This window comes from Vibrio sp. PID17_43 (genome assembly GCF_002608565.1).
Lineage (GTDB): Bacteria > Pseudomonadota > Gammaproteobacteria > Enterobacterales > Vibrionaceae > Vibrio.
Genome location: NZ_LIXM01000016.1, coordinates 1 through 115,343 on the forward strand (window position 1 = coordinate 1; position 115,343 = coordinate 115,343).

Here is a 115,343-nt window from a genome sequence, read left to right on the forward strand (position 1 = left end):
CCGGATATGGACCGGACTAGAAAAGATAAAGGCGTATGAATTTCTCCATACGCCTTATGGAATTTGGTGGCCCCTCCCAGACTTGAACTGGGGACCAATCGATTATGAGCGAAGTCCCGAACCCATACGCCGTGGAATCAACATAGCAACGCTGCCCCGAATCACCCTGCCAAATTGCATAACCCTATACCCTGCAAGATTTCTGCTGACGTTGCCGACGGATTTCTACGACGACGCCGACGAGGAAATTGGGGGAATAACAAAGTGTTGTAGCGAGGTTCACAATCTACAATCAATATGTGCTGCATAATAATCCCCCAATCAAATGAAACCTAGGAGCAGTTATGCCAAGAGATAAAAAACTCGTTAACTTTTCAGAGGATCACGAACTCAACAACCGCCTAAGACGCAACAATAAACGTCAAACCGAAGAAAACCGCCAAAAATTGAAAGACATTGGTGACAACACTAAAAAACAACTAGATAAAACCAGACTCACACATGAAGAGCTGGATAAAGCTATCGAGAAAAATAAAGGCAAACTCGATTGAGCAACAGTTAAGTTAAGTCGTCGATATACCGCAAATACATCGACGACTGACCACTGACTGTTAACTTATAGGTTCACTAGAAACCATAATGTAACGTTCCGCATCACGACCAAATTTGAAGTAAATACCATTAGCATTCAAACTCGATTCTTGCCCTTTGAGCTTTGCTGTTAATGCCGCTGCACCTTTTGGTAAGTACATACTATCTTCATGTAATTGCAGATTGCTTAAAAGCTGAGATGGCGTAAATTTCTTCACTTTCCCACCGACCATTTGCTTGAGCAATTTTTGCAATGCTATCGTCAAGCTATCATCTGCCGTTCCCGATGCCATCAATGATTTCACATTAAGTTGATATGCTTTTTGTAACTTGCCGCCCTCAACTCCCCATACTTTCTCTAGCGCACCAATCCATTTGGAAAAATCCATCATGCGAGCTTGATGTTTCACTTCTACATCAGGCAGAGCAGCAAGCCCCTTAGAAGCTAACGTTAACAACGCACCAAATATTTCTGGCATTGCCTCTGCTAGCTCTTCTTTTAGCACCAACTCTTCACGACGCTCCCCATCTTTCATCGGATCTAGGCATACACGTAAGCAGCGAGAGGCCAAATCCGATTCCTGCACAAAATCATGAATACCGTTGAGAACCAATGGGCTATGTAACTCCATCACGGTTAGGTCAGAGGTGGTATACAGGGTACGCTTAGCGGTAATACCTTTCGTTGCCGTCGTACATAACAAATCACTTTGAGATTTTTTCAGCGTACGGAGATTATCGAAAACTGCCAAAAACATACCGTTAATCGTAATAATGAAGTCTTCCTGTTTATTGGGAAATGCCAGTAGTGGCATCGCACTTGGGTCTAGTAATCCACGAAGAATGTTATTACAAAAGAAGCTCTTTCCTGCTCCTTTCTCACCTTGGATCATCAAAATTGGATAAGGTACTCCTTTCTCTTTTGGATGTGCCATCAGGTAAGTCATGTACGCAACCAGTAAGAAAAATGTACTATCATCAGTATTGATAAATTTCCTTAACTTTTTTAATGGGGTGACGGTGTTTTCACAAGGTAGCTTTGGCATCACCATTGGTAATTGGAAATTAGGGCGAGAAAAGTACAGAGCATCATTGTATGCCGGAATTGATTCCAACACTTCTACACCTTCCGCGCTCAGTTGAACAACACTGCCATTCATCAAATCGATAGTAACGCTCTCTTTGTTTACCGTTCCGTACCGGATTTGTGGTTTGATTAAAGGTTGCTCGTAGTCCCATGCTATCGCCTCTACTTCATCGCAAGCTTCTTTGACTGAATGGCTACCAACAAGACGAAACTCAGCACGTTTAGCATATTTACGTAATAACTGCTTCCCCTTATCTGATTCTAGAGGCACAGCCAATTTCACCTCTGGTAAATGTTCAACTAAATATGTCTTACGGGTTTCATCCTGCTTAACAATTTTCGAATTAAATTGACCTAAAAATTCACTTATTGCGCTTTTCTCTGCCATTTTTGCCTCTCCTTAAAATTATTTTTCTTTTGATGGCACCTGCATTTCAACAGCTACCTTTAATGGAAAACCATTCAATACGTCGACGGCGGCGTCGGTTAGCGCTTGAATGGCTTTATTGAGTTGAATTTGATAATTATCGTTCTCTAGCCTGACCAAAAATGAGTCATGGTTAGTCAATAGAAGTGGTATTTCTGCGAGATCTAGGTTGATACATGCTCGGCGCATGATGTCTGCACCTGTCGCTTGAATTTTCCAATTACGCAGTGATAACTCGCTATCAAGATCCGAAATGGTATGTTGCCAATCGAGAGAGCGAGCAACACCGCTTGCTCTGATTTCGCTAGCACTTTGGTTTAGAAACTGTTCTATCGGATAGATGATTTGAGAAAGCTCGGTCAACCAAGTCCTAGCTTGGTAAGTTGATACTTTCAATTGTTTTGATAACGTCTGGACTCCGATGCCATATAAGCGACCAATCAATAGGCCCTTACATTGATCACGAGTTACCTTGCTTTGAAAACGTAGAGCGAGTTGCTCGTATATGTCGCCCTGCCCATACCAATCAATAATAACCTGACAATTCGACATGTAAGCCGCAATCATTGGCTCTTGCTGTTGGTAATCTAAAAGGGCATAGACACTGCCCTTAGGAGGGTTGAGCACTGACTTCCAGTATTCTTTCGGCACCTGATTCAGAGCAGCACCTAGAGTATGATCTCGCCCTGTTTTCGAATGAAATGCTGACACATAGGTAAAGTGCCAATACCCGTGCTGATCTATAACTAAATCATCAACTATTCGCTTGTATTGGCCTGCAACAAACTGACTCGTACCCGACCCTTTTTTCGAGTAACTCTCTATGCGCTTTTTCATCGCAGGAAAGTCAACCCGAATCTGTTCCCTCCTTTCTAAATGAGTTACGTGTCGTACAATTCTTCTGGCAATATCTATCGGTACTTTCTGCCTCGACGCTTTCACCTGTTCGATTAAATGGGCTGGTAACAATCCATTCTTTGAGTGATAGCTAAGCTGCCGACTCAAAGTGTGTGAGTATTTACCTAGCCCATATCGAACAAGAGCTGTTCACTTCGCCTGTTGCTCTGGAATATCATCAAAGTCGAATGAAAAATCATCTTCATCGTCGAGCTTTATGTCATCCACACTCCATTCATCTGACTCCGACAATGAAATAGGTTTTGGTTTTTCGATCTCGTCATTATGGGATGTTTCAACTTCAACAGTCTCCTCATCTAACTCTTTCTTGTCGTCGACGCCGTCAGGAGTCTCGACATATTCTCCCTCACCCTCTAACAGTTGTTTAGCCATGTAATGCTCCAACGAATCAATGAAATAGTCCCCACCAAACGCTTGCTCTAATGACTCCTCGACTAACACCATATCAATCTCAAATGGAGCAATATCATGTTCAATAGAGAACCCATATACGCTTGCTTCTTTATCGCGCTTCACCGACACCACCTTTCCATCATTACTAGCTTGAATGAGTTCTAGTTTTGAACGGTTCCAAGTGTTCGTTGGCTTATGGCTCAGAATGGCAAAACGAATTTCATCTTTCTGTGTTTGAAGTACATGCATCATTTTTGATGAAACCTTGTTCTTCGGTAGAGATTGAGCAACATCAGCATCAACAAGAAATGTCTCCTTAAAACCAGTGTCTGCATCCATATTCTCGATAACTAGCACAGGCATCCAATCTGATTTAGCCATAAATGGCACACCATCTGAGGGCATCATTGTCGCCAGTGCATTAAATGGAATATCTTTTTTAAACTCTTTCGCACGTTGCTTCTGCTTATTCAATTTTTCTAATAAAGTCATTGTTTGATCCTCTTGATATTGTTTTCATTACTGCTGGATTCAGCATCGCAATGGACCGCTTTAAAACGATCCATTAAGTTACAAAATCCATAGAGAATCTTTGCTTTCCAAGTTGTTAAAGAGCTTGAAAGGGCCTGCCCTCTCATTGATGCTGATTCTGAGTCATTGCCATGCGAATTAATTTCCACACTGCTCGTGATTGCTAAATCAATGCGAAATACCAACACTGCGCTGCTCGTTAGCCTCGGAATGGATTAAACCAGTATCTATGGCTGCTGAATTTCCATAGTGGTGGTGAAAGGTGAAAAAATTGGAGGCAAAAAAAAAGAGAAGCTTCAATGCTTCTCTTTTGGGGGGATTGGTTTACTGCTTTCGGTCTTGCTCTTGCGTATATCCTTTACTGCTCTTGTTAAACAACGTGTCAGAGATATAACCAAATGGACCCTTGTAGTTTTTCCATTTGCTAAATTCAGTATTTAAGCTCTTTGCCCTACGAGCATGTAACTGCTCCATTGATGGCTTGACGCCGTCGTCAGTTAATTTCTCTTTATCGTCATTCAGATAGAAGAACCTATCTTCTTGAGCAATATGCTGCGCTGCTTTACTGGCTGAAATATCCTTCCTTTTTAGCCATGAGTACAGCCATGCATTGATGAACAACCAACGATAGCTGACTCGTATGTCTTCAGCCTTGTATCCGCCATGCAACCTTGTGTAAATGAATGCATTGGGGCTTTTCAGCTCGACGTCTCTTGAAATTTTCTTTCCAGCATATCTATGCTCTTGTTCTAATCGCTCGGAACACTTGGCTAGTTCATAACAAAGCACCAAATCAACGTAACGTTTTGTGTTAATCTTTATCGGCTCATATTGATTTAAACAGTAGGTAGCATATTCACTAATATAGCCGCGAATATGTTGTTCTACGCGCTCTTGATACATCTGCAATAATGAACTGGCAAGTAAGGCATATCGTTGATTGACCCTTAGCTCTGATAGCTTTTGATGGTTGCTACAACACTGTCTTGCCAACAACTCCAACTGTTGAGAGACATAAGTGCAAGTCTCTACAATTTTCAATAGACACTCGTTCGAAATCATCGCCCCTTTTTTATTATCTCTCGCTGCCAAGACTTCTTTGAGCCATTCGTCCCAAGCGTAGCAGCAATGCTCTACAAGTTCGCAAAGCTCTTTTGATATCGTTGTTAACTGATTATCAGTCGGATGCTGAAATACCTGCCCATTGGCCTCAACTTGCAAAATACTTCGAATACGTACATCACCTTTTTCATCTTTGACCAATTGCTGCACAGGTCGCTCTAGTAAGCTCAGACATTCCCAGTAATAGTCCTCTACCTCATCAAGTCCGAACAGATTCATGGCAAAAATGCTATAGGGATTATCACTTCCAGGTAAATCATCAATACCTATGGCTTTCTTGTAAAAAAAAGAACGTTCGTAGCTTGGTTGGCCTTTCCGTCTCATCGCTTTAAAACTAGGATGATGCTCCGCTATGTGCATTTCAAAAGTAAGTAGATCATAATCTGATTGTGAAATCTTGAATGGTTGCCTTGCCATATTGACTTGTTTTTTCCATAAAATATTTGTACCACATTATCTTATGTTCTCGTGTCGTCGTCGACGAAATACCTCACCGACGACGCCGTCAACAATTAGTAAAAAAAGTAGAGAATGATTATCCCCTACTTTTTCATTACTCAATCGACCTTACCGAACACGGCCCCAATAAAACCGCCAACCACCACGCCTACTGGTGTACCCAACGGATGAGGTACTTTAGAGCCAATCATGGCACCGATGACACAGCCCCGTTTAGCTCCATCTACGCTAAATTCTATTTCATACTTATGCTGTCTTCTCTCCATCGGGTCGTAGACCGAAAATGCATTACTTTTCATCATGTATTGTCCTATATTGCAGATATGAAAAAGGGCGATACCACTGCTGATATCGCCCATCTATTTAGTCGTGAATGACCTCTAGACTATTTAGTCGTCATACTCATCGTAATCGTCGTCATCACTATCTTCGTCATCGTCTTCCCACAGTTCATCCCAATTCATACCTAGCTCGTTGAGCGCTTCTTCTTCGGTATAACCGTTTTCATTCATGCACTGCTCGACGTCAGCATTCAACTTAGCCATGACTATCAACACTTCTTACAGTAGTTCTGGGTGACTTGCTTGCATGAATTACACACCCATTTTCCACAACGGCTGCACGAAGTTCCGCCCATTACATCTGTCTTTTTAGAACATTTACTACAAGTCCAACGTTTCATCATTTTTATTTTTCCTTATTAAGACTAGTTGCATTGCAACCTGTTTGCATCATTAACCAAAACAAGAGATAAGTTTGTGCCAATTCTCTCATTTCGTTAATTTGGTTAACCCAAGAAAGCCTAGAGCGAATAGAGCGAATAGAGCTCATTTAGGCACGGTTATCATCAATCAATGACAATAAAGCGTTCTTATTCTCTTTGTACTTTTCCGATACGACATGCTGATACATAGAAGCTCCAGATCTTGTAGCTAGACCAAGACCACGTACTATGGCAGCACAGAACCCCTGATTGTTAGCCGAGCCTTTTTCATACAACTCTTTATACAACTGGCTTTTCCACAGCTTATCACCTTGGGACTCAATTAGTGCTAGCAGCTGAGATAATTGAATCCAATGTTTAGAATGCAATCCTGCCCCACCTGATTGCCCTGCGATACGAAAGTAGAGTTGTTGGTCTTTACTGTTCTGAGCAATTTCATAAATCACCGTCCCTTTGGCTCTAACGCCCAACTTGGGAACCTCGCCTGATTTCAACACGTTAGAAAATGGATTGTCTGTTGAGAGATTGTCTTTGTTATCTTCCTGAGTATTTTGCTCATTTGTTTTTGGCTTCTTCATAGCAATTCCTTGAACTTATTTAGTTAGAAATAAGAAAGCCCCTCACCAGTGGAATCTAGTAAGGGGCTTTACAATTCAATAATATAAGTTCATATCCGCACTTGTTACGCTTAGGAATTTTTCCTGTCTTTTCCGGTCCCACTCCGGTCTTTCTCACAGCCTTAGACCAACTCATTCCCCCAATTTCCTCGTCGGCGTCGTCGTAGAAATCCGTCGGCAACGTCAGCAGAAATCTTGCAGGGTATAGGGTTATGCAATTTGGCAGGGTGATTCGGGGCAGCGTTGCTATGTTGATTCCACGGCGTATGGGTTCGGGACTTCGCTCATAATCGATTGGTCCCCAGTTCAAGTCTGGGAGGGGCCACCATATACAGAAAGGCCTGAGAGCATTAATTTGTTCTCAGGCCTTTTGCTTTTCAACCACAGTGCTACACATGTGCTACTTTTTTCAGATTTTGAGTGTTCCGAGCTGCCACTTTACATCCAAGGCTTCATTAAGTCTGGCAGTTTGCCTCAATCATAATGTCCAAAAATGATTCGATGTAGACAAACAACCTAAACTTAAGCCACTGTGGTTAACCCATAGAAAGTTAAGTTTGAGCAATATTTGTCTTAGTAGCTAAACTCCAAGTACAAAGCATTGATGGAAAACAGCATGGCGACTCTACGACCATATAAATGCTCCACTTGCGACCTTAAAGCAACCGTTGCTGGTGGAGAAAGTGCCATGATGAGTGGCCCTACCCAGACATTCTATTGCTCAACCTGTGAGACATTATTTGATCAAGTAGTCTCGCATCTTCCCTTGCGCGACGAATTAGAAACACTTGGTGAATGTCCAGAGTGTCGAACCACAAACATCCTCAAATGGACGTACGGTGAACCTTGTCCTCGATGCGGAGGCAATATAGAAATTGATAGCGACGATGGGATCACTTGCTATGTTAATGCTGATTGATTGAGTGACTTTTTATTTATGTAACACCGATAGTAACAAACAACAAAAACCGCAAAGAATAAAAACAAAGCCTTAAGCCCCAAATTCAAATCTGGGAGGGCCACCATATTCCATAAGGCCTGAGAGCGTTTTCGCTGTCAGGCTTTTTTCGTTTTTAGCCCTCTGGACTACCGTGGAACTACCTTAGCGCTTTAACTCATTGTTCTAGCATATGCTTTTAAAGTGTAGCAGACGAGCCCGAGATCAGTGGCCAAATGACGTCCTGCCATGCCACCACCGATGATGAAGTTCAGTTGGATCGCAGCGTCCATTTTGCCCACAGTTTGTTTATTTAGCCGATTCAGCTGTCAGGTGCCCATAGACCTTCCCGAGGACTGCCCCGTAAACCAGGTGAAGCATCAGCGTGGCCATGGCCGGCATAAAGCCCTCGTGGTATCCCATTGCAAAAAATCCGTGTCCTACATAAGGCATAAATATTAGCATCATAGCCAACCATGCGAGCACACCGAATATTAAACCACGGATTAGATGGCCGCCTGGAAAATGTGGTGATAACAAGGCGTAAGCTATGCCCCATATCAAGGTTCCTAATACAAAGTGCATCAACCAGCCAATTAATACATTAGGAGTAGAATTAGTAGCATTGGCATAAAGTAATGCCAAGTCCATAACAGGGTTGACGTCGAGCATGATCCCCATCATCTGCTTAACGAGCATCATAGCTGATAGGGCAACTGTTGCCCAAAAGCCGGCGACTATCGCTTGAGATAACCTAACTTTTACCATGCTAACCCCCTTGATAAAGAACCATACTCGTTCATTTATATTAAAGGTAGATAAGCTTGTATTGATGTGCAACCATTTAAAACGAGAGCCCGAATTCAGATAATAAGTGCACCACTCATGGTTAAACGGTGAGAAGAGATCAACTGCCTGTCGGTGGTACTCTATCGTCGTCAAACAAATAGAAGTAATTACCATGAGTTACAAACAGTTGATCGAAGGACAAAGATACCAGATCGAAGCCTACTTACGAGACAGGGTGAGGGCGTGAATGCTCAATTTTCAATCTGATGTGCTTGCAGCCCCGCAACCAATACCTTTTCAAGGTAAGTGGTATTCATTGCCGCGATATTCTGCTTACGCCGGATGGTGGCTTTCTTGTCCTTTTCCTGCCGCAGCATATTCAAAGCCATGTGCCGAATGGTGGCTAAGCCCTCAGCTGCGTTCTCACGGTAGATCTGACAGTCGTCTTCGTGGAACGAGGTATCAAGAACCCAGTGCAGATTGTGTTCCAAGATGTAGCAATGGGCGTAAATCTCATGAGCCTCATCCATAACCTGATCAAGGAAGACATCGTTGTTGGGGATATCATGGGTAATGGCAAAGGTAATCGCCCGATCGTATGCCAATGTCTGCCCGACCGAGTTCGGATGGTCTAACTCGCTCATCGGTTGCCCCTTCTCAAAGACATTGTACATCGTGTGAAAGAGCGGGAAGTCATACGCCCCCAACGTCGTGCCATTGAGGTAATGCGCCAGGAACAGCTCGTATTCCTCTACGAGCAGCCAAAATTGTCACGAGCCATTCTCAGAATTGTGGAAGTAAATCAGGTCTAAACTGATAGCAAGGAACTCATTGCTAATGGGGATTATTGGATCAAATCGATACCCGGTAGCCCGAAATAAAAGCTCAAGCCCTAAGTACCTGCTAGCTCCCTAATTGGCGGTCTAGTCTCATTAAGCCACTGCAAGTACTAGAGTGACAGAAAGCCGGACCACAGAAAAACTCACCGCCTGAACCAACAAAAATATAACCAACATCCGTTCCCTTAGGTTCAAGTTATTAATATATAGATAATTTAGATTCCTAAATGATGCTAACTAACTGACCATAGAGCCATGAGATTCAGCGAGTAACACAGGGACAGAACGGAATGCTCAAGGATGATGACAATTACCATATCAGGGTAATTGGTCATTAGAATGCTGTTTTCCCCTGAACGGTCAGCTTCATTAGCTTTGGGATCATGGGTGGTCAGTTTTATAACCAGACTTGGTCATTGGTCTAAGTCTTTAAGTGAACTTAGCTGTTGAGAACATAGGCTTATGATTTTGTTACCTTATTTAGAATAAAGTAAGATGAGTTCGAGAAAAATTAGAGGGGGTTATGATGTACCACTTTCTCCACCTACTCAAAAAATAGCGCGAGTCAGATAAGGAATCTCTCCTAAGCATCATTTGTTCATTCATCACAAGGCCTAATTTTTTGACACCCACATCATCAATTTTTGCCACAATTAACACTGAGATAATCATCGAGAAGCGATGATTGGCCACGATTGCGTTTGATATGTCGTTTTGGGGAATACTGGCGGCATCAGTAATAAGAAGGAGCGTTTATGGTTGCTGGTCGTGTACGGTTTTGGACCGATTTAACCTTATTTCAAAAATGGTTTGTGATCATTTTTGCTCTTGGTAGTCTCTTTTCGTTTTTCAGTCCACTTTTCATCGGCGGCACGGTCAAGGAACTATTTTCATTCACAGCCATCATTGGTTTAGTTTGTGCCTTATCGGGGGTACTTACCTCGATATATCAAGCGCGAGGTGAGGTGATCGTCTATACGTTTATACTTATAAATACCATTACTTATGCGTGGATAGCGTACACCAGTGATCTGTACGGGCAAGTTATCCAAAACCTTTTCTTACTGCTACCGATACAAATATATGGATTATTCGCGTGGAAAAAAAGCATGGCGAAGAGCAAAAATAACCAGATAGAGATTAAGGTATTTTCTGCCAAAGATTGGCTGTTCACTCTTATCAGCATCTTGGTATTTTGGGGGGGGTACTATGTATTTCTCAATTACTTACCGCAAATCATTCAGGCTATTTTTGGTGGCAAATTGATAGCGCCCGATCCAAGTATTGGTATGGATTCATTGACAACTGTGTTGACGGTTACGGCGATGTTTTTGACATCCAAACGGTATGTTGAGCAATGGTGGTTTTGGATATTGTGCAACATTGGCGTTGTGCTATTTATTGAGGAGTTATTTAATTCCGACTTGACACCTGCCTCACTGGTTGGCGATCTCTCTGGAGCGATCAATTGGCTTCAGTATGGAATTGGCGCAGTCTATGGGTTTTATTTGTGGAAAAAAATGTACCGTGAAAGAAATAATACGCCGACAGAGGTGAAGTCCATTCAGGGATAGAAATGGGCTGAGGTTTCCGCCCGCTCCCCCTGATGAACCAGTCTCTCTTGGGACGTGAACAACGGTAAGTGTGATGCAAGGTTGGGAAAAGAGAGCGACAGTATGGACTACTGGCGTTTTCTTTGAAAAGTTAATCTTAGAAGATGTTTAAAAACTTACATTTTTCAACACGAGCATCACGCCTATCACCTGTGCTGATCGGGCGTGTAACACATTAATTAGAAACGAGAATTGCTAATCTTAAAAATTCTCTGATGTCATGTTTGTAAGTCACTCTACTCATCCGTAAATTAGTAAATGAGCTCAACTTACGCCAAAAAGAAAGATAGCCAATACGAAAAATACGAATTCATCCTCAGTGCATAAGTGCTAACTTACCTGCTCAAGATGTCACTTTTCTGGTCTTGAACAAGGTTAAAAGTGGGATGATCACAATATACACGACCAAAATGAAACCAAATGTATAAATAAACGCCAGTAATGTCGATTGTTGGTGCAATAGAGATTGTATATTGATTAAGAAGTTGGGATCAGTTACCGCCTCCCCTTGCGCTTCTGCCAATTGCTGAACGACAGGATTTGTCCTTGTGATCCCTTCACCAAGAGCGTGCCACTCTCGTTGCTGTGTTTGGCTAAAGTAAGTATTGACGATGGAGATACCAAACGAGCTCCCTATCGTTCGGCAGAGGTTGAACACCACAGCCCCGCCCACACTATCCTTAGGCGACAGAGTCGCATAAGCAAGTTGGCTTAGTGGCGCGAATACCAAGCCCATCCCTGCACCTTGAATGATACTCGGCAATAATACCCAGTAAAGATCAATCCCCATAGAATACTGAGTGAGCAAATAGACACTAATAATGTTTAAAACTAGCCCAATGAATATCAGTAAACGCGCGTCCAATGTATCCATAAATCGAGCAATGGCGATCAAAACAATCGCTGATGTGATGCCACTCGGAGCCATCACAAATCCAGTCATCTCTGTTGGATAGTTGAGTAACTCTTGCAACATCATCGGCTTTAACTGCGTAATACCAAACATCCCCATCGAAAACGCCGCCATAATCAGGCAAGACAGCGCTAAGTTACGATCTTTTAGCAACCACATTGGGGCAATTTCCCCCTTGGTGATAAAAGATCGTGCAACGAAATAAATGATGGCGATAGCGCTGATTATCGAAGCAAAAAGAATCATATTTGAGGCAAACCAATTCTCTTGATTCCCCCGGTCTAACACCATTTGCAGCAGCCCAATGCCAAGTGCCATTGAAAACACCATTGGCCAATCGATACTAGTCTGCCCACGCCCGTCCAATTTAACAAAAAAGAATAGCAAAGCGACGCAAATCATTCCGATGGGGACATTGACATAAAATATCCAACGCCAATCCATGTGTTGTGTTATCACGCCGCCCAGTGCAGGGCCTAAAATTGGTCCGAGTAAAATGCCCACACTAAACAACGCCATGGCTTTACCGCGTTGGCTTTCTGGATAAATTTGAATCATTGTCGACTGGGACAGTGGGATAACAGAAGCACCAAATGCGCCTTGCATAATTCTGAATGTCACCATCTCGGCCATAGAATCCGATTGACCACAAAGCGCCGATGCCACGATGAAACCAATCACAGAAATTAGAAGGAGCTTACGAACGCCAAATTTTAATGACAGAAAACTCGCTAACGGGATAAAGATGGCTTCAGCCATTGAGTAAGAGGTGAGTACCCATGTGACTTCATCTGATGTCGCACTCAATGCCCCCATCATATTGGGTAATGCAACATTCGCAATCGTCATATCAAGCAGAACCATGATCGCGGATAACATGACAGCTATCGTAACAATCGTTCGCTGTTGTTCAGAGAGTTCAATCGAAGGCGTGGTGTTTTTCGTCGCTTCCATTACGCATCCTTAGCGCTACGGTTTAGGGGGCTTGGATACGGTATTAATCGTTACTTCGGCACTCGCGCCAACTCGCAAAGGCTTATTAGGATGTGGATTTTGCTTTTCCAAGTGAATCAAAAGCGGGAATCTCTGTGGCACTTTTACCCAATTACCCGTTGCGTTTTCCGGAGGAAGAAGAGAGAAAGAAGATCCACTCGCTGGAGATATCGCTTTTACTGTCCCAGAAAACTCAACATCAGGATAAAGATCCAAAACAATCTGTGCTGGCATACCAACCTGTATGCGATTTAAGTGCGTTTCCTTATAGTTTGCTTCTACCCAAAATGTATTATTCACGACCAACGGCATCAAGGCTTGCCCTGCTGCAATAATACTTCCAGGATGGATACTGACCTTTCCGAGGTGACCATCGAAAGGGGCAAAGATATTGGTATAGGAAAGAGAGAGTGTTGCCTGGCTTAACGCCGCCGCCGCTTTTTTCACCTCAGGAGCGGCGGTTCCTTTTGCTCCTTGAGATTTTACTAGCTCAGCCATATTCGCTCGAGCCGCCGCCACATTTTGCTCTGCCGAGGATAGTTTCGCTCTTTCATCATCTAGCTGCTGTGCTGGCAGCAGTTGTTTTCCGACCAAATCTTTCACCCGATGGTAGCTTGATTGAGCATCAGCGAGCTGAGCCACAGCGCTACGTACATTTGCACTCGCTGCCAATATGGCATCGTTTTTTGCTTCATTACTTTGAATCGCCATTTGATAAGCGGCCTGGGCTTCATCCAACCTTGCTTGAAAGAGCATCGGGTCGACTTGCACAAGCAGCATACCTTTGGTGACATACTGATAGTCCTCTACGTTCGTTCGGAGCACTTTTCCTGATATTTGTGGCGAGATATAAACGATATTGGCATGAACATAGGCATCATTGGTTGATGGGTATTGATCTTGATGCAAGATATACCAGTAACCGCCCCCAGCAAGCACAGCGACAAGCGTGCAAACCAACAAGATATTTCGAAGAACTTTCGACTGACCTTCTTTCACCGTAAATTCACCTAATTGTCTATGACAAAGTCCATTAGCAGCTAGCAGCTGACAATTTCAATTTCAATTATTAAGGATAGAAGGTTAAATACAGATAACAAACACGTTCAACCAATACATGTAATTAAGTGAAGAGACTCTTGTCGGTAGCATGGAAAGGTGGCAGAGAATAATGTCCGGCCATCATAGCGTCTAAAAGAAAAAGGCAGCGCCAACGTCTGCCTTTATTGCTTGACTCAAGTGGGGGGATTGAGTCAACCGATATGCTGCCGTCCCAGTTCGGATTTGGCTTGTCAGGCAGATTTATTCCACCGTTACCGCTTTCGCTAGGTTACGAGGTTGGTCTACGTCGGTACCTTTGATCAGCGCGACATAGTAAGACAGTAACTGCATTGGAATGGTGTAGTAAATCGCAGCTGTGATTTCGCTAACGTGAGGCATGGTAATGATCTTCATGGTTTCATCACCTTCAAAACCTGCGTCAGCATCAGCAAATACGTACAGTAAACCACCACGAGCGCGAACTTCTTCCACGTTCGATTTTAGCTTCTCCAACAGATCATTGCTTGGTGCAACCACAATAACTGGCATATCTGCATCAATCAGTGCGAGAGGGCCGTGTTTTAGCTCTCCTGCGGCGTAGGCTTCTGCGTGGATGTAAGAAATCTCTTTCAGTTTTAGAGATGCTTCCATCGCGATTGGGTAGAACTCACCACGACCGAGAAACAATGTATGGTGCTTGTCCGCAAAATCCGTCGCTAGTTCTTCAATTTCTTTCTCGAAAGATAGCGCCGCATTGATTTGCTTCGGTAGTGCATGTAATGCTTCGACGATCTCTTTTTCTTTCTCCTTACTGATGCGGTTATGTTGCTTACCAAGTGCCGTTACTAGCATCAGCAATGCAGTAAGCTGAGTTGTAAAGGCTTTGGTTGAAGCCACACCGATTTCTACCCCGGCACGGGTCATGAAGGCGAAGTCCGATTCACGCACCAAAGAAGACCCTGCCACGTTACAGATAGTCATTGCCGCCAGGTAGCCTTTCTCTTTCGCTAGGCGAAGTGCTGCCAGTGTATCGGCTGTTTCACCAGATTGAGAAAGCGTGATCAATAGGCTATTTGGGCGCGTCACAAACTTTCGGTAACGGAATTCAGAGGCAATTTCTACGTCACAGCTAACACCTGCAATATCTTCAAACCAGTAACGTGCTGTCATACCAGCGTTGTAAGATGTACCACATGCAACGATCTGTACGTGCTCTACTTTACTCAGGATTTCTGCCGCATTCACGCCAATCGCTTCTGTCACGACTGAATCTGCTGTGATACGCCCTTCCATCGTGTTGATTAATGCCGTTGGTTGTTCGTAGATCTCTTTTTGCATGAAGTGACGGTATTGGCCTTTGTCACCCGCATCATGCTCTGCATTGGATTCCGTGACCTCACGCTCTACACGCTCGCCCGTCGCATCGTAAACCGATACTTCGCGACGAGTAATTTCGGCTACGTCACCTTCTTCTAGGTACATAAAGCGGCGAGTTACGTTCAGTAGCGCAAGCTGATCGGAAGCGAGGAAGTTTTCGCCAACACCGAAGCCGATTACGATTGGGCTGCCAGAGCGAGCCACGACGATACGGGTAGGATCTTTACGATCCAATGCGACCGTACCGTAAGCACCTTCCAGTTGCTTCACCGTTTTTTGCACTGCTTCAAGTAAGGTTTCCGATGTACGAAGCTCCCATTCCACCATATGGGCAATCACTTCTGTATCGGTTTGAGATTCAAACACGTAACCACGTGAACGAAGCAGTTCTCGCAACGCTTCATGATTTTCAATGATGCCATTGTGAACCACTGTGATATCACCAGACATGTGTGGGTGAGCATTAACTTCGGAAGGCTCTCCGTGGGTTGCCCAACGTGTATGTGCGATGCCTGTGCCACCCATCACTTCCGCAGCGTCTACGGCATCGGTTAACTCTTGAACTTTACCTAAACGACGGATACGAGTTAGGTTGGTTTCGCTATCGACAATCGCCACACCCGCAGAGTCATAACCGCGGTATTCCAGACGGCGTAGACCCTCAACCAAAATTTCAGCGACATCTCGTTGTGCCACTGCACCTACGATTCCACACATGTGTTTCTCTCCGTTTGTAGTTTTGTTCTTCCCTGACCATGGTTTAAATAGAGGCAGCAAGCAAAGGCCTGTACTCAAAGGGAAGTGAAATAGGACTCTGTTTTTAGGCGCAAATAACCTTCACGCCATGTTGTTCTATCTGTGTCTTATGCTCTGGTTGTAACTCAGTATCGGTCACCAGAACATCGATTTGGTGCCAAGCAAGTTCGAGATTTGGGATCTTACGCCCCACTTTATCAGACTCAATCATGACGATAACTTCACGTGACACTTCGGCCATCACTTTGCTTAAGCCAAGCAATTCATTAAAAGTGGTTGTGCCTCGATCCAAGTCGATGCCATCCGCACCGATAAACAACTGATCAAAGTCGTAAGCGCGTAATACTGACTCTGCCACTTTTCCTTGGAAGGACTCCGAGTGCGTATCCCAGGTACCGCCAGTCATCAACAGAGTGGGTTCACTCTCTAATTCATTGAGCGCGTTCGCCACATGCAGAGAATTCGTCATCACCACTAGACCACGTTTGTCATTCAATTGCTGGATCAGCGCGGCCGTCGTGCTACCACTGTCGATGACAATTCGGTTATGGTCGCGAATCAGTGCTGCGGCTGCTTTTGCTAGACTTAACTTTCGAATCGAAACATTAGGGCTCATTTCTTCATGAATCACTTCTGTTGGAATGGCGATAGCGCCACCATAACGGCGCAAAAGTTGTCCATTTTTCTCTAAAGACGCTAAGTCCTTTCTAATCGTGACTTCTGAGGTTTCAAACTTTTGTGCTAGTTCATCAACACTGACTTCCCCAAGCTCATTTACCAAGTTAGAAATGGCATGCCTTCTTAATTGAGTGTTTCGTTTCGACATTTACGTTTTACTTAAAAGTTTCGACTTGAAACTTATTATAGTCAAATCGAAATTTTTTAGTCTATTTATTTCGATCCAAAAAATTAATATTTCTCGATGAAACCTTGTTCTAAGACAATTCTTAAACAGTGATATTGGATTCATTCAGTGGTAGAATTCGCCACCGAAAAGAAAAAAAATTACAGAAATGACGGTTATTTTTTTGCAACTTTCTGCATATAAAGCGGTATTAGTCACAAAAAGGTAACCAAAAACGCCGAACTTTTAGTCATAAAATGACTAAACTTGGTGAAAGACTTTCAGAACCTGAAGTTCCAATAATGTGGCGGAAAATCGGTAGATGGCAGGCACTAAATGTCATCAAGTGCGCCCTAACTTCAGAGTAAATAACCGACTTTCAAATTGTAACTATACTTACCGGAGAGTATCTTCCATGAAAAAGACCAAAATCGTATGTACGATTGGCCCTAAAACCGAATCTGTAGAGAAGCTAACTGAACTAGTAAACTCAGGCATGAATGTTATGCGCCTTAACTTCTCTCACGGTGACTACGCAGAGCACGGCACTCGTATCGCGAACTTCCGTGAAGTAATGAAGAACACAGGCAAACAGCTAGCTATCCTTCTAGATACTAAAGGTCCAGAAATCCGTACTATCAAACTAGAAGACGGCAACGACGTTGATCTAGTAGCTGGTCAAGAATTCACTTTCACAACTGATATTTCAGTTGTAGGTAACAAAGACAAAGTTGCAGTAACTTACGCTGGTTTTGCTAACGACCTAAACACAGGTAACACTATCCTAGTAGACGATGGTCTAATCGAGATGGAAGTTATCTCTACAACTGAAACTGAAGTTAAATGTAAAGTACTTAACAACGGTGCTCTAGGCGAAAACAAAGGTGTTAACCTACCAGGCGTTTCTGTAAACCTACCTGCTCTATCTGAAAAAGATAAGAACGACCTTAAATTCGGTTGTGAGCAAGGCGTTGATTTCGTAGCTGCTTCTTTCATCCGTAAAGCATCTGACGTTCAAGAAATCCGCGAAGTACTTGCTGCAAACGGCGGTGAGAACATCCACATCATCTCTAAGATCGAAAACCAAGAAGGTGTTGATAACTTCGACGAGATCCTAGAGCTTTCTGACGGCATCATGGTTGCTCGTGGCGACCTAGGTGTTGAAATCCCAGCTGAAGAAGTAATCTTCGCTCAGAAAATGATGATCGAGAAGTGTAACCGTGCTCGTAAGATGGTTATCACTGCAACTCAAATGCTTGATTCTATGATCAACAACCCACGCCCAACACGTGCGGAAGCTGGCGACGTAGCGAACGCAGTAATGGACGGTACTGACGCGGTAATGCTTTCTGGTGAAACGGCGAAAGGTAAGTACCCTGTAGAAGCAGTAACAATCATGGCTCAAATCGCTAAACGTACAGACTCTGTACTAAAAGCTGAGCTTGGCTCTCGTCTAGATAGCCCACGTCTACGTATCACTGAAGCAGTATGTAAAGGTGCGGTAGACACAGCTGAGAAACTGGCTGCTCCACTAATCGTTGTTGCAACGGAAGGTGGTAAATCTGCACGTTCAGTACGTAAGTACTTCCCAACTGCAAATATCCTAGCACTAACAACTAACACTAAAACGGCTGCACAGCTAGTTCTTACTAAAGGTGTTACACCAGTAGTTGTTGATTCTATCGATAGCACTGACGCATTCTACGTAGCGGGTAAAGAGCTAGCACTAGAATCTGGTCTAGGCAACAAAGGCGATATCGTCGTTATGGTTTCTGGTGCTCTAGTAGCTTCAGGCACAACGAACACGGCGTCTGTACACGTTCTATAAGACTGAATGATTTGATCATTAGTTAAATAAAGAGAGGGCTTCGGCCCTCTTTTTTTTTATATTACCTTGCCCTCATAATCAGTACTATGCATTATAAAATGAGACAGAACTACGTACTGTTTAATTATCGACACGATAAAAAATTCAATGAGGTTGCTTGTGTCTCGTCCCACCCTTACCAACAAAGTATCAAAACTGATCTGTCAGGACATCCTAGCTGGGGAATTCAAACCTGGTCAAAAGCTTGTGGTTGCTGAACTGAAAGAGAAATACAATGTCGGTGCGTCACCAATTCGCGAAGCATTGGTGCAACTTTCTTGGAGTAAGTACGTAAAACTTGAACCGCAAAAAGGCTGCTGGGTTGCTCCAATATGTAAAGAAGAACTAAACGACCTATATGAAAGCCTTCGTGTTGTCTCTTCGGTATTACTTAAAAAGGCCATTTTAGCTGGGAATGAAGCCTGGGAATTAGATGCACTGACGTCATATCACAAACTATCGCATTTGAGCTTTAATGAAACGTTCTGCTGGAAAGAGTGGGAAGAGCGTCACCTTCAGTTCCATATATCTCTACTTGAAGGCACAGATTCAAAGAACATGTTCGAGTTCTTCCGTGATTTAATTAATCAGATCAAGCGCTACCACTACTTCGCCATGGCAACGTTGAAATCAGAAAGTGACGTTCTGTTCAACATTGGGGAACATGAGATGATCATGAAACAGGTACTCGCAAAGAACAGCGAAGAAGCAATAAGCCTGCTTGATAATCACTTACTCAATTCAATGCAGCGCATTGAGACTGCGATCGATATTGCTTAACAAAGTCAAAGATCATAAAGAAGCCACCTCTCAGGGTGGCTTCTCTACAATAACATTTTACTTCACTAAGGCTTTAGAAAGCGCTCTCCACGGGCAATGCCAACCACACCACTTCTCGCCACTTCAACCACATCGGTAACTTCGGAGATTGCTTGAATAAAGGCATCAAGCTTCTCACTCGTCCCTGCTAGTTGGACGGTATACTGAGAAGCGGTCACATCGACAATCTGGCCTCGGAAAATATCGGCAGTGCGTTTGACTTCAGCACGAGCAAAGCCACTCGCTTTGACCTTTACCATCATAAGCTCACGCTCAATATGATCAAATTCCGTCACCTCTTGCACTTTCAACACATCTATCAGCTTATTCAATTGCTTCTGGATCTGCTCTAGCTGCATTTCATCTGAGGTCGTGGTGATATTCAGCCGCGATAACGTTTCATCGTCCGTTGGAGAGACCGTTAGAGACTCGATGTTATAGCCGCGCTGGGAGAATAGGCCAACCACGCGAGACAAAGCACCTGGTTGGTTTTCCATTAACAAAGAAATAATGTGTCTCATATTACGTTCTCTCCGTTTTGCTTAGCCACATCTTATCCATACCCTCGCCTTTGATTTGCATTGGGTATACGTGCTCGGTTTCGTCTACGTTGATGTCAACAAACACCAAGCGATCTTTCATATCTAACGCTTTTTGTAGGCCAGCTTCGAGCTGATCTGGCGTCTCAATACGAATACCGACGTGACCATAAGCTTCTGCAATTGCAGCAAAATCAGGAACAGAACTCATATATGAGTTAGAGTGACGACCTTGGTAAATGATGTCTTGCCACTGTTTTACCATGCCTAAAAATCGGTTGTTCAAGTTGATGATCTTCACTGGAATGTCGTATTGCATTGCCGTCGACAGTTCTTGAATGTTCATCTGGATACTGCCATCACCAGTCACCACCACCACTTCTTCTTCGGGCATGGCAAATTTAACGCCCATACCAGCAGGCAGGCCAAAGCCCATCGTACCTAGACCACCAGAGTTGATCCAACGGCGTGGCTTATTGAATGGATAGTACAACGCGGCAAACATTTGGTGCTGACCAACATCAGACGCCACATAAGCATCACCATTAGTGAGCTTGTGCAATGTTTCGATCACTTGTTGTGGTTTGATGCGCTCAGGTGAGGTTTCGTAAGCTAGGCAATTTCGTTTTTGCCAACCTTGAATGTCCTCCCACCACGCAGCTAGCGCTTGTTCATCGTTACCATCGCCCTGTTCACTCAACAGGCCAACCATGGTCTCCAACACTTTTTCGGCCGAACCAACGATCGGTAAGTCCACTTTCACGTTCTTGGAAATAGATGAAGGATCAATATCGATGTGCATCACTTTAGCGTTCGGACAGTACTTTTCTAAGTTGTTGGTCGTACGATCATCAAAGCGTACGCCAATGCCAAAGATCAGATCCGCTTCATGCATTGCCATATTCGCTTCGTAGGTACCGTGCATGCCAAGCATACCCAACGCGTTATTGTGTGTACCTGGGAAGGCACCTAACCCCATTAAGGTACTGACGACGGGGAGATTCAATTGTTCAGACAACTCTTGAATATGCTCATGCGCACCAGAAATAACCGCACCGCCACCTACGTAAAGTACTGGTTTTTTGGCTTCAAGCAGTGCTTTCAGTGCCTTTTTGATTTGTCCTTTGTGACCGGACGTGGTTGGTTTGTACGAGCGCATTGAGATGCTTTCAGGATACTCGTAAGGAAGCTTGATTTGAGGATTCAATATGTCTTTTGGCAAATCAATCACAACCGGACCTGGTCGGCCAGTGGTCGAAATATAAAAGGCTTTTTTGATTGTCTCAGGAATGTCTTCAGCTTTCTTAACTAAAAAACTGTGCTTTACTACCGGACGAGAGACACCCACGATGTCGCACTCTTGGAAAGCATCATTACCAATTAGGTTGTTTGGCACGTTACCTGATATGACGATCATTGGGATCGAGTCCATATACGCAGTTGCAATACCCGTGATGGTATTGGTCGCACCTGGTCCCGAACATACCAGTACCACACCCGGCTTACCCGTTGCTCGAGCATAACCATCCGCCATGTGAGTCGCGGCTTGTTCATGTCTTACTAATACGTGTTTGATTTGATCAGTCTTGGCATGCAATGCATCGTAAATATCCAGTACAGAACCACCAGGATACCCAAAGATCTGTTCTACATTCTCTTCTATCAGAGATTGCACCACCATCTCTGCCCCTGACAACATTACTGTCATAATTGCTCTCCTTACCAGTCTCCCCACCGTAAGGCCAACGGATCGGTCTGGTTTTACATAGTCTAGGTCTTATTCGTAGCCTAATCGAAATACTTCCACGTTTTCAGCTATGCTCTGTGCTTGTCATAACAAATCACAGGTTAACACAACAAATGTAACGTTTTATTATCATTGGGTCTAACACGATAGAGATCGAATTTTGAACAAGATGCTGCAAAGCAGAATAAAGACAGGGATGCACGCTATAAAGAGAGATGGATTTAGAGCAATACAGATATAAACAAAATAAATAAAGCAGATAATTTTACTAAAATATTTATTTTGAGTGCGTTTACATCAGGAAGGTATGGGAAGAAAAGGAAAAGGCCATTATAAAAAATCCCCAGCCGCACAATATCAGGCAACTGGGGATAATTTCATCAATCAGAAATCTAAGTCAGCGTAAGTTACTTTTTATCTGACTTATCATTGTACATTTCTTCGATTTCGTCTTGGTATTTGTCATTAATGACCTTACGACGCAATTTTTGTGTTGGAGTCAATTCACCATCATCCATCGAGAAAGCTTTCGGTAATAGTTTGAACTTCTTAACTTGTTCAAATTTAGCGAGCTCTTTTTGTAGGTCATTGACGCGCTTTTCAAGCATTTCGACCACTTGATGGTTCTTAATCAATTCTACACGGTCATGGTAAGCAATATTGAGCTCTTTAGCGTACTCTTCTAGAGAGTCAAAACACGGTACGATCAGCGCAGATACGAACTTACGAGTATCTGCAATCACCGCAATTTGCTCAATAAAGTGATCTTTACCAATCGCGCCTTCAACCACTTGTGGCGCAATATATTTGCCGTTAGACGTTTTCATCAGCTCTTTAATACGGTCAGTAATGAAGAGGTTACCATTCTCGTCGATATAACCCGCATCACCCGTTTTCAAGAAGCCATGTTCATCAAATGTCTTCTCCGTTTCTTCTGGCATCTTATAGTAACCGCGCATCACCATTGGGCCACGCACTAAGATCTCGTTGTTCTCACCGATCTTAACTTGAGCCCCCGGCATTGCCATACCGATAGAGCTAGGATCAAAACATTGGTCATCCCAACATGACACCGTTGCTGTGGTTTCTGTCATACCATAGCCAAGCTTCACGTTGATACCAATCGCATGGAAGAAGCGACCAATCGTCTCGTCCAGTTTCGCACCGCCACATGGCATAAAGTTAATACGGCCGCCTAGTAGCGCACGTAACTTGCTCAGAACCAGTTTATCTGCCAATGCGTACGACTTGCGCAATGCTAGCGATGGCTTACGATTTTCTTGATGACACGCAGCCATCTTCGCGCCCATGTTCACCGCCCAAGTGAACATAATCTTACGATGGAATGGTGCTCGTGATACTTTTTCATGAATCGCTGAGAAGATCTTCTCGTAGAAACGAGGCACCGCACTCATGACAGTTGGACGCACTTCGCTCAATGCATCACGCACTTGCATGGTATCTTGTAGGTAGCAATTTGTGCCGCCCTTGTAGAGTACGTAGAAAGTCCACGCACGCTCAAATACGTGTGATAGCGGTAAGAAACACAGCGACACATCATCTTCAGTCAGGCTCAAACGTTGGTCATGCCCTTCCAGTTGCGCTGAGATGTTAGCGTAATCTAGCATCACACCTTTCGGTTGGCCTGTTGTGCCAGAGGTGTAGATAAGCGTCAGTAAGTCTTCTTCTCGAGCTTGGTCTAAGCGAGTTTCTAGCTCCGCTTGCTGGCTTTCATCGCCTTGAGTGATGAAGTCATTCCAAGTCATAGCAAAACTATGCTCACCAAGTTCAATGTCGTCAGACATCGCGACAATTAACTCAAGCTGCTTACACTCTTCGAAGATGCTGACGGCGGCATCAAATTGTGGCTGCTCACCAACGAACAGCACTTTTACATCAGCGTTATCGATAATGTATGCAGACTGTGCCGCCGTATTAGTTGGGTAAATAGGTACTGTTACACCGCGCAATTGCAGCGCAGCGAAATCAGCGATGGTCCATTGTGGCATGTTGTTTGAGAAAATGCCGACCTTATCTTGGACTCCCAATCCCTGAGCCAAAAGTGCAAGCGATAAAGCATCCACTTGCTGACCAAATTGCTCCCAAGTAATACCTTCCCATGTGTCACCCACTTTATGTTTGAGTGCAACTCGAGTACTACCTTTCGCAATTTGTTCACGAATACGTTTAACAATATGAAAATCTAACTTGGCCATTTCTTTACATTACCTTTTGGCTTACAGTTGTAAGCTAATTGAGCGCACAAGTGTAACCTCGGAGCTTAAAAACGCAACTGACCATTATCAAACTTATTATTATTAAGAGACGACTATCACTAATAAGAGTTTAGCACGCCCTAAACGGCCGAAAATTTGAACAACTTAAGCTGCTGTTTCGCATACTAATTAGACAAAATAAAAAGACCCCTAAAGACTGGCATCTCTCGGGGCCAAGGAATTGTAAAAATTGATGATTACAAATCCAATCTGACCAGTTGTTCAGACGATGATAAAACTTATTTCAATGCGACGACTTCACCACACGTGATCATGAGTAGATCACGAAGCCAGATATGACCTTTGTCTTTCTCACTCGATTCATGCCAGCTTAGGTAGCCACTGATTTCTTTGTTTTCAAATGGGAAGTCTAAGATTTGGAGTTGGTCGCTGTTAATTGTATTTTCTGCCATCCAACGAGGTGCAATGGTCACCAGCTCAGACTGGCTTACGACGTAAAGTAGATTACTTAGGCTTGAACCTTCATACGCAGCTTGGCAATCCAACTCACGGTACGCTTGCTCTGAAAAGCTACGCTGGCCGTGTACGCGTGATAGTTTCGCGTGCTTCTCATTAATTAACTGCTCTGCAGATACCCCTGCTTGAATGCGAGAATGGGTTTTAGAAGCAATCACAACCAATTCATCTTTAAAGATTTCTGTACTGGAGAAACCTTGATCATCAAAGCGGGCATAATCGATAACGAAGTCGATTTCTTGATAGCGCATACGCTCAGACAAAAGACGGTCAAATTCCGCGTCTAAGTGAAGTTGAACGTTTGGTGCTTGCTCATGGACGTTCTCCATGATCTTTGGTGCGAAGCGCATATCACATGGGCTACAAATCGCCAGTTTAAATAGACGAGTTGATGATTCTGCTTGGAATACTGAACTTGGCAGCTCATTGCGGATCAATTGCAGCGCTTGACGAACCGGACCAAACAATTGGCGCGCTCGTTGAGTGGGTTGGATACCACGCCCCTGACGCATGAATAGCTCATCATTGAACATGACCTTTAGACGCGCAACCGCGTTACTTACTGCAGGTTGTGACATGCCGAGGTTGTGTGCTGCACGAGTGATATTTTGTTCTTGCATCACAGCATCAAATACGGTCAGTAAGTTTAAATCAACACCACGCAATGTGCTTTCCATACGGTAGCTAGCAATTGCGCTCATCGCGTCTTTTTTTTCTAACATGGAGTGCGCCTCTTTTGTAATCATCAATTTGGTTCAATGAGTTCATAACGAATAGAACGTTTTCTCACGCCAATTACGGCCGCGAGAATTCACTCATTAGTGAGAAATAGAAAACCCAATTTTCATTATATTTATATTTCGGATACTTCCGACTTGAACCGTACTATCAACGAATCAGTCAAGGTTTCGCAACTAGATTGAGATTTAATCACTAAATTTTAGCAAGTTAGGTATTTAATTAACTAAAATCAAACCCTTAGTAAAAACATAAAAAACTATAAAACGTCATTTTAGGCATTTCTGATAATACATTTAGCATACCAATGAGTTGCATTAACCCTCCGCCAACCCATTCATTAGAGCTATCATTCCAAACCAAAACCAAGGGTCACGATGAATAACTCAGACTCAATTTGGCCATATTAGAATATCTGACACGCTCAGCCTTACTCTTCTTAAGCCAAAATATATCAGCGAGCATCACTACTATTTTGCGGATATTAGCAGTGTCATTGCCTTTATCGCTCACATTTACTCAAGTCACCTCGAGATGCTTGATTTAACCAGATTGACTTGGTTTGCTAGCGAAGCAACGATTTGAAGAACCCGTGGTGCTGAATTAAAAATCATTCACGAAGTATGCGAGCCAAAGCAACGGCATAACGGTAACGTGGTGAATGGATAACGGGATACCATCAAGAATAATGAGTGAAAGAATATGGAGGATATGAGTTAAGCAAAGGTAGAAATTGCCCCGTTGACATGATGCATCAGGGGCAAAGGGGGGAAGCCATAATGCTAAGGTTGATTCGTACCTATCATCGGAACATCGATATACCAGATTTTTCTCTGCTTGCGGCAGGCTCTAAACGAAGCCGTGGCAATATCATCATCTTTGGTTAATTCATAACTTAAATCACGACATGTATAGCGACCGAAAATTTCATTCACCGTTTGGGTGTCCATGCTTTTCGCACTACTGGCCAATAATGGGTTAGGCTTAATCGAAAGAATATCTCGGTTGACGACATGGCTACGTACGTATTCTTCATGAACATAACCTTTAATCGCCCCATTTTGCTCTGCCAATAACCAAGGTTCACCTTCAACCTTCGCAATAACATTAAACGCTTCATCTTTGCTCAGGGTTCCAAGCACTTGTGCTGTTAAACTTGGCTTGGCAAGAAAATTAAGCGTTGTTTTTGAGCGGTAAGTGACATCCATAAACTCAAATGAATGAGAGATATCGACACCAACGTCCACAAGGCTAGTGATTTCCGCACTTCTCCATTGTTTGGGTTTGACACGAATCTTCCACCAAGAAAAGGTCTCAGGATCTTTACCTTTAAACTTAGTGCGACTGTCTGATTCCAACGCGACCATAACTTGGCTCAAGAATAACTCCCTGCCATCTTGGTTCAAGTAGCGATCCATTTGCTGATCGATCAACTGCACACTTTGTACGTGATTCTTCGCAGCCATCGGAGTGACTGCATCCACTTGAGAATGAGGAACTAAAAGTTGGCACCCCGACAACATCAAACACGCCAAATACACGGCTGAATGAATATATCCTCTTTTCAACACATGACTCCTTTCACGGTTTCACAGATCAGTCACCACACTATATCTACCAATGCCACAGAAGTGAGCAACTTTTCACCACTTTTGCGATAAAGAGCAAATCCTGATAAGACCTCTCCTCAAAAAAGCGGCAACCTAAATTTGGTCGCCGCTTTAAGTGGGTCAAAGTGCAAGCATACTCCTCCGGATATGACAGAGATAAGTCATCCCTTTGCCAATCTTCAAAGTCCCAGCGTTGATCCAAACGTTGACGCCAAATCAATCCTTTATTGTCGTAGCTATCTAGCTGCCTTCGCCACTCATCCATCTCTGGAAGTGGATGGCCATTAATAGACATTCAATAAGCGAATAACTCGATCTCCATCGAAAAGAAAAGCAAAAGTTAACCAATTGAAAAAGTTACAAATAGTAAATTTATGATAACACTTAAAATTAGCGATATTTGCCTCGCATTACTACAGCAACGCCATGCAAACAGTCCCACTTTTGACACAATCATTACCCACAATATGAAACCATAACCAACAGCCCCCAAATACAAAGCACTGCCCAAAAACGCATCGACTCATCGGATATGAACAAAAAATCGACTTTAGGGTTGACGTACCCCATTGAGTGCGGTACTAATTTGTTAACTTAATATTGTGGAATGCTTAACAACTATGTCAGCACATTTTTCTATCCTGCTTAACCTCCTCCTGATCGTGACCAATTCGCGCGGGTAGGTTGTGGAAGAGAAATAACCACACCAAGTTCTTAGAAACCCGCATGCAAATGCGGGTTTTTTTATATCTAAATACCGGAAGTAAACGATTAACCTGCACAAAAATGCAGAAATCATGAAGGAAGCAAACATGAACGATCAGGTCATTATATTCGACACCACACTGCGTGATGGCGAACAAGCGTTGTCAGCAAGCTTAACGGTTAAAGAAAAACTGCAGATTGCCTATGCGCTTGAAAGGCTCGGCGTTGATGTTATCGAAGCGGGCTTCCCAGTCTCTTCTCCAGGAGATTTCGAATCGGTACAAACCATTGCAAGGCACATCAAGAACAGTCGAGTCTGCGCACTTTCTCGTGCCGTTGCAAAAGACATCGATGCCGCTGCGCAAGCACTAAAAGTGGCTGACGCGTTCCGGATTCACACTTTCATCTCGACTTCAACCGTTCACGTTCAAGACAAGCTACGCCGCAGCTACGACGATGTGGTAGAAATGGGCGTGAAAGCCGTAAAACACGCACGTAACTATACCGATGACGTGGAGTTTTCTTGTGAAGACGCAGGTCGCACCCCAATCGACAACCTATGTCGCATGGTCGAAGCGGCTATCGACGCAGGCGCAAGCACCATCAACATTCCTGATACCGTTGGCTACACCGTACCGAGTGAGTTTGGCGGCATCATTCAAACGCTATTTAATCGCGTCCCAAATATCGACAAAGCCATCATCTCGGTTCACTGTCACGATGATTTAGGTATGTCTGTTGCCAATTCTATCGCCGCTGTACAAGCAGGTGCACGTCAGGTAGAAGGCACCATCAACGGCATTGGTGAGCGTGCAGGCAACTGCTCTCTGGAAGAGATCGCGATGATCATCAAAACGCGTCAAGAGTTCTTAGGCGTTCATACTGGAATCAAGCACGATGAAATTCACCGTACCAGTAAGCTAGTGAGCCAACTATGTAACATGCCAATCCAAAGCAACAAAGCGATCGTGGGTGCGAACGCATTCAGCCACTCTTCGGGCATCCACCAAGATGGCATGCTAAAGAACAAGAACACCTACGAAATCATGACACCAGAGTCGATAGGCCTTAAAAACCAAGCACTTAACCTAACCAGCCGCAGTGGCCGTGCCGCCGTGAAGAGCCATATGGATACGATGGGCTACAAAGAGGAAGAGTACAACCTAGACGCATTGTACGAAGACTTTTTGAAACTAGCAGACCGCAAAGGCCAAGTGTTCGATTACGACCTAGAAGCACTGATGCACTTCTCCAATTTGCGCGAGGAGGACGATTTCTACAAATTGAGTTACCTGAGCGTGCAATCTGGCAGCGTAATGGCAACCACCAGCATCAAGATACAATGCGGCGATGAAGAAATGTGTGAAGCCGCCGTCGGTAATGGTCCAGTTGATGCGTTATACCAATGTATTTACCGCGTGACAGGTTATGACATCGTGCTAGACAAATTTGACCTAACCGCAAAAGGTGAAGGTGAAGATGGTCTTGGTCAAGCAGACATCATCGCCAACTACAAAGGGCGTAAATACCACGGAACCGGCGTGTCCACTGACATCGTAGAAGCATCGGGCCAAGCATTGCTGCACGTCATCAATAGCATTCACCGTGCAGACAAGATTGAAGAAATGAAACAAAAGAAATTTGCCACCGTTTAATCGACGCTTGGGCCCCGCAGCTCAATGCCCACCTATTTCGCTTTCAAAAAGCCAAGTAAGCTAATAAAAATTAAAGGATTAACATGACAGACAAATCATACAAAATTGCCGTTTTACCAGGCGACGGCATCGGCCCAGAAGTGATGGCGCAAGCACATAAAGTGTTGGATGCAATCGAAAAGAAACACGGCATTGCCTTTGAGCGTGACGAGCATGATGTAGGTGGTATCGCGATCGATAATCACGGCTGTCCACTTCCAGAAAGTACAGTGAAAGCGTGTGAAGAGTCTGATGCAGTCCTATTCGGTTCAGTTGGCGGTCCTAAGTGGGAACACTTGCCACCAAATGACCAACCTGAACGTGGCGCCCTACTGCCACTACGTAAACACTTCCAACTGTTCTGTAACCTACGCCCAGCACAAATTCACTCAGGCCTTGAAGCCTTCTCACCACTACGTGCAGACATCTCAGATCGCGGCTTTGACATCGTGGTAGTTCGTGAGTTAACAGGTGGCATCTACTTCGGTCAACCAAAAGGCCGCGAAGGTGAAGGTCCAACAGAGAAAGCCTTCGATACTGAGGTTTACCACCGCTTTGAGATCGAACGTATTGCAAAAATTGCCTTTGAGTCTGCGCGTCTACGTCGCAAGAAAGTTTGCTCAATCGACAAAGCGAACGTCCTACAAAGCTCTATCCTATGGCGTGAAGTGGTCGAAGAAATCGCAAAAGACTACCCAGATGTAGAGCTATCACACATGTACATTGATAACGCAACCATGCAGCTAATCAAAGACCCGGCACAGTTTGACGTAATGCTGTGTTCAAACATCTTCGGTGACATCATCTCTGATGAGTGTGCCATGATCACCGGTTCCATGGGCATGCTACCGTCTGCGAGTCTTAACGAAAGCAAGTTCGGCCTATACGAACCTGCTGGTGGCAGCGCACCAGACATCGCTGGTAAAAACATGGCAAACCCAGTGGCGCAAATTCTCTCGGCCGCGCTAATGCTGCGTTACAGCCTAGGGGAAGAGGCGGCGGCGCAAGATATTGAAACTGCGGTATCAAAAGCCCTGTCAGCAGGCCAATTAACCGGTGATCTTGCCGGAAACAATCCTGCACTTTCGACCTCAGAGATGGGTGACAAGATCGCAGAGTACATCTTGAACTCTTAATACAGACCAAATTCATAATAATTACTTGCTCCTGATGAGCCATTATCGGGAGCCTCACACAGGATTGTGACAATGGGCAAAACACTATACGAAAAAGTCTACGACGCACATGTTGCCGTCGCAGCTGAAGGGGAAACCCCTATCTTGTACATCGACCGCCACTTAGTGCACGAAGTGACGTCTCCACAGGCGTTTGATGGTTTGCGCGAAAAAGGTCGTAAAGTTCGCCAAGTGAGCAAAACCTTCGCCACGATGGACCACAACGTATCGACGACCACGAAAGACATCAATGCCTCTGGTGAGATGGCGCGCATCCAAATGGAAACGCTATCGAAAAACTGTGAAGAATTCGGCATCACCTTGTACGACATCAACCACAAATATCAAGGCATCGTGCACGTAATGGGCCCTGAACTTGGCATTACCCTACCGGGCATGACCATTGTTTGTGGCGACTCGCATACCGCAACTCACGGCGCGTTTGGCTCGCTAGCCTTTGGTATCGGCACTTCAGAAGTGGAGCACGTATTGGCAACTCAAACGCTAAAACAAGCGCGCGCTAAGACGATGAAGATCGAAGTGAAAGGCAAAGTGGCTCCAGGCATCACCGCTAAAGATATCGTGCTAGCGATCATCGGTAAAACCACAGCTGCTGGCGGTACAGGCTACGTGGTTGAATTCTGCGGTGAAGCGATCACTGACCTTTCAATGGAAGGCCGCATGACCGTATGTAACATGGCGATTGAGCTAGGTGCTAAAGCTGGTTTGATTGCGCCAGATGACACCACATTCGAATACATTAAAGGCCGCAAATTCTCACCTCAAGGTGCCGACTTTAATGCCGCAGTCGAATACTGGAAGACACTAAAAACTGACGATAATGCTCAATTTGATGCGGTAGTTACCCTAAATGCAGCAGATATCAAGCCACAAGTGACTTGGGGCACCAACCCTGGCCAAGTTATCGCTGTAGACCAAGCCATCCCAGCACCAGAAAGCTTCACCGACCCAGTAGAGAAAGCCTCGGCAGAGAAAGCACTGGCTTACATGGGCCTAGAAGCTGGCAAGGCACTGTCTGATTACAATGTCGATAAAGTCTTCGTTGGCTCTTGTACCAACTCACGTATCGAAGACATGCGCGCAGCCGCTGAAGTAGCGAAAGGTCGCAAAGTAGCGTCTCACGTTCAAGCGCTTATCGTTCCTGGTTCTGAGCAAGTAAAAGCGCAAGCGGAAGCAGAAGGCCTAGATATAATCTTTAAAGAAGCGGGCTTTGAGTGGCGCCTACCTGGCTGTTCAATGTGTTTAGCAATGAACAACGACCGTTTGGGTCCCCATGAGCGCTGCGCATCCACATCAAACCGTAACTTTGAAGGTCGCCAAGGCCGTGATGGTCGAACCCACTTGGTTAGCCCTGCAATGGCAGCGGCAGCAGCAATTGCTGGTCACTTTGTTGATATTCGTGAATTAACTTTTTTTGATAAACAGGACTAGAGGAGAACCATCATGTCAGGTTTTAAGCAACACACTGGGTTGGTTGTACCTCTAGATGCCGCCAACGTCGATACTGATGCCATCATTCCAAAACAATTTCTACAAAAGGTTTCACGCCTTGGATTTGGAAAACACTTGTTCCATGACTGGCGTTTCCTCGATGACGCTGGTGAGCAACCAAACCCAGAATTCGTGATGAATGCACCACGCTACCAAGGCGCATCTATCTTGCTCGCACGTGAAAACTTTGGCTGCGGATCATCACGTGAACACGCACCTTGGGCCCTAGCGGACTACGGCATCAAAGCAATGATCGCCCCTAGTTTTGCTGATATTTTCTATGGCAACTCGATCAACAACCAAATGGTGCCTGTGCGTCTAACCGAGCAAGAAGTGGATGAGATTTTCCAATTTGTTGAAGCCAACATCGGTGCAGAAATTGAAGTAGATTTAGATGCACTAAAAGTCCGAGCCGACGGCAAAGAGTATAACTTCGAAATCGATGAGTTCCGTCGTCACTGCTTACTTAATGGCTTAGACAACATTGGTCTTACCCTACAGCATGAAGATAAGATTGCCGAGTACGAGGCGAAAATCCCAAGCTTTCTGCGCTAACTCACATCTCAATCGACACAAACTAAAAGGTTGGCGCTTGCCAGCCTTTTTTCTCTTATTTTCATAGCCTCACGAAAGAACTCTGTCCGTATACAGGTCTACACTATCAACAAGGTTTAACCCAAAGGACTCCCTATGACACGTCTGTTGTTACTAATGTGTGCTCTCGTTTCTTTCTCGACATTTTCCGCGCCAAAATCGGATTTGTGGCCGTATTGGCAGCAATCGAATCAAGCGAACCAAGCCCAGATTTCTCATCAAGAGTGGCAGCAATTACTCGATACTTATTTAGTTAAGCAAGGCGAGAACACTTTGTTTCGCTACAGCAAAGTCTCTTCCGCTGACAAAGCTAAGTTAAAGCATTACATCCAGCGCTTAGCAAATCTCAATCCTTTACAATACAACCAAGCAGAGCAATACGCGTATTGGGTAAATCTCTACAATGCCATCACGGTACAGCTAATTCTAGACAACTACCCAGTCAAATCGATTACTAAGCTTGGTGGGCTATTTAGCTTTGGACCTTGGGGGGATGATGTCGTGGTGATTAACGGCAAAGTTCTGACTTTGAACGACATTGAGCATCGCATTTTGCGGCCAATTTGGAATGATTCAAGAACCCACTACGCCGTGAACTGCGCAAGTTTAGGCTGCCCAAATCTGCAAACACAAGCATTTACCGCAGACAACACACAAGCGCTACTCAATAGCGCAGCAAAAGCATTTATCAACAGCAGAAAAGGCGTCTCTGTTCAAGGTAACACCGCCCAACTGTCTTCACTTTATGATTGGTTTGCCGATGATTTTGGAGGTAAAAAACAAGTATTCCGCCATATCGTTCAGTATGCACCACAGTACAAAAGCTTCTCTGGGAAAGTGGAATACGAATACAATTGGGACTTAAACGAAGCCGACTGAACGGCTCGCTTGAGTTCAACGAGCTTTTGGACCGCCATAACCTAAAACCTAAAGACACTAGCAAGCCAGAAACTAAAAAGGGCACTGAGTGCCCTTTTTAGAATCCAATATTTGATAGAAAACGTCCGGCTACTTAAAGCCTTTGACTTTCTTAATTAAATCGTAAGCATTTTGAATTTCTTGCGATTTTTCTTTCGCAACGTTCATCATCTCTGGCGGCAAACCTTTGGCCATCAACTTATCTGGGTGATGCTCGTTCATCAACTTACGGTAAGCGCGCTTCACCGTCTTGCTGTCCGCATCCGAAGCCACATCCAAAATCTCATAGGCATCTGCCAACTTCTCAGCCTGGGAGGCTTGTTGCCAATCCGATGACTGGTACTGACCTTGATGCTGTCCATGAAAGCCGCCCTGGCTTTGGAAACGAAATGCCGCCTCTTGCATATGCAGACGACGCTCAAGCTGTTCAGAAGAGAACCCTAACCCGCGCGCGATCTTGTGCAGCACATTGCGTTCACTTGGGTGTATTTCACCATCAGCAAACGCAGCCGAGATCTGTAACTCAAGGAAGAATTGCAGCAGATCAAAACGGCCAGAAGAGGAGATCTTCACCCGAACCAACACATCCTCAAGTGGAAAGTCGCTCTCTTTACCTTCACGAAACGCCTCTTGCGCCGCTCGGCGTTGTTCACCATGCAAACTCATGCGATCCATCATCGCAGAAGCCAGCTGAATCTCTTCTTTTGTCACTTGCCCCTTGGCTTTAGCAAGATGCCCCATAACGGCAAAAGCCGCTTTAAAAAACTCTTCTTGTCGCTGCGCCTGGCTTGGGCTTTTACCAAACCCTCCCGTCGAAAATCCCGCTTTGCTCAGTCGACGTGCTTTATCAAATTGGTGACCAATGAATAAACCAAGCAATAAACCAAACGGGCCACCAAGCAATAAGCCAAAGAAGGCACCCAATATTTTGCCAAAAATATGCATTATGTGTTCTCTATCAATGAATTTTTATCGACGACAGCGGTCTTATAGTGCCGGACGCAGCGATTTCCTTTATGATAATGGAATTAGTTTTATTTAGGTCAGGCTTTTTCGCCTGCTCACCTTTTGCAGCTATCTTTAACGACATTATGCCACAGTGAACCCACACACTGGGATAAATGCCAACGATAGTTGATTCATTTGGTTATATAGCAAGGGGACAACCAGCCCTATAGCCACGAGTATTAGTGACACAGGAAAGTTCAATTCAATGCAACATTTCTCCCGCACATGTTTAGCAGCCTCTATCAGCACCGCCTTGTTTGTACCCACAATTCAAGCTGAAGTGAATATACAAGATAGTGTGCAGGAAATGCCCACCACAGATCAATGTTTGGTTGAGCCAAGTGGTGAGGAAGACGCACTCAATGAGCCTGTTGTTGTTCAGGCAGACCACCTGCAAGTGATTAACGGTGACAAAGCTCAGTATTCAGGTAACGTAGAAGTCACGCAAGGTCAGAAAAAAATCACCGCAGATAACGTCACACTTCATCAGCAGGACAACGTGGTGGTCGCTGAAGGCAATGTGACCTTTAACGACGGTCAGGTAAAAGCACGCTCTGATCGCGTGACCAACGATATCAATCAAGACACCTTCTCCCTTGAAAACACCGATTATCAATTTCTTTGTCAGCAAGGTCGAGGCACCGCTGCATACATAGCTCGCACAGGTCAGTCGGTTTATGAGTTAGAAGATGGCTCAATTACCTCTTGTCCACAAGGAGACAATTCATGGCGTTTGGTCGCGTCGGGCATTGACGTTGATCAGGACGAAGAAATGGCGACATTGCACCATCCTCGCTTCGAGGTGTTAGATGTGCCAGTCTTCTATGTGCCATATTTGACGATGCCGATTGGTGACACACGTAAAACGGGCTTCCTATTTCCGTCCTTGTCCTATGGTTCAAGTGACGGCCTAGAAGTCGAAGTACCGTTTTATTGGAATATCGCCCCTCAATATGACATGACGTTGACCACGTTATACATGCAACAGCGTGGCACTAAGCTCGATACCGATTTTCGCTACCTCACTGACGGTTGGGGTCGGGGTGAAATCAAAACCGAGTACATGAACCGTGATAAAAAATACCAAGACAAATCTCGCTGGGGATATCAGTTTAAGCACGATGGCATCATCAATAAACATTGGGTGGTCAAAGCCGATTACTCAAAGGTGAGTGATATTGATTACTTCCGTGATTTAAGCTCTGATCTCGGTAACCGTGAAGATGGGCAGTTAATTCAAGAAGGTCAGGTAAAATATCGCACTGATTTTTGGGATGTCTCGCTGACCGCTCGTGACTTCCAAATCCTTCTAGAAGACCAAAACAAGCCTTACCGCTTGATGCCTCAACTCGATTTAAATTATTACACACCGCTGTGGGGGAATTACGTCAACTTTGATGTTAAAAGCCAAGTAAGCCAATTTAGTAGTGACGATACCACTAAACCCGACGCTACTCGTATATTTGTTGCCCCCGGTTTGACCATCCCACTTTCTACGGCCTGGGCTACCTGGACGACAGAAGCTCGATTACTATCAAGATATTACAATCAAGATATCGATGCATTAACCGACGAGACGTTAAAAAGAAGATTGGATAAAAACGTCTCTAGTGTGATTCCAGAGTTTCGCTCTCATACTCAGATATATTTAGAAAGAGATACCAGCTGGATTAAAGGCTATACCCAAACCTTAGAGCCACAACTGCAGTACTTGTATGTGCCGAAAGAAGACCAAAATAACATCTACGATTACGACACAACACGACTACAAATGGATTATTACGGTTTGTTCCGCAGCCGCCGGTACAGTGGTGTCGATTTTATCGCAGCGGCAAATCAGCTAAGCTACGGGGCAAGTACACGTTTCTTCGATGACGATTACAAAGAGCGTCTGAATATCTCATTTGGTCAGATTTATTATTTTAATACTGATGCAAAATTCAATGAGAAAAATCAGAATAATGAATCGAGTACCTCGGCAACCAACTATTCATCTTGGGCAATTGAGACTGATTTTAACTATAACGATTACCTGTTTTACCACGGTGGCATTCAGTACGATATTGACTTGAACTCAATGCAGTTGGCTAACAGCACGTTGGAATACCAGTTCGCAGGTGGCTTTATTCAAGCCAACTATCGATACGTTACTCTCGATTACATTAAAAGTTCTATCGACTTAAAAAACTTGGACTTAATCACCAGAGAAGGCATTTCCCAAGCGGGCTTAGTCGCTGCCTATGACATAGATAGAAATTGGTCAACGAGCGGTCAATATTACTATGACCTCAATGAAAGTAATTCATTGGAATGGCTTGCTAGCCTACGCTATCAATCTGATTGTTGGTACATTGGCTTTACGTACTCTAACCAACTACTCGGTTGGGATAATGCCATTATTGGTGCCGATGGCGCTTCTCCAGAATACGAGAACAACATCAGTGTGAATTTCGGTATTCAAGGCTTTTCAACCAATCAACGCGCAACAACGGCAGCAAAAGAGCTTGATGGCTCTGATAATGCGATCAAGTACGGTCGCCCATTCGATCTGAACAATTAATCGATTTAAGCGTCTTAAAAATAAACCAAGGCGCTTAATCTAAAATACTGACGGAATTTTAAATGAAAATTTGGAAATCAATCCTATTCACTACCCTACTTTCTTGCGGTGCAACAGCAGCACCAGTCGAGCTTGATAAGGTTTCAGTCATTGTTAATGATGGTGTGATCTTACAAAGTGACATCGATACGGCACTAAAAACGCTGCAAGCCAATGCGCGCCAAAGTGGAAAAAGCCTACCTTCAGCAAGCGTCCTAAAAGACCAAGTGGTTGAGAAACTGATCATGGATACGCTGCAAGGCCAAGAAGCAGAACGTATCGGTGTGCGTATTGATGATAACCGCCTAAACCAAGCGATTGCAGAAATTGCCAGTAACAATAACCAGAGCGTAGAACAGCTCGTTGCATCAGTTCGAACAGAGGGCCTAAGCTACCCTGAATTCCGTGAACAAATTCGCAAAGAACTTGCGGCATCAGAAGCTCGCAATGCACTGGTTCGCCGTCGCATTAACATACTTCCAGCGGAAGTCGATACCCTAGCGGATCAACTTGCACAACAGACCAACGCTACCGTTCAGTACAAAATTGGCCACATCCAGCTAAGATTCTCTGATGATCAAGATAAATCCGCAGTCGAAACGGAAGCAAAAGCACTGGTTAAAAATTTAAACCAAGGCGCTGATTTCGCTGAAATGGCTTATGCCTACTCTAAGGGGCCAAAAGCACTTCAAGGTGGTGATTGGGGTTGGATGCGTAAAGAAGAAATGCCAACCATCTTTGCCGATCAAATCAAAATGCAGAATAAGGGCAGCATTATTGGTCCATTTCGCAGTGGTGTAGGCTTCCACATTCTTAAAATTGAGGATGTAAAAGGCCTAGAGACGGTTGCAGTAACGGAAGTCAATGCACGCCACATTCTGATCAAACCAACCGTTATCCTAAGTGATGAGGGCGTGAAAAAACAGTTGAATGAATTTATTCGCCGTATTAAAGCTGGTGAAGCCACATTTGCTCAACTCGCAACACAATACAGCCAGGATCCAGGCTCTGCAGCACAAGATGGCGAACTTGGCTATCAAACGCCCGACCTGTATGTGCCTGAGTTCAAACACCAAGTAGAAACGCTACCTGTTGGCTCTATCAGTGAACCATTCAAAACCGTGCACGGTTGGCACATTGTTGAAGTCCTAGATCGCCGTCAAGTTGACCGAACTGACTCAGCGATGAAGAACAAAGCTTACCGTATTCTATTTAACCGTAAATTTAATGAAGAAGCAGGCGCATGGATGCAAGAGCTACGCGCAAGTGCGTTTGTTGAAATCGTGGATGACAATGATGACAACTAATCCGATTCGCAGAATCGTCGTAACCGCAGGGGAACCTGCGGGCATCGGCCCAGACTTAGTGCTTGCCCTGTCTAAGGAAGACTGGGCACACCAAATTGTCGTCTGTGCCGATAAAAACATGTTGATGGAACGTGCTAATCTGCTTGGCATTGATGTCCAACTATATGATTACCATCCAGAAGAAGCCCCTAAAGCACAAAAAGCGGGGACGCTCATCGTTGACCATATCGAAATGTCGGAAAACGTCGTTTCAGGTCAACTCAATGAAGCCAACGGCCATTACGTATTAAAAACGCTAGAAAGAGCCGCTTTGGGCTGTATGAATGATGAATTTGATGCTATTGTCACCGGTCCTGTACATAAAGGGGTGATCAATCGCTCTGGTGTTGCCTTTAGTGGCCATACTGAGTTCTTCGCAGAGAAGTCCAACACCCCCTTGGTCGTGATGATGTTGGCGACCGAAGGATTGCGCGTCGCGCTTGTCACTACGCATATTCCTTTGGCGTACGTGTCCAAAGCCGTCACACAAGAGCGATTAGAGAAAGTCATCGATATTCTTAATAACGACCTTGTCGAAAAATTTGCCATCTCACGACCAAACATCTATGTTTGCGGGCTAAATCCACATGCGGGAGAAGATGGCTGTTTAGGTCGTGAAGAAATCGAGACCATCACTCCGACATTGGAAAAGATTCGACAAGAAAAAGGCATCAATCTGATCGGTCCACTACCGGCAGATACCATTTTCAATGAAAAGTATTTAAACGATGCTGATGCTGTTTTAGGCATGTACCACGACCAAGTATTGCCGGTATTAAAATACCAAGGCTTTGGTCGTTCAGTAAACATTACTCTTGGTCTACCTTTTATAAGAACCTCGGTAGATCACGGTACTGCATTAGAACTGGCAGGGACAGGTCAAGCGGATACAGGGAGCTTCCGAACAGCGCTCACGCATGCGATAGAATTGGTAGAGAAGAAACAATGAGAAATGATGTCCATTTAGGACACAAAGCGCGTAAACGTTTTGGTCAAAACTTCCTGAACGATCCATACATTATTGATGGCATCGTATCGGCAATTAACCCAAGACCAGGGCAAAATCTGGTTGAGATCGGTCCTGGTCTAGGCGCAATTACTGAACCAGTCGGCCGTGAAGTCGACAAATTCACGGTTATTGAATTAGACCGCGATCTAGCCGAGCGTCTACGCAACCATCCTGAGCTGGCAGACAAACTGACCATTCATGAAGGCGATGCGATGCGCTTTGACTTCACACAGTTAGTGAAGCCGAACAACAAGCTACGTATCTTCGGTAACTTGCCGTACAACATCTCTACTCCATTGATGTTCCATCTTTTTGAGTTCCATAAAGACATTCAAGACATGCACTTTATGCTTCAAAAAGAAGTGGTTAACCGTTTAGCAGCGGGTCCTGGCAGCAAAGCATATGGTCGTCTGACTGTGATGGCGCAATACTACTGCAAAGTGGTTCCGGTATTAGAAGTGCCGCCAGAGTCCTTCGTTCCGCCACCAAAAGTAGATTCAGCGGTCGTACGCTTGGTGCCTTACGAGGAGCTGCCACACCCAGCAAAAGATTTACGCTTGTTAGAGCGCGTGTGTCGTGAAGGTTTTAACCAACGCCGTAAAACCGTACGCAACTGCTACAAATCTCTACTAAGCACAGAAACACTGGAAGAACTAGGCATCAATCCTAGTATGCGTCCAGAAAACCTGACGCTACAACAATTCGTCGCCATGGCGAACTGGCTTGCGGATAACCCACAGCACTAATCACTCAAACGATAAGCCAAGCCCTAGCCGGTTTGGCTTATTATTATGCTTATCAAGGAGTGCACATGGACGTCATTCAACCTTGCATAAAGATTCAAGTTCACACCAAATACATTGAAGAGCAGTCCAGCCCCGAGCTACAGCGCTTCGTATTTTCCTACATCATCACCATCAAAAATCTCAGCCAGCAAACGGTGCAATTAGTGAGCCGCCGTTGGTTAATCACCAACGCCGATGGCAAACAGATGACAGTAGAAGGCGAAGGTGTGGTGGGCCAACAACCATTTATCGATGGTAGCGATGAGTACACTTACAGCAGCGGCACCGCACTAGAAACACCGGTTGGCGTAATGCAAGGACACTACGTGATGCTAGATGAAAAAGGACAAGAGTTTCTCGTTGACGTTGAGCCATTCCGTCTTGCTGTTCCCAATGTCCTAAATTAATCGGAGATTCAGTGGCTACCTATATCGTTGGTGATATCCAAGGCTGTTTTGATGAACTACAACAGCTACTAAAACGTGTCGTTTTTTCTGCGCAAAAAGATCAACTTTGGCTTGCTGGTGACTTAGTCGCCAGAGGGCCTAAATCATTAGAAACACTACGTTTTGTTAAATCGCTTGGCGACAGTGCCAAAGTCGTATTAGGCAATCATGACCTACACTTAATGGCCGTTTCTGTAGGACTAAAAAAAGTTAAAGAGAAAGACAAAACCGCCGCAATTTTCTCGGCGCCAGACAAAGATGAACTGCTCACTTGGCTTAGCCAACAACCATTACTTGCTGAACATGATGAGTTTGTCATGTGCCATGCTGGCATTTCCCCCCAATGGGATTTAGCCACCGCAAGACAATGCGCTCGTGAAGTGGAGAGCATTATTCGGAGCGAACGGTTGCCATGGTTGCTAGAGAATATGTACAGCAACCAACCTGATCTTTGGGATGACTCCCTACAAGGTTTGGATCGTTATCGCTATACCATCAATGCCTTTACGCGTATGCGTTTTTGCTTTCCTGACAGTCGCTTAGATATGAATTGTAAGCTCCCTCCACAAGAAGTACAGGAAGACGAGTTAGTGCCCTGGTTCAAATTACCACAACGTATTAATCTTGAAAAAACCGTGCTGTTTGGCCACTGGGCTGCATTACAAGGTCATATTAACGAGCAAGTGATTGGTCTTGATACTGGCTGTGTATGGGGGGGATCGCTGACAATGATTCGTTGGGAAGATAAGCAAGTTTTCACACAAGAGGCGCTAGACTAAGCACTCCAGCTCAGGGCCCAAAGTAGCAAAAAGCACCGCATTAACGGTGCTTTTCTCATTGTGCGGATTATTTCTCTAGAATCGTAAAACGCATGTTGTAAGCGTTTTTCTCATCCGCTCTATACACTTCAGAGTACGTTTCTTTGAAATCAGTGCCCCAATCCGGGAACTGAGTATCGCCATCAATTTTGGCTTCAATATGAGTCACATATAGCTTGTTCGCCATCGGTAAGCATGCTGCGTAAATGGCGCCCCCACCAATGATCATGACTTCTTCGACATCACCTGTAACTTCTAGCGCTTGCTCAATCGATGTCACCGTCGTGACGCCTTCTATCAACAGGGATGCATCTCGGCTTATCACAATATTCAAACGACCAGGGAGGGGACGACCGATCGAGTCATAGGTCTTGCGTCCCATCACGACAGGTTTACCCATAGTGCAACGTTTAAACCAGGCAAAATCAGCAGGAAGGTGCCAAGGCATTTGGTTGTCCTTGCCGATAATTCGATTGTCTGCCATTGCGGCAATCATACTGATGATCATATTAGATCCTTATACAATGGGTCTGCGGCGATAGAATAACAGCCCAGGAACCGCTAAGCCAACCGCTAAGCCTGCAATAATAAACATGGCTTTAAGAAAGTTTTCCATACACGTTGCAATAAGCTCAGGTGAGTACCCCAAATGGTTGATCTCCACCATGGCGATCATGGCTTTGTAAGCAAACACGCCCGGCACCATCGGGATCAATGCCGCCACGGTGAACACTTTCGGGTGGGCAAGAAAACGGTGGGACCAGTGAACACCGATCATGCCAACTAACGTCGCAGCAAAAAAAGTGGCCCATTCGATTGGTAAACCGAAGTGCAACATCAAATAACGGCTACCATGACCAATCGCACCACCGACGGCACAATACTTCAGTGCCTTGTGTGGTACGTTAAATACCATGGCAAACCCTACTGCTGGAATGGCAGCAAAAAACATATCGTTGAGCAGACCAAATACAAGTTCAAACCAACTCATTAGCTCATCCACCCCCAAATTCCGGTGACTTCCATCGCCGCAACAATGCCAAGACAAGTCGCTAAAGTTAGCAGACTCGCCATGGTGAATCGAGCAATACCCATGTTGATGTGACCTTTAAGCATATCTGCGACGGAATTAATCAATGGGAAACCAGGAACAAGCATTAAGACAGAAGATGCCATAGCAACGGTTGGCAAATTACCAATATTAAAAATCACCGCTTGAGCAGAAATGAGTGTGGTGACAAAAGCCGTAACAGAAAAATTAAGTAATGGATTGAAGTGGCGATGGCCAATCTCTTGACGAACAATCATACCGCCTGCTGAGGCGAAAAATGTCATGATAAATACGCCCCAATCGCCTCCGGCTAAATGGCTGAATGCAGCACAGGAAAGGCCAATCATAAATACAACTAACCAGCGGTTATAGCGCTCAGGGCTGATAGTGTTGAGCTTTTTCTGCGCCATTTTTACATCAAGCAGGCCGCGCTCTATCATAATGCAAATACGCTGTATCTGCGTGATAACCCGCATATTAATCCCACGGTCCACACACGTTCGAGCAGTAGTGATGCAATGATCATCCATGAGTGTGGTTACGACTAATGCATTTGCTGATAGCGCCACTTCAACTTCATTGACCCCACAAGCGAGACCAATGCGACGCATAATGTCGCTCACCAAGGTACTTTCTGCACCATGGGCTAACAGCATTTGTCCAGCTTGTGCGACAAGTCGTGAAATGCTTCTTTGATTTGCTATTATCAGTTCTTCTGACGACATAACTTCCATTGTCATAAAGACATCTCAATCCTTTTCCCTAAACGGCGTGTTATTGTGCCGTAAATCACATTCCGTAAACATGATTTAGATACAAAAAAAGCCGCAATAAATATTGCGGCTTTAATGAATTTGCTAATGATTAGTCGCGGACGTAAACAACGTGACCGTCGTCTTCTTCGTCGTCCCAGTCATCCCAATCATCATCTTCATCTTCAGTGATCACGTCTTTACCAGCCATTGCATCTTTATGGTAATCATCCCACATGAAGTTCACTTTATCTTCTTCAGCAACTTCTTCCTCTTCACGAGGTAGGTTTTCCATAAACTCAGCTAGCTTGTAGCAAAGCTCTTTAGTCCCGTTACGATTGATCGCCGAGATCTTGTAGAACTCGTCTTCCCAACCTAGCGCATCCAAGATCTCTTGGATCTTTTCATCCGCTTCTTCTTCCGGCATAAGATCCGTTTTGTTGAATACTAGCCAACGAGGTTTGTTTGCTAGCTTCTCACTGTATTGCTCTAGCTCATCAATGATGGTGAGTGCATTCTGGATAGGATCTGACTGATCAATCGGCATGATATCAATCATGTGTAGCAATACACGACAACGCTCTAGGTGTTTCAAGAAACGAATACCTAGGCCAGCGCCATCTGCAGCCCCTTCGATTAGACCAGGGATATCGGCAACCACAAAGCTCTTTTCAGGAACCACACTGACTACGCCCAAGCTTGGGATCAACGTCGTAAATGGATAATCTGCCACTTTTGGTTTTGCTGCTGATACCGCACGGATGAACGTTGATTTACCCGCATTCGGTAAACCAAGCATACCAACATCGGCCAATAGCAGTAGCTCTAGGCGAATTTCACGAATCTCACCTTTTGTACCCAGCGTTCTCTGACGAGGAGCACGGTTTACTGAAGATTTAAAACGTGTATTACCAAGACCGTGCCACCCGCCCTTCGCAACCATCACTTTCTTACCGTGTTCAGCCACTTCTGCAACGATTTCGTTAGTGTGGATATCAACAGCGCGAGTACCAACCGGAACACGCAGCGTAATATCTTTACCACGTTTACCTGTACAGTTACCGCCGCGACCATTCTCACCACGCTCTGCTTCATAGAAACGCTGGAAACGGTAATCAATCAGGGTATTTAGGTTTTCATCGGCTTGGATGTATACATCACCGCCGTCACCACCGTCGCCACCATCAGGGCCACCTTTAGTGATGAATTTTTCACGCCAGAAACTAACAACGCCGCTACCGCCGTCACCAGCCTGAACTTTTACTACCGCTTCATCTACGAACTTCATCTTTTACTCCGACTACTTCGTGCGTGGATTAAATCTCATGTGCCATCAATCAAATTCTAGCAGATGACAGATCTAAGCTCCCAAAGATACCGAGCCCATTTGGTTTCGGACGAGAAACTTCGATATGTCGACTGCTACAAATAAAAAACCCCGCCGAATCGGCAGGGCTTTTGAATTCAGCTATCAAGCTTAAATAATTAGCCTAAAGGTCAAATTACTCAGCTTCGATGCTTACAAACTTACGGTTCTTAGGACCTTTAACCTCGAACTTCACTTTACCTTCAGTAAGAGCGAATAGAGTGTGGTCTTTACCGATACCTACGTTGTTACCAGCGTGGAATTTAGTACCACGTTGACGAACGATGATGTTACCTGCAAGAACAGATTCACCACCGAAACGCTTAACACCTAGACGTTTGCTTTCTGAATCGCGGCCGTTACGAGTAGAACCACCAGCTTTTTTGTGTGCCATTGTTAAACTCTCCTAATAGATTAAGCGTTGATACCAGTGATCTTCACTTCAGTGAACCACTGACGGTGACCCTGTTGCTTACGAGAGTGCTTACGACGACGGAACTTAACGATTTTAACTTTATCGCCACGACCGTGTTGTACAACTTCAGCAACAACTTTGCCGCCCTCTACTAGAGGAGCACCAACTTTGATGTCTTCGCCGTTAGCAACAAGAAGAACTTTATCAAATTCTACAGTTGCACCAGTTTCAACGTCTAATTTCTCTAAACGAAGAGTTTGACCTTCGCTTACACGGTGTTGTTTACCACCAGATTGGAAAACAGCGTACATATTTTACTCCGCTTTTTCCGCACAGCCTGCAATCATTATTTGAGCTAGGGTGTGCGCTAAACTAATCATCAATAGGGCGCAGATTCTACAGAAGAGATGCCCCTATGACAAGCCATATTTTGAAAAAATTGGCGAAAAGCTAATCGCCAAAGAAAAGTGCGGCAATCATGCCCTTTAGTAATGTATTAATCAACGTTTTTTAGTGTATTATTCGACAATTATATAATTCGAATAAGCCTTGCAGGGTCTAACTTCAGCCGGATATACGATGGATTTTAAAACTATCCAAGCGCTTACTGCCGATGACATGGCAAAAGTGAATGAAACAATTCAAGCCCAACTCAATTCTGATGTCTCTTTAATCAACCAACTCGGTTTTTATATCGTCAGTGGTGGAGGCAAACGTCTTAGACCGCTTCTGGCAATATTGTCAGCGCGCGCTCTGGGTTACCAAGGTAGCGGCCATACTATGGCTGCTGCATTTATCGAGTTCATCCATACAGCAACTTTGCTGCATGACGATGTGGTCGACGAATCAGAGATGCGTCGTGGAAAAGCGACAGCCAATGCGGCATTTGGTAATGCGGCGAGCGTGCTGGTTGGGGACTTTATCTATACTCGTTCGTTTCAAATGATGACTGAACTAGGATCCATGAAGATCCTCAAGCTCATGAGTGAAGCAGTAAACGTGATCGCAGAAGGTGAGGTTCAACAGTTAATAAACTGTAATGATCCTGACACGACTGAAGATAACTACATGCAAGTCATCTACTCTAAGACTGCACGTTTGTTTGAATCAGCCACACAAATTGGTGCCATCCTAAATAATGCACCAGAAGATGTGGAACTCGCATTACAGAATTACGGCAAATACTTAGGCACTGCATTCCAACTGATCGATGACGTGATGGATTACACGTCGGACGGTGAGGACATGGGTAAAAATGTTGGTGATGATTTGGCTGAAGGTAAACCAACACTTCCTTTGCTTCACGCCATGCGCAACACGACGCCAGAAAACGCCCTGATGATTCGAGAAGCGATTGAGAAAGCCAACGGCATGGAACGTTTAGACGACATCCTTGCGGTCATGGAACAAACGGGCTCGCTTGAATACACGACGCAGAAAGCGTTGGATGAAGCTGATAAAGCCATCGCTGAGCTTACTGTCCTTCCTGAGTCAGATTACAAGCAAGCACTCATCACGCTAGCACACATGGCCGTGAAGCGTACGAGCTAACGCTAAATAAAATAGAAAGATCCTAAAGTAAAAAGGAAGTGCTATGCGCTTCCTTTTTGTTATCTGTCGTATTTATTCGCAATCTAACCGATTAAAAGTCAATAGTATTGCTCACAATTACCATGAAGCTGTGGGTTGTCTTCTATCTCATCAAAACTGACCGCCAATTGCTCCTCAGAGCCTTGCTTAGCCAGTAATACGGTCTCAGATTCTTGATCAACAACCATAATGGTTCCTACACCTTGCTGACACTCCACAACCATACCTTTACGGATTCGACTTGCTTCCATCATCTTCTCCTTCACAACGTTGCTTGGATCTGACTCTGCTACGCAAGTTAAGGCGAAAGGATCAAAAAAGCCGATCCTAAGATCGACTTTCTTCTTTAAATGACCTTCTTTAAATAAAAAAGGCTTATTTAGCGAATTCAACACCAATGTTAATATCACTGTTTAGCGTTTCAAGCATGCCATCAAGCGCAGACTTCTCGTAGTCGCTCAATGCACCATAGCTTAGTACTTCTTCTACACCGTCTTTACCTAGCTTCACAGGCTGCGCGAAGTAAGGAGCGTGTTCACTACCGCCTTCCACGTATGCACACTCTACCACACCTTCTTCACCTTGCAGTGCACGTACAAGCGCTAGACCGAAGCGACATGCCGCTTGACCCATAGACAGAGTCGCACTACCACCACCCGCTTTTGCTTCTACTACTTCTGTACCCGCATTTTGGATACGCTTGGTGAGTGCTTCTACTTCTTCAGCGGTAAACTCCACACCTTCAACTTGAGAAAGTAGAGGAAGAATGGTTACGCCAGAGTGGCCACCGATAACAGGAACGCGAACGTCACCAGGATCTTTATCTTTTAGCTCAGCCACGAATGTTTCTGAACGGATTACGTCTAGTGTTGTTACACCAAACAACTTGCGCTTGTCGTAAACACCGGCTTTCTTTAGAACTTCAGCCGCGATTGGTACCGTCGTGTTCACTGGGTTAGTGATGATACCTACGCATGCTTTTGGACACACAACTGCGATCTTCTCCGCTAGCGACTTTACGATGCCAGCGTTTACGTTAAATAGATCCGCACGATCCATACCAGGCTTACGAGCAACACCAGCAGAGATGAGTACTACGTCCGCACCTTCAAGTGCAGGAGTAGGATCTTCCCCAGCGTAACCTTTGATAGATACTGGCGTTGGGATGTGGCTAAGATCAGCGGCCACACCAGGAGTTACTGGAGCAATATCGTATAGGGCTAAATCAGAACCAGCAGGAAGGCGGTTCTTAAGCAGAAGGGCTAGGGCTTGACCAATGCCGCCAGCGGCACCAATTACGGCTACTTTCATGTAGTTCTCCTTGAGAGTATTTCTCTTATAAACGTATTCGTAGGGTGTTTTGTAACCAACTAGCGTCAAATTATCTGAATCACAACTTGATTACAATCAATTAACGCCAGCTTTGCGACCTCGCGCAACTCACTACTGGCGTGCTACAAATAAAGGCTTGATTATTCTTTTATTCTGTAGAAAAAACAACAGTGACCTCAAAGTTCTCGTTGTTGCACCAGCAATTTAAGGTATTTCATCCTATATAAAGTTTACAGTGATGACATTAACATAATACTGTGACTTTTTTGGTACTAGATGAATATCTATGCGAGAATATGCAAAATCGCTGTTTCAAAAAAAGAGAATCATAACGACTATGCGCAATTCAGAGAAACAAGATAACTTAGTTCGCGCTTTTAAAGCCTTATTAAAAGAAGAGAGCTTTGGTTCACAGGGTGAGATCGTAGATGCATTAAAGCAGCAAGGTTTTGAAAGCATCAACCAATCCAAAGTGTCTCGCATGCTAACCAAATTCGGTGCAGTGCGAACTCGCAATGCGAAAATGGAGATGGTCTACTGCCTACCCGCCGAATTGGGCGTACCGACGGTAAGTAGCTCGCTACGCGAGTTGGTTTTAGACGTCGACCACAATGCAGCATTAGTTGTTATTCACACCGGTCCTGGCGCGGCGCAGTTGATTGCTCGCTTGCTTGACTCTCTCGGTAAATCAGAAGGCATTCTTGGCGTTGTTGCTGGCGATGACACAATCTTCATCACACCAACAAAAACTGTTTCGACAGAGCAATTGTTTGAGTCTGTATGCGAACTTTTTGAGTACGCCGGTTAACTAACGCTAGGGCTATGAAATAAATAGCATTTTATAGTCCTGGCACTATGTTAATGTTCTGATTCCTCCCTGCCCCTAAAAATGCGACACCGATCACACTGTTGATTTTTTTGCTACCCTCCTCCAATTTTTCATAAGCAATTGTTATAAAAGAAATTACACACTAGTAACAGGCCCTCTTTACTCTCATTCACATTAGGTTAATTCGCTATAAGCTTTAACAATAAGATAATTTTCTGCTTTTTTTTTGTTATTATTCGTTCACTTTTTCAAACTATTAAGTCGAAAAGGTTGCCGTTTCCCAGCAGGAAACTCCAGAAATCATTCGTGGTTATTTCTGGGTTAATAATGAATATAAGGAAGTGAAATTGATGGCATTTAACAAACTTCTCAAAGTTGGCGCTATTGCCGCAGCAGTAATGGGCGCTGGCGCAGTTAACGCTCAAGAGTTTATTACAATCGGTACGGGCTCTGTAACCGGTGTTTACTACCCTACCGGCGGTGCTATTTGTAAACTGGTAAACAAAGGTCGTAAAGACCACAATATTCGCTGTTCAGTAGAATCAACTGGTGGGTCTATTTACAACGTAAACACGATTCGTGCTAACGAATTAGACTTTGGTATCGTGCAATCGGATTGGCAATACCACGGTTACAACGGTACGAGTAAGTTTGCAGAACAAGGCCCTTACAAAAAGCTACGCGCCATGTTCTCTCTTCATACAGAACCTTTTAACATCATCGCGCGTGCTGATTCTGGCATCGAAAATGTTCAAGACCTAAAAGGTAAGCGTGTCAACATTGGTAACCCAGGCTCTGGCGACCGAGCGACTATGGGCGTGGTAATGGATGCAATGGGCTGGACAAATGACAGCTTCAAGCTTGCATCAGAGCTAAAAGGTTCTGAGCGCTCTCAAGCACTTTGTGACAACAAGATCGACGCATTCATCTATATGGTTGGTCACCCAAATGGTTCCATCAAAGAAGCGACGACCTCTTGTGATGCGAAACTTGTTTCCGCAAGCGGTGAAAAGATCGATGAGATCGTTTCAGGCAATCCATACTACGCATTCAGCACAGTACCTGCTGGCATGTACCGCGGTACAGAAGGCGATGTAAACAGCTTTGGTGTTGCAGCAACAATGGTCACGACCTCTGATGTTTCAGATGAAGTCGCATACAACGTTGCAAAAGCGGTATTCGAGAACTTCAGCACCTTCAAACGCCTACACCCTGCATTTGCTAGCCTGAAGAAAGAGGACATGGTGAAAGCGGGTCTTTCTATTCCTCTTCACCCAGGAGCTGAAAAATACTACAAAGAAGTAGGCCTACTCTAATAAGTAGCTACTGACTCCAACATTCAGGCAGAAAAAGATGGGGTTCTGCCTGAATGAGTGTGCTGGTAGAGTTCGTTCGACCAGCATTCTAAATCGCTCCTCCCTCGACGGAGCACACTCACATACCTAAGAAAACCGCTTACTAGCCACCGTTTAAAAAACGATTGCATTGGCTCAAGTAGCAAAACACTCGAAAGCAAACTTCACTCTATTCACTACACTGATAGAGGCGAAGCGGGGTTCTCGAAACAAAGAACTGACATGACCATCAATAATAAGGAAAAGTACATGTCGACGAATAATACTCCGTCACAAGATGTGCAAGAAATGGTGGCTCAGGCAGACACAGGTGCTCGCAGCCCATCGGGTTTGCAGGGACAAATTTTATGGTTTGTTCCACTGTGTTGGTCACTATTTCAATTATGGTATGCCTCTCCGCTGCCATTTATTTTTAATTTTGGCGTACTAAACGATACTGAAGCGCGTGCAATTCATCTTACTTTTGCCACTTTTCTTGCTTTCACAGCTTACCCGGCAATGAAAAATTCACCGCGCGACCATATTCCACTCATCGACTGGATTCTTGCATTAGCAGGCAGCTTTGCTGCGGCTTACATTTATATTTTCTACACTGAGTTGGCAGGGCGCTCTGGCGCACCAACAACGGTTGACATCGTTGTCTCAGTAACAGGTATGGCATTGTTACTTGAAGCAACTCGTCGCGCTCTAGGACCACCATTGATGGTCGTTGCTGCGGTATTTCTGACTTACACCTTTGCCGGCCCATACATGCCAGATGTGATTGCCCATAAAGGCGCAAGCTTAAACAAAGCGATGTCGCACCTCTGGCTAACCACAGAAGGTGTATTCGGCGTTGCACTGGGTGTCTCAACCTCTTTCGTGTTCTTGTTCGTCCTGTTTGGTGCCATGCTAGAACGAGCTGGCGCAGGCGCTTACTTCATTAAAGTCGCCTTCTCGCTGCTTGGTCACATGAAAGGCGGTCCGGCAAAAGCGGCCGTTGTCGCATCCGGTCTATCTGGTCTGGTTTCTGGCTCTTCCATCGCCAACGTAGTAACAACCGGTACCTTTACCATTCCACTGATGAAGCGTGTCGGCTTCCCGGGGACAAAAGCAGGTGCGGTAGAAGTCGCAGCGTCAACTAATGGCCAGTTAACCCCACCAATCATGGGTGCCGCGGCATTCCTAATGGTGGAATACGTAGGTATCTCTTACGTTGAAGTAATTAAAGCCGCCCTACTTCCAGCGCTTATCTCTTACATCGCATTGATTTACATCGTTCACCTTGAAGCGTGTAAAGCAGGTATGACTGGCCTTCCTCGCCGTCATAACCCAACCATGCTACAGAGCTTACTGTCATTTACTGGCACCATTTTGGGCTTGAGTGTGATCAGCGCTCTGGTTTACTACGGTATCGGTTGGACCAAAGACGTATTCGGTGATGCAGCAACGCCTATCGTAACCGTTGCTCTGCTGATTGCTTATGTTGGCTTGGTGAAGATTTCCGCGAACCACATCAAAGACGGTGCGATTGAAATTGATGCCGAGCTAACAGAAGTGCCAGATCCGGGTCCTACTATTAAGTCAGGTCTACACTACCTACTGCCTATCGTAGTATTGGTTTGGTGTTTGACGGTAGAACGTTTTTCACCAGGTCTATCCGCATTCTGGGCTACGGTATTCATGATCTTCATTTTGCTCACTCAACGCCCGTTGATGGTGGTGCTATCAAAACAAGGTGATTTAGTTGAGCAAACCAAAGATGGTTTTGTCGATCTCGCACAAAGTTTGGTTTCCGGTGCACGCAATATGATCGGAATCGGCGTGGCGACTGCGGCAGCTGGTACCGTTGTTGGCGTAGTAACCTTAACTGGTATCGGCTTAGTCATGACCGATTTTGTCGAGTTTATTTCCGGTGGTAACTTAATTCTGATGCTGCTATTTACCGCCGTGATCAGCTTAATTCTTGGTATGGGTCTGCCTACAACAGCAAACTACATTGTTGTTTCTACTTTAATGGCACCAGTGATCGTTACCCTCGGTGCGGCGCATGGTCTTATCATCCCACTGATTGCAGTGCACTTGTTCGTGTTCTACTTCGGTATCCTTGCCGACGATACTCCGCCAGTGGGTTTGGCAGCATTTGCAGCCGCGGCGATAGCGAAATCCGACCCGATTCGAACTGGTATTCAAGGTTTTACCTACGATATCCGAACCGCAATTCTGCCGTTCATGTTTGTCTTTAACACACAACTGCTGCTAATGGGCATTGATACTTGGTGGCACTTAGCGCTGACGGTGATCTCTTCCATTATCGCGATGTTGATTTTCTCTGCGGCAACGCAAGGTTGGTGGCTGACAAAAAACAAATGGTGGGAAACCATTCTATTATTAGTACTGACTTTCTCATTTCTGCGTCCTGGTTTTTGGTGGGACATGCTCTATCCAGCGAAAGTTCTTTCACCTGGTGTTGAGATAACTCAAGTCACACAGGGCCTGAATGTAGGAGAATCCATTGAGTTACGTGTTGCTGGACAAAACTTAGAAGGCGATAACATTGAGAAAACCGTTCGCCTGCCATTTGATGATAAAGCAACCACCGCTGAAGAACGCATTGCTTCAATGGGACTGATGCTGACAGAGAGCGACGGGAAAATGATCGTAGATATGGTCGAATTTGGTAGCCCTGCTGAATCATCAGGTATCGATTTCGATTGGGAGATCAAATCGGTCATTCAAAATGCGGATCGCCCAATGAAAGAGTGGGTATTTGTACCGTGTTTGTTGCTCTTACTGGTACTTGCTATGAACCAGAAACATCGTGCTCGTAAGGAACAACTGAGCGCATAACTGATTTGGCCCCGAGGCAAGGGGCCGTGATGAGAGACATTGAATGTACAAACAAATTCTTGTTCCTGTTGATCTCAACGACCAAGGCTTTTCTGACCGTGCGGTTGAGTTAGCCGTTTGGCAAGCAAAACAAGCCAATGCAGAAGTTCACCTTCTAACCGTCGTACCCGGTATCCACATGTCGATGGTCGCAAGCTACTTTCCGAAAGATGCGGCTGCGGAAATGAAGCAAGATGTGAAGCAACAGCTAAAAGCGTTTGCTGACCAACACATTGACGATGAGGTGATTTACAAAGTACACGTTGCAGAAGGGAAACCTTACGCAACCATTCTCGACTACGCTGAGCGTTTAGGTGCTGACCTTATCATTATGCCAAGCCACAAGCGCTCTAAAATCAACAAAGTGATGCTTGGTTCGGTCGCGAGCAAAGTCGTTGAATACTCACCAATCAACGTCATGGTTGTGAAGCCTCAAGGCTAGCGTGAGCCATTCAAACCTTAAAACAAAAGGTTGATGCTTGCATCAACCTTTTTTATCCGTCCTTATCATAGTGTTTATCCTGCCGCTCGAACAAAAATGCTCAACGCATCACTGCCATGTTGTGCATTTAACTCAGCAATCTCACCAGATGCTTCTACCTGACCACTAGCAACAAAAGCAAAATGACTGGCAATGGCTCTTGCATCACTTAGGTGGTGCGTCACCATCAAGACAGTAATGCCACGCTCAGTAGCAAGCTGCTTAACCAATGTTAGCATCTCCTCACGCAGCACAGGGTCTAACGCAGAAAAAGGCTCATCAAGAAGCCACATCGAATGCGGCTGAACAAAACAGCGCGCCAGTGCCACACGCTGACGCTGACCGCCAGAAAGGTGCTCTGGCAATCGGTCAAGATACTCTGCTACACCAACTTGCTTTGCGGCTTGCTCCACAAGAAGCTTTTGGTCTACCGTGAGCTTTAATCCCGGATGCAGACCTAAACCAATGTTGTCTCTTACTGACAGATGAGCGAATAGATTGTGTTCTTGGAGCAACATAGAGAACGGACGCTGGTACGGTTCTTTGCGTACGATGGACTCACCATCAACCAAAATATCGCCTTGGTCTGGATTGATGAACCCAGCCAACAGTGCAAGTAACGTTGATTTACCCGCCCCACTCGGTCCCATCAGTGACACGATTTGTCCACGTTGAATTTCTAGCTCAAAGCAAAACAGATCACGTTGATAGGTATACTGCACATCATCCAATACTAACATTACGCTCTCCCCTTCGTTTTCAACACTTTTTCAATCACGGCGAAACAGCCCACACTGAGCAATAACAACGTGACTGAGACCACCGCTGCCGCCTCCATTTGATAACTGCCTAACAATTGGAATAGATACAACGGCAAGGTTCTAAATTCTTGTCCACCAAACAAAGCAATCGCGCTTAAGTCGCCAATCGCAAACATAAAGCTGATTGCAAACGCATGAGCAAATGGCTTGCGTAATGCTTGCCACTCCACCACTTTAAAACGTTGCCAACCACGCATGCCTAGGCTGGCACAAACGTACTGGTATTGCTGCTCAATGTGTAACATCGGTTGAGACAAGGTTTTAATCACATACGGCAGTGCCATTAAACCATTCACCAGAATAACCACAAAAAATGCTAAGCTGAATACATCGGTAAATGAGCGTAGCAATAGAAATAATCCAGTACTAATAACTAATCCAGGCGTCACCAAGATGATGATGCCAATTAGTTCAATTTGATCGGCGCGGCTGTTCTTGTATTGCAAACGCCAACGTCGGCTAGTAAGCAAAATTGACACGCCAGCAGCAACAGCCAGAGAGCTCGCTAACACGGCAACTTTGAGTGAATTCCACAATGCAGACCAAAAGCGTTCATCACTCAATACCGACCAAACTTGTTGGTTGATACCACTGAATACGACCATCACAAGCGGCGGTATGACAAGTAAAAAGGCAGCCATGATCCAAAAGCAATCCCAAGCTTTTGACCATCCATGATCCTTCGTTAAATATTGCTGTACTGATATGCTTCCAGCGCTTACCGAGACTGGCTTCGTCAACTTCTGTACGCCAATCGCGAGTAAGCCACATAACAACATTTGCCACAGCGCCAACAGCGCCCCAGCTTGCAAATCAAAGTCGAACTTAATCGCTTGGTAAATGGCAAGTTCAATCGTCGTTGACTTCGGTCCGCCGCCTAATGCCATCACGGTGGCAAAGCTGGTAAAACACAGCATAAACACCAAGCCACTCACATGAGCTAACTGTTGCCTTAGACGTGGCCATTCCACCCAGCGGAATTTGTCCCAATGAGTCATACCAAGGTGTGCACACAGTTTATGTTGCTCTGAAGGAATGGATTCCAATGCCTGCAAAAGTAGGCGCGCCGCATAAGGCATATTGAAGAACACATGCGCAAGCAAAATACCGTTCAGTCCATAGATGGAAAACGGTAGATCAGCATCAAGGCTTTGTAGTCCTTTTACAATCAGGCCACTATTGCCGTAAATCGCCAGCAAACCAAATACACCCACCAAAACTGGCAGAACCAAGGTGGAAGCAAACAATTTTAACAGTAGAAACTTACCAAAGAACTCACGACGAGAAAGTGCGTGAGCGACGGGAATGGCAAAGCCGACGCTCAACACGGTAGAGAGAAATGCTTGGTAAAAGCTGAACTTGGTGACATGTTGGTAGTAAGGATCACTCCAAACCATCGACACATCAAGAGAAGGCGCTTGAATAATCAAAGCACCTAGGGCAGAAATAACAAAGGCCGTGATAATCATCGCGACCCCTAAACCTATTTTCGGTACAGAATTCAAAAGTAGAACCTATATTAAAACGTCAATGCGCTTTGCCACTCACGAATCCAGGACTTACGCTTTTTTGCAACTTCATCAGCACTAAAGCTCAGTGACTTGTTTGGTACGCTGAGCGTTGCAAAACCTTTTGGCAGCTCAACATCAGTCACTGGGTACATCCAGTTGCCCGTTGGCATTGCCGATTGGAATTCATCACTCAAAATGAAGTTCATGAACTGATCGGCTAGCTCAGAATTCTGTGAGCTTTTTACCTTGGCCGCCACTTCCACTTGCATGTAGTGACCTTCAGCAAAGTTGGCACTTGCGTACTTAGCATCGTCTTCCGCAATCAAATGGTAGGCGGGAGAAGTCGTATACGACAGCACAAGATCAGACTCACCATTCAAGAACATGGAGTACGCCTCGGACCAACCTTTGGTAACGGTAACGGTTTTACTCGCTAGCAGCTTCCACGCTTGGGTGGCGTCATCGCCATAGATAGACTTCATCCACAACATCAAGCCTTGGCCCGGCGTCGAAGTGCGAGGATCTTGGTAAATGACTTTCAGATCATCACGCTCTTCCAACAACTCCTGCATGCTCTTTGGCGGATTTGCTAACTTATCTTTGTTGTACACAAAAGCAAAGTAGCCGTAATCATAAGGTACGAAGGTTTTATCCTGCCAACCGTTAGGCAGCGTGGTTTTAGAAGTATCAACGTTATGCTCAGTCAGCAGGCCAGTCTTTTTTGCTTCCGCCATTAGGTTATTATCCAAACCTAACACGATATCCGCTTTGCTGTTGCTTCCCTCCAAACGAAGGCGGTTAAGAATGGAAACACCATCGTCCAGTGCAACGAAATTAACATCGCATCCGCATTTGGCTTCAAATGCCTTTTCGACGTTAGGACCAGGTCCCCAATCGGCAGCGAAAGAGTCGTACGTATAGACAGTTAGGGTGTTTTCAGCGGCAAACGCTGAAGTTGAAGTGATGGCTGCAAGGGCAATCAGACTAAGAGTGGTTTTCACGGCTCGCTCTCCATTTGCATGTCGAAAAGTTGAGCGGCACAGGGTTGAGGCAGGTATTTAGGACTTCCAATATCCAGGCTCAATTCCTACGCCAGCATTATCTGGTTCAGGTAATACGGGTCCCTTCCTGCTCAACAACGTTCAGCGATTAGGTCTCAGCGCCCAAGTGCATTGATGAGTTCAATGCCAAATGAGTTTGCTCCCCGATGAGTTGGATGGATTGTAAAGGTCTTTGATTGATTACACAATCAACGTTGGTCATAACCCCAACGTGGCACTAAACCTTGTTCAATACCTAAGTGATCAAGAATTCTCGCTACCATAAAATCAACCAAGTCTTCAATGCTCTTCGGTTGATGGTAGAAGCCCGGCGCAGCAGGCATGATGGTCACGCCCATCTGCGATAGCTTGTGCATGTTCTCTAGATGTAGGGTTGAGAATGGCGTTTCACGCACCACAAGCAGCAACTGTCCACGTTCTTTCATCACCACATCCGCGGCACGTTCGATCAGGTTATCCGACATACCGTGTGCGATCGCCGCGACGCTACCCGCTGAACATGGGCACACCACCATTTGTTTCGGCGCTGCGGAGCCTGATGCCACTGGTGAGAACCAATCATCTTTACCACAAATCGTTAAATTATCTGGGTTGCAGTTGAGGTGTTCTACTAATGCCTTTTGTGCCGCTTCAGGGCCGCTTGGTAGTTTCAAATCATGCTCAGTCGCCATCACCACACGAGCTGCAGAAGAGATCAACACATACACGTGGTAATCCGCTGCAACAAGACACTCGAGAAGGCGAAGGCCATACGGGGCACCAGAAGCGCCCGTTAATGCTAATGTGATGGCTTTTTTAGGGGTTACTTTTTGCTGCATAAATGTCATTAAGCTTTTTGTTTCAGTTGTTCTAGAAGCTTGCCGTGGATGCCACCAAAGCCACCATTGCTCATCACAAGAATTTGGTCACCCGGTTGTGCTCGTTCGACGATTTTCGCGACAAAGCTATCCATCTCTGTACCGACAAACGCAGATTGTTGACACTGGTCAGCAATGTCTTGTACCGACCAACCAATGTCATCCGGTTGGAATAGGAACACTTCATCTGCGCTGTGCAATGACGCCGCGAGTGTATTCTTGTGAACACCGCGCTTCATGGTCGCAGAGCGAGGCTCCAGTACGGCAAGAATACGCTGTTCGCCTACCTTGTTCCGTAAACCGCCCAGCGTCAGTTCAATCGCTGTTGGGTGATGAGCAAAATCATCGTAAACCGTCACGTCCTGCTCTTCACCTTTTAGCTCCAAACGACGTTTCGTATTGATAAAGCGACCAAGCGCCTGACAAGCAAGCTCAGGAGTAACACCAACATGACGCGCAGCAGCAATCGCCATTAATGCGTTATCTACGTTGTGGTCACCAACGAGGTCCCAATCCACGACGCCTACTTTCTCGCCTTGCAGTGACACTTCAAATTTAGAACCATCGACAACCAATTTGTGTGCTTGCCAATCACCATCGACACCAGAGAACTGCTTTTCTGTCCAACAACCGCGCTCGATCACCTCTTGCAGAGACGGATCTTGCTTTGGCGCCAAGATCAAACCGTTACCCGGAACAGTACGCACCAAATGATGGAATTGACGCTTAATCGCCTCTAGATCGTCGAAGATGTCTGCATGATCGAATTCAAGGTTATTCATGATCAGCGTGCGTGGGTGATAATGAACAAACTTAGATCGTTTATCGAAAAAAGCACTGTCATATTCATCCGCTTCGACAACGAAGAACATGCTTTCACCCAAGCGAGCCGACACGCCAAAGTTACCTAGCACACCACCAACAAGGAAGCCCGGTTGGTAACCGCAATCTTCTAGGATCCAAGCCAACATGCTTGAAGTGGTGGTTTTACCATGGGTACCCGATACCGCCAGAACCCAACGATCGTGCAATAGAAACTCTTGCAACCACTGTGGACCCGAAGTGTAACGAATATTGGTGTTGAGTACATGCTCAACACATGGGTTACCACGGCTCATCGCGTTGCCTATCACCACGAGATCGGGTTGAGGGTCAAGTTGAGAAGGGTCAAATCCTTCAATTATTTCAATACCTTGAGACTCTAGCAGGGTACTCATTGGTGGATAAACATTGGCATCCGAACCCGTCACTTTATGACCTAGCTGACGCGCTAAAATTGCCGCGCCGCCCATAAACGTGCCGCAGATACCCAAGATATGAATGTGCATAAACGTAACCTTGTAATGCGTTTTTTAATTCTTTCATTATCGTGATAACTGTAAGAAAAGCGAGTGTCTTTCACCTTCTTCTTGCAGTCCCTTTCACAAATCTGACAAGGCTGGATACAGACTGTACTGTCAGCGAACTCTGAGATGAAAGCTAGGGTAGCTCTACAAATAAATTGAGATCTCAAACCGTTACTTCATTACCATTAAAAAGATCTGCGAATTAAACTTACAATTAGCACAATAGTTTAACATTCATAAAGAGATGTCCCATTGTGCGAGCCCCCACTGAATTGAAAAGTAAGGATTAACCATGTCAGGAATGCGCACCTTAGGCGAATTCATCGTAGAGAAGCAAGTGGACTTCCCCCACGCTAGCGGCGATCTCTCATCTCTTTTAGCTTCCATTCGTTTGGCTGCCAAAATCGTAAACCGCGAAATCAATGCGGCCGGCCTTGGTGATATCACTGGCGCAGTCGGTACAGAAAACATACAGGGTGAAGCCCAGCAAAAGCTCGATGTTTATGCGAACGACAAGTTCAAAGCGGCGCTTGAAGCTCGCGACCAAGTATGTGGCGTGGCCAGTGAAGAAGAAGATGAAGCGGTTGCCTTCAATCGAGAACTCAACCAAAACGCAAAATACGTGGTATTAATGGACCCACTCGATGGCTCATCAAACATCGACGTGAACGTGTCAGTCGGTACCATCTTTTCCATTTACCGCCGAGTTTCCCCTATCGGTACACCAGCAACAGAAGAAGATTTCTTGCAACCTGGTCACAAACAAGTCGCCGCTGGCTACGTGATTTATGGTTCATCCACCATGTTGGTTTACACCACTGGCAATGGCGTAAACGGGTTTACGTACGATCCATCCATTGGCAGTTTCTGCCTGTCTCATGAGAACATGATGATCCCAGAAGACGGTCAGATCTACTCAATAAACGAAGGCAACTACATTCGCTTCCCTGTTGGTGTTAAAAAATACATCAAATACTGTCAGGAGAATGAACCTGAAGATGGGCGTCCATACACGTCTCGCTATATCGGTTCTTTGGTTGCGGACTTCCACCGTAATTTATTAAAAGGTGGGATTTACCTTTACCCTAGTACGCAAAGCCACCCTCAAGGCAAACTGCGCCTGCTTTATGAATGTAACCCGATGGCATTCTTAATTGAACAAGCTGGCGGGATTGCTTCCGATGGCGTGAACCGCATTCTGGATTTACAGCCAACCGAACTTCACCAACGTGTGCCATTCTTCGTTGGTTCAAAAAATATGGTAAGAAAAGTCGAAGAATTTCTTGAGCTAAATCGCGACGAAGTCTAATTTTATCGCTGAGGATCGAATACTCCCAACACGGCAGGCCTTTACCCGCCGTGTTTTTATCGCTAAAGTAAATTGCGTAAATATTAGCCAGATTATACTTAGCCTTCAATGAAAAGGAATATTCAAATGAGCTTAAACAACGTACCCGCTGGTAAATCCCTTCCTGACGATATTTATGTCGTCATCGAAATTCCTGCAAATGCAGACCCCATCAAGTACGAAGTCGATAAAGAGTCTGGTGCGGTATTTGTCGATCGCTTCATGTCAGCACCAATGTTCTACCCATGCAACTACGGTTACGTAAACGACACGCTTTCTCTCGATGGTGACCCTGTTGATGTATTGGTTCCAACCCCTTATCCATTGATCCCTGGATCGGTGATTCGTTGCCGCCCGGTCGGTGTGCTGAAAATGACCGATGAATCAGGTGAAGATGCCAAAGTGGTTGCCGTTCCTCACTCAAAAGTTTCCAAAGAATACGAACATATTCAAGACGTGGGTGATATTCCAGCGCTATTAAAAGCACAAATCACACATTTCTTTGAGCGCTACAAAGAGCTTGAATCTGGAAAGTGGGTAAAGGTCGATGGCTGGGCTGATGTAGAAGCAGCAAAAGCAGAAATTATTGAGTCTTACCAGCGTGCTCAAAAAAAATAATCGCAGGTATCAGGTAACAAAAGCGCTGCCAATCGGCAGCGCTTTTTCGTTGTCATAACTTTGTTTAATACCCACCGGCCGTCGACCGTCTGCCTGATTCATAATCATATTGGAAAAATGGGTCTAGATCATCGCAGATGCCTAAGTAAGGTGTGCCTAGTACTCCGAGAATATAAGCACTTTGCTGACAATACTCTTCCTTACCCTCTTGGTAGCCAGTTTGGTAGGCCATGATAAGTTCAGGAGTAGCACGGTTAGTGTCATCTAACTTGGCAATACGCTCTTCAGACAACTCAAGAGAGCCATTAAGTGCCGTTTGTTTGCCGAAAGCTTGCCAGTCTGTCGCGTTAACAGAGCTGGGTAGTGTGGTTTGCGCACAAGCGTTGAGAAAAAGCAGCATAGCGCCAATCGCAAATAGTCTCATCATTACTCCTCACTCATGAATAGCGTTTGCTGCCTTTAGATGTGCGCCCTAATTCGTATTCTCGACGGAATCGATCATCTAAATCGTCACAAATGCCTCGCTAATAAAGCCTGCTTTCACCGAGCGTGAAAGCGTCTTGTGCGCAGTAATTAGCTCGACCGCTTTCATAGCCATTACTGTACGCCATATATAAGTCGTCGCCTTTATTGAGCTCTTGCATGGAGAGTTTTGAGTCACCCGCTTCCGCTCGCTGCATACCGTATTGTTGCCACTGCATGCTGTCGTTACTGCTCTCAGTATCGTTCACACCCTCTGACACCAATCTCCAGAAGCCACCTCTTCGCTCAACTGCTCTGTATCCTGATACAAGTAGATCCAAGCTTGTCCAAAAGGCGTAATGATAGTCTCTCTGCGATATTCAACTGGAACATCTTCCAGCTTATCTAGCGCCATGAGAGTGCTGTCGTCGATCAAGTACACCTCACCTTGCACCGCCTTGTGCCCAATTGATAATGCGGGATACGGACCAAGATCATACAAAGCAAACTGAGCATCCGTTTCATGGTGCCCTAGGAACTCCGCGTTACTCAGAAAATGATGGTTGCGCTCTCCGTTACGCAAGGTTCCATACACAAACACTAGCTGCTGCATAATCACTCCTTAGCGATGATCACAGACCATGATCAATCAAATTCAAACTGATAAAGCAGATCGACCGCACTATCCACCCCTGACACGGCTTCAATATACAGATCTTTCATCAAACGATAACGTATGGTGAACTCACCCAAAGAATTAAAGATACCGACCCCATACTTCACCTGTAATCCTGGGAGAATATAACCGCTCACGGTAACTTGTGAATCATCACCAGAGCCCGCCGTATCGAGTTGCAAATCCTGTACACCAAAGGCTTCACCGATCTCTCCTACGACTCGACCACTCTTCGCCAAACTCAAACCGATGAGGGTTGTCGTCATGGCATTACCATCCGATTCCGCATCAATATTTTGCCCGCGTAATAAATAAGATAGTGCATTCGCTTGAGGCATAGGAGGATCAGAAAAAATTTCCACCTTAGGATCACTAGCAGGACCAGTCACACGAACTCCTGCCGTCACACCATCTTGAGTATTATCCGGGTTACGAATCGCTTTAATGGATACATACGGCTCATCAACTGGCCCACTCATAATGATCTTACCCTCTTCAATCAGCAAATCTTGGCCGAAAGAACGGTAAGAACCATCGATGATATTCACTTCACCAACAATAAATGGGCCTTTATCTCTTTGAGTAACCCTCAAGTCTCCTTGCAAATCCCCCTTGAGACCAAACGCCGATAATTGGAAGTCATTACCGATCTTAATATTGATGTCTGTCTCAACATTGAACGGAAACGTTTCATCCCCGTCTACGGGCTGCATGTTTTTATTCAAGATGACCGTATCCTTAGATACACCAACCGCACTTGGCGGCAATTCATCAATCAGAATGCGAGCCCATGGCAAATTGATATTCCCATCCACTTTAGCAAGTTTCGGTGTGACATTGATGGTCATATCCGGTTCAACTTTCATTCTGATCATTGGTGGCATATCGACTTCCAACTCTTTTGCAAATACTCGAGCTTTAGTGTGCCAATTATCAAGGTCGCGCCAATCTGCATCACCATTGATTTCAAGCTTACCATCAGGAGTCATGATGCCTGCATCTAGACTAGCTTGGTGCCCAGTAAAGTTAATTGCCACCCGACCAGAATCAACATCAATCGGCGTCACTTCGCCTCGCAGTTTCATTTGATCAATCAAGAACTGACCATTAACTTGCGGGTGCATCACATCTCCTGACAGTGTAAGGTCGGTACTCATATTGGCTTTCAATAAACTGTACTCCCCAACCAATGGAGAGAGAAAATCCAAATTAAATGTTGATAGTGATATCTTGCCACCTATCGTCGGGTTCTCTGATGAGACATCATTGAGCGACACCTTTCCGGATAAATCACCGTTGTCAGTCACATCGAGCAACCACTCTGCATCCAGTTTATCTTTAGCCAATGTCGCTTTAAGACTCACGCTGTTCCACCCAATTTGGATTGGTTGCTCTAGCGTTTGTTCCACCTGACCTTTTGGCATCTCAACATTCAGCGTCACTTCCGGTTTGTTGTCCGACGCCCATTTAGCGAAAGCATTAGCGTTCACGGAACCTTGCAACTTAATTTCTGTCGGCAAGAACGGTTTGATTTGGTCAAAATCAAAGTTAGTAATAGCCAACTTAGCTTCACCGCTTTTACCAACACGGATATCTTCAGTCAAACAAACACTAGACTTCGCTTGTAACCAACAATGGGCTTGAACATCTACGATTTGCTTATCAATATTGACGGTAACCGCCGTCGATTTTTGTAGCTTCCAAGGACCTTGTGGTGAACTCAGTGTTAACTGGCGAAGTGCGCCATCCCAAATCATTTCTGGTTTCTGTTTAAAGGAGCCTTCGATCTCTAGACTCGCAGACACCACATCTGACACGACATCAAGGGTCAATTGGTGCAACTTCTCATCACCGGATAATTCAAGATCCGCACTGTCTAGCTTCACATCATCATAAGTGATGTTTTTCGCGACCAAACTTAAGTTCGCTTCTGGGGTCGGCATAGGGGTAACATCACCTTTCAGGGTAATGTTCTCCACTGTTGCATGCTTCTGCCAACTCAGTTGGTTAAGAACGAGGTCGAGATTAGCTTCTGGCTCTTTCAAGCTGCCACGTAAAGCAACGGCTCCCTTCATATTACCGCCAAGATCCGGTACCGTTTTTGCCAAGTCTGGGAAGTTAACCTCAACATCCATCAGTATCTGTTTGTTAATGTTACCTTTTGCACGCAATTGGTTCGGGCCATGAGACAGCACTAAACCTTGGGTGTTAAGCTGGATGTCTTCACCTTTACCATTCTTATCCGAAGCTTCTAGCTGACCTTCAACATGCAATGGATAGCCACGCAAGATACCGTCAATATCTAGCTCAGGTAAGCTAACTTGCCAACCGCCTTGATCTGTCAGTGAGCCTGACGTCGATACACGACCACTGATGTCACCTTCCGCTTCTTTCCATTGCAAGCCCGGCTGAATGTGCTTCAAATTGAGGTCGGCTTGCCAGTTAATCGCTTCCGCCCAGTTCGCCATCACTTTTCCTGACAGCTCACCACCTAAGGTTTTCACCACTAGGCTGTCCAAATCGATTTGCTCTAGCGTTCCTTTACCATTTAAAGTGACATCAACCGCTGGAATATCTTTACCTGAGGCTTGAGTTTCCAATACAACGGTATAGCCGTTTAACGATCCTTTAGCGGCCAAGCTCGGCGCCAAGACTTGGTAATCACTTTTTCCGCTTAGCGGCCATTGCGCTTCAACGTCTTTAAGATTGATATCAAATGGCAATTCTGATTTAAGCGGTTGCACTTCGCCTTGAATTTTCGCCTTAACCAAGTCAGACAAAGTCGCATTCAATGACAGAGCCCCCACCGAGCCAGATGCGTTAAGTGATAGCTTCTGACCTTTCACATCCGCTTGCTTCACAAGTGCGTCGACCTGTGCCTGGATTGGGTAATCGGCAGATAAGGTGACTTGTGTGCTTAGCGTTCCTTCCACCTCTGGCATATCTAGCTCAAGCGTTTTTACATCGACTTTCTCCCCGCCTACTTTGGCTTCTAAGCCGAGATGATGCACGATAACGGGCGTTTCCCCAGCCAGTTTAAAGTCATGAATATCCAAGCGCTGCACTTCCACGCTCAGAGGGATCCAAACCTCTGGCAATAGGATGTCTTTTGACTCGGACTCAGCCTCTGGTTTAGCCGCTGTATCTTTTTTCGTTTCAGTCTCTTGTACTGTGCTATCTTCCGCCGCTTCTTCACTCGGAGCCAACGCAACATTGATCGCTTTCAATACTGTCGGAGCAATGACTAAACGATCGCCCTGCATCGATATCGCAGTGGAAAAATCTTGCCAGTCAATTTGGTTACCCAAGATGTTCAAATTGATGTCGTTCAAACTGACTTTATTAACAAAAATTGGCACTGGCGTACTGATCGAACGCAGTGGAGGCGTCTCTTCTTCTACGTCTTCACTCGGAGGCAACGATGGCATTTGGAAGTTCACACCTTGCAGCGTAAGTTCATCTACGCACACTTTAGGATCGGTGAAACAACGGAAATTTGTCGCTAAAGTCAGGCTCTCAACCTTCGCATCAATATGAAGTGACTCATCAACAAAGTGAATATTCTGCAGAGCAAAACGTGGAAACAACGCCCCCTGCACCTTCTCAACCTGCAGCTGAGGCAACACTTTTTCAGCGCCCCACAAAGCCAGCTTTAAACCGGGATGAGTAAACAACAAGGTCGCGATAAAAATCGCGATCAACAACACCAAACTAAGTAGAGCGAACGACAACCATTTCGTCCACTCAAGCATCACTTTGATCATAGTTCAGGTCCCAATGAGAAGTGGATACGAAAGTCTGGATCGGGCTCGGCATCTAACCCCCAAGCAAAGTCAATACTCACCGGACCGACAGGTGATGCCCAGCGAACGCCCACACCGACACCGGATTGCCACACTGGGGTTTTATTGAACGCATCACCAATATCGTAAAACACCGCTCCCCACCAATTGCCGTAAACGCGATATTGATACTCCAATGTGCTCGCTAACATATATTTTGCACCCGTTAATGCGCCACTGGCATCTTTGGGTGAAATCGATTCATAGCCATAACCACGAATACTGTTATCACCACCAGCGAAGAAACGCAGCGATGGAGGGAGTTTTTCCAATTCATCCGTGATGTTCGCTCCGCCTTCTAAACGGAATAGTCCACGGTTGTTTTCACCAAGACTACGAATCCATGATGTTCCTCCGAGTAGGCGTAATACTCGTGTTTCAGATAGCAGAGCAGGATCACCATACTCAATCGTGACACTCTGCTTATCCCCCCACATTGGCATGTTCCCGCCGCGCGTTCGAGTTCGAGATAGGGTTGTACCTGGCAACAAAAACTGCACGCCATCATCTTGCAAGCCCTGAGAGAAGTTTTCGTATAGATGACGAACATACAAAACGGTATGCCATCCATTATCAGTGAGCCAATACCGCCCAAAAGCCAAGTTGGACTCCAAACTCTCGGTGTCACGGTTATCAAGGTGTTTGAGACCAAACTGAACTTGGTAATATTCGCGCAGCACGTCGTCCATCGGGATTTTGTAACCCGCGATAATGGTTTGTTCAGGTTTAGAGAGTGACAATGCGGTATTGAAGCTATGGCCTCGAGCGCTTACCCATGGTTTTTTCCATTTTAGCCTTCCGCGCACGCCCATATCCGTGGAATAACCAATACCGGTTTCAATTTGATTCTTAGCGGCCGGCGCTAAGGAGACCTTTATCGGTATGTCACGACCGTCTTTGAGCTTGCTCAGATCGGGCTCAACAAATACCGATGAGAACCAGTCTGTGTTGGATAGGTTTTGATTATATTCACCCACTTCCGATACTAAATAAGGCTGACCCTTTTTGAATGGGCTTAAAGACGCAACCCTCTCTTCCCAGATTTGACTACCGATAATGTCTAAGTCGCCAAAGTGATAACGAATACCACTGTCATAGTGCAATCGTACAATGGCTTGATTGAGTTCGGGGATCACTTCAAGGCGATGAAGCGTAAAATCACCATTAAAATAACCACGTTGCAGCGCTAGATTTCGAATTCCGGACTTCAGGCTATCGTATTGACCTTGGTTTAACACTCGTCCGACTTTTAGAGGCGATTTTGCAATAAGATTAATAAATTCTTCATCTGTTTTAGCCTCCCCAGAGATCACCACATCCATGGTTTTCACACGGATTGGTTTGCCTGGCGTGACATTAACGATCAACTCATCATTCTCTTTCGTACTAGTGTATGAAATTGTCGCATGATAATAGCCAAGCGCGTTAAGCGCTTCATTGATACTTTTTTCCAAACGAGCCTGGAAACGCAAAGAGGTGGAATAATCCTTTTCTGGTATCGAGGAAAGGTAAGCGGTCACATTGTCTTCTAGCGCACCATCAAGCCCTTTGATTTTTAAGGACACATCGGCGTAAGTGCTTTGAGAAAAAACAATTAGGCTAGCAATTATCGGAATAGCTTTTCTTATCATGCTTATTTTTTTAGCTAGTGAGATTAAATTAACGTAAACAACAATAACGCGGTTCAAAGACCAAATCTGTAATATAAATAGGTTTACTGCGATTTGTGTCAGACCAACATAAGTTTCCGACTTAGTTAAAAAATTCGTAACATTAAGACTCGTATTGAAGGACAAATACTATGCTCAACAAACAGACAATGATCAGTATAGAAGATTCACTGCCGGGACGAGAGGTATCGATGCCGATTGAAGATATTCATTTTGTCAATCGTTCCAGCCTCACGGCGAAACCACAGGGTAAACAACAGCAAATTTTATTTGGTATGGGTTGCTTTTGGGGCGCAGAACGCCTGTTTTGGCAACTCGAAGGAGTGATCTCGACATCCGTCGGCTATGCGGGCGGTTATACACCAAATCCAAACTATGAGGAAGTGTGCAGTGGCAAAACAGGGCATACCGAGGTAGTACGAGTGCTCTTTGATGAAAGTATTATTTCACTCGAGCAACTTCTGGCCGCTTTTTGGGAAAAGCATGACCCGACTCAAGGCATGCGCCAAGGCAATGACTTGGGGACTCAATACCGCTCAGCGATTTACACCTACTCTCAGACTCAACAAGACGCCGCTGAAAGATCAAAAACGCGCTATCAACAAGCCTTGCAAGAAGATCAACGCTCTGCAATCACCACCGAGATCCGGCCCGCTGGCCCCTATTACTTTGCAGAAACCTACCATCAACAATATTTGGCAAAAAATCCCAATGGTTACTGCGGATTAGGCGGTACCGGCGTATGCTTCCCACCCAATCTCTAGCAAAACCAAAAAGAGCGACCATCGTCGCTCTTTTGCAATTCCTAATTAAGCAGGCAAGGACAATATTGCCTGGTTCACCTCTTTAAATACGGAAAGTTGCTTAGGATCCTTGATGTCCGGTAATAATACTTTACCGTTATCAAAATGGAACTGGCCTACTCCAGCAATTGAAAATTGCCCTTTGAATAACGTCTTAACGAAACGCGCCACTTGACGTGGACGATAAACAACAAACTCACGAAGCATAACCAACCTCAATATCCTTTTGAGAAAAAATACCTATAACTCTTTCCATGGCAACTTTATGCGCGATTTGCGACAGAATTTATTTTACCAAATTTTAGACTTATCGCAACAAACCAATACGGCAAATGTTAAGTAATTGTTAATTGTCGTTCTACATTTTTATTCACTCTAAGTGTATACTTGGCAAATTACATAACCCACATGGAACATAACAACATGAAAACTAAGACTCTCCTCTCTGTTTTTATCGCTCTCACTCCTAGCCTTGCTCTTGCTACTAACCTAAAGCTTGGCGAAACAGTGCCTGCCGCGAAAGTAAACGCTTACGGTGAAATCGTACTGCAAGGTGAAGGCGTCGCTTACCAACCATGGGCGACACAGCACATGCTTGGAAAGGTTCGCGTGATCCAAGCGATTGCAGGACGCACTAGCGCAAAAGAAATGAATGCGCCACTGATGACTGCATTAATCGAGGCGAAATTACCACAAGATAGCTACCAAACAACGACGATCATTAACCAAGATGATTCGATCTGGGGCACGGGGTCATTTGTAAAATCATCAGCGCAAGACAGTAAAAAAGAATTTCCTTGGTCGTCCATGGTATTGGATGAGAGCGGTGTCATTGCAAGCTCGTGGGCACTGAAAGAAGAAAGCTCTGCAATCATCGTACAAGACAAGCAAGGTAAGATTTTATTTATCAAAGAAGGTGCCCTATCACCTAATGAGATCAATCAAGTATTAGGCCTTATCAAACAGAACATCTGATTGACTCAGGCTTCTTGTTCGCGTTGACAAGGAGCCTTATCGACATCGATACCCATGTAGCCTCAGGTACTTGGGTATCGATGTCGATAAATGGCTTAGCGTTAACAAAAGGGGGAACGTTCACTACAAATAAATGTTATATTATAACACTGGTATTATTTCAGGCTCTAAGATGCATCACCTTTGGCAAGCAATCACCTATCAATTGCACCGCACTGTTGTACTATTCAGTGTCACGTTGCTGATCGCTTGGAACTTTGCCACCATCACCCATCAACTCGATCTCACACCTGAGCATCATAGCCATCATCATTGCCAACTATTTTCCGGCGCACAACATGGCTTGGTCAAGCATCAACCTGAGACTTTCGCGCCAACCTACCAGCGCGCCACGCATTCTGACGTCATAGAGAGGCAATTCAGCATTAGTGACGTGCGTTATACCGCACGCGCACCTCCAATCTTTGCTTAAACTTAAGAAGTCCCCTTATTAGAATTAGGGTTGCTAATCGCATAATCTAAACCGCAACCATATCAAAAAATTTAAGCAAAATTAGGATAATAAAATGCCATCTAAACACGCTCTAGCTCTTGTTATCTGTCTATCACTAACCGCCACGGTTAACGCAGAAGAGTACCGTCAGCACAAAGCGCACGAGCACGGTCACGTAGAATTCAATATTGCTCAAGACGGTAAAGACCTACTGATCGAAATCACTTCTCCAGGTGCTGACATCGTGGGCTTTGAGCACGCAACAGAAAACGCAGAACAAGAGAAGGCACTTAACAACGCAATTGCTGCTCTCAAAGATACCAACAAACTATTTGCTATCAACCAACAAGCGAAGTGCGTGATTGAAGACGTCTACGTCTCCCATACGCTAGGCCAAGATTCGCACGAAGGTCATGATCACCACGCCCATGAAGGGCACGATCACGATAAGCATGACCATGACAAGCATAAAGATCATGTTCATAATGAACACACACATGATGACCACTCCGATCATAACGGTCATGAACATCACGATCACCAAGGTCACAACCGTGAACACGGCGGACACGGTGAGTTCACAGGGGAATACCGCTACCACTGTGACTCGATAGCAGACCTAAACAGCATTGATACCACTTGGTTCAAGACGTTCCCAACCACGGAATCGATCAATGTGAATCTGTTCACTGATACCACTCAGTCTGCGACTAACCTAAGCAAAGACAACGCGAAGATCTCAATTAAATAACTCACATGACGTGTGAGTGCTTACTAACACGTCGGTGCTTTGGTGATTTACTATGACTGAAACCACATCAAACGTTGTTGAGCTAACGAATGCCCAGTTTGTCTGGCCCGGCTCAGAAAACGCGACCATTTATATCCCACAGTTACACATAGCCCAAGGTGAACATGTTTTCATCAAGGGTCCTAGTGGCTGTGGTAAATCGACGCTACTCGCTCTACTAACGGGGATTAATACCTTAACCTCAGGCTCCCTCTCGGTACTAAGTACCGAATTGGCCAGTCTAAGAGCAAGCCAAAGAGATAAGTTTCGTGCCGATCACATTGGCTATATCTTCCAACAATTCAATTTGTTGCCTTACTTAAATGTGATTGATAACGTGCTAATTCCATGCCAGTTCAGTAAGATCCGTAGCGATCGTGTCACGCCTAATGCATCAACTTCATCACTGGTCGAGCAAGCGACGACACTGCTAGAACGCCTGCACTTACCTAAAGAACTGCACGATAAGCCAGTATCAGAACTGAGTATCGGACAACAACAACGTGTCGCAGCCGCGAGAGCTTTAATTGGCCAGCCAGAACTGGTCATTGCCGATGAACCGACATCCGCGTTGGATCATGACAATCGCATGGCATTTATTGAGTTGCTTATGGAACAAGCGAACCTTGCTAACGCAACGTTAGTGTTTGTTAGCCATGATCCAACCCTTGAGTCCTTGTTCGACCGAACACTTAATCTCCCTGAAATCAATCTAACCTCAAATCGAGGAGCGGCATCATGAGTACTGTCGTCAAGCTCGCTTGGAAAAGCCTGATGAACCGCAAAGCGACTGCGATCCTCACTATCATGACGGTCGCGATTTCGGTCGTACTCTTATTAGGCGTTGAACGCATTCGAACTCAAGCAAAAGACAGCTTTGCCAACACCATCTCAGGAACCGACTTAATTGTCGGCGGGCGCTCAGGTCAAGTGAACCTGCTGCTGTACTCGATATTCAGAATCGGCAATGCCACGAACAATATTGACTGGAAGAGCTACCAAGAGTTCGCAAACCATCGCGCCGTCGACTGGGCAATTCCCATTTCGTTGGGGGATTCTCATAAAGGCTTTCGCGTGATGGGAACAAACCATCGCTATTTCGAACATTACAAGTATGGAAGTAAGCAACCACTTACCTTCTCACAAGGCAAACCATTCAATGGATTATTTGAAACCGTGCTTGGCTCAGATGTAGCAAAACAGCTCGGTTATAAGCTCGGCAGCGAAATCATTATCGCCCATGGCATCAGTGACGTTGGCTTTAGTCGCCATAATAATTTACCTTTTAAGGTCGTAGGCATTCTTGCCCCAACGGGAACGCCTGTCGATAAAACAGTCCACGTCTCTCTCGAGGCCATCGAAGCCATCCATGTTGGTTGGGAAAGTGGCGCACGTCTCGGGGCGACGCCAAAAGCGGATGAACTACGCGCAAGAGACTTTCAGCCCAAGCAGATCACGGCAATGTTGGTGGGACTAAAGTCACGCATTCAAACTTTTGCCCTACAACGGCAAATCAATACCTATCCAAAAGAACCGCTCAGTGCCATCATGCCCGGCGTTGCTTTGTATGAGTTATGGAGCATGATGTCAATCGCAGAACAAGCATTAATGGCCGTGTCTGGATTTGTCGTCGTGGCAGGATTGCTTGGCATGTTGAGCAGCCTTCTCATCAGTTTGCAAGAACGTCGCCGAGAAATGGCGATTCTCCGCGCCATGGGCGCACGACCAAGGCATGTTTTCTCTCTGTTGATCAGTGAGGCGAGCCTCCTGACAGCAAGCGGAATTGTGACGGGTATCGTAGGGCTTTATGCCATACTTTCCCTACTGAAACCCATCATTCAACAACACTATGGCATACACCTGACGCTAAGCGCCCTCTCATCGTATGAATGGATGTTACTTGGCTTCGTTCAATGCGCGGGGATAGTCATTGGCTTCATCCCTGCATTCCGAGCTTATCGACAATCACTCAGTGATGGAATGACAATAAGGATTTAAAAAAGATGTGGACAAAAATTCTCACCGCTGTTGCGCTGATCTTCTCATTGGCTTCGCCTGTGATAGCCAGTGACGAAGAGCCTCTAACACTAGATTGGATAGATCTCATACCAGAATCGGAGCGCAAGATGTTTGACAGCATCGGCATGCCTTCTTCTGATCACAACGGTGACGCTGCACAGCAATCAAAAATAGGTAATGTAAGACCAGAGTTGAATGGCAGTCAGGTGAAAATCCCTGGTTTTGTTATCCCACTAGAGGGGGATGCAAATACCGTAACTGAATTTCTGTTGGTGCCGTACTTTGGCGCGTGTATCCATGTACCACCGCCGCCGCCAAACCAAATCATTTATGTAAAATTTCCTAAAGGCGCACCCGTGCAAGAACTGTGGGATGTGATTTACGTGGTTGGCGAATTAAAAACAGAAACCATAAGTCATGAACTGGCACAAACGGCCTACGTCATCGAAGGCACAGGCATCGAAGCCTACGATGATATGTAGTGAGCGGAACAAAAGTACGTTTTTCAGTCAGTATATAATGTGCACCAAGGCGTCATTTTGACGCCTTTTTCATGCCAGCAAGTTACGTGATATAGCGGGATAGGTACGCTAAAACCCCGACATACAGAATCAAAATAAGCGCGATCGACAGGTGCTTTTTCAGTTTGCTTGTCTCTGAATATTTCATCGCCCCTCCAAAATAGTGATAACAATCTTAACAATTTGTTATCATTTTGAATAGTCCTTTTTTGTATCAAAATCTGAGCATCACTCTCTGGTCGACCATCGTATTAAGGTGTAAATTTAGGCAAGCGAGAACCGCAAGCCCTTGGTAGGAAAATAAATGGCAGAACCAGCAAAGCAACCTATTGTCATCGAACACAAACCCAATTGTCAGAAAAAACGTCACCATGACAAAAAGACTGGCTACATCAAAGACAGCGCGAGCCGTGTTCAAACCATTGCGCAGACTTATGGGCTCGACGCACTGCTACAAAGCGAACCGCCTGCAAAAACCGCACTAGAACGTGCACAACTGCGTGAGCAGCGCCGCCAAGAGCAAAGACAGAAAAACCTAGAACAGATCCTTAAGTTAGCGCACAGCTCATGCCGAGATGAAACCGCCGGAGAGCCAGACCAAGATTGGTTATACCGCTTTTTCGATATGGCGCAGAACATCCACAACAGTTCAATGCAAAAACTATGGGCGCAAGTGCTGAAGCGAGAGGTCATCAACCCAGGAGCCACTTCAATGAAGGCACTAAAAGCATTGAAAGACATGTCACCCAAGGAAGCTCAAACGCTGCAAAGAGCCGCCTCTTTAGCGTGCAGTTTTGGTGGTGACAGCAGCCAAAAGCTGCTCATTGGCTACAAAGCGCATGGCGGAATATTTAGCTTTGGTAAACGCGATACCACTAGCAACCTCAATATGGGCAGCTTCCAGCTTCCTTATTCGAGTTTACTGGTGTTGATTGAGCTGGGACTTCTGCACAGCACAGAATTAGAATCAGGAGAGATTGGTATCGAAGTACCTTTGATGCTCACCTACCAAGGTAAGAGTTTGTCACTGCAAGTGAACACGAAAGGTGTCCGTCTTCTGTATTACCGCTTTACGCCAACAGGCAATGAGTTGTGTAAGCTGCTTGGCAATAAACCTAACAATCAATACTACGACCAGATGTTGACCCTTTTAAATCAGAAATTTAGCGTTCACAGCGAAGCGAAAACCACGGTGAATCACACCGTTTAGTTCAGAAAAAAGAGCTTTTTATCACTGATGATCCAAAAGCTCTTTAAACAGCTTAGTGACTTTTTGGCCACCCATGATCCAAATGCTTTTTTATCGGATCACACCACGTTGTGTTAGATCAGCCAAACACAATTCCACTAGCGCTTCGACACTCTTGTCGCCTGCGGGCAAATCGATCTCTGGGTTAGCTGGTGCTTGATATTCAGAATCAATACCAGTGAAATTCGATATTTCACCGGCGCGCGCTTTTTTGTATAACCCTTTCGGATCACGCCCTTCGCACACTTCTAGAGACGCATTGACGAACACTTCAATAAACTCGCCATCAGGCAGTAAATCACGTACTAACTGACGCTCAACACGGTGTGGGGAAATAAATGCAGACAGCACAATCAAGCCTGCATCCGCCATTAGCTTAGCCAATTCACCAATACGGCGAATGTTCTCTCGACGATCTTGCTCAGAAAAACCTAAATCACTACACAAACCATGCCGAACGTTGTCGCCATCTAACAAATAAGTGTGGTACCCCAGCTCAGATAAGCGGTTTTCTAACGCCCCTGCAATGGTGGACTTCCCTGCTCCGGACAGCCCTGTGAACCATAACACCGCTGGTTTTTGCTGCTTTAACTCCGCACGACGCTGTTTATCAACCGAGTGCTGATGCCAAACAATGTTTCCATCTTTTACCGCTGTTTCAGCAGCCATAACGTATCCTTGTAAATTTACAGATTAAAACGGAAAGAAGACCGGGATCAGTGTCAGTACCAACACGGAATACACGATGGATATCGGCACACCAATTCGCACATAATCGGTCAATTTGTAATTCCCTACGCTGTAGACCAACAGGTTAGTTTGATACCCGTAAGGAGAAATAAAACTTGCGCTGGCGCCGAACAACACCGCCATAATAAATGGCATGGGATCAACACCATACCCTACAGCCATACTATAGCCGATAGGAAAAGACAGCGCCGCCGCCGCATTATTCGTCACCAACTCTGTCAGCACTAAGGTCATAATATAAGTCGCCACCAGTGCCCCTAACACACCCCAGCCATTAAAGGCTTCAATAAACATATCACCCATTCTCACCGACAAACCGGACGAGAGCATTAGCTGTGCAATCGACAGCGCTGAGCCAACTATCACCACGATATCGATGGGGAAACGACGACGAAGCTCAGAAAGTTGTACAACACCGAATGCAAGCAAAGCGATGAGATAAGCGGCTAAGCCCTTAATCAGCGGAATGACATCAAGGAGTGCACAACCGATGACTGACGCAAAGCCGAGTAACACCAGTGAAGATTTATTGGCATCCAAACGGGCACTGGAGTCCAGATCATTTATCACAACAAACTCTTTACGATGCGCTCGGCGTTCACTTTCAAAACGCTTACCGGGCACTAAAATTAAGGTATCGCCTGCCGCTAACGTAATGTTACCTAACCCACCTTCAAGGCGCTCATGACCACGACGAATCGCCACCACCACCGCATCAAAGCGGTCACGAAATCGGCTTTCTTTGAGCGTCTTACGACAAAAGGTCGCCGACGAACTCACAACGACTTCTATAAAATGCTGCCCGTTAAGATGCTGATGACCAAATAACGTCAGGCCAGAAATTTCTTGCAGTGTGGCCACACTTTCAACATCCCCACAAAACAGCAAGCGATCTTTCGCTTTTAACACAAAATCAGGTCCAACCGAGGGGACGCTGACCTCATCTCGGATCACTTCCGCTAGAAACAACTTTCTTAGCGCACGTAAATTATTTTCGCTGATGGTACGCCCGACTAGAGGTGACCCAGGCTCCACACGAGATTCTAAAAAGTATGGCAAATCCTCTTGGTTCTGATCATCATAGTTAGGCAATAAATAGCTCAATGGAATTAAGATGAGCAGCCCGCCCACCAGCACTGCCAAACCAATCATGGTCGGGGTAAAAAAGCTCAAACTCGGTAAGCCCACATCTTCCACAAAGCTGTTGATGATTAAGTTGGTCGAGGTTCCTATCAGCGTTAACGTACCACCAAAGATAGCAGCGTAAGATAGCGGGATCAGCAACTTAGATGGGGCATGTTGCTGGTTGCGCTTAATCGCACCAATCAAAGAGACTACAACGGCAGTGTTATTGGTAAAAGAGGACAATAACGCGGTTGAAAAGCCTAACTTAGCAATGACCTGACCGAGGCTCCCCTTCGAGATACTGCGACTAACCCAACTAATAAGTAACGTTTTCTCCAATGCACAAGATGCCAAGATCAACAAGACTAAAGTCAGTAGAGAAGAATTAGTGAAGTTGGCAGCAATGGTGTTAAGTTCAATCATACCGGCCATAAAGGCGACAAAAGCGGCACCAGCGAAGACATGGCTCGGTTTGATTTTACTTACGAGCAGACAAGTAATAATGCCCAGCAAAATCGCCAATACCAATCCTTGTTCCCACATAGCCTTTCCTTACTAACAAACCCGAACCGGACAAAAAGAATCACTCTTACAACGCGTGATATACAACGTGAAAAACGAGCTACAAAAACAAAACCATAAAAGAAGAATGCCAAAATGCTCGATTTCTTTGACCTCCTGAGCATTCTGGATTTGGGGAAAAATCAGCCTGACTGGTGCTGCAATTCAGCCAGGCTCAATGAACCGATTACTTCTTCAGTAGCTGGCTCAGATCCTTGGCCTCCCAGTGTGGAAAATGCTTACGAACCAGAGCATTAAGCTCAATTTCGAACGCTGAAACATCAGCAAGGCCACGTTCAACTTCAGCCAAGCTTTCTTTCACCATCCCCGCACCAACGGTTACGTTCGTCAGACGATCAATGATGATGAACCCCCCCGTGTCCGCGCACGCTTGGTAATTATCGAGAGCGACAGACTCGTTCAGCGACCACTCACATAAACCAATGCCATTCAGTGGCAGTTCTGGCGTACCATAAGTCGATAAATTATTGATGTCATATTGGTGATGAATAGACTCTACATGCCCCACCGTCTTCTTACCTGCAATCTTGATGTCATAGTCTCGCCCTGGTTGCAGGGGTTGCTCCGTCATCCATACGACATCCGCCAACAGGTGATTGGTTGATTCTACTTGCGCATTCTCAAGCACAATCAAGTCACCACGGCTGACGTCGATTTCATCACTCAGTGTTAGCGTCACTGCCAATCCCGCTTGGGCTTGCTGTACATCGCCATCAAACGTCACAATACGTGCAACCGTAGACGTTTTGCCCGATGGCAGTACTTTAATCGCATCGCCGGCTTCCACCGAGCCTGAAGCAATCGTGCCAGCAAAACCGCGAAAATCCAGATTCGGGCGATTCACGTATTGCACTGGGAAGCGAAAATCCCCTGCATCTCTTGATTGATCAATATCCACTTCTTCAAGCAGCTCTAATAGCGACGGACCTTCAAACCAACTTAAGTTTGGTCCTTTGTCGACCACGTTGTCGCCCTCTAAAGCTGAAATTGGAATGATCTGAATATCAGTCTCACCAATTAGGTTCTCAGAAAACTTCAGGTACTCATCACGAATTTCTTCAAAACGCGATTGTGAGTAATCCACCAGATCCATCTTGTTTATCGCCACAATAAAGTGCTTCAAACCGAGTAAATTGGAAATGAATGAATGACGACGGGTTTGATCCAACACCCCTTTACGCGCGTCAATAAGGATCACCGCGAGGTCACAAGTCGAAGCGCCCGTTGCCATGTTACGGGTGTACTGCTCATGCCCTGGGGTATCGGCAATAATGAACTTACGCTTCTGGGTAGAGAAGTAACGGTACGCCACATCGATGGTAATACCCTGCTCGCGCTCGGCTTGGAGACCATCCACTAGCAATGCCAAATCTGGTTTTTCACCCGTGGTGCCCACTCGCTGGCTATCCGAGTGAACGGCAGCAAGCTGATCTTCATAAATTTGTTTGGAATCATGGAGCAAACGGCCAATTAAGGTGCTTTTACCGTCATCAACCGAGCCACAAGTCAGGAATCTAAGCAGGGACTTGTACTGATGTTGTGTTAAATAGCCTTCGATACCAAGCTCGGCTAATTGAGCTTCAACTGTACTGTTCATTATCTTTCCTTAGATCAAAGGGTCTATTCACCCTAAAAGTAACCTTGACGTTTCTTAAGCTCCATCGATCCTGACTGATCGTGGTCAATCGCTCGGCCTTGACGCTCACTTGAAGTGGCGACTAGCATTTCTTCTATAATGCCCGTTAGCGTATTCGCCTCGGATTCGATCGCACCGGTTAATGGGTAACAACCAAGCGTACGGAAACGCACGCTTTTCTCTTCAATCACTTCGCCTGGTTCTAGCTTCATACGATCATCATCAACCATGATCAACATGCCATCGCGCTCAACCACAGGACGCTTGTCAGCAAGGTAGAGAGGCACAATTTCGATGTTCTCTAGATAGATGTATTGCCAGATATCCAGCTCTGTCCAGTTTGAAAGCGGAAATACACGAATGCTTTCCCCTTTATTGACTTGGCCATTGTACGTCTTCCAAAGCTCAGGACGTTGATTCTTTGGGTCCCAGGTGTGGTTCTTATCGCGGAATGAGTACACTCGCTCTTTGGCACGTGATTTTTCCTCGTCACGACGCGCGCCACCAAACGCTGCATCAAAGCCGTACTTGTTCAGAGCCTGCTTTAATCCCTGCGTTTTCATAATATCAGTGTGCTTTGAAGAACCATGTACGAACGGGCTACATCCCATAGCAAGACCTTCTGGGTTCTTATGAACCAAAAGCTCAAAACCATATTTCTCTGCCGTACGATCACGAAATTCGATCATCTCACGGAATTTCCAGTCGGTATCGACGTGCAGTAAAGGGAACGGAATTTTGCCAGGATAAAAAGCCTTGCGCGCAAGATGCAGCATGACTGAAGAGTCTTTACCAATCGAATACATCATGACTGGGTTATCAAACTCAGCAGCAACTTCACGGATAATATGAATACTTTCCGCTTCGAGCTGCTGTAGGTGAGTTAAACGTTGTTGATCCATATTTTGAATTTCCTTGTTAAGCTAACCGGCTCATTAGGTTACGAATTTTGTGGCTCTGGCTATCGGCCATTCGCAACGGCGGTTTTGTTGCAATCAGTATTAGGCAAAAACCAGTCTAATTTTTGAGATAAGCGCACCACCTCACCGACAACAATCAAAGAGGGCGCCTGAGCTTGCTTCGACAGCTCGGACAACTGCGACAATACTCCTGAGAACACTTTTTGCTGAACTTGAGTACCACGCTCGATGATCGCAATAGGTGTAGAGGCCGCTCTGCCGTGTTTTATAAGTTGATCTTGAATATGGTGAGACTTCATCAAGCCCATGTAGATCACTAACGTTTGATTACCTCGAGCGAGTGTCGACCAGTCCATATCGTCACTGTCTTCTTTTAAATGCCCTGTAACAAACAGCGCGGATTGCGCATAATCACGGTGAGTCAAAGGGATGCCTGCATAAGCTGTCGCCCCTGCGGCAGCCGTAATGCCGGGGACGACCTGAAAACGCACACCGGCATCAGCCAAAACTTCCAGCTCTTCGCCACCACGACCAAAAACAAAGGGATCACCGCCCTTTATGCGCACCACTTTGTGGCCTTGCTTGGCAAAATCCACCAGCAGCTGATTGGTCTTCTCTTGCGGCACGCTGTGATAACTCGCTCTTTTCCCTACACACACCAAAATGGTATCGCTTGGGATAAGCGCCATGATCTCTTCAGAGACAAGGTAGTCATAAAGCACGACATCCGCTTGCTGCAGACAGTTTAAGGCTTTTAACGTCAGCAATTCAGGATCGCCAGGCCCGGCCCCGACTAAAGCGACTTCGCCTGATTGAAGTGATTGTTTAGCAAAACGCGGAACCTCGACGGCTTTATTATTCGCCACCAGCCGAGGCTTATTTAAGGGGAACGTCGTTACTGACTCGTTGACTGCCATGTGCTCACTCATCATCCATTGATATCGTATATCTGACATTATGGCGGCGTACGTATATTGCCGGAAATTCTAAAATTTCATTTTTTATTCAAAAAACTGCTAAGCGATTTTTGTTTAGTCTCATTCAAAACGATGAAAAGCCAACAACTCCACCATTAAACCAACCGCAATCACAGTTTTCTGCATGCCAAGCGTAGGGTTGCATCAATATTTGCTAAATTAGTCAACGCACGTTCTCTCTATTAAACTTGGAGCATCTAATGAAGATAGCAGTTAATCCCGTTTCCGTCGCAGTTTTGACTGGCATGTTAACGCTGGCTAGCTCTGCCATGGCAGACACTATCAAGCTGCGAATTATCGAAACAACCGACATTCACACCAATGTGATGGATTACGATTACTATAAAGATCAACCATCACAGAAAATCGGTTTAAGTCGCGCTGCAACGCTGGTTAAACAAGCCCGTTCAGAAGCAGAAAACAGCGTCCTCGTGGATAATGGTGACTTAATTCAAGGCAGTCCGATGGGGGATTACATGGCAGCGAAAGGGATTAACGCTGGCGAAGTCCACCCCGTTTACAAAGCGATGAACCAGTTAGATTACGATGTAGGTAACATTGGTAACCACGAGTTTAACTACGGGTTAGATTTTCTGAAAAAAACCATCGACGGGGCGAACTTCCCATATATCAGTGCGAACGTGTTCGATAAAAAAACGGGTGAACACTACTTCAAACCTTATTTGATCAAAACGCACACCTTCAAAGACACTGAGGGTCAAAGCCACGAAATCAAAGTCGGTTACATTGGCTTCGTGCCACCTCAAATTATGGTGTGGGATAAGAAAAATCTAGAAGGCAAAGTCGTCGCCAAAGACATCAAAGAAACCGCGGAGAAGCTCGTTCCTCAAATGAAAAAAGAGGGTGCGGATGTGATTGTGGCGATCCCACACTCTGGCGTTTCAACTGACCCATATAAACTAGACGCAGAAAACTCGGTTTACTACTTAACGGAAGTAGAAGGCATCGATGCGATTGCGTTTGGTCACTCTCACGCCGTATTCCCAGGCAAAGGATTTAAAAATCTTCAAGGCGTCGATAACGAAAAAGGCAGCATCAATGGCGTAACAGCCGTCATGCCAGGCCGCTGGGGCAGTCACGTTGGTGTCATGGACTTACTACTTAAAGAGCAAGACGGTAAGTGGCAAGTAGTAGAAGGCCAAGCAGAAGCTCGCCCTATTTTCGACAACGCGAACAAGAAATCTCTCGCAGAAGCGGATAACGGCATCGTTAACGCACTAAAAGAAGACCATAAAGGCACGCGTGAGTTCGTTAACCAGCCAATTGGTAAAGCGAATGATGTGATGTACAGCTTCCTCGCATTGGTACAAGATGATCCAACCATTCAGATCGTAAACCTAGCACAGAAAGACTACGTGGAGCGCTTTATTCAAGGCGATCCTGATCTCGCTGACATTCCGGTATTGAGTGCAGCTGCGCCGTTTAAAGTGGGTGGCCGTAAAGATGACCCAACGGGCTTCACAGAAGTTGAAGCTGGTCAGCTAACCTTCCGTAACGCCGCTGACCTTTATCTGTACCCGAATACGCTCGTGGCAATGAAGGTCAAAGGTAAAGAAGTTAAAGAATGGCTAGAGTGCAGTGCTGGCCAATTCAAGCACATCGATGTGAACAGTCATGAACCTCAGTCTTTGATTGATTGGGATAACTTCCGCACTTATAACTTCGATGTGATTGATGGTGTGAGCTACCAAATCGATATCACTCAACCACCTAAGTACGACGCAGGCTGTAAAGTCATCAACCCGAACTCACAACGTATCGTGAACCTAACGTTCAATGACAAGCCTGTCGATCCGAAGCAAGATTTCATTATTGCGACGAACAACTACCGTGCGTACAGCAACACCTTCCCTGGTACAGGCCCTGACTTCATCGCGTTCGATTCTCCCGATGAGAACCGATCTGTGATTGCCGCTTACATCTCTCGCGTAAGTGAAGAAAAAGGCGAAGTCACACCAAGTGCTGATAACAACTGGTCGTTCGCTCCGATTAAGTCAAATACCAAGCTAGACATCCGCTTTGAAACATCACCAAGTGATAAAGCAGCACAGTTCATCAAAGCGAATGGACAATACCCGATGAAGCGTGTCGCAACCGATGAGATTGGTTTTGCGATCTACCAAATCGACTTAAACAAATAGCCTCAACCAGACTCAAAATATTAAGCGGCTTCTATAAGCCGCTTTTTTGTCACCAGAAAAAGCCGTTAGAATAGAGAAAATTCTTTGGGAGTATCACATGCACCGCACGCTTTTTTCTGACTTAATCAATCATGGTTTTCTGGAACAAGAAGCCAATCAGCTTATCGAGCACGGCCAGCAGCTTGAACTGCCTACACGACACATTTTGAATCATCAAGGTGAGTGCAGTTCACACATCTACTTTGTGTTGGAAGGCTTATGCCACGCCAGTTACCTGACCGATAAAGGCAAAGAGTTCAGCAAAGAGTTTTACTGGGAAAAAGATTGGATGATTGGCTTTGAAGGCATTATAAAAAATCAGCCTGCCCCGTATTTATTAGAAACGCTGACGCCTTGTGATCTATTTTGCTTACCCATTGAAATAGTGCACCAATGGCGCAAAGAGAAGCATCCGATTTATTTGAAGTTGCTTGAAACACAACTGATGCATAAAGAAAACAAAGAGCGCTTTATGTTGCTCTACTCACCGGAAGAACGCTACCAATTATTTTGCGCCCATTACCCTGATTTAGAACAACGCATTACAGACAGTCAAATTGCAGCTTATTTAGGAATAACCGCCATCAGTTTAAGTCGTATAAAAACGCGCTTAAAGAAAGACATGAAAGACTAAAACGCAAAAGGCGCTTCATTCGAAGCGCCTTCCTAATTCAGAGGGTATCTTATTACTTCAGAATACGAGCTCGGAATTGACGACCTTTCATCTTACCGTTACTAATGATCTGTAGCGCTTTCTTCGCCACTGACTTTTCGACCGCCACGTAAGAGCGCATCGCCATTAATTGGATCTTCCCCACTTGTGCACCAGTAATGCCGCCTTTGCCGGTCAAACAACCTAAAATATCACCCGCACGAACTTTTTGCTTCTTACCACCATCGATATTGATCGTCACCATTTTTGCTTGATAAGGCTGTTGGTTTGATTTCGCTGGCAGCGTTGCTGGAACCACATCCATATCCAAGTACTCTTCGATACGGGCAACGCGTAAACCGTCTTTTTCACCAAAGAAGCTGAATGCCAAGCCGTTACTGCCAGCACGACCGGTACGGCCAATACGGTGTACATGCACTTCAGGGTCTCGAGACAGTTCAAAGTTAAACACCGCATCTAGGTTGTCCACATCCAAACCGCGAGCAGCAACGTCAGTAGCCACTAGAATAGAAACACTCTTGTTCGCAAACTGAACCAACGCTTGGTCACGCTCACGCTGTTCTAGATCACCATGAAGGTCAATGACACTGAAACCTTTGTGGTGTAGTTCATCTGCCACATTCTGTACTTCTTTCTTGGTGTTACAGAACACCACCGCCGACTCTGGCTGATGAGTCAAAAGTAGATTGGCCAATGCTTCATCACGCGCTTCTGAGCCTTCTACCTTATAAAAGTACTGTGCGATGCTCGACGTATCATGAGTTGCTTCGACTTTAATCATCTCTGGTGATTGCATAATACGCTGAGCAATCTGTTCAATTTTCTCTGGGAAGGTGGCGCTGAAAAGCAGCGTTTGACGTTGCTTCGGCGCAGCCTCAATGATCGCATCCAGCGCGTCTTGAAAGCCCATGTCCAACATGCGGTCAGCTTCATCCAATACCAACGTATTCAGCTCTTCAAGATTAATTCTGCCCTTTTCAAGGTGATCGAGAATACGACCAGGTGTTCCCACCAGAATATGAGCACCATGCTCTAGTGAGCCAATCTGAGGCCCCATCGGCATCCCACCACACAAAGTCAGCACTTTGATATTATGAATACCACGACCTAACGTACGGATCTCTTTCGCCACCTGATCAGCCAACTCACGCGTTGGGCACAACACCAAAGATTGCACCCGGAAGCGCTTTACGTTGAGGTTGGATAACACACCGAGGCCAAACGCTGCCGTTTTACCCGAGCCAGTTTTACCCTGACCAATCACATCACGCTGATTCAAAATCGCTGGCAAGCTGAGCGCTTGAATTGGCGTCATATGGGTATAGTTCAATGAATCAAGCGTTTCTAGTAGCGCTGGATTTAGCCCTACTTGGTCAAAAGTTTGTTTGCTCACAGGGTAGTATCCTCAGGTGGGATGAAAAAGAGGGCACATTATCGCCAGATTTGTCACGAAGACCAGTTAAAATTAACCATAGTTAATGAGTAATTGCAGAAAACGACGTAAAGTCAGCGGCATACTCTCATTAATGGATATTGGAAATGATCAACTGGACTGCCCAACCTTTCTCTCAACTGACAACCATACAACTGTATGAGATGCTGCGCCTGCGCGTTGATGTCTTTGTGGTGGAGCAAACCTGTCCTTATCCTGAACTGGACGGCAAAGATACACTAGAAGGCGTTTTTCACCTATTGGGCTATAAAGGCAAGGAGCTGGTTGCTTGTGCGCGCTTACTGCCTGCGGGTACAACATATGACAATGTGAGTATCGGTCGTGTGGTAACCAAACAAAGCGCTCGAGGTAGTGGTCTTGGACATGAACTTCTTGAGCAAGCCCTACAATATTGCCAACAGCTATGGTCAGGTCAGACGATCGATATTGGCGCGCAAGAACATCTGATGGCTTTCTATGCGAGTCATGGCTTTAAGGTCATTTCCGAAAGCTACCTGGAAGATGGTATCCCTCATGTGGATATGCGCCGAGTAAGCTAAATGTCACCACACCTGCTAGCGTTACTCCTACTGGTTATCGGTAACTTGGCGGCATCACTCTCCGATGTCGCCGTCAAACTGATTGAGGGCGGCATCAGCCCTTTCCAATATATGTTTGTGCGCCAGTTGGCTTCACTGCTGATCATCTTGCCTTTTTACCTCAAACAAAAACCGAATAAGCGCAGCCTAAAACAAGCACCTATCACCTTGTTGCGAGCCCACCTTATATTGATTGGTAGCGGCTGTATGATGGTTGCAGTCACTCACCTCCCTCTCGCTACCGCTAACGCCATCTTTTACGCAGCACCCATTTTAATGTTGCCACTGTCAATATTGTTCCTAAAAGAGCACCCACCACTGAGTAAGATCTTGCTCACTTGCTTTGGCTTCCTCGGAGTCTTAGTGGTGCTCAGACCGGATCATTTTCATTGGGCTGCGTTGTTTGCACTCGGCACAGCAATCACACTGGCGATGTTCAATATATTGGTAAGAAAGCTGCCCAGTGAACAATCGGTCGTCACCACACTTTGGTGGACAACACTGTTCTCGTTGCCTATCTCCACAATATTAGCTAGGTTTTACTGGCAACCTATGACTTGGCACGAACTGGCGTTCGTGATCGCGAGTGCCGTGTGCATCTTAAGTTATAATGGCTTAGCTGTTTTGGCGTATCAGAAAGCTCCGGCTGGAGACATTGCCTTAGCGGAATATTCAGGCTTAGTGTTTGTAACACTATTCGGGATATGGTGGTTTGATGAGATTCCGGATTGGCTGACGGCAATAGGGATCCTAGTGATCGTACTGCCTCTCTTACCATGGAATAAGAGAAAACAGCGCGTCAATCAACAGACACAAGATTGAACATATTGAGCAGCCATACACAAGCAACTGGCGGATACAAACAAGGCGCGAATCAAAGGCCTCTAGAATAGTTACTAGTGAATGTTATTTGTTACGACCGAATGTCCCATCAGATAAACGGAAAAACATCACCGAATCGCCACTTTTCTCCAGCTGAAGCATATCTAATTTTCCATCATTAGCGAGCTTAAAGCGCACCAACTGACCTTGCTTGATTCGACTCAGAGGTTTGTCACTGCCTTCTATTTTGACCAAGGCGTTTAAGTCTGCCATCGGCAGTTGGTTGCTACGGAATACTTGAGCTAACGTATCACCGTTCTTTACCGTGTACTCTTTCCATTGCTCAGACTTCTTTGGTTCTGAGTTTTGCACTGAACGCTGCTCACTCAAGCTTTGTGCATTCAGCTGGATTGCGACACGTTGAGTGTCAACCGGAGATTCCACCACTGCTTGCTTATCCTTAGGAGCAGGGATGAGCAAAAGCAAAAAGACCACTGGTAGCAGCACCATTAATGCACGTTGGTGTAACTTAGGAAGGTGTTGCCAAAATTGGGCAATCGGCTGAATGATTTGCTGCCACTTGGCCTTGCTGACCGGCTGCTTCCAATCGATAGCAGCGAGCTTTTGTTTCATCAATTCGACGTAGTCGACTTGCTGCTTTTTCTTTCTGCGACGATTCATGGTAATGAGTCCCTTAATACTTCTGACACCAGTATAAAAATACCAGCGCGGAGAGTATATGTTTTTCACCAAAGTAAAATGCGTTTTGGCTGAAATTGGCAAAGATTTCACTTGGAGTAAGAGATAAGTCACACCCTTGATGCCCTAATAAGACATTCCACTACAATCGTTTAAACCTACGCGTGAAACTGATATCCTGTTGCTTTCCTCACTCGAAATAAGAGCGACATTCATGTCTGAAATTAAATTTGAAACTGCTGAACAAAAAGCAAGCTACGGCATTGGTCTGCAAATGGGTCAGCAACTTGCAGGTTCTGGTCTAGAAGGCCTTAACGTTGATGCTATCGCAGCGGGTATTGCAACAGCACTAACTGGCGACATGCCAGCGATCGAAATTGACGAAATCAACAACGCACTGCAAGAGCTACACACTCGCGCAGAAGCCGTTCGTCAAGAAGCAGCAAAAGCAGCAGCAGCTGAAGGCGAAGCGTTCCTAAAAGATAACGCTCTACGTCCTGAAGTAAACGTACTTGAATCTGGTCTTCAGTACGAAATCATCACTGAAGGTAACGGTGAAATCCCAACTTCTGATAAACAAGTTCGCGTTCACTACCACGGTGAACTCACTGACGGCACGGTATTCGACAGTTCTGTATCTCGCGGTCAACCAGCTGAATTCCCTGTAACTGGCGTAATCAAAGGCTGGGTAGAAGCACTTCAGCTAATGCCTGTGGGTTCTAAGTGGAAACTGTACATCCCACAAGATCTTGCATATGGTGAGCGTGGCGCCGGTGCTGCTATCCCTCCATTCGCAGCACTAGTATTCGAAGTAGAACTACTAGACATCCTATAATCGATACTGATTAGTGATATTTTAAAGCGGCACTCCACGTGTCGCTTTTTTTTTGTCTACAATTTATTCGGACTCACTCCCGATTAGTAAGGACAAAGAATGAAAAAACTGAATCTACTTTTAACCTGCCTTATTCTTTCAACACCGGCTTTGGCCGATACGCTCATCCAAGAAACTGAAGGAGAATTGGAAAAAGCAAAGCAAAGCACTGAAGATGTAATGAAAAAAGCGGAAACTGACTCCGATACGTTACTAAAAGATGCGGAAGGAGAAACGGATAAAGCAATGAAAAGTGCCGATGACCTAGTGAAAGGGGTAGAGCTCGAGCACAGTAATCCCATTGCTGAAGCGGTAGGGAAAAAGCTCACTATTTCTACCGACATGGCCGCATCTGGCACTAGTGCTATGCTCGCTTATGCGGAAAGCAAGCTAACAGGGGACAACTTATCCGAATTGAACAAGTTAGTTCCAGGATTGTCAGATCTCACCGATATAAGTCTAACCATGGGCTCTATCGATAGCATGGATAAGGTTAAAAGTGCATTCAGTAACGCAGGCTTAGACGCCTCTCAAGTTGCCGAATTTTCACCGATCATATTAGATTACCTTAAACAGCAAGGAGCAACGAGCAATCTATTGGGTGCACTAAGCTCTCTATGGAGTGAGTGAGACGTTGTATAGATATGTACGTTGACTTTTAAGAGTCAGCGAATACAAAAAAGCCGAGCTGATGCTCGGCTTTTTTTGTTCTTACGAACTGATTACTCAGCAGCTTCTTCAGCCGCTGGGCGATCTACAAGCTCAATGTAAGCCATTGGAGCTTTGTCACCAGCACGGAAGCCAGCTTTTAGGATACGAGTGTAACCGCCCTGACGAGCAGCAAAACGTGGACCTAGTTCGTTAAACAGTTTTGCAACTACTTCGTTATCACGAGTACGTGCAAATGCTAGACGACGGTTAGCAACACTGTCAGTCTTAGCTAGTGTAATCAAAGGCTCAACTACGCGACGTAGCTCTTTTGCTTTTGGCAAAGTAGTCTTGATAACTTCATGACGTACTAGAGAGCTAGCCATGTTGCTGAACATCGCTTTGCGATGTGAGCTGTTGCGGTTGAGTTGACGACCACTCTTACGATGGCGCATGACCTAATCCTTCTAACTAGTATCGATTAATCTTCAGCGATTGATGCAGGTGGCCAGTTTTCTAGGCGCATGCCCAGAGACAGACCACGTGACGCAAGTACGTCTTTAATCTCAGTAAGAGATTTCTTACCAAGGTTAGGCGTTTTAAGTAGCTCAACCTCAGTACGTTGTACTAGATCACCGATGTAGTGAATCGCTTCTGCTTTCAGACAGTTAGCAGAGCGAACTGTTAGTTCAAGATCGTCTACAGGACGCAGTAGGATCGGATCGAATTCTGGCTTCTCTTCCTTCTCCTCAGGTACACGTACATCACGAAGATCTACGAACGCATCCAATTGCTCAGCAAGAATAGTAGCTGCGCGACGGATTGCTTCCTCAGGTTCTAGAGTTCCGTTTGTTTCCATATCGATAACAAGCTTGTCTAAGTCAGTACGCTGCTCTACACGAGCTGCTTCTACAGCGTAGGCAATTTTGTCTACTGGGCTGTAAGTAGCATCTACTAGTAGACGACCGATTGGACGCTCATCTTCTTCGTTATGGATACGCGCAGAAGCTGGAACATAACCACGACCACGTTCTACTTTAATACGCATTGCGATTTCAGCGTTGTCATCCGTTAGATGACAAATAACGTGTTCTGGGTTAGCGATCTCTACATCACCATCATGGGTGATGTCACCTGCAACCACAGGGCCCGAGCCTGATTTGTTCAGCGTAATGAACACTTCATCTTTGCCTTCGGCAACGCGAACAGCCAAACCTTTAAGGTTTAGAAGGATTTCAAGAATATCTTCTTGTACACCTTCTTTCGTGCTGTACTCATGAAGTACGCCTTCAATCTCTACTTCTGTGACTGCACAACCAGGCATAGAAGATAGAAGAATGCGGCGAAGTGCATTACCTAGAGTATGACCAAAGCCACGCTCTAATGGCTCAAGAGTTACTTTTGCGTGAGTCGAGCTGATCTGTTCGATGTCAACTAGACGTGGCTTAAGAAATTCTGTTACAGAACCCTGCATTGTGTCCTCTCTTTAGTTTAACCTTACTTAGAGTAAAGCTCGACGATCAATTGTTCGTTGATGTCAGCTGATAGATCAGAACGCTCAGGCATACGCTTGAATGTACCTTCCATCTTGCCACCATCTACTTCAATCCAAGTTGGTTTTTCACGTTGTTCAGCAACTTCTAGAGCCGCTTTAATACGAGCTTGCTGTTTAGCTTTCTCGCGGATAGATACAACGTCATTAGCCGTTACTTTGAAAGAAGGAACGTTTACAACTTTACCGTTAACTAGGATAGCTTTGTGGCTAACTAGCTGACGTGCTTCTGCGCGAGTTGCGCCAAAGCCCATGCGGTAAACTACGTTATCAAGACGACCTTCAAGAAGCTGAAGTAGGTTTTCACCCGTGTTGCCTTTTAGGCGAGCAGCTTCTTTGTAGTAGTTACGGAATTGTTTTTCTAGAACGCCGTACATACGACGAACTTTTTGCTTCTCACGAAGCTGAACGCCATACTCAGATAGACGACCGCGACGAGCGCCGTGTACACCTGGTGCGTTATCAATTTTACACTTGGTATCGATCGCGCGAACACCAGACTTAAGAAATAAGTCAGTGCCTTCACGACGGCTAAGCTTCAGCTTAGGACCCAAATATCTTGCCATGATTCTTCTCCAATAGTCCTAGAAACGTTATACGCGACGTTTCTTAGGTGGACGACAACCGTTATGAGGGATTGGTGTAGCATCTACAATGTTTGTGATGCGGAAACCAGCTGCGTTCAGTGCGCGAACAGTAGATTCACGACCTGGACCAGGACCCTTAACCATAACTTCCAAGTTCTTTAGACCGTATTCTTTAGCCATTTCAGCACAACGCTCAGCAGCAACCTGTGCAGCGAACGGAGTAGATTTACGAGAACCACGGAAACCAGAACCACCAGCAGTAGCCCAAGCTAGAGCGTTACCTTGACGGTCAGTAATGGTTACGATTGTGTTATTGAAAGAAGCATGGATGTGCGCAACGCCATCTGCAACTTGCTTGCGTACGCGCTTACGAGCGCGAGTTGGTTGTTTAGCCATTGTACTCTACCTTCCCGATTATTTCTTGATCGGCTTACGCGGACCCTTACGGGTGCGAGCGTTGGTTTTAGTACGCTGTCCACGTAGTGGTAGACTGCGACGATGACGAAGACCACGGTAACAGCCAAGGTCCATAAGACGCTTGATGTTCATTGATACTTCACGACGTAGATCACCTTCTACAGTGTATTTAGCTACACCATCACGCAGTTGATCGATCTGCTCTTCAGTTAGTTCACTGATCTTAACATCTTCAGCAATACCCACTTCAGCTAGAATAGCTTGAGAGCGAGTTTTACCGATGCCGTAGATTGACGTTAGTGCAATTACAGCATGTTTTTGATCAGGAATGTTAATGCCGGCTATACGGGCCATTATTCACTCCTAAGTGTTTCTTAAAAAGAATTAGCCGCAGCAAAGCCCGTTATGGATACGCTGCGGAGTGCTACTTCTTTTGCACGCAAAAGGTAGGCCGAGAAATATACTCGACCTATCCTTCATTTTCAAGTAAAAATTTCTGCTAATTAGCCTTGGCGCTGTTTGTGCTTTGGCTCACTGCAAATCACGCGAACAACACCGTTGCGCTTGATTACTTTACAGTTACGGCAGATTTTTTTAACGGAAGCACGAACTTTCATTGCTAAACTCCGTAATTGAAACTGAGTCTACCACCGTATTAACGGCCGTAGCCTTTCAGATTCGCTTTCTTCAACACAGAATCATACTGTTGAGACATCAGATGAGTCTGTACCTGTGCCATAAAGTCCATGATAACAACAACTACGATAAGTAGTGATGTACCGCCGAAGTAGAAACGTACGTTCCACGCGACCATCATAAACTCGGGAATCAGACAGATAAAGGTAATGTACAGTGCACCAGCAAGGGTTAAACGTGTCATCACTTTATCAATGTATTTCGCTGTCTGCTCACCTGGGCGGATGCCGGGTACGAATGCACCTGACTTCTTCAAGTTATCTGCTGTTTCACGCGGGTTGAAAACCAACGCCGTGTAGAAGAAACAGAAGAAAATAATTGCTGCTGCATAAAGCATTACATACAGCGGCTGACCTGGGCTAAGAGCCAAAGACACGTCAGTTAACCAACCGAACGCGCTGCTCTCACCGTTCTGACCAAACCACTGAGCCAGTGTTCCTGGGAACAGGATAATACTTGATGCAAAAATCGCAGGAATAACACCAGCCATATTAATTTTAAGTGGCAAGTGTGAGCTTTGCGCAGCAAATACTTTACGACCTTGTTGACGCTTAGCGTAGTTAACGACGATTCGACGCTGACCACGTTCCATGAAAACAACGAAGTAAATTACTGCAAAAGCTAATACTGCGATTAACAGTAGAAGAAGTACATGCAATTCACCTTGACGCGCTTGCTCGATTGTTTGACCGATTGCTGAAGGCAATCCAGCAACAATACCTGCAAAAATCAGAATGGAAATACCATTACCGATTCCTCGCTCTGTAATTTGTTCACCTAACCACATTAGGAACATGGTACCGGTTACTAAACTTACGGTAGCAATTAGCGTAAACATGGTTTGGTTCATTACAACCAAATTGTCGACCATGTTTGGTAAGCCTGTTGCAATACCAATAGCTTGGAATGTTGCAAGTACAAGCGTGCCGTAGCGTGTATATTGGCTGATCTTACGACGGCCTGCTTCACCCTCTTTTTTGAGTTCCGCTAACGCTGGATGAACTACAGTTAGCAATTGGACAACAATAGAAGCCGAAATATACGGCATGATGCCCAATGCTAATATAGATGCACGCTCAAGAGCACCACCGGAGAACATGTTAAACATTTCTACGATGGTACCTTTTTGCTGTTCGAACAAATCGGCAAGTACAGCAGCGTCAATACCAGGGATCGGCACAAAAGAGCCGGCTCGGAATACTAAAAGTGCACCAATTACGAATAATAAGCGCGACTTTAGTTCACTTAAGCCGCTCTGAGCACTACGAAAATCTTGTCCTGGTTTCTTAGCCATCTGTACCTCGTTCCTCGAGATTATGCCTCGATTTTACCGCCTGCAGCTTCGATTGCAGCTTTAGCGCCTTTAGTCACACGTAGACCTTTAACAGTCACTGCTTTGTTGATTTCACCAGAAAGAACAACTTTAACAAATTCGATGTTCTTAGTGATGATGTTAGCAGCTTTAAGGCTGTTTAGATCAACCACGTCACCAGAAACTTTCGCTAGCTCAGCTAGACGAACTTCAGCAGACACTAGGCTCTTACGAGAAGTGAAACCGAATTTTGGTAGACGTTGTTTCAGAGGCATTTGACCGCCTTCGAAACCTGGACGAACTTTACCGCCAGAACGTGATTTTTGACCTTTGTGACCACGGCCACCAGTTTTACCTAGGCCCGAACCGATACCGCGACCTAGACGCTTAGGAGCGTGCTTAGAACCAGCAGCCGGTGCAAGAGTATTCAAACGCATTCTGATTACTCCTCAACTTTAACCATGTAGTAAACCTTGTTGATCATACCGCGTACGCACGGAGTATCTTCAAGTTCTACTGTGTGGTTGATTTTACGAAGACCTAAACCGCGCAAAGTAGCTTTGTGCTTTGGTAGGCGACCAATTGAGCTTTTAGTTTGAGTTACTTTAATAGTTGCCATGGTGTTCTTACTCCGAAATAGCTTCAACAGTTAGACCACGTTTAGCAGCAACCATTTCTGGTGACTTAACGCTACCTAGTGCATCGATCGTTGCACGAACGATGTTGATAGGGTTCGTAGAACCGTATGCTTTAGATAGTACGTTATGTACGCCAGCAACTTCTAGTACTGCACGCATCGCACCACCTGCGATAACACCAGTACCTTCTGCAGCAGGCTGCATGTAAACTTTAGAGCCCGAGTGGCGACCTTTCACTGGGTGGTGAAGTGTGCCTTCGTTTAGCGCGATAGTAGTCATGTTACGACGCGCTTTTTCCATTGCTTTTTGAATCGCTGCAGGTACTTCACGAGCTTTGCCGTAACCGAAACCTACACGACCGTTACCGTCACCAACTACTGTTAGTGCAGTGAAGCTCATGATTCGACCACCTTTAACCGTTTTAGAAACACGGTTAACTGCGATTAGCTTTTCTTGCAAATCATTCGCTTGAACTTGTTGTTCTTTAGCCATCTTCCAACCCTACCTTAGAATTTCAGACCAGCTTCGCGAGCAGATTCTGCTAGCGCCGCCACTCGACCGTGGTATTGGAAACCAGAACGATCAAATGCAACTGCAGTTACGCCTTTTTCAAGAGCGCGTTCTGCAACAGCTTTACCTACTGCTTTTGCTGCATCGATGTTACCAGTGTATTTCACTTGCTCACGGATCGCTTTTTCTACAGTAGAAGCTGCTGCGATAACCTCAGAGCCGTTAGCCGCGATAACCTGTGCGTACACGTGACGAGGAGTACGGTGTACAACTAGGCGAGTCGCACCCAGTTCTGCAATCTTACGACGTGCACGTGTAGCACGACGGATGCGAGATGCTTTCTTATCCATAGTGTTACCTTACTTCTTCTTAGCTTCTTTAGTACGCACATTTTCATCTGCGTAACGAACACCTTTACCTTTGTAAGGCTCAGGTTGACGGTAAGAACGAATGTCAGCTGCAACTTGACCAACTAGTTGCTTATCACAACCAGTAATAACGATCTCAGTTTGAGTTGGACATTCTGCTTTAATACCCGCTGGCAGTTCATGCTCAACTGGGTGTGAGAAGCCTAGTGTTAGACCTACAGCGTTGCCTTTGATAGCAGCACGGTAACCAACACCTTTAAGTGTTAGCTTCTTAGTAAAGCCTTCAGTAACACCAACAACCATGTTGTTTACAAGTGCACGTGCAGTACCTGCTTGTGCCCATGCGTTAACAACACCTTCTTTAGGACCGAAAGTTAGGTTGTTTTCTTCCTGAGCGATAACAACCGCGTTGTTAAGAACGCGAGTCAGTTCGCCTTTAGCACCTTTTACAGTGATTTCTTGGCCGTTTAGTTTCACCTCTACGCCAGCTGGAATAGCGACAGGTGCTTTTGCAACACGAGACATAGTCTACTCCTATTAAGCTACGTAACAGATGATTTCACCGCCAAGACCTGCTTTACGCGCAGCGCGGTCTGACATCAGACCCTTGGAAGTAGAAACGATAGCAATACCAAGACCACCCATTACAGAAGGAAGTTGATCTTTCTTCTTGTAAACACGTAGACCTGGACGAGAAACACGTTTAAGTTGCTCGATTACTGGTTTAGCTTGGAAGTACTTAAGTGTAACTTCTAGCTCAGGTTTTGCTTCGCCTTCAACAGCGAAGTCAACGATGTAACCTTCAGCTTTTAGTAGTGCAGCGATTGCAACTTTAAGCTTTGAAGAAGGCATTTTAACAGCAACTTTGTTTGCTGCCTGACCGTTACGAACGCGGGTCAGCATATCCGAAATCGGATCTTGCATGCTCATATGATTTACTCCAAATGATTAAGTGGCAATTACCAGCTAGCCTTACGAAGACCCGGAATCTCGCCTTTCATGCAAGCTTCACGAACCTTAATACGGCTTAGACCGAACTTACGTAGGTAACCGTGTGGACGACCAGTTTGGTTGCAACGGTTGCGCTGACGTGATGCACTTGAATCACGTGGAAGAGATTGCAGTGTAAGAACTGCGTTCCAACGATCTTCTTCAGATGCGTTTACATCGCTGATGATAGCTTTTAGCGTTGCGCGCTTTTCAGCGAACTTAGCTACTAGCTGTGCACGTTTAGCTTCACGTGCTTTCATTGATTGTTTAGCCATAACAGTAACCCTTCACCTTACTTACGGAATGGGAAGTTAAAGGCAGCCAGCAGAGCACGGCCTTCCTCATCAGTACCAGCAGACGTCGTAATAGTGATGTCTAAACCGCGTACACGATCAACTTTATCAAAGTCGATTTCCGGGAAGATGATTTGCTCGCGAACGCCCATGCTGTAGTTACCGCGTCCGTCAAAAGACTTAGCGCTAACACCACGGAAGTCACGTACTCGTGGAAGAGCGATCGAAATTAGACGCTCAAGAAAATCCCACATACGTTCGCCACGCAAGGTTACTTTACAACCGATAGGGTAGCCTTCACGGATTTTGAAACCAGCAACAGATTTACGCGCTTTAGTGATAAGTGGCTTTTGACCAGAGATCGTTGCCATATCAGCAGCTGCGTTTTCTAGCAGTTTCTTATCGTTGATTGCTTCACCAACACCCATGTTTAGGGTGATTTTCTCGATTCTAGGGACTTGCATGACGCTTGTGTAGCTAAACTGTTTGGTCAGTTCAGCGACTACAGACGACTTGTAGTAATCATGCAGTTTCGCCATAGTAGAACTCCAAATTACTTCTATTAGTTAGAAACGATTTCGTTGTTAGATTTAAAGAAACGAACTTTCTTACCATCTTCAAAACGGAAACCGATACGGTCAGCTTTACCAGTAGCTGCGTTAAAGATCGCCACGTTAGATACGTCGATCGCTGCTTCTTGCTCTACGATACCGCCTTGGATACCTAGTGCTGGAACAGGTTTCTGATGTTTCTTAACAAGGTTGATGCCTTCAACGATAACTTTACCAGTTGCTAGGACCTTAGTTACTTTACCTTTCTTGCCTTTGTCTTTACCAGCAAGAACGATTACTTCGTCATTACGACGGATTTTAGCTGCCATTTCTACGTGCTCCTTACAGAACTTCTGGAGCCAGTGAAACGATCTTCATGAACTTATCGCCACGAAGTTCGCGTGTCACAGGACCAAAGATACGTGTACCGATTGGTTGCTCAGTAGTGTTATTCAACAGTACGCAAGCATTTCGGTCGAAGCGAATGACAGAACCGTCAGGACGACGTACGCCTTTACGGGTGCGCACTACAACCGCCTTCATAACGTCACCTTTCTTAACTTTACCGCGAGGAATTGCTTCCTTAACAGTAACTTTGATGACGTCACCGATATGTGCATAACGGCGGTGTGAGCCACCCAGAACCTTAATACACATTACGCTGCGTGCGCCTGAGTTATCAGCTGCGTCCAGCATACTTTGCATTTGGATCATGTTAGTGCTCCGCTAAATATTAATAACTAGACCCATCACGGGTCGGGCTGCCTCTTTATAAGGGACGCAAATTGTACCACCCTTTTTCGTGATTGGGTAGTCAAAAAATAAACGGCTCCAAAAAAAATTTTGGAGCCGTTTTCTATCATAGACTAAAGAAGATTACATCTTCGCTTTTTCTACGACTTTCACCAAAGTCCAAGACTTAGTCTTAGACAGTGGACGACACTCAGCGATTTCAACTGTGTCGCCTAGGCCACACTCATTGTTTTCGTCGTGTGCGTGTACTTTAGTTGTGCGTTTTACGAACTTACCGTAAATTGGGTGTTTTACGAAACGTTCGATAGCAACTACGATAGACTTGTCCATCTTGTCGCTAACTACACGACCTTGTTGAGTACGTTTTACTTCGCTCATTATGCGCCTGCCTTCTCAGTCAAAACAGTTTTCACACGTGCGATATCACGGCGTACAGCTTTCAGAGTATGAGTTTGCTGTAGTTGACCAGTCGCAGCTTGCATGCGCAAGTTGAACTGTTCACGTAGCAAATTCAATAGCTCAGCGTTAAGCTCTTCAACGCTTTTTTCGCGTAGATCTTGTGCTTTCATCACATCACCTGCTTAATTACAAATGTAGTCTTGAATGGCAGTTTACGTGCCGCTAGGCGGAACGCTTCACGAGCCAATTCTTCAGGTACACCACCCATTTCGTACATAACCTTACCAGGTTGGATTTGGGCTACCCAGTACTCAACGTTACCTTTACCCTTACCTTGACGAACTTCAAGTGGTTTTTCTGTGATAGGCTTGTCTGGGAACACACGGATCCAGATTTTACCTTGACGCTTAACGTGACGTGTCATTGCACGACGTGCCGCTTCGATTTGACGAGCAGTTAGACGGCCACGGCCAACAGCTTTAAGACCGAATTCGCCGAAGCTTACATCAGTACCTTTAGCTAGACCACGGTTACGACCTGTCTGAACCTTACGGAACTTAGTACGTTTAGGTTGTAGCATCTGTCGACTCCTTACTTACGGCCTTTACGCTGCTTCTTAGGCTTGTCAGCCTTAGGCTCTACAGCGTTAGCTGCTGGCATACCACCTAGGATCTCACCTTTGAAGATCCAAGTTTTAATGCCGATCACACCGTATTGAGTGTGAGCCGAAGAAGTTGCGTAATCAATGTCAGCACGTAGAGTGTGTAGAGGCACACGGCCTTCACGGTACCACTCAGAACGTGCAATTTCAGCGCCGCCTAGACGACCGCTTACTTCCACTTTGATGCCTTTAGCACCTAGACGCATTGCGTTTTGTACCGCGCGCTTCATAGCACGACGGAACATAACACGACGCTCTAGCTGAGACGCGATGCTATCACCAACAAGCTGAGCATCTAGCTCAGGCTTGCGTACTTCAGCGATATTGATTTGCGCTGGTACGCCTGCAATTTTCGCTACAGCTGCGCGTAGTTTCTCAACGTCTTCACCTTTCTTACCGATTACAACGCCAGGACGAGCAGTGTGAATAGTCACACGGATGCTCTTAGCAGGACGCTCGATAACGATACGTGAAAGAGATGCTTTTTGTAGTTCCTTAGTTAGGAACTGACGTACCTTGAAGTCGCCGTCTAGGTTGTCAGCGAAATCTTTGGTGTTAGCAAACCATGTAGCATTCCAAGGCTTAACGATGCCTAGACGAATACCATTAGGATGTACTTTTTGACCCATTGCTTACTCTCCTAGTCTCTAGCGATCTGCTACAACAACAGTGATGTGGCTTGAACGCTTCAAGATACGATCCGCACGACCTTTAGCACGAGGCATAATACGCTTCATGGTTGGGCCTTCATCTACAAAGATTTTTGCGACATTCAGATCGTCAATATCTGCACCTTCGTTGTGCTCCGCGTTAGCGATAGCAGACTCTAGAACTTTCTTAACTAGTACAGCAGCTTTTTTGTTGCTGAACGTTAGGATTTCTAGAGCTTGGTCAACAGATTTACCACGGATTAGATCCGCAACTAAGCGAGCTTTCTGAGGCGAAATGCGAGCAAAGTTATGTTTAGCAATAGCTTCCATTATTTACTCCTTAACGCTTCTTAGCTTTCTTATCCGCAGCGTGGCCGCGGTAAGTGCGAGTTGGTGCGAATTCACCCAGTTTGTGACCGATCATTTCTTCGGTAACGAAAACTGGAACGTGCTGACGACCATTATGGACAGCGATGGTCAAACCGATCATCGTAGGGATGATCATTGAACGACGGGACCAAGTCTTAAGTGGCTTTTTGTCTCCGCTTTCCACCGCTTTCTCTACCTTCTTCAGCAAGTGTAGGTCAATAAAAGGACCTTTCTTGAGAGAACGTGGCATGGCGATTCCTCTTTATATAGATTACTTGTTACGACGACGTACGATGTACTTGTCAGTGCGTTTGTTCTTACGAGTCTTGAAGCCTTTAGTAGGCATACCCCATGGTGATACTGGGTGACGACCGCCAGATGTGCGACCTTCACCACCACCGTGTGGGTGATCAACCGGGTTCATTACTACACCACGTACGGTTGGACGTACGCCGCGCCAGCGTGAAGCACCAGCTTTACCAAGTTCACGTAGCATGTGCTCAGAGTTACCAACTTCACCGATCGTTGCACGACCTTCAGAAAGAACTTTGCGCATCTCGCCAGAACGTAGACGGATAGTTACGTACGCACCGTCGCGAGCAACGATTTGAGCGTAAGCACCAGCCGAACGAGCTAGCTGACCACCTTTACCAGGCTTAAGTTCAACGTTGTGTACAGTTGAACCTACTGGGATGTTACGCATTGGTAGAGTGTTACCAGCTTTAATAGCTGCATCTACGCCTGACTGGATAACATCACCAGCTTTTAGACCTTTAGGTGCTAGGATGTAGCGACGCTCACCGTCTTTGTAAAGAACTAGAGCAATGTTTGCGCTACGGTTTGGATCGTATTCTAGACGCTCAACTGTCGCTGGGATACCGTCTTTAGTACGTTTGAAGTCAACTACACGGTAGTGGTGCTTGTGACCACCGCCGATGTGACGTACTGTGATACGACCGTTGTTGTTACGACCGCCATTCTTAGAGTTTTTCTCTAGAAGTGGTGCGTATGGCTTACCCTTGTGTAGGTCAGCGTTAACAACTTTAACAACGTGACGACGACCAGGGGAAGTCGGCTTACATTTAACAATAGCCATTCTTAACTACTCCTGTTATTCCGCGCCGCCAACAAAGTCAAGATCTTGACCTTCTTTCAAAGTAACGTACGCTTTCTTAACGTCGCTGCGGCGACCTTGGCGTAGACCTTGACGTTTGGTCTTACCCTTAGTGATAAGAGTATTTACAGACTTAACTTCAACTTCAAATAGCTTTTCTACAGCTGCTTTGATCTCTTTCTTAGTTGCATCTTTAGCTACTTTGAAAACGATAGTGTTCGCTTTCTCAGCTGCCATAGTTGCTTTTTCAGAGATGTGCGGAGCACGTAGAACTTTTAGGATACGCTCTTCAGTGATCATGCTAGCATCTCCTCAACTTGCTTAACTGCTTCAGCAGTCATTACAACTTTGTCGAACGCGATCAGTGAAACTGGGTCGATACCAGCAACATCACGAGCGTCAACTTTGTATAGGTTACGAGCTGCTAGGAATAGATTCTCATCTACTTCGCTAGTCACGATAAGCGCGTCAGTTAGCTCAAGCTCTTTTAGCTTAGCTACAAGCTCTTTAGTTTTTGGTGCTTCTACTGAGAAGTTATCAACAACGATTAGACGCTCTTGACGAACTAGCTCAGAAAGAATGCTCTTCATAGCACCACGGTACATTTTTTTGTTTACTTTTTGGCTGTGATCTTGTGGTTTCGCAGCAAAAGTAACACCACCTGTACGCCAGATTGGGCTACGAATTGTACCAGCACGTGCACGGCCAGTACCTTTTTGACGCCATGGCTTAGCGCCACCGCCAGAAACTTCTGAACGTGTTTTTTGAGCACGAGTACCTTGACGAGCACCTGCTGCGTACGCAACAACTACTTGGTGTACAAGAGCTTCGTTAAACTCACGTCCGAAAGTAGCTTCGGAAACAGTTAGTGCATCAGCACCTTTAACCATTAATTCCATTACTTACTCCTGAGACGTTATGCTTTAACAGCTGGTTTAACGATCACGTTGCCACCTGTTGAGCCCGGTACTGCACCTTTAATAAGAAGCAGATTGCGCTCAGCGTCAACACGTACGATCTCTAGGTTTTGAGTCGTTACACGCTCAGCACCCATGTGACCTGCCATTTTCTTGCCTTTAAATACGCGACCTGGAGTTTGACATTGGCCAATTGAACCCGGTGCACGGTGAGACAATGAGTTACCGTGAGTCATATCTTGAGTACGGAAGTTCCAACGCTTAACAGCGCCTTGGAAGCCCTTACCTTTAGATGTACCAGTAACGTCTACTTTCTTAGTTTCGTTGAATAGTTCAACAGTTAGTTCAGCACCAACTTCGAACTCTTCACCGTTTTCCAAACGGAATTCCCAAAGACCGCGACCAGCTTCAACACCTGCTTTAGCAAAGTGACCTGCTTCTGGTTTAGTAACACGGTTAGCTTTCTTAGAACCAGTAGTAACCTGGATTGCTGCGTAGCCATCTGTCTCAAGAGTTTTAACTTGAGAAACACGGTTAGCTTCAACCTCAACAACTGTTACTGGGATAGAAACGCCTTCTTCAGTAAATACGCGGGTCATGCCCACTTTACGACCGATTAGACCAATCATTCTTCTAATCTCCCTTAACCTAGGCTAATTTGAACGTCAACGCCCGCAGCAAGGTCTAGACGCATTAGAGCATCAACAGTTTTGTCTGTTGGCTCAACGATGTCGATTAGACGCTTGTGAGTACGAATTTCGTACTGGTCACGTGCTTTCTTGTTAACGTGTGGAGAGATAAGAACTGTGAAACGCTCTTTACGAGTAGGTAGTGGGATTGGACCACGAACCTGTGCGCCAGTGCGCTTAGCTGTTTCAACGATTTCCGCTGTAGAAGCGTCGATTAGTTTGTAATCGAAAGCTTTTAGGCGGATACGGATACGTTGGTTCTGCATGAGACAGAGCTCCAATATTAAAAATTACACAAACAATATCGCCACTCAAACTCGTCAAGACGAGAGAATGCCGATTGATTTATGTGAAACCGTAGCATCCAAGATTAGGACGCATTGTCAGTTAATTTTCGATTAACTATCCCTATATGTCAGAGTCACCTCTGGGAACAGTTTTTCCGAAGAAAAGATAGCTAATTGTATTAACCGCGAACATAAGCTGAGTCTACATTACCTTACAAATCACGAAGATTTGCTCGCTCCTCACTGCTCATTGGTTCACAACTGGCTTAACCAGTGCGAGGCATTATACAGATCACATTTTAGGATGCAATAGCCGAACGAAAAATAATCGAATAAATTTCATACAATCAGTTTGCATCAAAAGTGTCCGTTTACCTCATAAACAAAAAGGACGCCGAAGCGTCCTTTTCTAAACTGTAATCATAATAGCGTCTGCTATTATTTCTTACCGCTTGATAGTGCGCCGAAACGCTTGTTGAAGCGATCAACACGGCCGCCTGTATCAACGATACGTTGCTTACCAGTGTAGAATGGGTGGCACTTGTCACATACGTCTAGGTGAATAGATTCTTTCGCTAGAGTAGTGTTGAACTCAAAAGAGTTGCCGCAAGAACAAGTAGCAGTTACTGCTTTGTATTCTGGGTGGATACCAGCTTTCATGGGATAACCTCAATAGTAGGCCGTGTCGCTATACGAATCTATGCCGCACACCACACGTAATTAATAATAAAATGCGATACCGCATCGACGCATTGTCGAAGCCATATCTCAAGGCGCAGTATAGTAATGAATCGCCCCTCTCGGATCAATACATTTGGTGACTTTTTTGCTACTTTTTTCGCCAACCATCGCGCTGACCAGACTTTCTATTGCAATGGAGTGTCTTTACTCAGATTGCCAAGCGCGGTTTAATACCTTTCTCTCTCTTTTATATAGTTAGTAACCTATGCGCCCATCCATCGCCAGAGTGGCCCTACCCGTCCCGCTCGACAAACAGTTTGATTATATCATCCCTGGCCATCTGTTTCCGATCATTGGCGGTCGCGTCTCTGTGCCTTTCGGTCGCCAGACTTTAGTGGGTATAGTGACAGCAATGGTGAACCACTCTGACTTTACTAAAGAGCAACTCAAACCGATCAAAGCGGTATTAGACTCTCAACCCGTATGGTCAGAGAAGCTCTACTCCTTACTCAATTGGTGCAGTACTTTCTATCAATACCCACTTGGGGAGACACTACACAACGCCATGCCGGCCGCGCTAAGAAAAGGCAAGCCAGCTGACTTCGCCACACTACAAGAATGGCTAATTACCGAAGCGGGTAAGAATAAGCTCATGCAGGGGCTTGACCGTCGTGCGGTCAAGCAACAACGTGCATTGCAGGCGTTGAACAACGGTGCCGTTCCACATCAAGAGTTGCTTGATCAAGAGATAGCCTCGACGGTGCTTAAGTCTCTAGAAGAGAAAGGTTGGGTTGAACGTATAGAGAAGAAGCCGAGCATCGGTAAATGGGGGCAGCAAGTCGAGGCTGAGGTTGAAAAACCGAAACTTAACCATGAACAAGCACTCGCCATTGCCAGTGTAAATAGCCAAACCGGATTCGCCTGCTATTTGTTAGAAGGCGTCACAGGGTCAGGTAAAACTGAGGTCTATCTCAACCTAATAAAGCCAGTGCTCGAAAAGGGAAAACAAGCATTAATATTAGTGCCAGAGATTGGCTTAACACCGCAAACCATCAATCGCTTTAAGCATCGCTTCAATGTACCTGTTGATGTTATCCACTCTGGACTGAACGAAACCGAACGCTTAAACGCTTGGCTATCGGCACGAGACAAAGCCGCAGGCATTATTATTGGCACTCGCTCTGCCCTACTTGCTCCTTTTGCTGACCTCGGCATTATTATTGTCGATGAAGAGCACGATGCGTCCTACAAGCAGCAAGACAGTTTGCGCTATCACGCCCGTGACGTTGCGGTGATGCGCGCGCACAAAGAGCAAGTACCTATCGTACTAGGCACTGCTACCCCTGCACTCGAGACGCTTCATAATGCGCTTTCAGGTAAGTATCACCATTTAACACTGACACAACGTGCAGGTTCTGCGGTGCCAACAACCAATAAAGTGCTCGATGTTAAAGGGCTGTATTTAGAGAGTGGCCTATCCGCGCCCTTGATTGCAGAAATGCGTAAACATCTAAAAGCAGGCAATCAGGTGATGCTGTTCCTAAACCGAAGAGGTTTTTCTCCGGCATTGATGTGTCATGAGTGTGGCTGGATCGCCGAGTGTAAACGCTGTGATGCTTACTATACCTTCCATCAATATAGTAATGAGATTCGCTGTCACCACTGCGGCTCACAGCAACCCATAATCCATCAGTGTCAAGGGTGTGGTTCAACACAACTGGTCACCGTTGGCGTTGGTACTGAACAGTTAGAACAACAACTGGCGCAGCTATTCCCTGAATACAAAGCAATACGAATTGATAGAGACAGCACGCGCCGCAAAGGCAGCTTGGAAGATGCATTAACGTCCATTCGCAAAGGTGAGTATCAAATATTGATTGGCACTCAGATGCTTGCCAAAGGACACCACTTCCCGAACGTTACATTAGTCGCGTTGCTTGATATCGATGGTTCTCTATATAGCAGTGATTTTCGCGCGTCTGAGCGCTTGGCTCAGTTATTTATTCAAGTGGCCGGGCGTGCTGGGCGTGCAAGTAAGCCAGGTGAAGTCGTTTTGCAAACGCATCACCCCGAACACAGCTTACTCCAAGCCTTGTTACACAAAGACTACCGACACTTTGCGATGACAGCATTAGAAGAACGCAAATTGGCTCAGCTCCCTCCTTATAGCTACCTAACATTATTTAAGGCAGAAGCGAACCACAGTGAGTTGGTCGAAGATTTTCTGCGTCAGGTTCGCTTTACATTAGAGTCGCATCCCTTATTTGATGACGACTGTATGGTATTAGGGCCGACACCTTCGCCTTTAGCCAAGCGTGCGGGGAAATATCGTTGGCAACTATTGCTGCAAACTCAGCATCGTTCATTAATGCAAAAGTTATTAACCAGTACAAAACCTGCTATTGATTTGTTGCCGAATGCTAAGAAAGTACGCTGGAACTTAGACATTGAACCACAAGATCTCAGTTAGCAAACGTTTAACCATGTAATGAATTACCCCTTAACGTGAGTTGCATCACAATAGGAATGCGAGTTTTGTTAAACAGACCGTAACTTTCCCTCTAGAAATGAATAGACTATTCAAATAAGCAAAGTCTAACGTGAGTCAATCACATAGACTGATATTAAAACAACGACTAACGTCAACTTGGCGACAATTTGAGAGGGTATAACTATGGCGACAATGAAGGATGTTGCCCAGCTTGCAGGGGTATCTACGGCTACGGTATCACGAGCGCTGATGAATCCAGAAAAAGTGTCTTCTTCGACACGAAAAAGAGTAGAAGACGCCGTTCTTGAAGCGGGCTACTCTCCGAATTCTCTCGCACGCAATTTACGTAGAAACGAGTCAAAAACCATTGTCACCATTGTGCCAGACATCTGTGATCCTTACTTTGCAGAAATTATTCGCGGTATCGAAGACGCGGCAATGGAGCACGGCTACCTTGTATTGCTAGGAGATAGCGGCCAGCAGAAAAAGCGTGAAAGCTCATTTGTAAACTTGGTGTTCACCAAACAAGCGGATGGCATGCTGTTACTTGGAACGGATCTCCCTTTCGATGTCAGCAAGCCTGAGCAAAAAAACCTACCACCGATGGTAATGGCGTGTGAGTTTGCACCAGAGCTTGAACTGCCAACGGTTCACATCGATAACTTAACGGCCGCTTTCGAAGCAGTAAACTACCTAACCCAACTTGGGCATAAACGAATTGCGCAAGTTTCGGGCCCAGATACTGCGGCACTGTGTCAATTCCGCCAGCAAGGCTACCAACAAGCATTGCGTCGTGCGGGTATTAGCCAAGATCCGCTATACAGTGTCATTGCAGATTTTTCTTTTGAAGGTGGTGCACAAGCAGTACGTAAACTGCTCGAACTGCCAACACCTCCGACGGCTCTATTCTGTCACTGTGACACCATGGCGATAGGCGCGATCCAAGAAGCAAAACGGCTTGGCTTGCGCGTCCCACAAGATCTCTCTATTGTCGGCTTCGATGATATTCAATTCGCCCAATACTGCGATCCACCGCTAACCACCGTTTCTCAACCACGTTATGAGATTGGCCGTCAAGCCATGCTAATGATGTTAGAACTCTTGAGAGGGCATGATGTGCACTCCGGCTCTCGCCTACTCGATACTAAGCTCGTCGTTCGTGGTAGTGCTGCGCCTCCGCCATTGCGATAGAAAATTAAAGGACCTAGGTTGTTAGGGCCTAGGTCCTAAGTGGAGCGTGTGGGAAGTTAGTGCATTTGATTGCTTCTCGAGAAAATGACCGGAATACCGAATACGGAGCGCTTCGCTTACGGAATACAGAAAAGACCACGTTTGCGCATAATCCGTAATCCAAGATTTTAGGTCCTAGGATCCTAGGACCTGCGTTTTATCACGCCCCTTTCTTTTAAAACTAACAAGATTGCGCGAACAGGGTGTTTTCCATCCTCATTCTGGATTAACATATTTCGCAGAATTCTTGATGACCGAAGTAACCGTGGCAAATAAAGATTATGTAAGACGAGGGCGCGGCGCTCCGAAAAAGTCGACAAAAAAACAGCCCTCTAGAAAAAAACCTTGGCGTAGTGGTCTGCTGGCAATTTTGCTTGTCAGTGGGTTTGGTTACGGCTTGTACTTATTAAGTAATGATCCAGAGCCAGAACAGCCGGTTGTCAAACAACAGCCTGCGACTACAAGCAAGCCAAAACCGAAAAAAGAGTTGCCTGCACCTCCTGAAGAGAAGTGGGAATACGTAGAGTCATTGCCAAACCGTGAAATCGAAGTCGTCGCTAAAGAGATCGAAGTGTCGAAGATCCCTTACATCATGCAGTGCGGTGCCTATAAAACTCAAGCTCAGGCGGAAGAACGCAAACTGGCGATCGCTTTCCAAGGCATCTCTAGCCAAATTCGCCAGAAAGAAGGCAGTTCGTGGTACCGAATAGTACTAGGGCCATACAAGTTCAAGCGTGACGCCGAAAAGGACCGTCACAAATTGCAACGCGCCAAAATCGAACCATGTGCAATTTGGAAAGAGAATTTTTAGGTAAAAATAAGGGCCTAGATTATAGAGCCTAGGATCCTAGGTGGAGCACTCTGCTAGTTTGTGCATTTCATTACTTTTTGAGAACGTGATTGAAATACAGAATACAGGGCGCTTCACTTACAGAAACACGCTCACTGAACCCAACAGCGTCATTCTAGCGAGTCCAAACGAGACTAAGAATCTAACCTCAGCAAGCTCCCCAACCCAATAGAGCCATCTCACTACCGTACAATCGGATAGTAGATTCTGAATCACGTTCGTTCCTCACTGTTCAGAATGACGGTCACTTTAGCGCGCTCTCAACCGAGAAGATTCGTCATTCTAGCGAGTCCAAACGAGACTAAGAATCTAACTTCAGCAAGCTCCCCTACCAAATAGAGCCACCTCACTACCGCACAATCGGATAGTAGATTCTGAATCACGTTCGTTCCTCACGGTTCAGAATGACGGTCACTTTAGCGCGCTCTCAACCGAGAAGATTCGTCATTCTAGCGAGTCCAAACGAGACTAAGAATCTAACATCAGCAAGCTCCCCTACCAAATAGAGCCACCTCACTACCGCACAATCGGATAGTAGATTCTGAATCACACTCGTTCCTCATTGTTCAGAATGACCAGTATTTTCCTTGTAACTCAAAGTCAACGTTTGCGCGTAATCCGTAATCCCAAACATGAGGTCCTAAGCCCTAGGATCCTAGGACCTTTCTTTTAAACCTAGGACCTATCTTTTCCCTAAGCCCTTTCTTTTAGCCCCCTTGAATCCCAAACTCACCTCCCCCATATACTTAATTAAATCCAAAGAGACATAATTAAGAGGTCGACTGTGACTACCATTGTATCTGTACGTCGAAATAATAAAGTCGTCATCGCGGGTGATGGCCAAGTATCTCTGGGCAATACCGTAATGAAAGGTAATGCGCGAAAAGTTCGCCGCCTATACAACAACCAAGTGCTAGCTGGCTTTGCTGGCGGTACAGCGGATGCCTTTACCCTTTTCGAGCGCTTTGAAAGCAAGCTGCAAATGCACCAAGGCCACCTGACCAAAGCTGCCGTAGAACTCGCTAAAGATTGGCGCAGTGATCGCGCACTTCGTAAGTTGGAAGCACTTCTTGCTGTCGCGGATGAAACTGCTTCTCTCATCATTACTGGTAACGGTGACGTAGTTCAGCCTGAAAATGACCTGATTGCCATCGGTTCTGGTGGTGCATACGCGCAAGCAGCTGCCACCGCCCTGCTAGAAAATACCGATCTAGATGCTCGTGAGATTGCAGAGAAAGCACTCAACATCGCCGGTGACATTTGTGTGTTCACCAACCACAACCATACTGTAGAAGAGCTAGAATCAACTGCAGAGCTTCCTCAGCCAACCGCGTAATCGTAACGAAGTAAGGAAAGAATATGTCTGAAATGACTCCTCGCGAAATCGTTCATGAACTGAACCGCCACATCATTGGGCAAGACAAAGCAAAACGTTCGGTTGCGATTGCCCTTCGTAATCGCTGGCGACGCATGCAGCTTGAAGAAAGCTTGCGCGTAGAAGTGACCCCGAAAAACATTCTGATGATTGGTCCAACTGGTGTGGGTAAAACCGAGATTGCTCGTCGCCTAGCGAAACTAGCAAACGCACCATTCATCAAAGTAGAAGCAACGAAATTCACGGAAGTGGGTTACGTAGGTAAAGAAGTCGAAACCATCATTCGCGACCTAACCGATGTTGCAGTGAAGATGACCCACCAGCAAGCGATGGAAAAAGTAAAATTCCGCGCTGAAGAACAAGCTGAAGAGCGCATTCTTGATGCTCTATTACCACCAGCGCGTGATGCTTGGGGTCAAACAGAGCAAAAAGAAGACACATCAAATACGCGTCAAATCTTCCGTAAAAAACTGCGTGAAGGCCAGTTAGACGACAAAGAGATCGAGATCGATATTGCCGCACCACAAATGGGGGTAGAGATCATGGCGCCTCCTGGTATGGAAGAGATGACCAACCAGCTGCAAGGTATGTTCCAAAACCTAGCCGGCGATACGAAGAAAAAGCGCAAACTGAAAATCAAAGACGCAATGAAAGCGCTAGCGGAAGAAGAAGCGGCTAAACTGGTGAACCAAGAAGAGCTAAAAGAATCTGCGATTTTCAACGTAGAGAACAACGGTATCGTGTTCATCGACGAGATCGACAAGATCTGTAAGCGTGGTGAAAGCTCAGGACCTGACGTTTCTCGTGAAGGCGTTCAGCGAGACCTACTGCCACTTATTGAAGGTAGCACAGTATCAACTAAGCACGGAATGGTAAAAACCGACCACATCTTATTTGTCGCATCCGGCGCATTCCAAGTCGCAAGACCTTCCGATCTGATCCCTGAGTTGCAAGGTCGTCTACCAATCCGCGTTGAGCTAGAAGCATTAACCAGCAACGACTTTAAGCGCATTCTAACTGAGCCTAAAGCGTCTCTGACAGAACAATACGCAGCGCTGATGAAGACAGAAAACGTTGATGTTGAGTTCACTGAAGATGGCATCATTCAAATCGCGGAAGCAGCATGGACCGTAAACGAAACCACCGAAAACATCGGTGCTCGTCGTCTTCATACGGTGATGGAGCGTCTGATGGATGAAATATCTTACGACGCAACAGAAAAAGCAGGCGAGAAATTCGTAATTGATGCTGCTTACGTGAAAGAGCGTCTGGGTGACGCCATTGAAAATGAAGACCTAAGCCGCTTCATTCTTTAATCATTAGCTCACTGCGCGATTCAAAGTCCAGAATGTCATGTTCTGGGCTTTTTAATCCAGAATGACGGTTACTTAAACGCGCTCTCAACCGAGAGGGTTCGTCATTCTAGCGAGCTCCAGCGAGACTAAGGTTCCAATACCAGCAAACTCCAATTGTTGCTCACTCACCTTAATCCACTGCACCGCCGGACGGTAGATTCTGAATCACACTCGTTCCTCGTTGTTCAGAATGACGGTTACTTTAGCGAGCTCTAGACCAAAAGAGTTCGTCATCCTAGCGAGCTCCAGCGAGACTAAGGATCTAATAACTGCGTGCACCGTCCCCTTCTCTTTCTGAAAAGAGCGCTATTTTATTACCTCAAATATGGAAACTGTGTTCCCTCTCCGTCGCCCTTTGACTCTTAATTGAGTTGTTTCAGGTCAATAGCGTATCAGCGACTTTGTGCTTATACTGGGCACATTGGTTACTAGCACGAAATATCCATGAAACAATCATTGCAGATCTGGCTTGACGCCGCTCGCCCTAAAACATTACCACTGGCATTGGTATCGATTCTAACTGGTAGTGCACTCGCCTACTCTACTGGCCATTTTTCATTGACGATTGCCATCATGGCGTTTGTTACTGCTACGCTATTACAGATCCTATCTAACCTCGCTAACGACTACGGCGATGCCGTGAAGGGCACAGATAACGACAACCGCTTAGGCCCACAACGTGCCATGCAGTCTGGGGCTGTCAGTGCATCACAAATGAAAAAAGCGATCATCTGCAACATCATACTGACTGCAATAGCGGGGCTTACTTTGGTGTTCTACGCGCTGAGTTCAGTGGAAAGCATCCTTACTTTTATTGGCCTCGGTATTCTCGCGATCATTGCAGCCATCGCCTACACCATGGGCAGCAAACCTTATGGCTATGTTGGCTTAGGCGATCTTTCCGTATTTATCTTCTTTGGTTTACTTGGTGTATCTGGCACTTATTTTCTGCATACTGGCCATATTGAGAGTGCGCTTTTCCTGCCGGCGTTGGGGTGTGGCTTGCTCGCCGTTGCCGTCCTCAACATTAACAATATGCGAGATATTGAGAACGATACCGAGTGTGGTAAACGCACAATGGCAGTGCGTTTAGGTCAACGAAGAGCCAAACAGTATCACTTCCTACTACTGGGTGGGGCATTGATCGCGTTTACCGCTTACCTCCTCATTCAAGATAAACCTATGTGGGCTAGCTTACCGTTTTTGCTCGGCATCTATGTCGTCGCTCAACACGGCAAAGCCGTTTGGGATACCGAACACCCTGCTCAAATAGCCCCGATGATGCCAGTCGTTGTTAAGTGCTCATTAGTCACGAATGTTTTATTTGCAACAGTTGTGGTAACTCAAACTCTGATGAGTTAAAAAAGGATTGTCATTGCATTGACTTGATGCCCAGATATACTCAAAGACAATGGTTTCTGTTTATAAAGGTACGCTATGGAATACAACACTTCAGCACTCTGTGATATCTACCTTGATCAGGTAGATGTGGTTGAACCGATGTTCAGTAATTTTGGCGGTCGCGCTTCGTTTGCCGGACAAATCACGACAATTAAGTGTTTTGAAGACAACACCTTGATCCGCGAAATGTTAGAACAAGATGGTGTTGGCCGAGTACTATTGATTGATGGTGGTGGTTCCCTACGCAAGGCCCTTATCGATGCAGAAATCGCTACGCTTGCCGAAGAAAATGAATGGGAAGGCATTGTGGTTTATGGCTGCGTTCGTGAAGTCGATGAGCTAGAAGACATGAACCTTGGTATTCAAGCGTTAGCTTCTATGCCTGTTGGTGCCACAAGCCAAGGTATTGGCGAGGTTGACGTTCCGGTGAACTTTGGCGGCGTGAGCTTCTTGCCTGAAGATTACCTCTATGCAGACAATACCGGCATTATCCTTTCTCCAGAGCCTCTCAACGTTGATCTTGAGTTGGATGAGGAAGAATAACGAACCTAAAGTTCCTAGATGATAGGGCCTAGCTAGGGGCCTAGTTCCTAGGTGGAGCGTTCTGTGAGTTTGTGCATTTCATTACCTTTTGAGAAAGTGACTGGAATACTGAATACGGAGCGCTTCGCTTACGGAAACACATTCACTGAACCTAACGGCGTCATTCCGGACGCTCAAGCGAGCATCCGGAATCTATTATTAGCGTACTATTTAGTGTCAGTATATTACCTTAGTGATATCAAACTCGGTCTGTAGATCCTGAATCACGTTCGTTCCTCACTGTTCAGAATGACGGTCACTTTAGCGCACTCTCAACCGAGAAGATTCGTCATTCTAGCGAGCTCAAGCGAGACTAAGAATCTAACCTCAGCAAGCTCCCCAACCAAATAGAGTCATCTCACTACCGCACAATCGGATTGTAGATCCTGAATCACACTCGTTCCTCACGGTTCAGAATGACGGTCACTTTAGCGCGCTCTCAACCGAGAGGGTTCGTCATTCTAGCGAGCTCAAGCGAGACTAAGAATCTAACCTCAGCAAGCTCCCCAACCAAATAGAGTCATCTCACTACCGCACAATCGGATTGTAGATCCTGAATCACACTCGTTCCTCACGGTTCAGAATGACGGTCACTTTAGCGCGCTCTCAACCGAGAGGGTTCGTCATTCTAGCGAGCTCAAGCGAGACTAAGAATCTAACCTCAGCAAGCTCCCCAACCAAATAGATCCATTTCACTACCGCACAATCGGATGGTTGATTTTGAATCACGTTCGCTTCTCACGGTTCAGAATGACAATATTTTTTAAACGGCATAACAACGTTTGTGCATTATCCGTAATCCAAGATTCAGTTCCTAGGATCCTAAAAACCTAGAACCTACTTTTTACCTAGAACCTTTCCCCCAAATACGCAAACACCCGCCGAAGCGGGTGTTTTTAATTCTGGATGATGAGAGGATTATTCCACTTCGTCCATCTTGCCAAGTAGTGCACGAATGCGCTCTTGCCACTGTGCGTGCTCTTGTTGAGCTTGCTGAGATTTCTGCTCAAGCTCTTCGCGTTGAGAACGCATTTCGTTAGCTTCAGCTTCTAGTTTCACTTTATCTTCTTTCAGCTCTTCGACTTCCATCTGAAGAAGAGTGATTGTGTCAACTGCAGTTTGAATTTTCGCTTCTAGTTGTTCTAGTACTTCAAAAGACATCTTGGCCTACCTATGTTATTCCGTGGGACGATACACGACGACTCGTCGGCACCTTACCGATAAGATTCATTCTACTCAGCGTAGCGACGATAAACACTTACTATATTCGATCTTTTGTACCATTCGGTCAAAAAATCGGCGCAATCTCACTAAACTCTGACTTTTCTGAACTTAGAAGCATTTTTGTACAGTGCATTTCACGCCAACTCGACGAAAACTCACCCAAACCTTGATCAAATTCAACTGAGTTAAAGTAAATACTCAGCAAAAAAGCAAACGTTTCCCCATTGCTGTGATAAAATCCCCGAGCAAATTTCTCTTCCCTCTTGTTACTTGGAGACATCATGAAACGCGATTTAGCAATGGCATTTTCCCGTGTTACTGAAGGCGCCGCTTTGGCTGGTTACAAATGGCTTGGCCGTGGCGACAAAAACGCAGCAGACGGTGCAGCAGTTGAAGTTATGCGTACCCTACTGAACAAAACAGACATCAGCGGTGAAATCGTTATTGGTGAAGGCGAAATCGATGATGCACCTATGCTCTACATCGGCGAGCAAGTGGGCTGTGGTGGCGACGAAGTGGATATCGCTGTAGATCCAATCGAAGGCACACGCATGACGGCGATGGGTCAATCGAACGCACTTGCTGTACTCGCGGCAGGTGAGAAAGGCAGCTTCTTAAAAGCGCCAGATATGTACATGGAAAAGTTGGTCGTTGGCCCTGGTGCGAAAGGCGTTATCGACCTAGGTAAACCACTTAAAGAAAACCTAGAAAATATCGCCAAAGCACTAAACAAGTCGCTAGACACGCTCGTCGTTATCACGCTAGCGAAGCCTCGTCACGATGAAGTGATTGCAGAGATGCAAGCAATGGGTGTGCGTGTATTCGCCGTGCCAGATGGTGATGTCGCTGCTTCTATCTTAACGTGTATGCCAGACAGTGAAGTGGACGTGATGTACTGTATTGGTGGCGCACCTGAGGGCGTGGTATCGGCCGCTGTCATTCGTGCACTAGACGGTGACATGCATGGCCGCCTACTGCCTCGCCACGAAGTGAAAGGTGACACCGAAGAGAACCGCATTTACGGTGCAGCAGAGCTAAAGCGTTGTGAAGAAATGGGCGTGCAAGCAAATGTGATTCTTAAGATGGAAGACATGGCGCGCAGCGATAACGTGGTATTCTCCGCAACCGGTATCACGAAAGGCGACCTGCTAGAAGGCATTTCTCGTCAAGGCAACATTGCAACGACAGAAACCCTGCTGATCAGAGGTCGCTGCCGTACCATTCGTCGCATTAAGTCTACACACTACCTAGACCGAAAAGACCCAGAAGTGCGCGATATTATTCTTTAAGTTTAGAGGGCTTTCTCGGCCCTAGGTGGAGCGTTCTGTGAGTTTGTGCATTTCATTACCTTTTGAGAAAGTGACTGGAATACAGAATACGGAGCGCTTCGCTTACTGAAAAGCACATCATCACCAATTGTGTCATTCCAGCGAGCCTTAGCGAGACTAGGAATCTATTATCAGCGTACTGATGAATTTCGATTTATCACCTTAGTGGTATCACTCTCTTTCAGTAGATTCTGAATCACGTTCGTTCCTCACGGTTCAGAATGACGGTCACTTTAACGCGCTCTCAACCGAGAGGATTCTTCATTCTAGCGAGCTCAAGCGAGACTAAGAATCTAACCTCAGCAAGCACCTAGCCTTCACACCCCACCTCAAGCCACAGAATCAACAGACAATAGATTCTGAATCACGCTCGTTCCTCGC

The 115,343-nt window shown here is 45.5% G+C and carries 118 protein-coding genes, 1 pseudogene and 1 riboswitch; of the genes and pseudogenes, 44 read left to right on the plus strand and 75 right to left on the minus strand.

Annotated features, from left to right (window positions below; translation table 11 throughout):
• Window positions 1-344: 344 nt before the first annotated feature.
• Window positions 345-551, plus strand: coding sequence for a hypothetical protein (locus AK965_RS12335; protein ID WP_099079906.1), 207 nt, complete (start codon window positions 345-347; stop codon window positions 549-551).
• 60 nt (window positions 552-611) lie between these two features.
• Here AK965_RS12335 and AK965_RS12340 read toward each other — a convergent pair whose 3' ends face one another.
• The 9 genes and pseudogenes from AK965_RS12340 to AK965_RS20695 all read right to left on the minus strand — a co-directional run.
• Window positions 612-2,066 (minus strand): ATP-binding protein, encoded by a 1,455-nt coding sequence (locus AK965_RS12340; RefSeq protein ID WP_099079907.1) that lies wholly within the window; start codon window positions 2,064-2,066, stop codon window positions 612-614.
• A gap of 18 nt (window positions 2,067-2,084) precedes the next feature.
• Window positions 2,085-2,942 carry a DNA polymerase gene (locus tag AK965_RS12345; protein WP_099079908.1) on the minus strand — a complete coding sequence of 286 codons (858 nt, stop codon included), beginning with the start codon at window positions 2,940-2,942 and terminating at the stop codon, window positions 2,085-2,087.
• Between the two features lie 210 nt (window positions 2,943-3,152).
• Window positions 3,153-3,908: a hypothetical protein gene (locus tag AK965_RS12350; RefSeq protein ID WP_099079909.1), complete on the minus strand. Its 756-nt coding sequence runs from the start codon at window positions 3,906-3,908 to the stop codon at window positions 3,153-3,155.
• A gap of 363 nt (window positions 3,909-4,271) precedes the next feature.
• Window positions 4,272-5,486, minus strand: coding sequence for a hypothetical protein (locus AK965_RS12355; RefSeq protein WP_099079910.1), 1,215 nt, complete (start codon window positions 5,484-5,486; stop codon window positions 4,272-4,274).
• 140 nt (window positions 5,487-5,626) lie between these two features.
• Entirely contained in the window at window positions 5,627-5,887 is a 261-nt protein-coding gene (locus AK965_RS12360; RefSeq protein WP_253252693.1) for a glycine zipper domain-containing protein, read from the minus strand.
• Window positions 5,888-5,917: 30 nt separating this feature from the next.
• Window positions 5,918-6,073: a hypothetical protein gene (locus tag AK965_RS20450; protein ID WP_172438140.1), complete on the minus strand. Its 156-nt coding sequence runs from the start codon at window positions 6,071-6,073 to the stop codon at window positions 5,918-5,920.
• Window positions 6,074-6,359: 286 nt separating this feature from the next.
• A complete protein-coding gene (locus tag AK965_RS12365) occupies window positions 6,360-6,830 on the minus strand; it encodes a hypothetical protein (protein ID WP_099079911.1) in 471 nt (156 codons plus the stop codon).
• A gap of 1,285 nt (window positions 6,831-8,115) precedes the next feature.
• The gene (locus tag AK965_RS12375; RefSeq protein ID WP_099079912.1) at window positions 8,116-8,574 is read right to left on the minus strand and encodes a DUF6789 family protein; all 459 of its coding nucleotides are present in this window, start codon (window positions 8,572-8,574) and stop codon (window positions 8,116-8,118) included.
• Window positions 8,575-8,846: 272 nt separating this feature from the next.
• Window positions 8,847-9,098, minus strand: a pseudogene (locus tag AK965_RS20695) (transposase); the annotation flags it as partial.
• A 1,091-nt stretch (window positions 9,099-10,189) separates the two neighbouring features.
• On the opposite strand from AK965_RS20695, the gene pnuC reads away from it, so the two are divergent.
• Window positions 10,190-11,008 (plus strand): nicotinamide riboside transporter PnuC, encoded by an 819-nt coding sequence (gene pnuC, locus AK965_RS12385; protein WP_099079913.1) that lies wholly within the window; start codon window positions 10,190-10,192, stop codon window positions 11,006-11,008.
• A gap of 382 nt (window positions 11,009-11,390) precedes the next feature.
• Here the strand turns inward: pnuC and AK965_RS12390 are convergent, their stop codons facing one another.
• The 4 genes from AK965_RS12390 to AK965_RS12405 all read right to left on the minus strand — a co-directional run bounded on the left by AK965_RS12390 (window position 11,391) and on the right by AK965_RS12405 (window position 16,953).
• A complete protein-coding gene (locus AK965_RS12390) occupies window positions 11,391-12,914 on the minus strand; it encodes a DHA2 family efflux MFS transporter permease subunit (protein WP_099079914.1) in 1,524 nt (507 codons plus the stop codon).
• 15 nt (window positions 12,915-12,929) lie between these two features.
• The gene (locus AK965_RS12395; RefSeq protein ID WP_099079915.1) at window positions 12,930-13,952 is read right to left on the minus strand and encodes an HlyD family secretion protein; all 1,023 of its coding nucleotides are present in this window, start codon (window positions 13,950-13,952) and stop codon (window positions 12,930-12,932) included.
• Window positions 13,953-14,255: 303 nt separating this feature from the next.
• Complete coding sequence (gene glmS / locus AK965_RS12400) at window positions 14,256-16,088, minus strand: glutamine--fructose-6-phosphate transaminase (isomerizing) (RefSeq protein WP_099079916.1); 1,833 nt, start codon at window positions 16,086-16,088, stop codon at window positions 14,256-14,258.
• 103 nt (window positions 16,089-16,191) lie between these two features.
• The gene (locus tag AK965_RS12405; RefSeq protein ID WP_099079917.1) at window positions 16,192-16,953 is read right to left on the minus strand and encodes a DeoR/GlpR family DNA-binding transcription regulator; all 762 of its coding nucleotides are present in this window, start codon (window positions 16,951-16,953) and stop codon (window positions 16,192-16,194) included.
• Window positions 16,954-17,386: 433 nt separating this feature from the next.
• Here AK965_RS12405 and pykF point away from each other — a divergent pair, with 433 nt between their 5' ends.
• Complete coding sequence (pykF, locus tag AK965_RS12410) at window positions 17,387-18,799, plus strand: pyruvate kinase PykF (protein WP_099079918.1); 1,413 nt, start codon at window positions 17,387-17,389, stop codon at window positions 18,797-18,799.
• A 147-nt stretch (window positions 18,800-18,946) separates the two neighbouring features.
• Window positions 18,947-19,618, plus strand: coding sequence for a GntR family transcriptional regulator (locus AK965_RS12415; RefSeq protein ID WP_099079919.1), 672 nt, complete (start codon window positions 18,947-18,949; stop codon window positions 19,616-19,618).
• Between the two features lie 65 nt (window positions 19,619-19,683).
• On the opposite strand, the gene ilvN is transcribed toward AK965_RS12415, so the two are convergent.
• From ilvN to AK965_RS12440, 5 genes are all read right to left on the minus strand, one after another.
• Window positions 19,684-20,178 carry an acetolactate synthase small subunit gene (gene ilvN, locus AK965_RS12420; protein ID WP_099079920.1) on the minus strand — a complete coding sequence of 165 codons (495 nt, stop codon included), beginning with the start codon at window positions 20,176-20,178 and terminating at the stop codon, window positions 19,684-19,686.
• A gap of 1 nt (window position 20,179) precedes the next feature.
• Entirely contained in the window at window positions 20,180-21,904 is a 1,725-nt protein-coding gene (locus AK965_RS12425) for an acetolactate synthase 3 large subunit (RefSeq protein ID WP_099079921.1), read from the minus strand.
• Between the two features lie 446 nt (window positions 21,905-22,350).
• Complete coding sequence (locus AK965_RS12430; protein ID WP_099079922.1) at window positions 22,351-24,159, minus strand: long-chain fatty acid--CoA ligase; 1,809 nt, start codon at window positions 24,157-24,159, stop codon at window positions 22,351-22,353.
• Window positions 24,160-24,458: 299 nt separating this feature from the next.
• On the minus strand, window positions 24,459-25,418 hold the full coding sequence (gene calR / locus AK965_RS12435) for a LysR family transcriptional regulator CalR (protein ID WP_099079923.1): 960 nt from the start codon (window positions 25,416-25,418) through the stop codon (window positions 24,459-24,461).
• Window positions 25,419-26,216: 798 nt separating this feature from the next.
• The gene (locus AK965_RS12440; RefSeq protein WP_099079924.1) at window positions 26,217-26,957 is read right to left on the minus strand and encodes an SH3 domain-containing protein; all 741 of its coding nucleotides are present in this window, start codon (window positions 26,955-26,957) and stop codon (window positions 26,217-26,219) included.
• Window positions 26,958-27,856: 899 nt separating this feature from the next.
• Here AK965_RS12440 and leuA point away from each other — a divergent pair.
• From leuA to AK965_RS12475, 5 genes are all read left to right on the plus strand, one after another.
• Complete coding sequence (gene leuA, locus AK965_RS12455; protein WP_099079927.1) at window positions 27,857-29,404, plus strand: 2-isopropylmalate synthase; 1,548 nt, start codon at window positions 27,857-27,859, stop codon at window positions 29,402-29,404.
• Window positions 29,405-29,487: 83 nt separating this feature from the next.
• Window positions 29,488-30,579 (plus strand): 3-isopropylmalate dehydrogenase, encoded by a 1,092-nt coding sequence (gene leuB / locus AK965_RS12460; RefSeq protein ID WP_099079928.1) that lies wholly within the window; start codon window positions 29,488-29,490, stop codon window positions 30,577-30,579.
• A gap of 72 nt (window positions 30,580-30,651) precedes the next feature.
• Window positions 30,652-32,070, plus strand: a complete 1,419-nt coding sequence (leuC, locus tag AK965_RS12465; RefSeq protein ID WP_099079929.1) for a 3-isopropylmalate dehydratase large subunit — start codon at window positions 30,652-30,654, stop codon at window positions 32,068-32,070.
• A gap of 12 nt (window positions 32,071-32,082) precedes the next feature.
• A complete protein-coding gene (gene leuD, locus AK965_RS12470; protein WP_099079930.1) occupies window positions 32,083-32,685 on the plus strand; it encodes a 3-isopropylmalate dehydratase small subunit in 603 nt (200 codons plus the stop codon).
• A gap of 135 nt (window positions 32,686-32,820) precedes the next feature.
• On the plus strand, window positions 32,821-33,603 hold the full coding sequence (locus AK965_RS12475) for a DUF547 domain-containing protein (RefSeq protein WP_099079931.1): 783 nt from the start codon (window positions 32,821-32,823) through the stop codon (window positions 33,601-33,603).
• A 129-nt stretch (window positions 33,604-33,732) separates the two neighbouring features.
• Here AK965_RS12475 and djlA read toward each other — a convergent pair whose 3' ends face one another.
• Complete coding sequence (gene djlA / locus AK965_RS12480) at window positions 33,733-34,587, minus strand: co-chaperone DjlA (protein WP_099079932.1); 855 nt, start codon at window positions 34,585-34,587, stop codon at window positions 33,733-33,735.
• Between the two features lie 268 nt (window positions 34,588-34,855).
• Between djlA and lptD the strand changes: the two genes are divergently transcribed.
• The 6 genes from lptD (at window position 34,856) to apaH (ending at window position 41,614) form a co-directional block, all read left to right on the plus strand.
• Window positions 34,856-37,210 carry an LPS assembly protein LptD gene (gene lptD, locus AK965_RS12485; protein ID WP_099079933.1) on the plus strand — a complete coding sequence of 785 codons (2,355 nt, stop codon included), beginning with the start codon at window positions 34,856-34,858 and terminating at the stop codon, window positions 37,208-37,210.
• Window positions 37,211-37,272: 62 nt separating this feature from the next.
• A complete protein-coding gene (gene surA, locus AK965_RS12490; protein ID WP_099079934.1) occupies window positions 37,273-38,556 on the plus strand; it encodes a peptidylprolyl isomerase SurA in 1,284 nt (427 codons plus the stop codon).
• The gene (pdxA, locus tag AK965_RS12495; RefSeq protein WP_099079935.1) at window positions 38,546-39,544 is read left to right on the plus strand and encodes a 4-hydroxythreonine-4-phosphate dehydrogenase PdxA; all 999 of its coding nucleotides are present in this window, start codon (window positions 38,546-38,548) and stop codon (window positions 39,542-39,544) included. The genes surA and pdxA overlap by 11 nt, the downstream gene beginning before the upstream one ends.
• Entirely contained in the window at window positions 39,541-40,350 is an 810-nt protein-coding gene (rsmA, locus tag AK965_RS12500; protein ID WP_099079936.1) for a 16S rRNA (adenine(1518)-N(6)/adenine(1519)-N(6))-dimethyltransferase RsmA, read from the plus strand. The genes pdxA and rsmA overlap by 4 nt, the downstream gene beginning before the upstream one ends.
• 65 nt (window positions 40,351-40,415) lie before the next feature.
• Window positions 40,416-40,796: a Co2+/Mg2+ efflux protein ApaG gene (gene apaG / locus AK965_RS12505; RefSeq protein WP_099079937.1), complete on the plus strand. Its 381-nt coding sequence runs from the start codon at window positions 40,416-40,418 to the stop codon at window positions 40,794-40,796.
• Window positions 40,797-40,807: 11 nt separating this feature from the next.
• Window positions 40,808-41,614 (plus strand): bis(5'-nucleosyl)-tetraphosphatase (symmetrical) ApaH, encoded by an 807-nt coding sequence (apaH, locus tag AK965_RS12510; protein ID WP_099079938.1) that lies wholly within the window; start codon window positions 40,808-40,810, stop codon window positions 41,612-41,614.
• Between the two features lie 67 nt (window positions 41,615-41,681).
• Here the strand turns inward: apaH and folA are convergent, their stop codons facing one another.
• From folA to rplU, 6 genes are all read right to left on the minus strand, one after another.
• On the minus strand, window positions 41,682-42,161 hold the full coding sequence (gene folA, locus AK965_RS12515; protein ID WP_099079939.1) for a type 3 dihydrofolate reductase: 480 nt from the start codon (window positions 42,159-42,161) through the stop codon (window positions 41,682-41,684).
• A gap of 9 nt (window positions 42,162-42,170) precedes the next feature.
• A complete protein-coding gene (locus tag AK965_RS12520; protein ID WP_172438141.1) occupies window positions 42,171-42,644 on the minus strand; it encodes a threonine/serine exporter family protein in 474 nt (157 codons plus the stop codon).
• Entirely contained in the window at window positions 42,644-43,444 is an 801-nt protein-coding gene (locus AK965_RS12525; RefSeq protein WP_099079941.1) for a threonine/serine exporter family protein, read from the minus strand. The genes AK965_RS12520 and AK965_RS12525 overlap by 1 nt, the downstream gene beginning before the upstream one ends.
• Before the next feature lie 124 nt (window positions 43,445-43,568).
• Window positions 43,569-44,744: an Obg family GTPase CgtA gene (gene cgtA / locus AK965_RS12530; RefSeq protein ID WP_099079942.1), complete on the minus strand. Its 1,176-nt coding sequence runs from the start codon at window positions 44,742-44,744 to the stop codon at window positions 43,569-43,571.
• A 214-nt stretch (window positions 44,745-44,958) separates the two neighbouring features.
• Window positions 44,959-45,216 (minus strand): 50S ribosomal protein L27, encoded by a 258-nt coding sequence (rpmA, locus tag AK965_RS12535; protein ID WP_005383095.1) that lies wholly within the window; start codon window positions 45,214-45,216, stop codon window positions 44,959-44,961.
• A 20-nt stretch (window positions 45,217-45,236) separates the two neighbouring features.
• A complete protein-coding gene (gene rplU / locus AK965_RS12540; protein ID WP_000271393.1) occupies window positions 45,237-45,548 on the minus strand; it encodes a 50S ribosomal protein L21 in 312 nt (103 codons plus the stop codon).
• A gap of 268 nt (window positions 45,549-45,816) precedes the next feature.
• On the opposite strand from rplU, the gene ispB reads away from it, so the two are divergent.
• A complete protein-coding gene (gene ispB, locus AK965_RS12545) occupies window positions 45,817-46,788 on the plus strand; it encodes an octaprenyl diphosphate synthase (protein WP_143699947.1) in 972 nt (323 codons plus the stop codon).
• A 98-nt stretch (window positions 46,789-46,886) separates the two neighbouring features.
• On the opposite strand, the gene AK965_RS12550 is transcribed toward ispB, so the two are convergent.
• Window positions 46,887-47,078, minus strand: a complete 192-nt coding sequence (locus AK965_RS12550; RefSeq protein WP_172438142.1) for a hypothetical protein — start codon at window positions 47,076-47,078, stop codon at window positions 46,887-46,889.
• A gap of 124 nt (window positions 47,079-47,202) precedes the next feature.
• Window positions 47,203-48,138 carry a malate dehydrogenase gene (mdh, locus tag AK965_RS12555; RefSeq protein ID WP_099079944.1) on the minus strand — a complete coding sequence of 312 codons (936 nt, stop codon included), beginning with the start codon at window positions 48,136-48,138 and terminating at the stop codon, window positions 47,203-47,205.
• A gap of 358 nt (window positions 48,139-48,496) precedes the next feature.
• Here mdh and argR point away from each other — a divergent pair, with 358 nt between their 5' ends.
• The 4 genes from argR to AK965_RS12580 all read left to right on the plus strand — a co-directional run bounded on the left by argR (window position 48,497) and on the right by AK965_RS12580 (window position 53,653).
• Window positions 48,497-48,967: a transcriptional regulator ArgR gene (gene argR, locus AK965_RS12560; RefSeq protein WP_099079945.1), complete on the plus strand. Its 471-nt coding sequence runs from the start codon at window positions 48,497-48,499 to the stop codon at window positions 48,965-48,967.
• Window positions 48,968-49,338: 371 nt separating this feature from the next.
• The gene (locus tag AK965_RS12570; RefSeq protein ID WP_099079947.1) at window positions 49,339-50,304 is read left to right on the plus strand and encodes a TAXI family TRAP transporter solute-binding subunit; all 966 of its coding nucleotides are present in this window, start codon (window positions 49,339-49,341) and stop codon (window positions 50,302-50,304) included.
• Window positions 50,305-50,592: 288 nt separating this feature from the next.
• Window positions 50,593-53,172, plus strand: a complete 2,580-nt coding sequence (locus AK965_RS12575; RefSeq protein WP_099079948.1) for a TRAP transporter permease — start codon at window positions 50,593-50,595, stop codon at window positions 53,170-53,172.
• 43 nt (window positions 53,173-53,215) lie between these two features.
• A complete protein-coding gene (locus AK965_RS12580) occupies window positions 53,216-53,653 on the plus strand; it encodes a universal stress protein (protein ID WP_099079949.1) in 438 nt (145 codons plus the stop codon).
• Between the two features lie 74 nt (window positions 53,654-53,727).
• Here the strand turns inward: AK965_RS12580 and thiQ are convergent, their stop codons facing one another.
• The 5 genes from thiQ to mpl form a co-directional block, all read right to left on the minus strand.
• Complete coding sequence (thiQ, locus tag AK965_RS12585) at window positions 53,728-54,432, minus strand: thiamine ABC transporter ATP-binding protein (protein WP_099079950.1); 705 nt, start codon at window positions 54,430-54,432, stop codon at window positions 53,728-53,730.
• Window positions 54,432-56,018, minus strand: coding sequence for a thiamine/thiamine pyrophosphate ABC transporter permease ThiP (gene thiP / locus AK965_RS12590; RefSeq protein WP_099079951.1), 1,587 nt, complete (start codon window positions 56,016-56,018; stop codon window positions 54,432-54,434). Before thiP ends, thiQ begins: the two co-directional genes overlap by 1 nt.
• Before the next feature lie 14 nt (window positions 56,019-56,032).
• Window positions 56,033-57,025, minus strand: coding sequence for a thiamine ABC transporter substrate binding subunit (thiB, locus tag AK965_RS12595; RefSeq protein WP_099079952.1), 993 nt, complete (start codon window positions 57,023-57,025; stop codon window positions 56,033-56,035).
• Window positions 57,026-57,091: 66 nt separating this feature from the next.
• A riboswitch (TPP riboswitch) is annotated at window positions 57,092-57,241 on the minus strand.
• 32 nt (window positions 57,242-57,273) lie between these two features.
• The gene (locus tag AK965_RS12600; protein ID WP_172438143.1) at window positions 57,274-57,912 is read right to left on the minus strand and encodes a flavin prenyltransferase UbiX; all 639 of its coding nucleotides are present in this window, start codon (window positions 57,910-57,912) and stop codon (window positions 57,274-57,276) included.
• Window positions 57,912-59,270, minus strand: coding sequence for a UDP-N-acetylmuramate:L-alanyl-gamma-D-glutamyl-meso-diaminopimelate ligase (gene mpl / locus AK965_RS12605; protein WP_099079953.1), 1,359 nt, complete (start codon window positions 59,268-59,270; stop codon window positions 57,912-57,914). Before mpl ends, AK965_RS12600 begins: the two co-directional genes overlap by 1 nt.
• Window positions 59,271-59,580: 310 nt before the next feature.
• Here mpl and fbp point away from each other — a divergent pair, with 310 nt between their 5' ends.
• The gene (fbp, locus tag AK965_RS12610; protein ID WP_099079954.1) at window positions 59,581-60,597 is read left to right on the plus strand and encodes a class 1 fructose-bisphosphatase; all 1,017 of its coding nucleotides are present in this window, start codon (window positions 59,581-59,583) and stop codon (window positions 60,595-60,597) included.
• Between the two features lie 126 nt (window positions 60,598-60,723).
• Entirely contained in the window at window positions 60,724-61,254 is a 531-nt protein-coding gene (gene ppa, locus AK965_RS12615; RefSeq protein ID WP_099079955.1) for an inorganic diphosphatase, read from the plus strand.
• A gap of 64 nt (window positions 61,255-61,318) precedes the next feature.
• Here the strand turns inward: ppa and AK965_RS12620 are convergent, their stop codons facing one another.
• The 5 genes from AK965_RS12620 to AK965_RS12640 all read right to left on the minus strand — a co-directional run bounded on the left by AK965_RS12620 (window position 61,319) and on the right by AK965_RS12640 (window position 67,865).
• Window positions 61,319-61,678, minus strand: coding sequence for a DUF2799 domain-containing protein (locus AK965_RS12620; RefSeq protein WP_099079956.1), 360 nt, complete (start codon window positions 61,676-61,678; stop codon window positions 61,319-61,321).
• Window positions 61,679-61,778: 100 nt separating this feature from the next.
• The gene (locus AK965_RS12625; protein ID WP_253252695.1) at window positions 61,779-61,985 is read right to left on the minus strand and encodes a DUF2799 domain-containing protein; all 207 of its coding nucleotides are present in this window, start codon (window positions 61,983-61,985) and stop codon (window positions 61,779-61,781) included.
• Window positions 61,982-62,329: a gamma-glutamylcyclotransferase gene (locus AK965_RS12630; RefSeq protein WP_099079957.1), complete on the minus strand. Its 348-nt coding sequence runs from the start codon at window positions 62,327-62,329 to the stop codon at window positions 61,982-61,984. Before AK965_RS12630 ends, AK965_RS12625 begins: the two co-directional genes overlap by 4 nt.
• A gap of 32 nt (window positions 62,330-62,361) precedes the next feature.
• A complete protein-coding gene (locus AK965_RS12635; RefSeq protein ID WP_099079958.1) occupies window positions 62,362-66,156 on the minus strand; it encodes a translocation/assembly module TamB domain-containing protein in 3,795 nt (1,264 codons plus the stop codon).
• Entirely contained in the window at window positions 66,153-67,865 is a 1,713-nt protein-coding gene (locus AK965_RS12640) for an autotransporter assembly complex family protein (RefSeq protein ID WP_099080007.1), read from the minus strand. The genes AK965_RS12635 and AK965_RS12640 overlap by 4 nt, the downstream gene beginning before the upstream one ends.
• 170 nt (window positions 67,866-68,035) lie before the next feature.
• Here AK965_RS12640 and msrA point away from each other — a divergent pair, with 170 nt between their 5' ends.
• Window positions 68,036-68,668: a peptide-methionine (S)-S-oxide reductase MsrA gene (gene msrA, locus AK965_RS12645; protein WP_099079959.1), complete on the plus strand. Its 633-nt coding sequence runs from the start codon at window positions 68,036-68,038 to the stop codon at window positions 68,666-68,668.
• A 45-nt stretch (window positions 68,669-68,713) separates the two neighbouring features.
• Here the strand turns inward: msrA and AK965_RS12650 are convergent, their stop codons facing one another.
• A complete protein-coding gene (locus tag AK965_RS12650) occupies window positions 68,714-68,914 on the minus strand; it encodes a DUF1107 domain-containing protein (RefSeq protein WP_099079960.1) in 201 nt (66 codons plus the stop codon).
• 216 nt (window positions 68,915-69,130) lie between these two features.
• Between AK965_RS12650 and AK965_RS12655 the strand changes: the two genes are divergently transcribed.
• The 7 genes from AK965_RS12655 (at window position 69,131) to AK965_RS12685 (ending at window position 74,715) form a co-directional block, all read left to right on the plus strand.
• On the plus strand, window positions 69,131-69,682 hold the full coding sequence (locus AK965_RS12655) for a YtfJ family protein (protein WP_099079961.1): 552 nt from the start codon (window positions 69,131-69,133) through the stop codon (window positions 69,680-69,682).
• A 172-nt stretch (window positions 69,683-69,854) separates the two neighbouring features.
• Window positions 69,855-70,154 carry a DUF2607 family protein gene (locus AK965_RS12660; RefSeq protein ID WP_099080008.1) on the plus strand — a complete coding sequence of 100 codons (300 nt, stop codon included), beginning with the start codon at window positions 69,855-69,857 and terminating at the stop codon, window positions 70,152-70,154.
• A gap of 94 nt (window positions 70,155-70,248) precedes the next feature.
• Complete coding sequence (locus AK965_RS12665) at window positions 70,249-70,926, plus strand: DUF2796 domain-containing protein (RefSeq protein WP_099079962.1); 678 nt, start codon at window positions 70,249-70,251, stop codon at window positions 70,924-70,926.
• 52 nt (window positions 70,927-70,978) lie between these two features.
• Window positions 70,979-71,707, plus strand: coding sequence for an ABC transporter ATP-binding protein (locus AK965_RS12670; RefSeq protein ID WP_099079963.1), 729 nt, complete (start codon window positions 70,979-70,981; stop codon window positions 71,705-71,707).
• On the plus strand, window positions 71,704-72,963 hold the full coding sequence (locus AK965_RS12675) for an ABC transporter permease (protein WP_099079964.1): 1,260 nt from the start codon (window positions 71,704-71,706) through the stop codon (window positions 72,961-72,963). The genes AK965_RS12670 and AK965_RS12675 overlap by 4 nt, the downstream gene beginning before the upstream one ends.
• A gap of 5 nt (window positions 72,964-72,968) precedes the next feature.
• Window positions 72,969-73,466 (plus strand): DUF3299 domain-containing protein, encoded by a 498-nt coding sequence (locus AK965_RS12680; RefSeq protein WP_099079965.1) that lies wholly within the window; start codon window positions 72,969-72,971, stop codon window positions 73,464-73,466.
• A 343-nt stretch (window positions 73,467-73,809) separates the two neighbouring features.
• Window positions 73,810-74,715: a TIGR03899 family protein gene (locus tag AK965_RS12685; protein WP_099079966.1), complete on the plus strand. Its 906-nt coding sequence runs from the start codon at window positions 73,810-73,812 to the stop codon at window positions 74,713-74,715.
• Between the two features lie 90 nt (window positions 74,716-74,805).
• Here the strand turns inward: AK965_RS12685 and cysC are convergent, their stop codons facing one another.
• The 5 genes from cysC to cobA all read right to left on the minus strand — a co-directional run bounded on the left by cysC (window position 74,806) and on the right by cobA (window position 80,684).
• Entirely contained in the window at window positions 74,806-75,423 is a 618-nt protein-coding gene (cysC, locus tag AK965_RS12690) for an adenylyl-sulfate kinase (protein ID WP_099079967.1), read from the minus strand.
• Between the two features lie 24 nt (window positions 75,424-75,447).
• Window positions 75,448-77,172 (minus strand): SLC13 family permease, encoded by a 1,725-nt coding sequence (locus tag AK965_RS12695; RefSeq protein ID WP_099079968.1) that lies wholly within the window; start codon window positions 77,170-77,172, stop codon window positions 75,448-75,450.
• 205 nt (window positions 77,173-77,377) lie between these two features.
• Entirely contained in the window at window positions 77,378-78,808 is a 1,431-nt protein-coding gene (cysN, locus tag AK965_RS12700) for a sulfate adenylyltransferase subunit CysN (RefSeq protein ID WP_099079969.1), read from the minus strand.
• A 32-nt stretch (window positions 78,809-78,840) separates the two neighbouring features.
• On the minus strand, window positions 78,841-79,749 hold the full coding sequence (cysD, locus tag AK965_RS12705) for a sulfate adenylyltransferase subunit CysD (RefSeq protein WP_099079970.1): 909 nt from the start codon (window positions 79,747-79,749) through the stop codon (window positions 78,841-78,843).
• Between the two features lie 59 nt (window positions 79,750-79,808).
• Window positions 79,809-80,684, minus strand: coding sequence for a uroporphyrinogen-III C-methyltransferase (gene cobA, locus AK965_RS12710; protein ID WP_172438145.1), 876 nt, complete (start codon window positions 80,682-80,684; stop codon window positions 79,809-79,811).
• A gap of 260 nt (window positions 80,685-80,944) precedes the next feature.
• On the opposite strand from cobA, the gene cpdB reads away from it, so the two are divergent.
• Window positions 80,945-82,906: a 2',3'-cyclic-nucleotide 2'-phosphodiesterase gene (cpdB, locus tag AK965_RS12715; RefSeq protein WP_172438144.1), complete on the plus strand. Its 1,962-nt coding sequence runs from the start codon at window positions 80,945-80,947 to the stop codon at window positions 82,904-82,906.
• A 97-nt stretch (window positions 82,907-83,003) separates the two neighbouring features.
• Window positions 83,004-83,579: a Crp/Fnr family transcriptional regulator gene (locus AK965_RS12720; protein ID WP_099079972.1), complete on the plus strand. Its 576-nt coding sequence runs from the start codon at window positions 83,004-83,006 to the stop codon at window positions 83,577-83,579.
• A gap of 52 nt (window positions 83,580-83,631) precedes the next feature.
• Here AK965_RS12720 and dbpA read toward each other — a convergent pair whose 3' ends face one another.
• Window positions 83,632-85,011, minus strand: a complete 1,380-nt coding sequence (gene dbpA, locus AK965_RS12725; protein WP_099079973.1) for an ATP-dependent RNA helicase DbpA — start codon at window positions 85,009-85,011, stop codon at window positions 83,632-83,634.
• A 146-nt stretch (window positions 85,012-85,157) separates the two neighbouring features.
• Here dbpA and AK965_RS12730 point away from each other — a divergent pair, with 146 nt between their 5' ends.
• Together AK965_RS12730 and AK965_RS12735 are read left to right on the plus strand one after the other, a co-directional pair.
• Window positions 85,158-85,610 carry a GNAT family N-acetyltransferase gene (locus AK965_RS12730; protein ID WP_099079974.1) on the plus strand — a complete coding sequence of 151 codons (453 nt, stop codon included), beginning with the start codon at window positions 85,158-85,160 and terminating at the stop codon, window positions 85,608-85,610.
• Window positions 85,611-86,471, plus strand: a complete 861-nt coding sequence (locus AK965_RS12735) for a DMT family transporter (protein ID WP_099079975.1) — start codon at window positions 85,611-85,613, stop codon at window positions 86,469-86,471.
• A gap of 84 nt (window positions 86,472-86,555) precedes the next feature.
• On the opposite strand, the gene AK965_RS12740 is transcribed toward AK965_RS12735, so the two are convergent.
• Window positions 86,556-87,152, minus strand: coding sequence for a LysM-like peptidoglycan-binding domain-containing protein (locus AK965_RS12740; protein WP_099079976.1), 597 nt, complete (start codon window positions 87,150-87,152; stop codon window positions 86,556-86,558).
• Window positions 87,153-87,384: 232 nt separating this feature from the next.
• On the opposite strand from AK965_RS12740, the gene AK965_RS12745 reads away from it, so the two are divergent.
• The gene (locus AK965_RS12745; RefSeq protein ID WP_099079977.1) at window positions 87,385-88,005 is read left to right on the plus strand and encodes an FKBP-type peptidyl-prolyl cis-trans isomerase; all 621 of its coding nucleotides are present in this window, start codon (window positions 87,385-87,387) and stop codon (window positions 88,003-88,005) included.
• 99 nt (window positions 88,006-88,104) lie between these two features.
• Window positions 88,105-88,674, plus strand: coding sequence for a DUF2780 domain-containing protein (locus AK965_RS12750; RefSeq protein ID WP_099079978.1), 570 nt, complete (start codon window positions 88,105-88,107; stop codon window positions 88,672-88,674).
• A gap of 92 nt (window positions 88,675-88,766) precedes the next feature.
• Here AK965_RS12750 and rplQ read toward each other — a convergent pair whose 3' ends face one another.
• The 29 genes from rplQ to rpmE form a co-directional block, all read right to left on the minus strand.
• Window positions 88,767-89,147: a 50S ribosomal protein L17 gene (gene rplQ, locus AK965_RS12755; protein ID WP_005383141.1), complete on the minus strand. Its 381-nt coding sequence runs from the start codon at window positions 89,145-89,147 to the stop codon at window positions 88,767-88,769.
• 26 nt (window positions 89,148-89,173) lie between these two features.
• Entirely contained in the window at window positions 89,174-90,166 is a 993-nt protein-coding gene (gene rpoA, locus AK965_RS12760; protein ID WP_005383143.1) for a DNA-directed RNA polymerase subunit alpha, read from the minus strand.
• Between the two features lie 23 nt (window positions 90,167-90,189).
• Complete coding sequence (gene rpsD / locus AK965_RS12765) at window positions 90,190-90,810, minus strand: 30S ribosomal protein S4 (RefSeq protein ID WP_099079979.1); 621 nt, start codon at window positions 90,808-90,810, stop codon at window positions 90,190-90,192.
• A gap of 27 nt (window positions 90,811-90,837) precedes the next feature.
• Window positions 90,838-91,227, minus strand: a complete 390-nt coding sequence (gene rpsK / locus AK965_RS12770) for a 30S ribosomal protein S11 (RefSeq protein WP_001118870.1) — start codon at window positions 91,225-91,227, stop codon at window positions 90,838-90,840.
• Between the two features lie 18 nt (window positions 91,228-91,245).
• Entirely contained in the window at window positions 91,246-91,602 is a 357-nt protein-coding gene (gene rpsM / locus AK965_RS12775) for a 30S ribosomal protein S13 (protein ID WP_005435100.1), read from the minus strand.
• A gap of 149 nt (window positions 91,603-91,751) precedes the next feature.
• Window positions 91,752-91,865: a 50S ribosomal protein L36 gene (gene rpmJ, locus AK965_RS12780; RefSeq protein WP_000868186.1), complete on the minus strand. Its 114-nt coding sequence runs from the start codon at window positions 91,863-91,865 to the stop codon at window positions 91,752-91,754.
• Between the two features lie 38 nt (window positions 91,866-91,903).
• A complete protein-coding gene (gene secY, locus AK965_RS12785) occupies window positions 91,904-93,238 on the minus strand; it encodes a preprotein translocase subunit SecY (protein ID WP_005435093.1) in 1,335 nt (444 codons plus the stop codon).
• Between the two features lie 20 nt (window positions 93,239-93,258).
• On the minus strand, window positions 93,259-93,693 hold the full coding sequence (gene rplO / locus AK965_RS12790) for a 50S ribosomal protein L15 (RefSeq protein ID WP_099079980.1): 435 nt from the start codon (window positions 93,691-93,693) through the stop codon (window positions 93,259-93,261).
• A gap of 5 nt (window positions 93,694-93,698) precedes the next feature.
• A complete protein-coding gene (gene rpmD / locus AK965_RS12795; protein WP_000201159.1) occupies window positions 93,699-93,875 on the minus strand; it encodes a 50S ribosomal protein L30 in 177 nt (58 codons plus the stop codon).
• 7 nt (window positions 93,876-93,882) lie between these two features.
• Window positions 93,883-94,386, minus strand: a complete 504-nt coding sequence (rpsE, locus tag AK965_RS12800) for a 30S ribosomal protein S5 (protein WP_021708925.1) — start codon at window positions 94,384-94,386, stop codon at window positions 93,883-93,885.
• Between the two features lie 14 nt (window positions 94,387-94,400).
• Entirely contained in the window at window positions 94,401-94,754 is a 354-nt protein-coding gene (gene rplR, locus AK965_RS12805) for a 50S ribosomal protein L18 (RefSeq protein ID WP_021451677.1), read from the minus strand.
• 9 nt (window positions 94,755-94,763) lie between these two features.
• Window positions 94,764-95,297: a 50S ribosomal protein L6 gene (gene rplF / locus AK965_RS12810; protein ID WP_099079981.1), complete on the minus strand. Its 534-nt coding sequence runs from the start codon at window positions 95,295-95,297 to the stop codon at window positions 94,764-94,766.
• A gap of 12 nt (window positions 95,298-95,309) precedes the next feature.
• Entirely contained in the window at window positions 95,310-95,702 is a 393-nt protein-coding gene (gene rpsH / locus AK965_RS12815) for a 30S ribosomal protein S8 (RefSeq protein ID WP_005450567.1), read from the minus strand.
• 29 nt (window positions 95,703-95,731) lie between these two features.
• Window positions 95,732-96,037 (minus strand): 30S ribosomal protein S14, encoded by a 306-nt coding sequence (rpsN, locus tag AK965_RS12820; RefSeq protein ID WP_099079982.1) that lies wholly within the window; start codon window positions 96,035-96,037, stop codon window positions 95,732-95,734.
• Between the two features lie 17 nt (window positions 96,038-96,054).
• Complete coding sequence (gene rplE, locus AK965_RS12825) at window positions 96,055-96,594, minus strand: 50S ribosomal protein L5 (protein ID WP_005450569.1); 540 nt, start codon at window positions 96,592-96,594, stop codon at window positions 96,055-96,057.
• Between the two features lie 23 nt (window positions 96,595-96,617).
• Complete coding sequence (gene rplX, locus AK965_RS12830) at window positions 96,618-96,935, minus strand: 50S ribosomal protein L24 (protein ID WP_005435084.1); 318 nt, start codon at window positions 96,933-96,935, stop codon at window positions 96,618-96,620.
• Between the two features lie 13 nt (window positions 96,936-96,948).
• The gene (rplN, locus tag AK965_RS12835) at window positions 96,949-97,320 is read right to left on the minus strand and encodes a 50S ribosomal protein L14 (RefSeq protein ID WP_005489425.1); all 372 of its coding nucleotides are present in this window, start codon (window positions 97,318-97,320) and stop codon (window positions 96,949-96,951) included.
• A 162-nt stretch (window positions 97,321-97,482) separates the two neighbouring features.
• Entirely contained in the window at window positions 97,483-97,737 is a 255-nt protein-coding gene (gene rpsQ / locus AK965_RS12840; protein WP_099079983.1) for a 30S ribosomal protein S17, read from the minus strand.
• On the minus strand, window positions 97,737-97,928 hold the full coding sequence (rpmC, locus tag AK965_RS12845) for a 50S ribosomal protein L29 (RefSeq protein ID WP_004410456.1): 192 nt from the start codon (window positions 97,926-97,928) through the stop codon (window positions 97,737-97,739). The genes rpsQ and rpmC overlap by 1 nt, the downstream gene beginning before the upstream one ends.
• Entirely contained in the window at window positions 97,928-98,338 is a 411-nt protein-coding gene (rplP, locus tag AK965_RS12850) for a 50S ribosomal protein L16 (RefSeq protein ID WP_099079984.1), read from the minus strand. The genes rpmC and rplP overlap by 1 nt, the downstream gene beginning before the upstream one ends.
• 11 nt (window positions 98,339-98,349) lie before the next feature.
• Window positions 98,350-99,048, minus strand: coding sequence for a 30S ribosomal protein S3 (rpsC, locus tag AK965_RS12855; protein WP_099079985.1), 699 nt, complete (start codon window positions 99,046-99,048; stop codon window positions 98,350-98,352).
• 18 nt (window positions 99,049-99,066) lie between these two features.
• A complete protein-coding gene (rplV, locus tag AK965_RS12860; RefSeq protein ID WP_005528535.1) occupies window positions 99,067-99,399 on the minus strand; it encodes a 50S ribosomal protein L22 in 333 nt (110 codons plus the stop codon).
• A 10-nt stretch (window positions 99,400-99,409) separates the two neighbouring features.
• Window positions 99,410-99,688, minus strand: a complete 279-nt coding sequence (rpsS, locus tag AK965_RS12865; RefSeq protein ID WP_011078827.1) for a 30S ribosomal protein S19 — start codon at window positions 99,686-99,688, stop codon at window positions 99,410-99,412.
• Between the two features lie 21 nt (window positions 99,689-99,709).
• Window positions 99,710-100,534 carry a 50S ribosomal protein L2 gene (gene rplB / locus AK965_RS12870; RefSeq protein ID WP_099079986.1) on the minus strand — a complete coding sequence of 275 codons (825 nt, stop codon included), beginning with the start codon at window positions 100,532-100,534 and terminating at the stop codon, window positions 99,710-99,712.
• A gap of 15 nt (window positions 100,535-100,549) precedes the next feature.
• Window positions 100,550-100,852, minus strand: coding sequence for a 50S ribosomal protein L23 (gene rplW / locus AK965_RS12875; RefSeq protein ID WP_004398471.1), 303 nt, complete (start codon window positions 100,850-100,852; stop codon window positions 100,550-100,552).
• On the minus strand, window positions 100,849-101,451 hold the full coding sequence (rplD, locus tag AK965_RS12880; protein WP_099079987.1) for a 50S ribosomal protein L4: 603 nt from the start codon (window positions 101,449-101,451) through the stop codon (window positions 100,849-100,851). The genes rplW and rplD overlap by 4 nt, the downstream gene beginning before the upstream one ends.
• A 17-nt stretch (window positions 101,452-101,468) precedes the next feature.
• Window positions 101,469-102,098, minus strand: a complete 630-nt coding sequence (gene rplC, locus AK965_RS12885) for a 50S ribosomal protein L3 (RefSeq protein WP_099079988.1) — start codon at window positions 102,096-102,098, stop codon at window positions 101,469-101,471.
• A 14-nt stretch (window positions 102,099-102,112) separates the two neighbouring features.
• Window positions 102,113-102,424: a 30S ribosomal protein S10 gene (gene rpsJ / locus AK965_RS12890; RefSeq protein ID WP_004410492.1), complete on the minus strand. Its 312-nt coding sequence runs from the start codon at window positions 102,422-102,424 to the stop codon at window positions 102,113-102,115.
• A 459-nt stretch (window positions 102,425-102,883) separates the two neighbouring features.
• Window positions 102,884-103,105 (minus strand): 50S ribosomal protein L31, encoded by a 222-nt coding sequence (gene rpmE, locus AK965_RS12895; RefSeq protein WP_099079989.1) that lies wholly within the window; start codon window positions 103,103-103,105, stop codon window positions 102,884-102,886.
• A gap of 286 nt (window positions 103,106-103,391) precedes the next feature.
• Between rpmE and priA the strand changes: the two genes are divergently transcribed.
• The 7 genes from priA to rraA all read left to right on the plus strand — a co-directional run bounded on the left by priA (window position 103,392) and on the right by rraA (window position 112,371).
• The gene (gene priA / locus AK965_RS12900) at window positions 103,392-105,596 is read left to right on the plus strand and encodes a primosomal protein N' (RefSeq protein ID WP_099079990.1); all 2,205 of its coding nucleotides are present in this window, start codon (window positions 103,392-103,394) and stop codon (window positions 105,594-105,596) included.
• 204 nt (window positions 105,597-105,800) lie between these two features.
• Window positions 105,801-106,808 (plus strand): DNA-binding transcriptional regulator CytR, encoded by a 1,008-nt coding sequence (gene cytR, locus AK965_RS12905; RefSeq protein ID WP_099079991.1) that lies wholly within the window; start codon window positions 105,801-105,803, stop codon window positions 106,806-106,808.
• 304 nt (window positions 106,809-107,112) lie between these two features.
• On the plus strand, window positions 107,113-107,658 hold the full coding sequence (gene ftsN / locus AK965_RS12910; RefSeq protein ID WP_099080010.1) for a cell division protein FtsN: 546 nt from the start codon (window positions 107,113-107,115) through the stop codon (window positions 107,656-107,658).
• A gap of 823 nt (window positions 107,659-108,481) precedes the next feature.
• Entirely contained in the window at window positions 108,482-109,033 is a 552-nt protein-coding gene (hslV, locus tag AK965_RS12915; protein WP_099079992.1) for an ATP-dependent protease subunit HslV, read from the plus strand.
• Window positions 109,034-109,056: 23 nt separating this feature from the next.
• The gene (hslU, locus tag AK965_RS12920; RefSeq protein WP_099079993.1) at window positions 109,057-110,388 is read left to right on the plus strand and encodes an HslU--HslV peptidase ATPase subunit; all 1,332 of its coding nucleotides are present in this window, start codon (window positions 109,057-109,059) and stop codon (window positions 110,386-110,388) included.
• Window positions 110,389-110,871: 483 nt separating this feature from the next.
• The gene (locus tag AK965_RS12925) at window positions 110,872-111,789 is read left to right on the plus strand and encodes a 1,4-dihydroxy-2-naphthoate polyprenyltransferase (protein WP_099079994.1); all 918 of its coding nucleotides are present in this window, start codon (window positions 110,872-110,874) and stop codon (window positions 111,787-111,789) included.
• A gap of 75 nt (window positions 111,790-111,864) precedes the next feature.
• The gene (gene rraA / locus AK965_RS12930; RefSeq protein ID WP_099079995.1) at window positions 111,865-112,371 is read left to right on the plus strand and encodes a ribonuclease E activity regulator RraA; all 507 of its coding nucleotides are present in this window, start codon (window positions 111,865-111,867) and stop codon (window positions 112,369-112,371) included.
• A 957-nt stretch (window positions 112,372-113,328) separates the two neighbouring features.
• On the opposite strand, the gene zapB is transcribed toward rraA, so the two are convergent.
• Window positions 113,329-113,571, minus strand: coding sequence for a cell division protein ZapB (gene zapB, locus AK965_RS12935; protein WP_005435037.1), 243 nt, complete (start codon window positions 113,569-113,571; stop codon window positions 113,329-113,331).
• Between the two features lie 344 nt (window positions 113,572-113,915).
• Between zapB and glpX the strand changes: the two genes are divergently transcribed.
• Window positions 113,916-114,923: a class II fructose-bisphosphatase gene (gene glpX, locus AK965_RS12940; RefSeq protein ID WP_099079996.1), complete on the plus strand. Its 1,008-nt coding sequence runs from the start codon at window positions 113,916-113,918 to the stop codon at window positions 114,921-114,923.
• Window positions 114,924-115,343 lie beyond the last annotated feature (420 nt).

Excerpts from the sequence above, each read along its gene's own strand:
- AK965_RS12345 (WP_099079908.1), bottom strand. The coding sequence starts at position 2,942 with ATGAAAAAGCGCATAGAGAGTTACTCGAAAAAAGGGTCGGGTACGAGT.
- apaG (WP_099079937.1), top strand. The coding sequence starts at position 40,416 with ATGGACGTCATTCAACCTTGCATAAAGATTCAAGTTCACACCAAATAC.
- AK965_RS12520 (WP_172438141.1), bottom strand. The coding sequence starts at position 42,644 with ATGAGTTGGTTTGAACTTGTATTTGGTCTGCTCAACGATATGTTTTTT.
- pykF (WP_099079918.1), top strand. The coding sequence starts at position 17,387 with ATGAAAAAGACCAAAATCGTATGTACGATTGGCCCTAAAACCGAATCT.
- AK965_RS12475 (WP_099079931.1), top strand. The coding sequence starts at position 32,821 with ATGACACGTCTGTTGTTACTAATGTGTGCTCTCGTTTCTTTCTCGACA.
- AK965_RS12735 (WP_099079975.1), top strand. The coding sequence starts at position 85,611 with ATGTCACCACACCTGCTAGCGTTACTCCTACTGGTTATCGGTAACTTG.
- rpmE (WP_099079989.1), bottom strand. The coding sequence starts at position 103,105 with ATGAAAGCTGGTATCCACCCAGAATACAAAGCAGTAACTGCTACTTGT.
- rpmD (WP_000201159.1), bottom strand. The coding sequence starts at position 93,875 with ATGGCAACTATTAAAGTAACTCAAACTAAAAGCTCAATTGGTCGCCTA.
- rpmJ (WP_000868186.1), bottom strand. The coding sequence starts at position 91,865 with ATGAAAGTTCGTGCTTCCGTTAAAAAAATCTGCCGTAACTGTAAAGTA.
- AK965_RS12580 (WP_099079949.1), top strand. The coding sequence starts at position 53,216 with ATGTACAAACAAATTCTTGTTCCTGTTGATCTCAACGACCAAGGCTTT.
- rpsJ (WP_004410492.1), bottom strand. The coding sequence starts at position 102,424 with ATGCAGAACCAACGTATCCGTATCCGCCTAAAAGCTTTCGATTACAAA.
- rplQ (WP_005383141.1), bottom strand. The coding sequence starts at position 89,147 with ATGCGCCATCGTAAGAGTGGTCGTCAACTCAACCGCAACAGCTCACAT.
- pdxA (WP_099079935.1), top strand. The coding sequence starts at position 38,546 with ATGACAACTAATCCGATTCGCAGAATCGTCGTAACCGCAGGGGAACCT.
- AK965_RS12720 (WP_099079972.1), top strand. The coding sequence starts at position 83,004 with ATGCACCGCACGCTTTTTTCTGACTTAATCAATCATGGTTTTCTGGAA.
- cysC (WP_099079967.1), bottom strand. The coding sequence starts at position 75,423 with ATGGCTGCTGAAACAGCGGTAAAAGATGGAAACATTGTTTGGCATCAG.
- rpoA (WP_005383143.1), bottom strand. The coding sequence starts at position 90,166 with ATGCAGGGTTCTGTAACAGAATTTCTTAAGCCACGTCTAGTTGACATC.
- rraA (WP_099079995.1), top strand. The coding sequence starts at position 111,865 with ATGGAATACAACACTTCAGCACTCTGTGATATCTACCTTGATCAGGTA.
- hslU (WP_099079993.1), top strand. The coding sequence starts at position 109,057 with ATGTCTGAAATGACTCCTCGCGAAATCGTTCATGAACTGAACCGCCAC.
- rpmC (WP_004410456.1), bottom strand. The coding sequence starts at position 97,928 with ATGAAAGCACAAGATCTACGCGAAAAAAGCGTTGAAGAGCTTAACGCT.
- AK965_RS12750 (WP_099079978.1), top strand. The coding sequence starts at position 88,105 with ATGAAAAAACTGAATCTACTTTTAACCTGCCTTATTCTTTCAACACCG.
- surA (WP_099079934.1), top strand. The coding sequence starts at position 37,273 with ATGAAAATTTGGAAATCAATCCTATTCACTACCCTACTTTCTTGCGGT.
- AK965_RS12375 (WP_099079912.1), bottom strand. The coding sequence starts at position 8,574 with ATGGTAAAAGTTAGGTTATCTCAAGCGATAGTCGCCGGCTTTTGGGCA.
- fbp (WP_099079954.1), top strand. The coding sequence starts at position 59,581 with ATGTCAGGAATGCGCACCTTAGGCGAATTCATCGTAGAGAAGCAAGTG.
- calR (WP_099079923.1), bottom strand. The coding sequence starts at position 25,418 with ATGTTAGAAAAAAAAGACGCGATGAGCGCAATTGCTAGCTACCGTATG.
- rplB (WP_099079986.1), bottom strand. The coding sequence starts at position 100,534 with ATGGCTATTGTTAAATGTAAGCCGACTTCCCCTGGTCGTCGTCACGTT.
- AK965_RS12600 (WP_172438143.1), bottom strand. The coding sequence starts at position 57,912 with ATGACATTTATGCAGCAAAAAGTAACCCCTAAAAAAGCCATCACATTA.
- AK965_RS12665 (WP_099079962.1), top strand. The coding sequence starts at position 70,249 with ATGCCATCTAAACACGCTCTAGCTCTTGTTATCTGTCTATCACTAACC.
- rplV (WP_005528535.1), bottom strand. The coding sequence starts at position 99,399 with ATGGAAGCTATTGCTAAACATAACTTTGCTCGCATTTCGCCTCAGAAA.
- priA (WP_099079990.1), top strand. The coding sequence starts at position 103,392 with ATGCGCCCATCCATCGCCAGAGTGGCCCTACCCGTCCCGCTCGACAAA.
- zapB (WP_005435037.1), bottom strand. The coding sequence starts at position 113,571 with ATGTCTTTTGAAGTACTAGAACAACTAGAAGCGAAAATTCAAACTGCA.
- rpsM (WP_005435100.1), bottom strand. The coding sequence starts at position 91,602 with ATGGCCCGTATAGCCGGCATTAACATTCCTGATCAAAAACATGCTGTA.
- AK965_RS12620 (WP_099079956.1), bottom strand. The coding sequence starts at position 61,678 with ATGAGACTATTTGCGATTGGCGCTATGCTGCTTTTTCTCAACGCTTGT.
- cysD (WP_099079970.1), bottom strand. The coding sequence starts at position 79,749 with ATGGATCAACAACGTTTAACTCACCTACAGCAGCTCGAAGCGGAAAGT.
- mdh (WP_099079944.1), bottom strand. The coding sequence starts at position 48,138 with ATGAAAGTAGCCGTAATTGGTGCCGCTGGCGGCATTGGTCAAGCCCTA.
- thiQ (WP_099079950.1), bottom strand. The coding sequence starts at position 54,432 with ATGTTAGTATTGGATGATGTGCAGTATACCTATCAACGTGATCTGTTT.
- ppa (WP_099079955.1), top strand. The coding sequence starts at position 60,724 with ATGAGCTTAAACAACGTACCCGCTGGTAAATCCCTTCCTGACGATATT.
- leuA (WP_099079927.1), top strand. The coding sequence starts at position 27,857 with ATGAACGATCAGGTCATTATATTCGACACCACACTGCGTGATGGCGAA.
- argR (WP_099079945.1), top strand. The coding sequence starts at position 48,497 with ATGCGCAATTCAGAGAAACAAGATAACTTAGTTCGCGCTTTTAAAGCC.
- AK965_RS12675 (WP_099079964.1), top strand. The coding sequence starts at position 71,704 with ATGAGTACTGTCGTCAAGCTCGCTTGGAAAAGCCTGATGAACCGCAAA.
- AK965_RS12350 (WP_099079909.1), bottom strand. The coding sequence starts at position 3,908 with ATGACTTTATTAGAAAAATTGAATAAGCAGAAGCAACGTGCGAAAGAG.
- AK965_RS12405 (WP_099079917.1), bottom strand. The coding sequence starts at position 16,953 with ATGTCGAAACGAAACACTCAATTAAGAAGGCATGCCATTTCTAACTTG.
- rplW (WP_004398471.1), bottom strand. The coding sequence starts at position 100,852 with ATGATCACTGAAGAGCGTATCCTAAAAGTTCTACGTGCTCCGCACATC.
- rpsS (WP_011078827.1), bottom strand. The coding sequence starts at position 99,688 with ATGCCACGTTCTCTCAAGAAAGGTCCTTTTATTGACCTACACTTGCTG.
- lptD (WP_099079933.1), top strand. The coding sequence starts at position 34,856 with ATGCAACATTTCTCCCGCACATGTTTAGCAGCCTCTATCAGCACCGCC.
- rpsE (WP_021708925.1), bottom strand. The coding sequence starts at position 94,386 with ATGGCTAAAGAACAACAAGTTCAAGCGAATGATTTGCAAGAAAAGCTA.
- rplN (WP_005489425.1), bottom strand. The coding sequence starts at position 97,320 with ATGATCCAAATGCAAAGTATGCTGGACGCAGCTGATAACTCAGGCGCA.
- glmS (WP_099079916.1), bottom strand. The coding sequence starts at position 16,088 with ATGTGTGGAATCGTAGGTGCAGTGGCACAACGAGATGTCGCTGAAATT.
- AK965_RS12390 (WP_099079914.1), bottom strand. The coding sequence starts at position 12,914 with ATGGAAGCGACGAAAAACACCACGCCTTCGATTGAACTCTCTGAACAA.
- cgtA (WP_099079942.1), bottom strand. The coding sequence starts at position 44,744 with ATGAAGTTCGTAGATGAAGCGGTAGTAAAAGTTCAGGCTGGTGACGGC.
- leuC (WP_099079929.1), top strand. The coding sequence starts at position 30,652 with ATGGGCAAAACACTATACGAAAAAGTCTACGACGCACATGTTGCCGTC.
- AK965_RS12680 (WP_099079965.1), top strand. The coding sequence starts at position 72,969 with ATGTGGACAAAAATTCTCACCGCTGTTGCGCTGATCTTCTCATTGGCT.
- AK965_RS12355 (WP_099079910.1), bottom strand. The coding sequence starts at position 5,486 with ATGGCAAGGCAACCATTCAAGATTTCACAATCAGATTATGATCTACTT.
- msrA (WP_099079959.1), top strand. The coding sequence starts at position 68,036 with ATGCTCAACAAACAGACAATGATCAGTATAGAAGATTCACTGCCGGGA.
- AK965_RS12695 (WP_099079968.1), bottom strand. The coding sequence starts at position 77,172 with ATGTGGGAACAAGGATTGGTATTGGCGATTTTGCTGGGCATTATTACT.
- AK965_RS12745 (WP_099079977.1), top strand. The coding sequence starts at position 87,385 with ATGTCTGAAATTAAATTTGAAACTGCTGAACAAAAAGCAAGCTACGGC.
- AK965_RS12365 (WP_099079911.1), bottom strand. The coding sequence starts at position 6,830 with ATGAAGAAGCCAAAAACAAATGAGCAAAATACTCAGGAAGATAACAAA.
- rplR (WP_021451677.1), bottom strand. The coding sequence starts at position 94,754 with ATGGATAAGAAAGCATCTCGCATCCGTCGTGCTACACGTGCACGTCGT.
- leuB (WP_099079928.1), top strand. The coding sequence starts at position 29,488 with ATGACAGACAAATCATACAAAATTGCCGTTTTACCAGGCGACGGCATC.
- rplP (WP_099079984.1), bottom strand. The coding sequence starts at position 98,338 with ATGCTACAACCTAAACGTACTAAGTTCCGTAAGGTTCAGACAGGTCGT.
- leuD (WP_099079930.1), top strand. The coding sequence starts at position 32,083 with ATGTCAGGTTTTAAGCAACACACTGGGTTGGTTGTACCTCTAGATGCC.
- AK965_RS12550 (WP_172438142.1), bottom strand. The coding sequence starts at position 47,078 with ATGGAAGCAAGTCGAATCCGTAAAGGTATGGTTGTGGAGTGTCAGCAA.
- AK965_RS12630 (WP_099079957.1), bottom strand. The coding sequence starts at position 62,329 with ATGCAGCAGCTAGTGTTTGTGTATGGAACCTTGCGTAACGGAGAGCGC.
- rpsH (WP_005450567.1), bottom strand. The coding sequence starts at position 95,702 with ATGAGCATGCAAGATCCGATTTCGGATATGCTGACCCGCGTTCGTAAC.
- mpl (WP_099079953.1), bottom strand. The coding sequence starts at position 59,270 with ATGCACATTCATATCTTGGGTATCTGCGGCACGTTTATGGGCGGCGCG.
- rpsC (WP_099079985.1), bottom strand. The coding sequence starts at position 99,048 with ATGGGTCAAAAAGTACATCCTAATGGTATTCGTCTAGGCATCGTTAAG.
- AK965_RS20450 (WP_172438140.1), bottom strand. The coding sequence starts at position 6,073 with ATGGCTAAGTTGAATGCTGACGTCGAGCAGTGCATGAATGAAAACGGT.
- rpsD (WP_099079979.1), bottom strand. The coding sequence starts at position 90,810 with ATGGCAAGATATTTGGGTCCTAAGCTGAAGCTTAGCCGTCGTGAAGGC.
- AK965_RS12685 (WP_099079966.1), top strand. The coding sequence starts at position 73,810 with ATGGCAGAACCAGCAAAGCAACCTATTGTCATCGAACACAAACCCAAT.
- rplE (WP_005450569.1), bottom strand. The coding sequence starts at position 96,594 with ATGGCGAAACTGCATGATTACTACAAGTCGTCTGTAGTCGCTGAACTG.
- cpdB (WP_172438144.1), top strand. The coding sequence starts at position 80,945 with ATGAAGATAGCAGTTAATCCCGTTTCCGTCGCAGTTTTGACTGGCATG.
- AK965_RS12740 (WP_099079976.1), bottom strand. The coding sequence starts at position 87,152 with ATGAATCGTCGCAGAAAGAAAAAGCAGCAAGTCGACTACGTCGAATTG.
- rplF (WP_099079981.1), bottom strand. The coding sequence starts at position 95,297 with ATGTCTCGTGTTGCAAAAGCACCTGTCGCTATTCCAGCTGGCGTAGAG.
- djlA (WP_099079932.1), bottom strand. The coding sequence starts at position 34,587 with ATGCATATTTTTGGCAAAATATTGGGTGCCTTCTTTGGCTTATTGCTT.
- AK965_RS12425 (WP_099079921.1), bottom strand. The coding sequence starts at position 21,904 with ATGACAGTAATGTTGTCAGGGGCAGAGATGGTGGTGCAATCTCTGATA.
- AK965_RS12575 (WP_099079948.1), top strand. The coding sequence starts at position 50,593 with ATGTCGACGAATAATACTCCGTCACAAGATGTGCAAGAAATGGTGGCT.
- rplC (WP_099079988.1), bottom strand. The coding sequence starts at position 102,098 with ATGATTGGTCTAATCGGTCGTAAAGTGGGCATGACCCGCGTATTTACT.
- AK965_RS12655 (WP_099079961.1), top strand. The coding sequence starts at position 69,131 with ATGAAAACTAAGACTCTCCTCTCTGTTTTTATCGCTCTCACTCCTAGC.
- AK965_RS12640 (WP_099080007.1), bottom strand. The coding sequence starts at position 67,865 with ATGATAAGAAAAGCTATTCCGATAATTGCTAGCCTAATTGTTTTTTCT.
- secY (WP_005435093.1), bottom strand. The coding sequence starts at position 93,238 with ATGGCTAAGAAACCAGGACAAGATTTTCGTAGTGCTCAGAGCGGCTTA.
- AK965_RS12925 (WP_099079994.1), top strand. The coding sequence starts at position 110,872 with ATGAAACAATCATTGCAGATCTGGCTTGACGCCGCTCGCCCTAAAACA.
- rplD (WP_099079987.1), bottom strand. The coding sequence starts at position 101,451 with ATGGAATTAATGGTTAAAGGTGCTGATGCACTAACTGTTTCCGAAGCT.
- AK965_RS12670 (WP_099079963.1), top strand. The coding sequence starts at position 70,979 with ATGACTGAAACCACATCAAACGTTGTTGAGCTAACGAATGCCCAGTTT.
- cysN (WP_099079969.1), bottom strand. The coding sequence starts at position 78,808 with ATGAACAGTACAGTTGAAGCTCAATTAGCCGAGCTTGGTATCGAAGGC.
- glpX (WP_099079996.1), top strand. The coding sequence starts at position 113,916 with ATGAAACGCGATTTAGCAATGGCATTTTCCCGTGTTACTGAAGGCGCC.
- cobA (WP_172438145.1), bottom strand. The coding sequence starts at position 80,684 with ATGGCAGTCAACGAGTCAGTAACGACGTTCCCCTTAAATAAGCCTCGG.
- AK965_RS12340 (WP_099079907.1), bottom strand. The coding sequence starts at position 2,066 with ATGGCAGAGAAAAGCGCAATAAGTGAATTTTTAGGTCAATTTAATTCG.
- AK965_RS12635 (WP_099079958.1), bottom strand. The coding sequence starts at position 66,156 with ATGATCAAAGTGATGCTTGAGTGGACGAAATGGTTGTCGTTCGCTCTA.
- rpmA (WP_005383095.1), bottom strand. The coding sequence starts at position 45,216 with ATGGCACACAAAAAAGCTGGTGGTTCTACTCGTAACGGCCGCGATTCA.
- rpsQ (WP_099079983.1), bottom strand. The coding sequence starts at position 97,737 with ATGAGCGAAGTAAAACGTACTCAACAAGGTCGTGTAGTTAGCGACAAG.
- AK965_RS12440 (WP_099079924.1), bottom strand. The coding sequence starts at position 26,957 with ATGTTGTCGGGGTGCCAACTTTTAGTTCCTCATTCTCAAGTGGATGCA.
- cytR (WP_099079991.1), top strand. The coding sequence starts at position 105,801 with ATGGCGACAATGAAGGATGTTGCCCAGCTTGCAGGGGTATCTACGGCT.
- rplX (WP_005435084.1), bottom strand. The coding sequence starts at position 96,935 with ATGGCAGCTAAAATCCGTCGTAATGACGAAGTAATCGTTCTTGCTGGT.
- AK965_RS12570 (WP_099079947.1), top strand. The coding sequence starts at position 49,339 with ATGGCATTTAACAAACTTCTCAAAGTTGGCGCTATTGCCGCAGCAGTA.
- AK965_RS12335 (WP_099079906.1), top strand. The coding sequence starts at position 345 with ATGCCAAGAGATAAAAAACTCGTTAACTTTTCAGAGGATCACGAACTC.
- AK965_RS12730 (WP_099079974.1), top strand. The coding sequence starts at position 85,158 with ATGATCAACTGGACTGCCCAACCTTTCTCTCAACTGACAACCATACAA.
- rplO (WP_099079980.1), bottom strand. The coding sequence starts at position 93,693 with ATGCGTTTGAATACTCTTGCACCGGCTGCTGGTTCTAAGCACGCTCCT.
- ilvN (WP_099079920.1), bottom strand. The coding sequence starts at position 20,178 with ATGAGACACATTATTTCTTTGTTAATGGAAAACCAACCAGGTGCTTTG.
- folA (WP_099079939.1), bottom strand. The coding sequence starts at position 42,161 with ATGATCATCAGTATGATTGCCGCAATGGCAGACAATCGAATTATCGGC.
- AK965_RS12430 (WP_099079922.1), bottom strand. The coding sequence starts at position 24,159 with ATGGCCAAGTTAGATTTTCATATTGTTAAACGTATTCGTGAACAAATT.
- rsmA (WP_099079936.1), top strand. The coding sequence starts at position 39,541 with ATGAGAAATGATGTCCATTTAGGACACAAAGCGCGTAAACGTTTTGGT.
- AK965_RS12660 (WP_099080008.1), top strand. The coding sequence starts at position 69,855 with ATGCATCACCTTTGGCAAGCAATCACCTATCAATTGCACCGCACTGTT.
- rpsK (WP_001118870.1), bottom strand. The coding sequence starts at position 91,227 with ATGGCTAAACAACCAACTCGCGCTCGTAAGCGCGTACGCAAGCAAGTT.
- rpsN (WP_099079982.1), bottom strand. The coding sequence starts at position 96,037 with ATGGCTAAACAATCAATGAAAGCACGTGAAGCTAAACGTGCACAGCTA.
- AK965_RS12360 (WP_253252693.1), bottom strand. The coding sequence starts at position 5,887 with ATGGGCGATATCAGCAGTGGTATCGCCCTTTTTCATATCTGCAATATA.
- AK965_RS12415 (WP_099079919.1), top strand. The coding sequence starts at position 18,947 with ATGAGGTTGCTTGTGTCTCGTCCCACCCTTACCAACAAAGTATCAAAA.
- AK965_RS12525 (WP_099079941.1), bottom strand. The coding sequence starts at position 43,444 with ATGACAATGGAAGTTATGTCGTCAGAAGAACTGATAATAGCAAATCAA.
- pnuC (WP_099079913.1), top strand. The coding sequence starts at position 10,190 with ATGGTTGCTGGTCGTGTACGGTTTTGGACCGATTTAACCTTATTTCAA.
- AK965_RS12650 (WP_099079960.1), bottom strand. The coding sequence starts at position 68,914 with ATGCTTCGTGAGTTTGTTGTTTATCGTCCACGTCAAGTGGCGCGTTTC.
- rplU (WP_000271393.1), bottom strand. The coding sequence starts at position 45,548 with ATGTACGCTGTTTTCCAATCTGGTGGTAAACAACACCGTGTAAGCGAA.
- ispB (WP_143699947.1), top strand. The coding sequence starts at position 45,817 with ATGGATTTTAAAACTATCCAAGCGCTTACTGCCGATGACATGGCAAAA.